Genomic DNA, 115,343 nt, shown 5'->3' with positions numbered 1-115,343 from the left:
GCAATCAACACGATGTTGAACACAGGAACTGTCATCGGTTTTTCGGCTAATGTCTTTGGAGCCGGATTTCCACCAACCTTTGTGCCTTCCTTCACGTGGGGTAACGGTGTAACTACCTATCGTTTGGATAAAGCAATGGAGACGGCCAGACGAATGATGATGCGTCGAGGGAAAGTTTTTTCCGATGATCACCGCGCACTTTTCGAGTATATATTCCAGCGTAGTCAGCCTTACCGTCGATCGGATTGAGCCGGAACGGCAAACCTGAGCTGTCTTTCATTCCTATAGCCGAGATACAGCACGATCAGCAGGCTTATGGCCCCCGCCGCAAGTAACGTACCTAACCGGGCATCCATTTCCGTATCCGGGACGAACTCACCGGCTACGTAGGTATTGATGACCTGTAACCCATTGAAGAGGAAGTGAAGTAGTAGCGGGAGCCAAAGGGATCCCGTCCACCGGTAACTATAACCGAGCAGGGCCCCGAGCAGAAGGCGGGGAAAGAAGCCCGCAAATTCGAGGTGGATCGCTGAGAAGATAGCGGCGGCAGCCCAGATAGCTGCTGTTTCGCTCATGACGCGACGCAGTAGCTGGCCCTGAAGCAAGCCGCGGAACATTAATTCCTCAGCCACTGCCGGCACTACCGCGACGGTAAGGAGAGCAACTAGCAGCTCCTTCCCGCTTTCGATCCGTAAGACATTGGCCAGCAAGGCATTTCCCTCGTCTTCCGACTGAACCATCCACTCGGGTAGGTCAAGTTGTAGATTCAGGTAGGCGGCCAAGGCGACCAGAGGGATACCGAAGAGAAAAACCAGGATGGAGTTACCGATCAGCTTCGGTCTTCGAGGGCGAACCAAACCTGCAGCCGCCGTCCACTTCGCGCGAAACGTCAACCAAAGCGCGAGGATCGCGGGAATTCCCCAGGTTCCCAGGTTATTGATCAGGAGGATCAGGCGAAGCTCCATGCGCTCGGATGCTAACTCCATCGTAGCGCCTGCGTCCCCGAGTGATAAACCAAAATAGCGGGCCAGCAGACCTAAGGCGACGCTGGTGAGCAAAACCATGCCGGCGAGGCAAAGGACGGTATGTAGCAAAAGGGGAAGGCCCTTCGATCGGGGTGGTAATTCGTTGCGATCCAACATTGGATATATAACCGGTCAAGCGGCGTAAGTTTGCGTTCTACCTTTGCAACGTGCAGCTTTCCATTGTCATCGTCAGCTATAATGTCCGTCACTTTCTCGAGCAGTGCTTGCTGAGCGTGGCGCGCGCGGTGGAGAATATGGATGCGGAGGTCTGGGTGGTTGATAACCACTCGGCCGACGGTTCCGTCGAAATGGTTCGCCGTCGATTCCCGTGGGTCCGGCTAATCGCCAACCAGAACAATCCCGGATTTTCCGTAGCGAATAATCAGGCTCTACGGCAGTGCCGCGGTAAGTACCACCTGCTGTTAAATCCCGATACGGTCGTACAGGAAGACACCTTCCAGCGCTGTTATGACTTCGCAGAAGCTCATCCTGATTTGGGAGGACTAGGTGTCAGGATGCTGGATGGCAGCGGCCGTTTCCTGCCGGAGAGTAAGCGTGGATTACCTACGCCCTGGGTAGCCTTTACGAAGGCTTTCGGTTTATCCAGACTATTTCCCACTTCCACCCGCTTTAACGAATACCATCTGGGGTACCTCGCAGAAGATGAAGTGCACCGCGTAGCCGTTCTGGCGGGGGCGTATATGTGGCTGCGCGCTTCCGCCTTAAAGAAAGTGGGATTGCTCGACGAAACGTTTTTTATGTACGGGGAAGATATCGACCTATCGTACCGGATCACGCAGGGTGGGTACCATAACTACTACTATCCGCATACCAGTATCCTACACTACAAAGGGGAAAGCACCAAGCGGGGCAGCCTGAATTACGTACGGGTGTTTTACCAGGCGATGGTGATCTTTGCCCGTAAGCATTTCGCCGGGTCACGCGCCAGTTTACTGGTGTGGATGATGCAGGCTGCCATCTACGTCCGGGCCGTGGGTACCGTGGCCGGAAACCTGTGGCGGAAGCTCTGTTTCCCGGTAATGGATGCGGTGGGCATCTATCTCGGCCTCATTACACTGAAGCGCCTGTGGGCCGCCTATCACTTCGGCGATGCGGACTATTTTTCCGACCACATCAATTGGGTTCATTTCCCGGGCTATACCTTGCTCTGGACGGGAAGCATATTTCTCGGTGGAGGATACGATCGCCCCTATGATTATGGCCGTCTGCTGCGCAGCCTGGCCCTTGGCACCTTACTTCTTCTTTCAGTCTACGGCTTGTTGCCAGAGCAACTCCGCCCGAGCCGGGCTTTACTCGTCCTGGGAGCCTCCTGGGCCGTGCTGATAACGTTATTCCTGCGCGCCGCCGCCCAAATGATGAGCCACCGACAACTCGGTGCGCGGGAAGCATCCCGGCTACTCATCGTGGGCGGGACGGCAGAAACCGAACGCACCCTGGGTCTTCTTCAGCGCGTAGGTGCCAAAGCCCAATTTATCGGGCGGGTTCGGCCGATAACCGGGGCGGATGTAGTCATCGGTGAGGAAGACATCGGAACGACCGACCGCCTCTCCACGCTGGCCCGCCTGTATCGCGCCGAGGAAATCATCTTCTGCTCGGCGGATTTGGATATTGGTGACATCCAACGGTGGATGAGCGAACTGGGTCCGGACCTGCAATACCGCATCCTGCCCGAAAAGAGCAGCAGCATCATCGGCAGCCACCGCTCGGACCAGCGAGGGACACTCTATACGATAGACGTGAATTTGCGCATCGACGACCCTACCTACCGGCGGGGTAAGTGGCTTTTCGATCGTGCATTGGCACTGGTGCTCCTGTTCAGCACGCCCCTTACAATATGGATGGTCAGCAATAAAGGCGGCTACCTCGCTAACCTCCTGAGCGTGCTTGTCGGTCGCTTGAGCTGGATCGGCTATCATCCAGGGGACCCGGACCGGCACCTATTGCCGAAAATTAAGCGAGGGGTACTTAATCCCGGATCGGGAACGATCATTGAAGACGAGTCTACGCTTCACCACCTGAACCTGCTGTACGCCCGTGACTACCGCATCGTTGATGATTGGCAGCTGGTGATCCGACATTTTCCCAGCCTGGGCCGACGTCCTGCCGAGGTAGTTTAACGCTTGCCGGATGCGTCGTTTTTGAAGCCGGCAAAGAATTCCGAGAGGGAGTCGAATTCTCGGCGCCAGCTAAGTCCGGTACCTATCTGAATTCGTCGGCGGCTCGAAATATCAGGTTGCAGGCGCTGGTACACACGTAATTTGAGCGATCGGCTGTCGTTGAGTACGTACTCGAGCACGACGTCATTGCCGATGAAGGTTCCGGTGTTGCCGCCGCCACTTACCACCTGGTCGTTTAGCACGTTCACGTCTCCACTCAGGCTAAGGCGATTATTGAAATCCCGGCGGAAAGAGAATTCAACCGTCTGGCCCCGCGTGATCGCATTATCCGTGCGAATATTATTGTTGGCGTAATTGCTGTAGGCGATGTCGAAATCGAAGCCGGAGATAAAGGCATCTTCGCCAAATGTATCCTCCAAGAGGTTGTTAAGCAACAGGCTCAGGTAGCTGGAGAGCCATTCACTGACGGTGTTAACCGCCACATCCGTTACGTTGAAACTAAGGTCAGCGGGCAGGAACTGGCCTACCGCGATCAATCCGAATACCTGCCGGTTCAGCTCGCTCTGATCGAGGAGAAGTTGGCGGCGCTTATTATTCGCGTAGGTTTCCAGGGTGCCGTCCAGGCTGGGGAAACTGATGTCAAAGTTGATGTCCGGCTGAGTGAGAATACCGTCCAGTTGCAGGGTAAGGTCAATATCCGTAGCCTGGCTGGCCGCGCGGGTAAGGTCCGACGCGCCCTGATTGGATCCGTCTAGGGGTAGGTATTCCCGGATGAAGTTGATGATGGGGGTTTTTAGGTTCTGGTAATCGGCTTCGATGTCGATGCGCGCCGCAAAGGGATCGCCGGACCAGGTCACCGTTCCCCCGGGGCGAACGGAAAATTCCTTATTTACCACCTTGTACAGGGTGAAGAGATAGTCTCCCTGGGTCAGCGTGATGGTTCCGTACATCTGTAAAGTACCGTCACGGGGTATGCGGAGACTGAGGTTCCCGTTCCCGCTTCCTTCCAGAATGTCACCGACTTCTTCATCAAAAATGATCTGACCGACGGCCTCATCCAGGACCTCAATTTCCATCTCCAGGCTTACCCCGGTCGGGTCGGCGGCCGTTACTACCTCTTCTTCTTCCTGGTAGACGGTCCGGTCGACAAAGCGCACGTTGTCGATGGGGCCTGCACCCGAGCCTTCGGAAACGGGAATGGCCAGGCGGGAGTCGCGGCCTACCGTAGCCCGAACGTAGATGTCGGTCTGTCGGAAGTTACCCGTGAAGTCGACCGTTCCACTGCCAATCGCCTGTCCGTAAAAGTTTGGATTATCCCCCGGGGCAAGATCGAGGGCAAGGAAGCGATCCGTTCGCAGGCGGGCGTTGATCCCCAAATTCTTTAGTCGGTCGTGCGTAATGCCCCCCGTGAGCCGCGCTACGTTGTTGTAGCGATCCAGCAATCGGGTGCCCGCAAGATCGAATAGGTTGTTCGTGATGCGAACGCGCGATTCATTGAAGTGGTAGCGGGTTTGCAGGTAATCGAGGGTAAAGGCTCCTGCGGATGCATCGATATACCCTTGCACATCTGCTTCCCCCGCCGGTCCGGACACGTTCAGTTGCGCGTCGATCTTGCCAACGATATCCGATACGGAACCACCCACCCAGTAGCTGGCCAGGTCCAAGGGGTATCCGGTCACGTTCACGGTGAGGTCCAAATAGTTCTTTTGCTGATCGACGCGGGGATTTTCCGTTAGGTCCCCTAGATTGAATACGGCTTCGGCGATGAGTTGGGACGTATCTCGGTTCAGGTTCAGGTAAGCATTGACCCTGCCTTTAGGATTTGGAGCGCGCATGTCAACGCGGAGGTAACCGTAATCGTCGCCGTTAATCAGCATGGTATCGCTGCGGATATCCGCGGTAATCCCCTGCAGCAGGAAGGCGTTATCGACGCCAACGTGTATGTCCACCCGACCGCCAAAGTCTAGCGGCTGGTAATTCCACACAGAATCAATGAGGCCGAGGGCCATATTTTCCAGGTTCAGATCGAGGCCCAGATCTCCCCGCTTGGATAGCCGGATGCTGCGCTCACCGCTTCGCAGGCTGAAGTTGCGTGTGTCGATATATTCCGGTCCGATGACAATGCGGTTATCGCGGCGTATGGTCCACGGCTCCTGAAAGAGTACTAAATCCGAATCGTCGAAACGCACCGCGTAGTTGGCCGTATCGGGAAGCGTGATTTGTCCGTTCAGATTGAGCTTTTCCAAAAAGACGCCGCCGGCACCACCGTAATTGATCCCGAAGTCGATGGTGTCCCGGTCGATCAGGCTGAGTAGGGTAAGTTGGTTTAGGATGGGCTTCCCATTCAGGAGGGTGGAATCAATTAGCAGGTCTAATTCTCCTTCTGATTCTTTTCCTTTAGTACGGACGATAAGGTCCACGAAGGAGATGTTATCGAAGGAAAAGCGCGGTGCAATTAATTCGGCCCGCATCTGATCATCGAATCCATCGTAGCTACCTGTAAGTTGCACGTCAATCAGGGGGCCTAGCTTCGGGTTGACAAGGCGATTCAACCCCTTGGAATCGGTGATGGTAATATCGAAACTGAAGCGATTATCCGTTGGGAAAGCCCGGGGTGCCTGGATATTCAGCCGACTGGCCCAGCCGGGGTAGTATTCGACCAGATATTTGGTTAGGCTGGAGGACACCTCATTGATATCGAAGCGACCGACTATTTCTCCCTTCGCAATGTCGCTTTCCAACTTGACAACCTTTTGTCCCTCCTCGTTGAAGTTAGAGTAGGCGAGTAGTTTGCCTACGTTGATGGTTGCGGTGTCGCGGACTACCCGGAAGCTGTCTAATTCGACACGTCCCTCCATATCGCTGAAGACCGTATTGACAATGTTCAGGTCGACATCGCCCGACAACACCACAAGCCGCTCGCTGAGATTGAGAGCTTGCAGGTCGATCCGGTTAATTTCAGCACTGAAGTCGAAGACAGGAATGCTGTCGCGGAAATTGAGTTCCCCTAAAAAATTCAGGTCGATGTTTTCATCGGCGATGGCGAAGCTACCATCGAAGAACTGTTGCTGCAGTTGCCCGTTGATGAGCGCATTTTCGTAACGGTAGCCTTTAAATTCGAGCGCCTCGATGGTAGCACGCAGGTTTGCGTAAGCGGAAGTGGCCGTCAGTCCTTGCCCGTCGTCAATGGCGGCGGTAAAATTGACGATGCCCAGGTCCTCATTATTCGTCCAGATGCCCAAATCGAATCGATCCAGCGATAAGGAACCGCTGTATTCCGCCCGTTCCGCCCCGTTTTCGATATCCATGCGCATGTCCAGGACGGCCCGTCCGATATCGGTACGCAAATCACCCTTCGCGGCAAAGTCGGTAAAGAAGCCGTCGAAGCGACCGTCGAAGTTGAGCCGCCCCAGCTTATTGAAGTTGGCCGGAAGATTCATCCGGGGAATCAAGCGGCGCAGCGTAGTCACGCTGGTACGCATGGCATCTAGCTCGAGGTTCAGGGCTTCCGATCCGGGCTGCGCCAGGTTGCGGCTGCTGAAGCTGCCTTCCAGGTAGTTGTTCTCATCGAGGGCAAGGACGACGTCCTGGGCGCGAAGGTTATTCACGCGGCCTGTAAATTGGCCGCCGAGGCGAATGTTGCGATCCCGGTTATCCCGGAAGAAGGGGTTAAACCGTAATTGCCGGGCGAAATAAAGAATGTCCCGCACGTTCACGATGCTGGGTTCCAGCCCGATACTCATCCGTACGCGATCGTTGAATTCGGACCAGGATTCCCATCCCCCCGGGAAGGTGAAACTCAGGGAATCGGATAATGAACTGTTGGGCGTTGTCAGGATGAGGTCGTTAAAAACCAGGTCCGTTGGTGTTATCCGCAGTTCATCTACGCTGAGGCGGTCAAGGATGAAGCCACTCTTTTCTTCCAGGCTGAGGTGTTGGATCCGGGCGGTTACTTCGCTGGCTTGGTAATCCACCTGGGTCAATTCCAGGTTGATGTCCCTGACCCCTAGGCGGGCGAAGTCGACGGAAGAAATGTCGGCCGTCTCGATCGGGTCCTTACGGAAGTTGTCCAGTTCGAATACACCATCGATGATCTCCAGGGCGTCAATGCTGACGTGCAGGCTAACGCGATTACTGTCAACCAGGGTGCTATCAATAGAACGGATTGCCTCATCCAGCCCCGGTACGGAACTTAGCGGGGTAGGGGGGATAGAGGTTTGGCGCACTACGGGGCGTCGCACCTCGGCGGTCTCCAGGCCGATCCGTTTGTTAACCAGATCGAGTTCATCGATGTAGACCACGGCGGATTCCAAAGCCACGTCGAAGCGCTGTCCCCGCACACTGTCATCCTGGACGAACGATATGTTTTCCAGGTCCAGGCGGTCCAACGCAAGATTGATGGGCCGTTGAGCTTTTGTCCGCGAGGGGAACAATTTCTCGAGGGCGGTTTCCAGATTCGATTCCGCATCCCCGAGATCCCTCCTGATCTTGAAGCGCGTATCGGTAATCGTTAGCTCCTCGATCTCAATCGAATTATCGAGAAGGGATAGCAGGTTGAAATCCGCGGCGATCTCCTGCCCGTAGAGGAGGGTATCTCCGTATTTATCTTCGATAAAGACCCCCTGGATGGTCAGCTCATCGAACCAGGAGAGCCGGGCGTACTCAATGTCCACCTGGGTTTCGAGAGTCTTACTCAGGCCGGCGGTGACACGATCGACAAGCCAGTTTTGAAAGTCGGGCAACTGCAGCAGGCCCAGTAGAAAGACGACCAGCAGCACCATCCAAACGAAGAGCTTACGTACCCGGTGCCACCAGCGGCGTTTCCGCTTGCGGGGCGGCGGGGTTACAGGTACGTCATTCGGTTCTTCCATTGGAGGAGTTAGCGGCTATGTAACGCATGGCCTTTACCGCTAGTTGTGGTTAGAATTAGTGGCTAGAAGGGCTTATTTGCCGCGGTCTGTACGTTAGCTCCAAGTGTGTTAAGCGTATTGACGAGTAGATGTGCCAGATAGGGCAGCATACACCCCTTGGTAGCCCACAACCACAAGTTAAAGCGCTTCGTCTACGAGCCAGCGCTTATAGCTGCTGAATAACAAAAGTTTAAAGAAGGATCCGCAACGTTCAGGCCCTGGCATCGATCCGAACTAGGCTCTCTACAAATTACTTCGATAGACGCTAAGCATACACGGCCGGTTCGTGGGGTTAGATGCGGATAAGAGGGAGATACCGCGGTGGCTTGAACAGCTGTCTACCTGCGCTCCGCCGCCCTTTCTCTACCAGCAATTCCGGCACAATGAAGGAACGAGTCTGCGGGCGGACAACCGAAAAACCAAAGCATGGCGCTGTCTGTTAGCTATCTTTGCGCCGTAACCACTGTTAATTCCTTCCCGCCTTGAAGAACATCCGCAACTTTTGCGTCATTGCCCATATCGATCACGGTAAATCCACCCTGTCCGATCGCCTGCTCGATTTCACCCAGTCGGTGAACGAGCGAGAAAAGCGGGACCAGCAGCTCGACGATATGGACCTCGAGCGGGAGCGGGGCATCACCATCAAGAGTCACGCCATCCAGATGCATTACCCGCACGACGACGGGGAGATGTACACCTTCAACATGATCGACACCCCCGGTCACGTTGACTTCAGTTACGAGGTGTCCCGGTCTATCGCGGCCTGCGAAGGTGCCTTATTGCTGGTGGATGCCACCCAGGGCATTCAGGCGCAGACGATATCCAACCTATTTCTGGCCCTGGAACATGATCTGGAGATCATTCCGGTCCTGAATAAGGTAGACATGCAAACGGCCATGATCGAGGAGATGGCCGACCAGATGATCGACCTGACGGGTTGCGAGCGGGAGGACATTATTCTTGCCTCGGGAAAGACCGGTATTGGGGTGCCGGAGATCATGAAGGCGGTGGTGGAACGTGTTCCCGCCCCCAAGGGTGACCCCAAAGCTCCCCTCCAGGCCCTCATCTTCGATTCTGTTTTTAACCCTTTTCGCGGCGTCATCGCCTACGTTCGCGTGATGAACGGCGAGCTACGCAAAAACGACGAGATCAAGTTCGTAGCCACCGAGGCGGTTTACGGTGCGGATGAGGTTGGCGCGATGGAGATTACCCCAAAACCGACGCAGAAAATCGGTTGTGGGGACGTGGGTTACATCATCACCGGCATCAAGAACAGCTCGGAGATCAAGGTGGGTGACACCGTGACCCTGAACGACAACCCCGGTGAGATGCTGGCCGGCTTCGAGGAAGTGAAGCCGATGGTGTTCGCGGGTATCTTCCCGCTCGATAACGATGATTTCGAGCCCCTCCGAGACAGTCTGGAAAAACTACAGCTGAACGATGCCAGCCTAGTCTTCGAACCGGAAACCAGTGCCGCCCTTGGCTACGGCTTCCGCTGTGGCTTCCTTGGCATGCTCCACCTGGAGATCGTCCAGGAGCGGCTGTTCCGGGAATTCAACATGGACGTGATCACCACCGTGCCGAACGTGACCTACCGGGTCACGGATACCAAAGGCGTGCTGACTGAGATCCGCAACCCGGCCGAACTGCCGGACGTGAACCATCGCGCGCGGGTAGACGAGCCGATGATCTCCGCGCAGATCATCACCACGACCGATTATATTGGAGCCATTATGACCTTGTGTATCGATAAGCGTGGAACGCTGACCAAACAGACCTACCTCAGCCCGGAGCGGGTGGAATTGCATTTCGTGCTGCCGCTGGCGGAGATCGTCTTCGACTTCTACGATCGCCTGAAGTCGATCAGCCGCGGATACGCCAGCTTCGATTACCAGCCTAAGGATTATCAAGAAACCGACCTGGTCCGGATGGACATCAAACTGAACGGCGAGAACGTGGATGCGCTTTCCGCCCTGGTACACCGCAGTAAAGCGGAACAGATCGGACGTCAGATGTGTAAGAAGCTCCGTGAATTACTTCCACGTCAGCAATTTATGATCGCTATCCAGGCGGCCATCGGCGCGAAGGTTATCGCCCGGGAAACCCTGTCGGCCATGCGTAAGGACGTCACGGCGAAATGTTACGGTGGCGATATCAGCCGGAAGCGGAAACTGCTGGAGAAGCAGAAGGCCGGTAAGCGGAAGATGCGTCAGTTTGGAAAGGTGGAGGTACCCCAGAAAGCCTTTCTTGACGTGTTGAAGCTGGACTAAGCTTAATTGGTCCGGAGAGATTGTACGGAACTCCGGTCAGGCAGCGTTTACTTCATATTTAGGGAGTGTAGTTCCAGCTCCCGGCTAACTCACCATGATGACCAGTATTAAATCGTTTCTTTTTGGGGATACCACCGGTTGGATGCGTGTCGCACTGATGGTATTCTGGGTGCTGATACTGGCCGTGCCCGTGGCCATATTCGCCCTCTTTTTCAGCCTGAGCTTCACCGACCTTCCGTCGGTTACGGAGCTGGAGAATCCTAAAAATAATGAAGCCAGTCCGGTTCTGGCTAGTGATGGGACGGTGCTTGGACGGTTCTTCGTAGAGAACCGCGTGATGGTCAATTTTGATGATCTCGGACCCCACCTCGAGGCCGCCCTGGTGAGTACGGAAGATGAACGTTACTATGATCATAGCGGGATCGACTGGCGGTCACTGCCGCGGGTAGCCATCAAAACGGCCCTGCTCGGCCAGGCAAGCGCCGGTGGTGGATCCACGATCACTCAGCAGTTGGCCAAGCTGCTATTTACCGAGCAGGTAAGTGCGAATCTGGTAGAGCGTGCCTTTCAAAAATTAAAGGAGTGGATCATCGCTGTCCGGTTGGAGCGCAAATACACCAAGGAGGAGATTATCGCGATGTACCTCAACCGGTACGACTTTATCAATGGCGCGCAGGGTATTCGGGCCGCCGCGGAGAACTACTTCGACGGAAAGCGTCCGCAGGATCTCAACGTCGAGGAAGCGGCCATGCTGGTGGGCATGCTCAAGAATGCTTCGCTGTATAACCCACTTCGTTTTCCGGACCGGACCGAATTGCGTCGGAATCAGGTACTGCAGCAGATGGTCCGTAACCACCGCATTACCCAGGTAGCATACGACTCGCTCTCCCAACTTCCCCTCGGGGTCAAATTTACCCGGCAGCGGCACGATGACGGACTGGCTCCGTATTTCCGTATGGTGCTCGCGGAAGAAGCGAAACGCATCCTGCAGCAGGACCCTTACCGGAAATCAGACGGCCAGGCCTACGACCTCTACCGGGACGGGCTAACCTTTTACACCACCATCGATCCGAGGATGCAGCAGCACGCCGAAGAGCAGGCGCGCATCCATATGAAGCAGCTCCAGGAACAGTTCTTCACGCACTGGAGCGGGATGGACCCCTGGACATACACGAACCCGAACTCCGAAACGGAGGTGCGGGTGGAACGGCGGAAAGAAAGCCTGCGGAACGCAGTCCGGCAGTCAGATCGCTACCAGGCGTACCGGCAAGGCATACTGGTACCCGTTATCCGGGAGATCCTGGCGAAGATGGATTTCCGGTTTTCGCGCAATGACCGGGAAATTCAGCGCATGATTGACGAAGCCAAACGACCCGGCGTCATCACCGATGCCGTCAGCCGTAATCTCATATCGGAAGATTTTGCCGCACAGCATCGTCAGGTGATGAAGCTCCCTGAATTTGAGAAACTGCGGGCAGCGTGGACGAAGTTGCAGGAGACGGTGGAAACGGAATTCGATAAGGAGGTGGAGATGCGCGTCTTTACCTACGATAACGAGGCCATGGAAACGGATACCACCATGACGCCGCTCGATAGTATCCGTTACCACAAGATGATCCTGCAGATCGGCAGCATGTCGGTAGAGCCCCACACCGGCTTTGTACGCACCTGGGTGGGGGGCAGCAACTTCAAGTGGTTTAAATACGACCACGTCACCTCGCGCCGTCAGGTTGGCTCGACTTTCAAGCCCTTCATATACGCGGCCAGCATCGACCTGCGGGGTATCACGCCCTGTTTGCGGGTTATCGACCAACCGGTCACCATCGGCCCGGGAGACGGTAATTTTGGATTGAACGATCCATGGACCCCACGGAACTCCAGCGGTGCGTACTCCTACCAGGACTACACCCTATATCAGGGGCTAAAGAACTCGGTCAATACCATCTCCGCCTACCTGATGAAGGAGCTGGCGAGCACTGAACCGGTCCGCAATATGGTGGCGAATATGGGTATCCCCAAGACTCAGATACCCGCCGCGCCATCCATCGCGCTCGGTTCCGTCGATTTGACCGTACAGCAGCTTACGGGAGCATATACGACCTTCGGCAATAACGGCGTCTTCATCCGCCCCGTCTATCTCACTAAGATCGAGGACCGTACCGGCCGTATCATCTACGAATACCTTCCCGAGGAAAGACCCGCCATCAGTCCCCAGGCGAACTACGTCATGGTGAATATGCTCGGACGTGCCTCCGTAGGTAACCTGCGCGGCGTAGAAGGTCCCGTGGGCGGAAAAACGGGTACGACCAACGACCAGACGGACGGATGGTATATGGGCATCACCCCCGAACTCATTGTAGGAACCTGGGTCGGCGGTGACGAGCGGTGGATCCGCTTCCGCAGCCTAGCCTTGGGGGCAGGGTCCAACATGGCCAAACCCTTCTTCCGTAGATTCGTCAGCACCTCCCAGGCGGATGAGAGCATTGGCTGGGACACCGAAGCGCAGTGGGCACGGCCCCCCGGAGAACTGGGCATCGAAATGAATTGCGATGCGTATTACGGTACGCCAAACGATACGAACTACGTCGATCAACCCTTGCTGGATGACGACCCGTTTGGTAATAGCCCGGATTTTTAGGGCGGCGGAGCGCAGGTAGAAAGCAAGTTCAGATCCACTTGATTTTGCCAGTACCGAATATTTCGGCAGTGAGCCCATACGAAGCGTAGTCGCAGGCGTCTAGGCCTTTATCAAGTTTTCCCATTTGGAGCGAAGGGCTTGCTCCGTGTTGCTGTGCCAGCAATTTTTCGGAAGTTCCCGGTTAAAGGCCAGGTTCGTGAGGACGTCTCCCAGATGGGTGCCATCTGAAAAATGTAAGACGGCCGGGTCCCGTAGTGGATGCCAAAATGGTAAAAGGATGGGCTTGCCGAAATAGATGGCATCGAAGGGCGTTCCCGAGGCTTTGGTATAGCCAATTTTTTCAATATATCGTCCAACAGTGACCTCGGGCTTAAGCGGAGCCAGTATCACATCCGCGGATGTCAGGACCGCATCGAATTGCTGTTCATCCAGGCCGTCGTTGTACCAGTGAAGTTGGATACCGTTAGTACCCGATAAACTCCGCTCGGTAACGAATTCCTGGAATTGTCTTTGAATACATTGGTCAACAACTTTTCCGGCAAAGTGGATATCTATCATGGCATCATTGCCAGCCGCACCAGCGAGGCCATCTAAGACTAGCTTGTAGTTACGAGCTCTGCTGCTCATAGAGCCCGGTACGACCACCTGCAAGGTTCTCCTGTCAGCATTCGCCGTGATTTGTACTGGCGAATTCCGCAGACACGAAAACGGTAAAACGAGGTGATTGACGTTGCCTAAAGATGTTTCCCGCATTCCTTCTTGTGCCAGGGCATCCGTAGCATAGAGTAGTGCGAGGGAGGAGGTAAGCAGAGATCGTTTGGCACGTATTTCAATGTACTGCCTTACATCCTTGGCCAAATCTTTTACCGTGCTGCGGGGCAAGCGGTACGCGGATCGGTCAAACCAGTAATTGAGATTGTGCAACACCAGGTAGAAGTTCACCCGACTAATTAAGGAGGTAAACCAGTGAGGCCGCTGTCCAACCGTTGGAATTACGGCGACACTCGTGCTGTCAAACTGAATGCGCCGGATATAAGCGGGCCACGAGATCCCTTCGGTGGGTCCGCCAATAGATACGTTGGGGACCGTGGAATATTGGGCGCGAAGAGATTCCTGGTAGCAAGGTTTGACGTGGCAAACCACTTTAACACCTGCAATGCTGGCAATCAGGCCTACCCATCTTTCAATTAACTCCGTATGGTCAAAAGCTTCCAGGTAATGTACCGTCTTGTTTTCGGCTGGCGCATTCATTTTTGCCCGTCTAATGTATTGCTGCTAGACCCGACGTGCCTATCGGGGCAGGCCATATAATTCGTTCAGTCTTGCAGCATTCGAAGCTGCATCAAATCCGGCCTTTTCCAGCACGGCAATTCTATCATCTCTTGACGGGGAAGTTGCCGATGCGAATTTGATAATCGTTTTACACCATTGATCAACTGAAACTAAAGGGAGAAATTCAATCAGGCCCAGTCCGAGATCAACCTCCTCGGATACTTGGTTGGAAACCACTGCGGGCAAGCCCGCAGCCTGGGATTCGACCAAAACTAGTGGAAAACCTTCGTAGAATGAAGGGAGCAGCATGAGATCCGATCCAGCCAGGATATCCGGTATATCGTTGCGGTTGCCGAGGAAGCTAACGTGTTTTTCCAGACCGAAGGTGACGACTGTATCCTCAAGATCACCGATCATTTGTCCATCACCCACAAATACAAGGTGGTAATGATAACCCATTTGGGTAAGCTTCCGGGCGATTGAAAGGGAGTAGCCGGGGTTTTTCTGGTAGTCGAGACGCCCGATTTGGCACAATACGCGGCAATCCGCAGGCAGGTTTAGTAGTGACCTCAGTAAGGAAGGACTTGAGGCGGCAAAACGGGTCAGGGCAATGCCATTACGCATAATGTGAAACGGTCTAGACGGTCCGAAAAGAAATTGTCCGGCGGCGTGACCACATGCCACATAGCGGTTTGCGCACCACTGCATAAGTTTTATCGATATACGCTGATAAAGAAGGCTAAAAGCAGATAATCTCAAATTAGCGCGGGTAGTATGGGAATGAGCTATTCTACTGCTAACCGACCCGAAATAGGCGGCTAGCAGATAGAGGCCCCCATCGAGCAAGGTGTGGTTGTGAACGGCCACGAATTCCGGATGCGCCCGTAAAAACTGAAAGGTGGACCAAAAGCGAGAAGCGGGATTATTCACCGGGGGCAGGCGGTAGATTATTCCTCCTAAAGCTTGAATTTCGCTGTCGTAATGGCAAACGCGGTCAGTGAAGTACAGAAAGTCGAACTGCAGTCGAGAACGATCGATCCAGCGGTACAAATTCATGATGGATGTTTCCACTCCTGCACGGTCCATACCACCCGCAATCTGCAAGACGCGTACGGGACTCAAAACCGACCCACGTAGTTCTGCGGGCTAATTTGCCGCAGTTCATTCTTCACGGATTCTGAGACCTTAAGTCCTGCAATGAACTGGGAGATGGTTTGCTGGTCCACGGCCGAATTCCCCCGCGTCAACTCCTTCAACGCCTCATACGGCTTCGGATAACCCTCCCGCCGCAATACATTTTGGATAGCCTCCGCCGTCACCATCCAGTTGGCTTCCAGATCGGCACGTAATTTTTCCTCGTTGAGGAGTAGCTTACCCAAGCCCTTCTCGATTGCCTGAATGGCGATGAGCACATGAGCCAGCGGGACGCCTATGTTACGCAGCACCGTAGAATCCGTGAGGTCGCGTTGCAGGCGGGAGATGGGGAGCTTATCGGCCAAATGACCGAAGATCGCGCGGGCCAGGCCCAGGTTACCCTCCGCATTTTCAAAGTCAATGGGGTTAACCTTGTGGGGCATGGCGGAACTGCCGATCTCGCCGGCCACGGTGCGCTGGCGGAAATACTCCATACTAATGTAGGTCCAGATGTCGCGGCACAGATCGATGAGGATAGTAGCGATACGGGATAGGGCGTGGAAGGTAGCCGCCAGGTTATCGTAGTGCTCGATTTGGGTGGTCGGGTAACTGCGCTGCAGTCCGAGATCATCTTGTACGAAACCATCGGCGAAGGCGTGCCAGTCCGTATCGGGGTAGGCGACGTAGTGGGCATTCATGTTACCGGTAGCGCCGCCGAATTTAGCCGAATAGGGGACGGCCTTCATCTGCCGGATTTGTTCGCGGAGACGAGCCGTCCAGACTGCGAATTCCTTACCCAATAGGGTAGGGGACGCAGGTTGCCCGTGGGTCTTTGCCAACATGGGCACTTCCTTCCACTCCTGAACACGTCCGTCCAGGTTCGTTAACAGACGGTCCAGTGCGGGTTGAATGACTTCCTGCAACCCGTCCTTCAGACTTAAAGGAATCGCCGTATTATTTATATCCTGGCTGGTGAGTCCAAAGTGAACGAACTCCAGAATAGCCTCCAGCCCATTCTCTTTCAATTTGTCCTTTAAAAAATATTCTACAGCCTTTACGTCGTGATTGGTGACGCGTTCGGTCGCCTTGATCTGCTGCGCGTCCGCTTCGCTGAAGTTATCCACGATGGAATCCAAGCGATCAATGCTTGTCTTGTCGGCCACTGCTACTTGGGGAAGCCCCAACCGGTGGAGCGCTTGGAGATATCTTACCTCAACCAATACCCGGTACCTGATCAATCCGTATTCGCTGAAGTAAGGGGAGAGCGATTTAACTTTGGAGGCGTAACGGCCGTCGACCGGACCGATAGCGGTGAGTGCAGACATGGTAGACTTTTGCCCGCAAAGGTAATCAAGCCGTGACGGCCAGGCGACCGGGAACTCCGCCTACACGAAAAACTCTTCGTCCAGTTCGGTGGTGTTTCCCTCCCGGCGTATGTGGTAGGGCTTAGACTCCGTGTTGGGTAAGGTCCGGGGGTCTACGCGGGTAACCGGCGTACGGTGACTGGCCAGCAGGCAGCGATCGTTTTTAAAGACATCGACGGTGATGGCTCCCCACCATGCCATACCGATCTCGACGCGAAACTTATCCACTCCCTGTCCGTCCGTAGCGTCTACCGTAAAATAGTGACTCCGACCAAACAAACTGTGACCCGAACTGGCCAAGTTCCCGTTGAAGTAGACTTTTTCCTCGCCGGTCCACATGCTGTTGTGGACTTCCAATAAGTCGTCTTGAATGGGTAGTGCTAAGATGCGCATGGCTGATTGATTAATTGGTCCTCAAATTCGGCCCGAATGGTAAGTCCGTCGTATTTGCTAGACGAACGCGCCGCATTTTCGGATGACCGACACCTCATTGCTTACCTTCGCTCTGCCTAACCAGCCGACATGATGTATCGTAACTCCCGAATTCTCGCTTTACTCGCACTGATCGTCCATTGGGGCGGACTGTTCGCGCAGTCAGGTACCGAACCTGCCCCAGATTTTTTGCGCAGCATCGGTAAAATGTACGTGGTAGTTGCGGTAATTGTCGTTGTCTTTCTCGGACTAGCCTTCTATCTCTGGAGACTGGACCGCCGCCTAACGGATATTGAAAATCAAATTGAAGATCATGCGTGACAACTCATTTTTAGAAAGTGTAGGACGGTACTTTGACGCCGCCGCCCCCCACACCGGCCTTCCGGAGGGGCTTCTTAGTCAAATTAAGATTTGCAATAGCGTATACCAGATTTACTTTCCCGTCAAGATCAACGGAGAGGTGCAGGTTATCGAGGCGTACCGCGCCCAGCACAGTCACCACCGTAGCCCGACGAAAGGGGGTATTCGCTACTCCAACCACGTCAATCAGGAAGAGGTCGTCGCGCTCGCCACCCTGATGTCTTACAAGTGTGCCATCGTAGACGTCCCCTTTGGCGGCGCGAAGGGCGGGGTTCGCATCAACCCCTGGGAGTACTCGGAAAGCGACCTGGAGAAGATCACCCGCCGGTACACCACCGAGCTCATTCGTCGTAAATTCATCGGGCCGGCTATTGACGTTCCCGCACCCGATTACGGTACCGGACCGCGCGAGATGGCCTGGATCTATGACACCTATCGCAGTTTTCACCCCGACGATATTAACGCCGCCGGCTGTGTAACCGGTAAGCCGGTTAGCCAGAATGGTGTCCGGGGCAGGACCGAGGCCACCGGTCGCGGCGTTTTCTACGGCATTCGCGAAGCCTGTAACCAGGCCGACCTGATGGACCGCCTGGGACTCAAAACCGGCATCGAGGGCAAAACGATGGTGGTACAGGGATTAGGCAATGTAGGCTCACATACCGCGACAATTAGCCAGGACGAGGGTGGTGTCACCATCATCGGCGTGTCGGAAGTCGAAGGCGCTATCTATAATCCCGAAGGCTTTGATATCCACGACGTGATTCGCCATCGCGCGGAACACGGTAGCATTCTGAGTTACCCCGGAGCGAAAGCCTTCGGAAAGGAAGAGCGCCGGGCCGTCATGGAGTTCGAATGCGATATTTTAGTTCCGGCCGCGCTGGAGAACCAGATCGACGAAGACAATGCGGCCAACGTTAAGGCTAAAATGGTCGCCGAGGCCGCTAACGGACCCGTCACCGCCAGTGGAGCGGCCATACTTGCCGAGCGGGGGGTGATCGTTCTCCCCGATATTTACCTCAATGCGGGCGGAGTTACCGTCAGTTACTTCGAATGGCTCAAGAACCTGAGTCACATGCGGTTCGGGCGGCTACAGAAGCGCTTTGACGAGCAAAACTACCGTCGCATCGTGGAGCAGATCGAATCGACCACCGGTAAGGAGATCAGCGAACGAGATCGGCAGATGATCATTCACGGGGCTGACGAGATCGACCTTGTTCGTTCCGGATTGGAGGAGACCATGATCAGTGGTTTCCAGGGTATATACGATTTGTACAAGGAGAAAGAGGGGATCAAAGACTTGCGAACCGCCGCCTTCGCGCTCGCAATTAGCAAGATATCAAACGATTACATCAGCCTGGGGATTTGGCCATAAGCCAAATTTTGGCGAATATTATACTTTTTCCCTGGAAATTGTGAAATAATAGTTGGTGCGGCTATCTTTGCCGCATCAACTTCGCTTACCCCCAACTTTATGTCCGACAAACTTGATAAGATCGATTTAAGCATTCTGAAAATACTTCAGGATAACAGCAAGATCACCAACCTCGACCTCTCCAAAAGAATCGGACTCAGTCCGGCACCCACCCTCGAGCGGGTCAAAAAACTGGAGCAAAACGAAGTTATTCAGAGCTACCATGCCAAAATCAGTCCGGAGGCTATTGGACTGATGGTAAAGACATTCGTGCTGGTATCCCTGGACTGGCGTAAGAATCAGGCCCGGGAAAACTTCCTCGAGCAGGTGCAGAACATCGAGGAGATCACCGAATGCTACATCATCACGGGTGAGGCGGATTTCCTGATCAAGATCGTTTGCCAGGATATCCCAACCTACGAGCGCCTGCTTTTCAAAACCCTCCAGCAGATCGACGAGATCGAGCGACTGAAAACGCTTATGACGCTTTCCACCGTCAAGGACGTCAAGCGCCTGCCTTACGATTACGACGGGGAATAAGGCGTTCACGGTTTTAATGTGGCTGATTATCTATAACTCCCTCCGGCTCAACCTCGGGGCGGGGAAGAGTTGTACATAGGAGAAGCTATATCCAAATGAGTAAATTGAACATCGGCCTGGTACAGCAGGCCAATACCGGCGACCGGACCGCAAACTTCGAAAAAAGTGTCGCTGGCATCCGGAAATGCAAAGAAGAGGGTGCTGATCTGGTCGTCCTCCAGGAATTGCACACCGGACTGTATTTCTGCCAGACCGAATCGGTCGACGTATTCGATCAAGCGGAACCTATCCCTGGGCCGAGCACCGAATATTTTGGCGGCGTAGCGCAGGAATTAGACCTTGTTCTGGTGCTGAGTCTTTTTGAGAGCCGAGCACCCGGGCTCTGTCACAATACCGCCGTCGTCATCGAGCGTGATGGAAGCATTGCCGGCCGCTACCGGAAGATGCACATCCCGGATGACCCCGCCTATTACGAGAAATTTTACTTCACACCTGGCGACATGGGCTTTAAACCCGTGCAAACCAGTCTAGGCAAGCTAGGTGTTTTGGTGTGCTGGGACCAGTGGTACCCCGAAGCAGCCCGGCTGATGGCCCTGGCGGGAGCCGAATTGCTCATCTACCCGACGGCCATCGGCTACGAGAGTACCGACCCCGAAGAGGAAAAGGAGCGCCAACGCGAGGCCTGGATCATCAGTCAACGGGGTCATGCCGTTTACAACGGCCTACCCGTGATTGCTGTAAATCGGACGGGTTTCGAGCCCGACCCAAGCGGCACGACCGGGGGTATCACCTTCTGGGGGAGCAGTTTCGTTGCCGGACCGCAGGGGGAATACCTGTATCGCTCACCCCGGGACGAAGAAGACGTCAAAGTCGTCACCGTAGACCGGCAGCGAACCGCTGACGTACGACGCATCTGGCCTTTCTTTCGGGATCGCCGCATTGATGCCTACGGCGATCTGCTGAAGCGTTACATCGACTAGAAGCTGTACCGCAAGCCCAGCTGCATCTGCCAGCGACTCAGCAGGCTAAAGTCGTTAGTGAAGGTCGATTGAAGCGCCGTGTCGAAGCTGTAAACCGGTTCACCGTCCGAATCAAAACCGGTAACGCCGATGGGCTGGGTAGTGGTCGGAAACTGTCGTACCCCCCAATTGCTGTTGATGAGGTTGCCGACATTTAGAATGTCAAGGGTGAATTGGACACCGTTAGTTTCGCTGAAGCGTAAATCCTGGGCAAGGCGGATGTCCCAATTACTGTACCAGGGACTCAGGATGGCATAGCGCTCAGCGTACTGACCGCGCCTGTCCCGTAAGTATTCGTCCTGCTCGATAAACGCACCATACGCCTGACGCTGTCCGTCACCGCCGGCGAAGTTCATATTCGAGAGCTCGGAAGTGGTCGGCACGTAGATTAGGTCGTTCAGGCCAGAGCCGTCGTTGTTAATGTCTCCACTGTACGTGTAGCTGAAGCGGCCGCCCTCCGCGTATTGGAAGAAGAGCGCGATGGTCGTGGCCCACTGGTCCGAATCTCCGTATTCGAATCGCTTATTGGCGCTGCCTACCACGCGGTGGCGATTTCCGTAGAGGCTGGGGCTTAGCACCGCCTGGTTGACATTGCCGTACGCCGGGTTTCGATCGTACGCATCGCCACTGATCTCGGCTTCAATGGAACTGGCTTCCCGGGCATTCAGGTAGTTGTAAGCCAGGCTCGTATAAAGACCTTTCGTAAACGTTCGCTTTACTTCGATGCTGCCGTTGAAGCTGTTGCCAATGTCCGTATTGGTAAACACGTAGGCATTCGTAGCGCCGCCGAAGGGACCCTGCGCCCGATCTTCCTCCCGGTAAATCGGACGGTCGTCCACGCCGGGGAGCGTGCCGCCCGGAGTGCGCAGTCCGTAATTTCTAACCAGCATGGCGTTCTGGTCGGCGGTATAAATGAGATCCGTGGTCAGTACCCATCCTTCACCTAGGCTAAGGTCGGCACCGAGGTTGCTCCGCCATACCTGCGGAAACTGGAAGTCAGGAGCCGTCATATTGTAAAAGAAGAAATCTGGGTTAGCCACCTGGTTACCGATCCAAACGAACGGAAAGCGACCGCTGAATAAGCCGGTACCTCCCCTTACTTGCAGGGATTGATCACGGAGTGCATCCCAGTTGAATCCCAGCCGGGGGGAAAAGAGGAAGGAATTGTCGGGCAGTTCGGTATGGTCGAACTGTACCGCCTCGTTGTTTTCATTGTAGTAGGTTACGTCCGGAGCGTAGCTGCCACCCTCGGCTACGGTGCCCCCTTTGCGGGCGATGTTCTCGCGGATCTTTTCCGCCGTGTCGAAGTACAGCGGACGGTCGAAACGAACACCGAGGGTCAGCGTAAAGGCCGCGCTCAGGTTTATTTCGTCCTGAAGGTAAAGACCCAGCTGACCTACATTCGTCTCGGCTAGAGCGAAACTCGATCCAGCGTAACCCTCACCCGGGCCGTTGCCCGCATCGAATGCCGCCTGTGCGTCTGCCACTGCCGCATCGAAAGTCCCCGCCCTTACGGCATCGATGAAAGCCTGCGGACTGGCCTGCGCGTTGCCATCCACCGGAGCGAAGGTGCCCGGGTACAATCCGAGGTTAAAGCTGTTATTGAAGTCGAAGCGTTCGAAACTGATACCAGCGGTGACCGTGTGCTGGCCGGCAAAGTACTGCAGATTATTGGTCGCTGCCATACCCGCTGGTCCAGCCGGTTGTTGATCGAGAAGGGTTCGTGCCCGAGAATGATATAGTTGGTCCCGTCCCGCTGAATGGCAAGGCTCGGAAAGGGCGTACTAAAGGGCTCCCGGAAGTCGGTATAGGCGGTATAACCCACCTGGAGTTTGTTGCTGAACTGGTCGGCAAACAGGCTACGCCACTCCACGATGCCGGATTGAATTTCGTTGTTGATCCGGTATCCGGAGTTATAGTACTGGAGGGTGGTAGCGTCGGGTCCGCGACGACCCAGCGCGCTGGGGTGGGCGTTATTGTCGCGGCTGGCATTCAGAAAATTATAGGTGGCCGTAAGGGTATTACCCGGCGCGATGTTCCAGTCCAGCTTGAGAAGTCCCTTCTCGTTGTTGGTATTGTGTTGGTAGTTCTCGTAAGGACCCGTTGCGTACCCGAATTCCTCTTGCAGTACCTGAGAGATGGCATCGAGGTCAGCGGCCTCCACCCGACTGACTTGTTCTCCCGAAACGCCCGCCCGGCTGGCCAAAAAGTTGCTGCCGAGATCTTCGCGGCGCTCCAGTTCGAAGTTGGCGAAGAAGAAGACTTTGTCTTTGATAATCGGCCCTCCGATGCTTGCCCCGGTCTGTACTTGGTGAAGATCGGGCACGAAGATATCGTCACCCGCCACGCGGCTTCCCGTCAAATGCTGGTTGCGAAAGAAACCAAAGACCGTGCCCCGAAAGTCATTGGTTCTGCTTTTGGTAACGGCGTTGATGGCCGCCCCCGTAAATCCGGCCTGCGTAACGTCGTAGGGCGCGAGATTGACCTGGATCTGTTCGATGGCATCGAGCGAGATGGGCTGGGCATTACTTTATCCGCCGGCAGTGGCCGCATCCAGACCGAAGGGATTGTTGAAGATCGAACCGTCGAGCGTAAAGTTGTTGTACTGGTCGTTGCGACCACCGAAGCTATTGCCATCGGAGCTAGGCGTAAGGCGGGTGAAATCACTTGCCGACCGGCTGATCGTGGGCAACCGCTGCAGGACTTCCGTGCTGATCTGGGTAGCGGCACCGGTACGATCACTGTTGATTACGCTGTTACGTCTCGCGCTGACCACTACCTCGTCCAGGATCTCACCCGCCGCGCCGAGCGTGAAGTCGAGCTGTCGCTTCAGGCCGAGCGCAAGTTGCAGACCCTCTTCCGTTTCCTCGCCGAATCCCACGAAAGTGACCACAACAGTATAGGGCCCGCCGACGCGCAGGTTATTCAGATTGTAGTATCCCTCGTCCTGCGCCACGGTACCGTATTGCGTGCCGATGGGTTGGTGCACGACCAGTACGGTGGCCCCGGGCAGGCCGGATCCATCGGTATCGACGATCTGGCCCGCGAGGGAGGCCGTTGTAGCCTGGGCGCTAACGAGGATACACAGTGCTCCACAGAGCGCGGTAAGTAGAAATTTCAGCATCATTTGGTGTTGACTGCCCGGGGGAAGGGCGTTGGGCAAAGGGGTGTTGCCAACAAAGTTAACCGATGCTGCTACATTATTTACCTACCGGCTGTAAGAATCACCGTGCATAGAATGCGGTAATGCCGGTCCTGCCAATAATATGCTGGGTAGCCATAAAGACGATCTTCTCCGCCGGGCTTCCCGCCGGCACCTCCAGGCTATCGGTATCCAGGGCATACAGGGTAAGGTTATAAGCGTGGGCTACGTCACCCGGGGGCGGGCAGGCACCTCCGAATTCAGCCACGCCGTAGCTGTTCATTCCCTGCAGGGTGCCCTCGGGCATGCCTTCGCTGCTGGCACCGGTGGGCAGCGACGTCACACTGGCCGGAATATTGTAGGCGCACCAGTGCGTAAAGCCGGCCGGGGTGGGCGCATCCGGATCGTGCACGAGAATCAGATAAGACTTCGTACCGGAGGGGGGATTCTTCCAGCTGAGATCCGGGCTGAGGTTTTCACCTCCCGCTCCCATGCCGTTGAAGACATTGACCTTATCGAGCTGGCCCATAAACTGATTGCTGGTAACCGTAAATCCTGGCATAATGATGGTTTTTGTTTTTTCAACTGACCGGTCTTTAGGGAAGTTCGTTCTACCTGCGCCCCGCCGCCGTATGGCTACCTTTGCGGGAAAAGAACGACGTGACGAAAGCCGAGAAGGCCCGCGATATTCACCGCATTCTGGATGACTTGTATCCGGAAGTACCCGTTCCGCTAGACCATCAGGATCCGTACACCCTGCTGGTTGCCGTACTGCTTTCCGCGCAGTGTACGGACGTGCGGGTGAACCAGGTGACACCTTCCCTTTGGGCGGTCACCGATCGCCCCGAGGTAATGAAGAGCCTACCGGTGGAGGACATCCGGGAGATTATTAAACCCTGCGGATTGTCACCATCGAAGAGTAAGGCGATCAAGGAGCTGAGCCGAATCATAGATGAAGAACACGGCGGTCGGGTGCCCAGTACGTTTGCCGAATTGGAAGCGCTGCCGGGCGTAGGACATAAGACCGCCAGCGTAGTGATGAGCCAGGCCTTCGGCGTGCCCGCCTTTCCGGTCGATACCCATATCCACCGGCTCGCCTACCGCTGGGCGTTAAGTACGGGCAAGAATGTGGTCAAGACGGAAGCGGACCTCAAACGGCTTTTTCCGCGCGAATCGTGGAACAAGCTCCATCTGCAGATCATCTTTTTCGGCCGCGAGTACTGCCCGGCGCGGGGTCACCTTATGGCGTCCTGCCCGATCTGCTCAATTCACGGTCGACGCTCGCTACTGAAGCGGGAATACCGTTAACTTGCCGGCGGAATGGAAGGACTGAGCGACAAGAGTAATTGGTCACGCCGGCTGCCACGCATCCTGCTGGGCGTGACCGCGGTGATCCTTATCAGTTTGCTGTACCCGAACAACCTGACCTTCCCGTACCAGTTTGAGCTCAACCAAACCTGGCAGTACGCCGACCTGACCGCCCCGACGGCCATTCCCATCTTCAAGCGGGAAGAACGATTTACGGCCGATCGCGAGGCGGTGGTCCGGAACTTAACGCCGGTTTACCGTCGTGACACCGAAGTCGCCCGGGAAGCCCGCGCGGAGTACATCGCAGCCTTCTCGGCGGCCCTCGATTCCGCCCGCGCCCGAAACACTTACCCCGGGCTGTTGCGGCAACCGGAAGCCCATCGGCTCTACGGACTGGAACTACTGGACCGAATCTACCAGCGCGGAATCGTTCGCCTGCGCACGGAAGACGAGGCGCGTTCCGGCATGGCCACCGTCATCCAGATCGTGGATGGCAGTCAGGTCAACACCCGCACCATCGGTCAGGTGTTTACCACCCCCGGCCGCGCTCGCCAGTGGCTGACCGATAGCATCCTCTACACCCGGCTGGCCGCGCCCGACTTTCTGGTACCCCTCCTCGAGGATAAACTCCGGTATAACGTCTTTTACAATGACAGCCTGACGAACCGCCTTCGGGAGCAGACCCTGGACGCGGTGAGCCCCTACGACGGACTGGTGGAGCAGGGCGACATCCTGGTCCGGCAGGGAGAAGTGATCTCCGATAACGTCTACCAGAAGCTGATCAGCTACCGGAGCGAGTACAACAGAAACCTGGAAGGAACAACCACCTACCTCTCCGTATTCACGGGCTACACGCTGATCGTCGGTCTGGTGATTTTGCTGTTGTTCCTGTACCTGCGGACCTTCTTTCCGCTGGTTTACGTCCGCCTTAAGAACCTGATCTTCATTTTGCTCTGGCCGCTGCTTTACGCCATCATGGTGCGTTCGATTGAACTGGCACCGGGGTGGAGCGCCTACATGGTCCCGTTCTGTATCGTGCCGATCGTGATGCGGATCTTTTTCAACGAGCGACTGGCTTTCTTCGTCCACGTGGCCGTCGTCCTTATCGCAAGCTTTCTGACCTCCCTTGGCTACCCGTATACCTTCCTGTCGATCATGGCGGGTGTGGTAGTCATCTTCATGGACATCGATACGCGGGACTGGTCGCGCTTCTTTAGTAGCCTCATCCTGCTTTTTGCCTTCTATCTCTTCGGCTACGTGGGTATCCAGTTGGTGCAGGGCGCGGGGTGGACCGGTATCAATTATGTCGATCTGCTCTGGTTAGGGCTGAATGTATTTCTCGTTCTGTTGGCCTATCCCATCATTCCTTTACTGGAGCGCTTCTTCGGGCTCATTTCTCCGATCACCCTGGTCGAACTAAACGATATGAACCGGCCGCTGCTGGAAAAGCTGGCCCGGCAGGCGGCCGGTACCTGGCAGCACAGCCTGAATGTGGCCAATCTCGCGGAACGGGTGGCAAGCGAGATCGGCGGTAATAGCCTGATGGTGCGTACCGCGGCGCTTTACCACGACATTGGTAAGCTGAAAAACCCGGAGTACTTCATCGAAAACCAGACCGGCCCGAACCCGCACGATCGGATCACGGACCTGGAGAGTGCCAAGATCATCATCGATCACGTCAACGAAGGCGTGAAACTAGCGCGCGCCGCCGGCCTGCCGGACGTGATCGTCGATTTTATTCGTACCCACCACGGGACGACGCGGACCGAATATTTCTACCGTAACCACATCAAGAACCACCCCGAGCGCGAGGTGGACGAACCGTATTTCCGTTACGACGGGCCGTTACCGGTGACAAAGGAGCAAACCATCCTTATGCTGGCCGACAGCGTGGAGGCGGCTTCAAAGTCCCTCAAGCAACCTACCGAAGCGGAGCTGTACGACCTGATCGATAACATCATTCGGGGAAAACTGACCAGTGGACAATTGGTCCAGAGCCACCTGAGCTTTCAGGAGCTGGAGGCGCTGCGCCGGATCTTCCGCTCCGTGCTAAAGAGCTCGCACCAACTGCGGATCGCTTATCCGGAGGAGGAATAGATGACGATCTAACCGGCAATCAACGAGCCCGCACCGTGGAAGTGGACGCCCGGAGCAATAGTTTGGGCCGCGTCGATCATGTGCTTGGCGAGTACGTCCGCATCCGTAGGATTGTAGTCTCCGAGCAGGGTAGGGGAGACACTTCGGATCGCACGGGTCAGACCCGCGGCCAGTTTCTCGGTGAGACGTAATTCCTCCCGTTTTCCGACCAGGACGCCCGGACGGAAGATGTGTACCGACCAGAAGTCCAGACTGGTGATGGATTCTTCCATTTCCCCCTTCGTGCGGGAGTATAGAAAGCTACTCTCCGAATTTGCCCCGGCGGAGGATACGACCAGGCATTGATTGGCCCCGGCCTTTTGCGCGAGTCCGGCGGCGTGAACCACGTATTCATAGTCCACCCGGCGGAATGCTTCCTCACTACCGGCTTTTTTGATGGTAGTTCCTAGCGCGATGAAAATATCCTGGCACCGGAAAATTTCGCGGTAGCGGTCCAAATTATCAAAGTTAATCAGCGGATTATCCAGCTTCTTATGGTCGAGGTGCAGCCGGCGGCGAGTGGGCGCGATTATCCGACGGTAGGCACCGTGTTGAAGGAGCTGTTCGAGCAATTCCCGGCCCACCATCCCGGTGGCGCCCAAAAGCAAGGCGGTTTTCCGGCTCGCTACGATTTCCATGCCCTGCTCCATGACTGACCTAAACCGGTGGGTTGAGATCAGGTTTGCATGCGGCCTGGCTTTAGCTGGAAGCGAGACAGAAACAGCATGCCGGCAATGAAGAAAACGGCCAGGATGAGCACGCTCAATCGCATGCTGCCGGTGAGCGCGTCGAGAAAGCCGAAGATGAAGGTGCCCAGGACGATCGCAACTTTCTCGAGCACGTCGTAGAAGCTGAACCAGGAGGTGGTGTCCATTCGTCGGCCACCCGCATCCACGTCGGGCGGAATGACCTTGGCGTAGGTGGACCGGCTGAGCGACTGTACCCCGCCCATAACCAGCCCGACGCCACCGGCAATAAAGTAAAATTGCAGTTTATCGGTGACGAAGTAGGCCAGCACGCAGATAGCGGTCCAGATTACGAGCTCGACGTACAGGGCAAATTTATTTCCCTTCACTTCGCTGATCTTGGCGGCGAGGTAGGCTCCCGCAATGGCCACGATCTGCAAAATCAACACGACAACGATCAATTCCGCCGTCTCAAAATTGAGCTCTTTTTTAGCAAAGATGCTGGCCAGGAAGATGATGGTTTGGACCCCTGCGGAGTAGCAGAAGAAGGCAATAAGGAACTGTTTGGCATCGGGGTAATCCGTCAGGCGGCGCCATACGTCGGTTAGCTCCTGCCATCCCCTTGCGGCCATGTCTCCCACTCCCGAATTCGCCTTGCGTACATCATCCGGAAGACGGGAAAGGGAAATGTAGGCGAAGACCAGCCACCAGATGCCCACGGTAACAAAGGCCATGCGTACGGCCAGCGTACCCTCTTCGGGCAGGCCAAACCAGCCGGGCTTTTGGACCATGGCCAAATTGAGGATCAGTAACAGGACACTTCCAATGTACCCCATGGCAAAGCCCCGGGCGCTCAAGCGATCAAAGCGATCTTCGGTGGCGATGACGGGCAGGAAGCTATTATAAAAGACCAATCCTCCGGCGAAACCAATTAAACCGATGACAAAGCCGAGGCTACCGATCCACATCGTCTCCATACCCGTGAAAAAGAACAGGCTCAGGCAGCCCAGTCCGCCCATGGTGGTAAACACTTGCAGGAAGAACTTACGCCGGCCCCCGGCATCGGCGATCCCGCTGAGGAGGGGGGATAGCAGGGCAATCACGAGGTAGCTGAAGGTGATCAGGTAGGCAAACCAGGAGCTGTTGGTGAATCCGATACCGAAGGCGGAGAATTCCGGGTCCACCACGCTTTCGAAGTAAGGTGGGAAGATGGCGGTTGTAATGACCAGGGCAAATGCGGAGTTGGCCCAGTCAAAGAGCGCCCAGCCGTTCAGTGTCCGGGGGTCGTTTACAGCTTGTGTCATGGCTTAAAGGTAGCCGGTTCACGGCCGTTATCACTACCTTGGCGCCTTCTTATCCTTACCAAAGCACGACCTAATGCCCCTGATTAAAAGTATTTCCGGATTTCGCGGTACCATCGGAGGAAAAACGGGGGCTAATCTTACCCCCGAAGACATTGTCAGCAGCGTGGCGGGTTATGCCGATTGGTTGCTTCGGAGCGGAGCCACCCCCAAGGTCGTCATCGGCCGCGACGGGCGTCCCTCCGGCGCGGTGGTGTCTGCACTCACCGCGGCGACCCTCCAGAGTATGGGCATCGATGTGATCGACTGCGGGCACGCGACGACGCCTACCGTTGAAATGGCCGTCAAGACCCGGGGAGCGGGGGGCGGTATCATTCTTTCCGCCAGCCATAACCCTAAGGAATACAATGCGCTGAAACTGCTGAACGCGGAGGGTGAATTCATCAGCCACGAGGCGGGGCAGGATCTCATTAACACGGTAGAATCCGGGAATATTACTTACGCCGAGGTCGACGACCTTGGAACGATTCAGCATGACACTACCGCCCTGGAGGATCACATCGAGGCGATACTCGATCATTCCCTGGTGCAGGTCGAAGCGATACGCAATGCGGGCTTTCGGATCGTACTGGACGCCGTGAACAGCGTGGGGGCCATATCCATCCCGCCGTTGTGCGAAGCCCTCGGGGTGGAATGCACGGTCATGAATGGAACGGTAAACGGCCAGTTTGCCCACAATCCCGAACCCCTGCCCGCCCACCTGCAGGACCTTATCGCTGAAGTGAAGACGAGCGGTGCGGACCTCGGCGTAGCCGTCGACCCCGACGTCGACCGCCTGGCGCTGGTCGGCCCCGGGGGGCAGTGGATCGGCGAGGAATACACCCTGGTAACGGTAGCCGATTACGTGCTTGGCCTGGAACCCGGGCCGGTGGTCAGTAATCTGAGCAGCAGCCGGGCGCTGGCGGATTTGGCTAAGGCACACGGTCAGCCCTACTACGCTTCCGCGGTCGGGGAGGTCAACGTGGTGGCGAAGATGAAAGAGGTCCAGGCGACCATCGGTGGTGAAGGAAATGGCGGTATCATCGATCCCCGGTTGCATTACGGCCGCGACAGCCTGATCGGACTCGCGCTGGTCCTCAGCCACCTGGCTACCAGCAAGAAGTCCATCAACGAACTGCGCGGTTTGTACGCGCACTACGAGATGGTCAAGGATAAGATCAGCCTCGAACATGAGCTGGATCTCTCCGAGGCCCTATACGCCATGGAAGCACTCTATCCTGACGTTCCAAAATCAAACATCGACGGGCTCAAACTTGACTTTCCGGACGGATGGGTCCACCTGCGCGGATCCAATACGGAACCCATCGTGCGGGTATACGCCGAGGCGGCCAGCCAGGCCCGTGCCCAGGAACTCGCCGGCGGGGTCAAAGCCCGCTTTATAGAAATGACACAGTAATTCAGCTTTCATGCAGCTCAAACACCAAGATTCCGGCAACTTCTTCTTGATCGCGGGTCCCTGCGCCATCGAAGGCGAGGACATGGCTTTCCGCATTGCCGAACGTATCCTGCAGGTAACGGAAGAACTACGGATTCCCCTCATCTTTAAGGGGAGCTACCGCAAGGCCAACCGAAGCCGCATCGATAGTTTTTCCGGTATTGGTGACGAAAAGGCGTTGGGTATCCTACGAAAAGTAGGGGAGCAGTTTGGTATACCCACCACGACCGATATCCACGCTGACGAAGAAGCAGCTATGGCGGCCGAATACGCGGACGTCTTGCAAATTCCCGCTTTCCTCTGCCGACAAACCTCCCTGCTACAGGCCGCGGCGGAAACCGGGCGTGTGGTCAACATAAAAAAGGGGCAGTTTCTCAGTCCATCCGCCATGCAGCATGCCCGGCAGAAGGTAATCGATAGCGGGAACGACCAAGTGTGGCTGACCGAAAGGGGCGTCACCTTTGGCTATACAGACTTAGTGGTGGATTACCGCGGCATACCTACCATGCAATCATTCGGTAGTCCGGTCATACTGGATTGTACCCATAGTCTGCAACAGCCCAATCAGAGTAGTGGAGTGACCGGGGGACGCCCGGCGATGATCGAGACGGTTGCGCGCGCGGCCGTCGCCGTTGGAGTTGATGGCTTGTTTCTGGAAACGCACTTCAACCCATCGGAGGCAAAGAGCGATGCAGCCAATATGCTTCCCCTGGATCAGTTGCCCGATCTACTGCGAAAACTGGTGGCGCTACGCCAGGTCGTAAAAGAATTCTAAAGCCAACTTTCGAGAACGCGTTCCATTTCCCGGGGCCGTTGGGTGCCGATAAGGATGCGGCTACCGTCCATCAGTTCCAGTTGCAGGCCCTGGTCGCCCATGGTATTGTATGCTTTACCCCGGCGGCCGACGCGGTAACCCCAGCCACCGTATTCGGCCAGGGGACTGTACTGTCGTACGTAAGCGGAGGATATTTCGCTACGCCGAATGACTTTGTTGGTGAAGGGTCGAAATCCTATTTCAATGCGATCGCTTGTAATCCGCGTCCGCAGCGTGACCAGGGTAAGTGCGACCACGACTAAAATTCCGGCGGCGGGTGCCAGGAAGTGGATCCACTCCACTTCCTGGTCCCATAGCCGATAAATGGTGAATACGGTAGCGACGATGACGACGACATTGAGGGTGGACATCCACCACGCGTTAAATCGCTGTCGCTCCTCGTATACAACCACTTTCAGTACAGTTAGTACCAACTAAATATACTGCGCAATCAGATTTTCGTAGCGCTCCTGGCGTCCGCTGGTCATGGGCGGCTCGCCGCCTGCCAGTCCGATCTTGGCCAGATCTTCCAGGCTTAGGTTGCCGGCTTCGTATTTCTGGCCGTCACCGCTGTCGAAGGAAGCGTAGCGTTCGCGACGCATGTCCTTAAATTTGGACTTGTTCAGGACGCGGTCAGCCGCGAGCAGGGCCCGGGCAAAGACGTCCATACCTCCGATGTGCGCGTGGAAGATATCTTCCAGGTCGGTCGAGTTGCGGCGGGTCTTCGCGTCGAAGTTCACACCGCCGCCCTGCAGGCCACCGGCTTCCAGGATGACAATCATGGCTTCGGTCAATTCCTGTACGCTGGTCGGGAACTGGTCGGTATCCCAGCCATTCTGATAGTCTCCACGGTTGGCGTCGATGCTGCCGAGGAGGCCCTGGCTGGCCGCTACGGCAAGCTCGTGCTCGAAAGTGTGCTGAGCAAGCGTGGCATGGTTTACCTCGATGTTCAGTTTGAAATCGTCGAGCAGGTCGTACTGACGGAGGAAGCCCGCTACGGTGGCACTGTCGAAGTCGTACTGGTGCTTGCTGGGTTCGAAGGGCTTGGGTTCAATGAAGAAGTGTCCCTTAAAGCCTTGCGCACGGGCGTAGTCGCGGGCCATGGTGAGGAAGCGACCGAGGTGGTCGACCTCCCGCTTCAGGTCGGTGTTGAGCAGGCTCATATAGCCTTCGCGACCGCCCCAGAAGACGTAGTTCTCTCCGTTCAGCTTAATGGTGGTGTCGATGGCCGATTTCAGCTGAGCTCCGGCGTAGGCGACGACTTTGAAATCGGGATTGGTTCCAGCCCCATTCATGTAGCGGGGGTTGCTGAAGAGGTTGGCGGTTCCCCACAGGACCTTCTTTCCCGTAGCCTCCATCTTCTCGGCGATGTAGTCGGAAACCTCGTCGAGGCGGTTGCGGAAGGTCTTCAGGTCGGCTCCGGCTTCGTCGAGCAGGTCGACGTCGTGGAAGCAGAAGTAGTCCAGCCCGAGCTTATCCATAATCTCGAAGCCGGCGTCGGCGGCATTTTTAGCCTCCTGGACGGGATCGGTGCCGCCGAGCCATGGGTAATCGGCCGTGCCGGGACCGAAGGGGTCTCCTCCGGTGTTGCGCAGGGTATGCCACCACGCCATCGAAAACTTAAAGTGCTCGGCCATGGTCTTGCCGGCCACCACCTGGTCCTTCTTGTAGTATTTGAAGGCCATCGGGTTGTCACTCTCCGGACCCTCATACTGGATGGTGGGTATTGAATCAAAGTACGTTGCCATGTATTGGTTTCATTTTTTGTGCCGCCGAAGGTAAGCCACATAGGACAAACCTCGGACCAAAACGCAATCGATTTCGTCCCGGCGGTTTACTCATCCTTGGGAATCGCTCCGGTGGCCTGACCGAAGTAGAAGACAAACTGCTGCATCTGGTTAGCGAGTTCCTTATTCTGAGTCGCCCGGAAGTAGGTATCGGCCAGCCCCCGCAGTGTCTGGTAGAACATACGGTCCATCTCCAGCACCTGCATCTCCTTGGTCCATAAGTCGATCTTCAGGGTTTCCTTGCTCTGCTCGTCGAAGAGGCTCAGCAGCATGGCCTTGCAGGCCTTCGGTGCCTGTCCGGCCGGGTTATCACTGGCTGACCAGGTCATCTCGACCGGCATATTGCTTTCGTCCAGTCCGACATCGACGGTGATGCGGCTCTTCTTCTTGACCTTATACTTAGTCATACGGTAAGTTTTGTCGCAAGGTAGGGCTGTAGCGGCGATACCGATTACAAGTCCGGGCCGCGGGTAGGTAAAGGACGCACGGATGATTCGAATACCGTACTTTGGCTGCAAATCACCCACATGTTTCTTCTTACCGGAGCCAACGGTTTTATTGGTAGTGCGCTCGTTCAATCGCTTAACGAGCGGGGAATCACGGACCTCATCCTGGTAGATGATTTCCAGCACTACGAGAATAAGTCGCCGAATCTCGATGGGAAGGAGTACCTGGTCAAAGTGGAACGCGACACGCTGTTTACCGTATGGGACCAGGAGCAGTGGCCCCTCACCGGCGTCTACCACCTCGGAGCCCGCACCGATACCACCGAAACCGACCGCCGCATCTTCGACCGACTGAACCGCCACTTCAGTATGGAACTGTGGAACCGTTGTGCCACCTTCCACCTACCACTGGTGTATGCCAGCAGTGCCGCTACTTACGGGGATGGTAGTCAGGGGTTTTCAGATTCGACGGATCCCGATAAACTGCAGCCGCTCAACGAGTATGGTAAAAGCAAGAACGACTTCGATGCCTGGGCACTCCAGCAGGAGGACGCGCCCCCGGCCTGGTACGGACTGAAGTTTTTCAACGTCTACGGCCCGAACGAATATCATAAAGGACGTATGGCCAGCGTAGTCTGGCATACCTACCGGCAGGTGCTGGCCACCGGCAAGATGAACCTGTTTCGCAGCCACCGGGAAGATATTGGCGACGGAGCGCAGGCAAGAGACTTTATCTATGTAAAGGATCTAAGTCAGGTCATGATTCATCTGATGACCGAGCAGCCCGATGCTACGGGATTGTTTAATCTGGGCACGGGGCAGGCCCGGACCTTTCGCGATCTGGCCGAAGCTACCTTCGAGGCCATGGACAAGCCGGTCAACATCCATTTCATCGATACCCCACAGGATCTCCGGGCCAACTACCAGTACTTCACGGAGGCCGACATGCACAAGCTGCGCGCGGCCGGCTATTCCGAAGCCTTCACCCCACTGGAAGAAGGGGTAAGCGATTACGTTCGGCACTACCTGGTGCCGCAGAAATACTATTGATTTACTATTAATCACATCAATCGAATGGAACACCATCCGCAGACACTAGGCGAATTCATCATATCCAACCAGAAAGATTTTGAGTACTCCTCCGGCGAGCTCACTCGCTTGCTGAATTGTATCCGACTGGCCGCCAAGGTCGTGAACCATGAAATCCGTCAGGCGGGATTGGTGGACATCACCGGCACCATCGGCAACGTGAACGTGCAGGGCGAAGAGCAGAAAAAACTGGACGTTTTTGCCAACAACGTCTTTATCAATGCCCTCACGAACCGCAACATTGTCTGCGGCATCGCTTCGGAGGAGAACGAAGACTTCATCACCATCAGTGGCGCTAATAATGCCCACCGCAATAAATACGTGGTCGTGATGGACCCGCTTGACGGCAGTTCCAACATCGACGTCGGCGTATCCGTTGGCACCATCTTCGGCATTTTTCGGCGCATTTCGCCCGAGGGTACGCCGGTCACGCGGGAGGACTTTCTTCAGCCGGGTAATATGCAGGTTGCCGCGGGCTACGTCATTTACGGTACCTCTACCATTCTGGTCTACACCACCGGCAATGGCGTCAATGGCTTTACCCTAAACCCCGCCATCGGCACCTACTACCTGTCGCACCCGAATATCCGGATCCCGGAGATGGGTAGAGTCTATTCCGTCAACGAAGGCAACTACGTGCACTTTCCGCAGGGGGTGAAGGACTACATAAAGTACTGCCAGAAAGAAGAAGAGGACCGTCCCTACACGAGTCGGTACATCGGCAGCATGGTAAGCGATATCCACCGCAATCTGGTGCAGGGTGGTATTTACATGTATCCCAAAAGCTCGGAGCGGGAGGATGGTAAGCTTCGACTGGTCTACGAGTGTAACCCGGTTGCCTTCCTGCTCGAACAGGCGGGCGGTCGGGCCACGGACGGTCACCGCCGCATCCTGGACCTGAAACCCACGGAGCTTCACCAGCGCGTTCCCCTGTTTGCCGGGAGCAGCAAAATGGTGGATAAAGCGATGTCCTTTCTAAAGTAGACAAATGGCACGGCAGGAGCGCGTTATATCGGTTGATTTATTGCGGGGATTGACCATCGCCGCCATGATCCTGGTCAATAATCCCGGTGATTGGGGCAACGTTTATGCGCCATTCCTGCACGCCCCGTGGCATGGGTATACCCCGACCGACCTGATCTTTCCTTTCTTCCTGTTTTTGGTGGGCTGTTCCATTGCCTTTGCTTACCGGAACCGGCAACCGGATTGGGATACCTACCGGAAGATCCTGGTTCGCAGCGCCAAGCTGATCGCGCTGGGCTTGTTTTTGGGGGCGTTTCTGATTTACCCGCCCTTTGTAAAAGCCTGGTCCGAGATCCGGTTTCCGGGTGTCTTGCAACGAATCGGACTGGTGTTTCTCATTGCCGCGCCACTGGCATTACACCTGCGCTCCGCCGCACTTATAACCCTCTCCGTGCTGCTCCTCCTGGGGTACTGGGTGCTGATGGGCTTCGTGCCGGTTGAGGGGGTGTTGCCGACCTACGAACGGGACCCGTATAACTGGGCGATGTACGTGGATAAAATGGTGCTGGGGAGCCATACCTACAAGGAAGATTACGATCCGGAGGGGCTGCTGAGCACCATTCCTTCGGTGGTCACCTGCCTGATCGGGGTGGTTACGGGCCGGTTGCTGATCGGCCCGCGGGTAGACAAAGTCAAGCGAATGCTGCTTGCCGGGACCGTACTGCTCGTGCTCGGACACGCATGGGGCTATGTATTTCCGATCAACAAAGCCTTGTGGACGAGCAGTTTCGTGCTGGTTACCGGGGGCTGGGCGTTAGTATTACTGGCGGCTATCTACTATACGACCGATGTTCGACATAAGGTATGGGGACGCGTATTCATCTACGCGGGGGCAAACGCGCTCATCCTGTATTTCTTTTCCAGCTTTTTCGCCAAGATATTTGGAAGTATAGCGGTAGGGGATACCTCCTTACATGGCTATCTCTACCAGCAAGTTTTCGTACACGATTTTCTGCCGGCCAAGCTCTCCAGTCTGCTCTACGCTAGCGTACTGGTGCTTTTCTATTTGGCGGTTGGCGTTGTGTTGTACCGCAAGAAGATCTTTTTCAGGGTGTAGGCAAAGCTAAGCGGAGGAAATTTGGAGGCCGTACGGAAAGAGCTCTTGCGCGTATGACGAAACGTTAAATACGTTGATGGTGGTAGAAGGGCCGAACACCCCGACGTTTAGCAACATATCCCTCTACTCAATTCTCCCACATGCAACGTCTTTGCTTTACGCTTATGGCAGGCCTTTACGCCGCCGTTTCCCACGCCCAGGACGATGCCCTGATCGATATCGATATCGACAAAACGGAGTGGTACGAAAATCCGCTGCTGTGGGTGGCCGTAGCCGCTTTCTTTATCATTCTTATCGTAATGACCCGCCGCAAACGCACCTAGGTAGCAAGCCGGCGGCCGAACAGCGGGGCGCGCTTGGCTATTATTAGGGTAAAAGCTCTATGCAGCGCTATCTCCCCACTCTTTTGCTTGCTTTGTTTGCCTTCGTGCTCACGGCACAGACTGGCGTCGACGTCGACCCGCCAACGGACCCGGATCCCAGCGCGGCCGAGTCACCAACGCTCTGGATCTTACTGGCCGTTGTTTTATTAGGTGGATTGCTTTACCTACGCAGCCGGAGCCGACGTGTGGGTCGTAGGTAATTAGCGTTCACCTATAGTGAGCAGGCCACGCGTCAGCTCCCGGATGACGCCCCGTTGATTGGGGTCGTAAATCCAGTTGGTATCGAAACGACCGAGCAGCTCGGCATTTGCTTCCTTAGCTAATGCCAGGCTGTGAAATTCGGTGGATTTATTATGCTGGAAATAGGCCACCTCGTCCAGGATTTCCCGGTCGATCTTATACATCACGAAGTCGCTGATCATCAATACGTCGGCATCCTCGTAATCGTGGCTCTTCAGTTGCCGCAGCGCTTCGTACAAAGCCAGGGTAGCATCCGTGCCGCCGTAGAATGACATCTGGAGAAACTTGGCCAGCTCGTCTAACGAGTTGGCCACATCATGTAAGTCCAGCGTCTTGATGCCCGTGCTGAAATTGATCAGGTAGGCGCGTCGGTTCGTATTGATGGCCATTTTCAGGATGCCGAAGGTCAGCACCTTGGCAATTTCCTCGGCCCGGCCCATCATGGACTGGCTGGTATCCACGCAAACGATGAACGGCCCCCTTTCGCGTTGTTTTACCCGGTGGTGGACTTCCATCTGCTGGGTATCGCTCCGGGTCAGCTTGCGCTCTTCGTAGCGGAGGGTTAAGAGGCTATGATCCGCGTACTTCTTGAGAAAGGCCGTTTCGGTGTCTATTCCGCTTAGCAGAGTTGCTTCGGAACTGAGCATATGGCTGAGGTCCTGGCTTTCGTGTACGCCAACGATCTCCGCCCGGCCCTGGGGATCCACCGTCCATTCCTGCCGCACGATGGTTTTCTCGAAGGATTCTTCCTCGATCTCGATCTCCGCCTCGCGCATTTTACCTAGTAGATCGGCCAGTTGCCGGAGACTGTCCTCGTCCGCCAGCAGGCTATCGTATTGCTTCAGTACGTCGAAGCTGGTGGCTTGCCACAGGTCGCGGCTCATATCCCAGCCGAGGTAATCGGTAAAGGGGTCCAGGATCGAGGTGAGCTGTCGGTATTCAGAAACCTTCTGTTCCAGGCGATCGAGGTAATCAGCCCGTGCCTCCTCCAACTTACTAAGCTGATAGGCTAGTATACGCGCCTGCAGCAGTGCATCCCACTGGGCGAGGAGGTCGGTCAGGATGCGATCGAACTGCCGGCGTTCTTCCTGCGTCCAGTTATCCGGATCGCTGCGGTAGAAGGTGTTCAATCGATCGGCGTAGAAGTGGGTATCCAGCTCCTCGCGCTCGTATTCGGTTTGTAAAAATTGAAGCAGCTGGGGATAGCGGTAGCGAAATACCTTGGGTGGCGTAACCGCCCACCCCTTGATGTAGTCCAATTCCTTGGCGTAGGGGTGTTTGGCTTCGACCTTCTGGAAGGTCTTCTTCATCCAGTAGAGGGTATCGAGGACGATCTGCCGGGTAATGCTACTATTAGCGGAGGTCACGAACAGGAGGTGGTCGATCGCGAACACATCCTCGATAGCCCGGCGGAAATAGCGGCCGTACTCATCGCTCAGGTCATCATCGGGCGGCGGTTGTTGATTGATGCGGGCACGCATATACTCCACCAGGTAGCGGCGGGTACGCCGATCGAGTAGATTCCCGAAAGCTATAAAGCGTTCGAACTCTGATTCCAGTACATCATCCTCATTACGCACACCAGCATAACCGGGCAGCGCCGGGGGAGTTTAGACCGTAAAAAAGGGCCGCCTTCCGATGCTTGGGAGGCGGCCAATAAAACCACTTAGAGAAAAATAAATCTTCGGTTAACGTAGACGGATCCTTACAGATCAGCCAAATCAAATGTCTGAATAACGGCGATTAGCTTTTGACCATAAAGGGGATCGCGGCTGTAGCCGGTCTGCCCGAGGGCCTCGATCCACTGCTGGTAGTTGACGGATTCGTGCGCGAGTTCGGGAAAACGCCGCTGTATGAGTTGGCTGTGGGCCCGCCAGCTACTCCACGCGTTGTCGTAGACGTTTGCGGCGCTGGCTGCGGGGAAGTGATTGTTGTTGTTCATCGCTTCGGTGGCTTTGCCAGCCTCACTTTCCACGATGGCCATAGCCATTTTGGCCGGCGCGGGGATGTCAAACTTTTCCTCTTCGGTCCGGGCGACGCGGGCGAACCGGTCGATGTAAGCGCGTACCGTCGTGGTATGGAGGTCGTTGACGCTCCATGCTTTCTTCCTTGCCGTTGGTGTCGAGCTGATACCAGGCATCATACTAAAGGTAGAAGGTTCGTCAGCGGACGGGGCCGGGGAGTCCTCCGTGGTTGCGGCGGCCGGGGCGCCTACCGTGACGGTAAAGTCGATTTGTTTCTGGGTGAAGACGAAAGCGACAATGGCAATCAGCCCGATACGGAACCAGGTCAGCCGCAAGCGCGTCATCCAGGTCGGGGGAATGTATTCGGTTTGGGCGGCCCGGTGGCGGGCGGAAGTAAACACTTGCCGGCTGCGTGCCCGTAACCGGGTGGCGAGCAGGGACCAGTTGATATTCAGAATCTTGCCCTGCTGGTGGCTGTGGGCGGGAGTGGTCTGATAGGACATAGCCGTGGACTTTTTTTGCAACTACCACCCGGGAAGCCGGGTGCTACCACAAATATAACACGGTATGTTTTAAAATGCAAGACTAAAACAACAAAAAGTTCTATTGCTGTTTGATCAGGATGCGGATGGGGGATGCATCGCCGCCCGAGATCTTCAGCGGCAAGCAGATCATTTCGTAGTCCCCTTCCTTTACGCGGCGCAGATCCACGCCCTCGATGATCCAAACTTTCGCGCCCAGTAGCGCGCGGTGGGTTTGGGGGTTGCCTTCGTGAAAGGGACCGACGGACAAATAATCTACTCCGATCAGACGGAGTCTTTTGTCACTGATCCAGTGGGCGGCGGCCGGCCCGATGGCGTGGTATTCCTTGTCGAAGGGTTGTTGCAGCCAGTTGGCTTTATCGCTGTTCGGGGTACGCAGAATGAGCCGTTCCCCTTTTTCCAGCGGCCGGGTGCGCTCTTCGTATGCGATCAGGTCTTCGGGCGTGACTTCCGCGCGGGGCGTGACATTCGCGATCCGCACCGGACCCATCCCCACTTCGAAGGGGGCTTGTGAAATATCCACTCCCTGCGCGAGGAAGTGGCTGGGGGCATCCATATGCGTACCACTGTGCAGACTCATATGCAGGACGGATACCATGGCCGAGTCACCGCAGTGAATACAACTTAAGGTTTCCAAATCCGTCTTGGGCTGGCCGGGCCAACCGGTCATGTTTTCAAAGATGGGGTAGGTCACATCCGTCCAACCCTCGTACCATGCTGCCATGTGGCTTAATTTTCATTCGTTCGCATGGGGTAAGGGCATATTGCCCGAATAGTTGAGGCATCGGCACACTTATTGTCAGCTTCTACCGAGAGAAAAGTTTTGAATTTCGTTGACCGGCAACTATCTTGGTCGAAAATTTGGTGGCAGCGCCCACCGACGACCTAAGTGGATCATGCACAATTTAGATCGGTCATTACGCCGCACTTCTTTATACGCTTAACACACCGTAATGACCCCACCGACTGATTACCACCGCTACTGGCGGGACAATCTCAGGTATCTAGCAATATTACTCTTGATATGGTTTGCCGTCAGCTTCGGTTGCGGCATCCTTTTTGTTGATGAACTCAATCGATTGCGTATCGGCGGAGCCAAGCTGGGTTTCTGGTTCGCGCAGCAGGGGAGCATCTATGTCTTCGTCGTTCTGATCTTCGTTTACGTCTACCTGATGAACCGCCTGGACCGCCGCTACGGCGTCAACGAATAGCCGCAATCCCCCAGCATGACCGTACAAGCCTGGACGTACCTTATCGTCGGTGCCACTTTCTTACTCTACATCGGTATCGCCATCTGGGCCCGGGCCGGCTCCACCCAGGAATTCTACGTAGCCGGCGGCGGCGTCCATCCCGTTGCCAACGGCATGGCCACGGCGGCCGACTGGATGAGTGCGGCGAGTTTTATATCCATGGCCGGCATTATCAGTTTTGCCGGCTACGACGGTGCGGTTTACCTCATGGGTTGGACGGGGGGCTACGTGCTCCTCGCGCTGCTGCTCGCCCCCTACCTGCGAAAGTTTGGGAAATTCACCGTACCGGACTTCATCGGTGATCGCTACTATTCCAATGTCGCCCGTACCGTTGCCGTCATCTGCGCCATCATCGTCAGCTTCACCTACGTGGCCGGTCAGATGCGGGGCGTCGGATTGGTATTTAGCCGCTTTCTTGAGGTAGATATCAACACCGGTGTATACATCGGTACGGTGGTCGTTTTTTTCTACGCCATCATGGGCGGTATGAAGGGCATCACCTATACGCAGGTGGCCCAGTACTGCGTACTCATCTTCGCCTACATGGTGCCGGCCATCTTCATCTCCCTGCAGATGACCGACAACGTTATTCCGCAACTGGGTTTCATTGGTGAGATGAACGATGGATCCGGAATGGCGCTGCTGGATAAACTCGACCAGCTCCACACCGAACTCGGCTTCGCGGAGTATACCAGCGGTACCAAATCCACCATCGACGTCTTTGCTATCACGCTGGCACTTATGGCCGGTACGGCCGGACTACCTCACGTCATCGTGCGCTTCTTTACCGTGCCCCGCGTGAAGGACGCCCGGATCAGCGCCGGATGGGCCCTCCTGTTCATCGCCATACTTTACACGACGGCACCGGCGATCGCCGCCTTTGCCCGCACGAATCTCATCAATACCATCGAGGACCGTCCCTATGCGGAACTGCCCCCGTGGTTCGCCAAGTGGGAGGAGACCGCTCTGGTGGCCTGGCAGGATAAAAACGGTGACGGACGCCTGCAGTATGGTCCCGGCGATCCCTTCGTGGGCGCGGTCGACCAAGTAATAGATGGCGGCGGAGCGCAGGTAGAAGGCGAATTCGGGCAGACGATGCTCAACAACGAACCGACGGCCAACCGCAACGAGGTCTACATCGATCGCGATATCATGGTGCTTGCCAACCCGGAAATAGCCCGCCTCCCCGCCTGGATCATAGCGCTGGTCGCGGCCGGTGGTCTGGCCGCCGCGCTCTCCACCGCCGCCGGTTTACTACTGGTCATCAGTACGGCGGTCAGCCGTGACCTGATGCGCAAGCAGATCAAACCAAATATGAGCGAAAAGGAGGAACTGTGGTGGGCCCGGGGTGGAGCCGCGGCCGCGGTGCTCGTTGCCGCTTACTTCGGGGTCAACCCGCCGGGCTTCGTCGCGGCCACGGTCGCCCTGGCCTTCGGCCTGGCTGCCGCCAGCTTTTTCCCGGCCATCGTCCTGGGCATTTTCGACAAACGCATGAATCGGTCGGGTGCCATCTCCGGAATGCTCGTCGGCGTCATCCTGATGTTCGGCTACATGGCCGTATACCGGCTCGGGTGGTTTGTGGACGAAGTGCCTCCGTCCTCGTCGTGGTGGTTCGGCATCAGCCCGGAAGGCTTCGGTAGCGTGGCCATGCTGGTCAATACGGTGATCGCCCTCGTGGTCAGTCGCGCCACCGCGCCGCCCCCCGCTGAGGTGCAGGAGATCGTCGAAGAGATCAGAATCCCCCGGGGTGCCGGGGCGGCGATCGACCACTAAAAATTTACGGCTTCGGTGTGTAATCTGCAGGATCGAAGCATCAATCGGTAAAGCCTGCTATGCTGATCCGATACTTAACCCTATGCTGCCTGCTCTTCTCCTTTGCGCGTTCAGTCGCCCAGGACGAACAGCCGATTTCATCCGCAATTAACGACGTAACCGTCTACCGAAAGGGAGCTCAGATCCGTCGATCCGCCCTAGTCCGGATCGATCCGGGGCGGGCCACGCTGGTCTTTACCGGACTTCCAACCCGGGTGGTCGAGCGCAGCATACAGGTAGCCGCGCCCGACAGCGAGGTTATTATCCTTGGTGTGCGCCACCGCTTACATCATAACCAGAGCAATCAAAGCGGGGTAACCGCCGATTCGTTCAAGCTCGCCCGGGAGCAACTTCTCCAGCAGGAGCGAAGACTTAAAACCCGTCTGGCCATCGGACAGGAGGAAGAAGCCGTCCTGGCGGCGAACCGCGACCTAGGCGGTAGCGACAGCGGTCTCGATGCTACGGAACTGGAGCGGGGAGTACGCTACCACCGCGAACGGATCACCGACATCCGGATGGAACGTCTGTTGCTTACGGACAGCCTGCAAATCATTGCTGACCGACAGCAAGCCCTGGCCGAACGCTTCTCCGAATCGATGCTGGATAGCCTTCCCGAAACTACGGGGGAGGTGGTCGTGGAAATTGAGAGTGCTTCGACTTCCCGGGATAGCATGCACCTTACTTATATAGTAGCGGACGCTGGCTGGGAACCCGTCTACCACCTGCGTATGACGGATACGGATAGCCCGCTCGCCCTCAGCTACGGGGCCAGAGTAAGCCAACAGAGCGGCGAAGACTGGGAGACCGTCCGGCTGAAGCTTTCCACCGGTGACCCCGGACGGTCGACGCGCTTACCCAATCTGATACCCTGGAACCTGGCCCCGTACCAGAAGCCGCCTTCCTACACCACGACCGACCCCGGCTTCGAGCTCACCGAAGTACGTGCGGTCAGCGGGCGCGTCACGGATGAAGTAGGAAATGCGCTTGTCGGCGTGACGGTCTCCGTCAACGGCACCTCCCTGGGTACGGTCACGGACTTGGACGGAAGCTACTCCATCTCGTTACCACAGGGCGGCATGAAGCTTACCTTCAGTTACATCGGCTACGAGAACCAGCATCGATCCGTTAGTGGACCTACCCTGGACGTCCAGCTGTTTCCGGATGCACAGACCTTGGACGAAGTCGTAGTGGTCGGGTACGGCGGCCCGCAAAGATTGGCGGGGGCGGCACCGGGAGTACATTCAAAAAGGCAAGCTAGCGCTTCCGTGCCGTTGCCGATGACGATCGACCGGCGACCCACCACCGTTAATTTCGCCATCGATCTGCCGTACACGATCCCATCGGGTGAATCCTCCCGCCTGGTAAAAATCCAGGACTTTAGCGTGCCAGCGGAGTATCGGCATACAGCCCTACCGAAGGTCGACGAGCGGGTATTCCTTTCTGCCATCGTCCGCGATTGGGAACGCCTAGACCTCATTGACGGGGAGATACAGCTTTTCGTAGCCGGTACTTTCTTAGGAGCTACCCAACTGGATGTGTCGCAAACCGCGGACAGCCTCGTATTCTCTCTCGGACCTGACCCGGGCGTAGTCATTCGTCGCAGCCCGTCGGAACGGTACAGCCGGGAGGCTGGACTATTCGGTGGCAAACGGACGGTGTGGCGCGGCTGGGAGTTATCCGCCCGCAATACCAAAACCGTACCGGTTCACCTGACCGTGATCGACCAGGTTCCGCTGGCGGCGCAAGGTGGCATAGACGTGGAGGTCGAGTTGCCCGACAATGTAGAGTATGACCAAGATTCCGGTGCGCTTAAGTGGGATTTCATCCTCGTTCCAAGCAGCGGTTGGGAAAGCGAATTCGGCTACCGCGTCCGGTACTCCACCAGCGGACCCCTGTATTTGGAGTAGCGGGGCCATGTCCTGATCACCAACGTACCTTCACGGCTGCCACCTAAACCATTGCCGTGAGTATCGATCGCCTCTACATAGCCGCCACTTCCCAACACGTTGGCAAGACCACCTGTACGCTCGGCCTGATGGCGGCCATCCAGCAGCGGGGGAAACGGGTTAGCTACTGCAAGCCGGTCGGACAGGAGTGGGTGGAACTGGGCGGCCTGCAAGTTGACAAGGATGCGTTGCTCTTCGCCCGCGGCATGGAATTCGACCTCAAGGCCGAATTACACAGTCCGGTCATCATCGGCAGGGGGGTGACCGCCAAATACCTCGATGACCCATCGAGGTACGATTTTCGAACCGCCATCACGAAGGCCAGCCGCAAACTCCAGGCGCGCAACGAATTCGTGATCTACGAAGGAACGGGACATCCCGGCGTAGGAAGCGTCTGCGACGTGAGCAACGCCCAGGTCGCCCAGCTGCTGAATGCCCCCGTGGTCATGATCGTGGAAGGCGGTATCGGTAGCACGATCGACCGCCTGAATATGAACCTGGCGATGTTCCGCGAACGACGGGTGCCCGTACGGGGCGTGATTGTCAACAAGACGCGTCCCGCCAAACTGGACAAGGTGCGTAAGTACGTGGGCATGTACCTGGAGAAGAAGGGCATCCCCTTACTCGGTGTGCTTCCCTTCGAGAAAGTGCTTGCCAACCCGATCATGGCATCCATCCGGCACAGCCTCAAGGGCCGGACGCTCCTGAACCGGGAAGGCCTGGATAATCAGGTAGAGAACATCGCCAGTGGCAGCCTGCTTGCGCAAGAGGAGGTAGAGAACCTGAAAAATCTGCTGGTGATTGTCAGTCACCGTCGGCTCAGCGAGGCACTGAGCGCGCTACAGGTAATCCTCCAGGATCGGTCGCTGCCGGGCAGTACGATTTCGGGTGTTGTCGTCACCGGACTGGCGGACGAAGACGCGGACTTACCCCACAGTGATTTCCTGACGGCCCACAACATACCGGTAGTCGCCTGCTCGCTGGATACTTACGGGGCGGCCGTGCGGATCAGCCAGATGGAGGTCAAGATCAATCTTAAGACGCCCTGGAAGATCCGACGTGCCGTGGAACTGATCGAAGAGAATATTAACCTGGATCTGCTACTTTGATACCGTCGCGTCGTCCTCCGAAGGCTTTTCAATCGGATCACCGACGCTGTTCAACTGGGCCAGGTAGGTGTCCCGCAGTTCGAAGAACTCGGGCAGGTACTCCTCGGGCATCGGCTCGGCGTCGGGGAAGTTGAGGCGAGTGTGGTCCACCTGACGGCCGTTTTCCCAGAAGCGGAAGCAAACGTGCGGTCCGGTAGCCAGGCCGGTGGAACCGACGTAGCCGATGACGTCTCCCTGATTGACGCGTTTGCCAACGACCATACCGGGAGCCCGCTTCTGCATGTGCAGGTACTGGGTAGAGTAGCGCTTGTCGTGGCGGATCTTGACGTAGATACCGTTACCCCGCGTGCGTCCGGATTTGCTGATCGTACCGTTAGCGACGGCTACGATCGGAGTACCGTAGGGTGCGGCGTAGTCCGTGCCGAGGTGGGGCTTGACGCGACGCTGTACCGGGTGGAAGCGGCGGAGGTTAAACCGGCTGCTAATGCGGCTATAGCGTACTGGAGCCTTCAGGAATAAAGCATCCTTGGGTTGTCCGTCCAGGCCGAAGTAGCCCTGTTGGGTGCTGTCTTTGCTGACGAAGTAGAAAGCGTAGATGTCCTTACCGCCGGTACTGTAGCGGGCGGCCTTGACGCGACCGAAACCGGCCTCGCTGTCCTCGACGTATTCCTGCTCGTAAACGAGTTGAAAGGCGTCTCCTTTTTGCACGTGGTAGAAGTCAACCGACCACTGCAGGGCATCCTCCATCTTATCGGTCAGGGCGAAGCTGTGGCCGGAGTCGACCATGGCGTTCCACAGGGAGCTTTCGATCTTTCCGGCGGCGAGACCTTCCTCGACGCGGATCGGAAGTTTGACGTACTCGTCCTGGCCGCCGTTCTGCAGGTCCAGTTTGAGGTAGCGATATACGCTGGGACTGTAGATCATGTAGTCAGGGCCCTTCGTATCGGGGTCATCCAGTACCTGATAGGTCAGGCCGGCGCGCAGGTTCCGCACGTCGAGCATATCGTTAAAGGTATTGGAAGAGCGAAGCGCATCGAGGGGCTCCATACCCATGCCAAGGAGGATGTCACTTAGCGTCTGACCGAATTGAATGGTATCGAGACTGAGCGAGAAAGTGTCCAGCGCGACACCGTAACGTACCGTCGGTTCTATGATGGGGAAAGCCTGGAGCTGGACTTGCTTACCGTCGCCAGGGGGCGGCGGTGAGGCGGCGACCAAACTACTAACGATGGTGCTACCCAACGCTATACTTACCACTAATGCAACTGCTGCCGACAAAAGCCGACGCTTACGAACCTGTAGCCCTTTCTTCACGTACTAATATGTTTCTTTCCAAGGTCGCAAATCGACCCGCGACAAATATAGAAAGAAATGATAGACCAGAATATTGTAGGGCGGCACCGTTCCCTGAACGAAATTTATCAGGGAGTCCGCACCCGCGTCGTTTCCTGGATCCAGCAGCCTACGGTATAGGTCGATCCCACTTCAATTCCCCGCTGGAATACGTCAGCCCGGGTAGGCATGTACTGCGTGTAGCGGCCGATGAGCTGGTTGGCTTTGGCGGCAACGGATGGATCGACGGATTTGGCCCGCTGCCACATGTCTATAGCCGGCCAAACTACCACCTGACTATCGAAGCCGGTGCCCGGGCCACACAAAGGACCGCTACTGGCGTAGAGCGTTCCGATCAGCATATAGGGTTCACCGTTGGTTGGGTCGGCCTGCGCGGCGCGACGGGCGTAGGCGCGTGCCTGACTGAAATTGCGTAAGTCCCGGTAATAAATTTTGGCGGCCGTCAGTAAGGTCAGACTCTTGCGTTCATTGTCTTCGGTCTCCTCGGAGGCCTGCTCGAACAGGCGTACGGCTTCGGAAGATTCGTTGTTACGGAGTGCTTCGTAGGCCTGCCGAATGGTGCTGCCCCCGGAAGTGTTAGCCGCGACAACCTGACAGTTGGCCTCGTAGGCGGCCTTCACTTTTTGATACTCGGGAAGATCCTCGGCACACTCGGCCCAACGCATCCGCCCGTAGGCTGTGGTTATGGCATCACACTCTTCCGGATTGGCCTCGAACTCCGGATAATACTCGTCGATGTAGTATTGGCAATCGTAAAACCCCTTGACGGTTTCGAAGTATTGCAGGCTACTTGGCGCGTAGGCTTCGATAGCGTTCCAGGCTTCGCAGTCGGCGCCCGAGCAGTCGGCCAGACCCTTCTCCAGGCGGGCCTTCAAGGCGGTGACGATCTCTTTGGCCTCATCGTCGTCGATGTTTCCGCTTTCGTGTTGGTCGACGACCAGGCGGGACATGGGGTTGATAACGAAATACTGCAGCTTTTCCGGGCCGTCCATTTCGATGCTTTCCTTGAAGAGCTCGTAAATATCCTCTTCGCTGGTGCTGCCGGCGTAAGTGTAGTAACTGTCAAAACCCTGAATGGCAGCCATATACCCGTCGCTGGGGTAGCACTCGCGGGCCTGCTCGTAGAGCATCAGGATGGAATCGCCGTATGCCTCCCGTTTGTCCGGGTTTTGCTCGATCAGGTAGTTATAGAATTCGACGCCGTCGGTATATACCGTAGGTCGACGACCATCGGCGGCGGGACTGGTGGCGTAGACCTCGCGCCAAACCTTGATGGCCCGGTCCATCTCTTTCGATTTCAGGGCATTGCGGTAGATAACGTAATTCGTTTCGGCATCGTCCGGATTCGGTGCGTCGCTGAACTTGGGGCAATCGCTGAGATCATCACTCTCCTCATCCGCGGGTTGCTGCGCCACGGGGGTTTGGGGAGTTGCCGGAGTGTCGGTCGTACTGGGGCCGGCTGCCTTGGGCGTGCAGGCTACCATCAGGACAGTCAGTAAGAAACCGGCAAAAAAGAGAGCGTAAAATCGATTCATGCGGTAAGTAAGATTAAGTAACTACTATAAGGATGCAAAGCCCCAGGATGTTGACGGTTTGACTGGCCCGGATTAGGGTATAAGGTTTCTACCTGCGCTCCGCCGCACAAATAATTACACGGCGAAGACAGGGCCGGCAAAACCGTAGAACCTCCGAACAATTCTAAGTAAAGCTTGCTAAAGGGACATATTTTCGCCCCCGCAAAACCGCATACATGAAAAAGATCAATTTTAGTGCCGGACCGGCCATACTCCCCGCCAGTGTTCTCGAGAAGGCGTCCGACGCCGTTCGCGAACTCGACAACAGCGGGCTGTCGATCCTGGAAATCAGCCACCGCTCCAAAGCCTTTTCTCAGGTGCTCGCCGACACCGAGAGTCTCGTCCGCGAGATCATGGGGGTAGGAGAGGAGTACGCCGTCCTTTTTCTTAGTGGCGGGGCCAGTACCCAGTTTTTCTTCACGGCCATGAACCTGCTCAATCCGGAGGAAACCGCCGGTTTTCTCGACACGGGTTCCTGGTCGGCCAAGGCCATCAAGGAAACGAAACTCTTCGGCAAGGTCGACGTGATCGCGAGCAGTAAGGAGAGTAACTACGACCACATCCCGGAGGGGTACACCATTCCGGAAGGGCTGAAGTACGTGCACGTAACCAGCAATAATACCATCTTCGGGACCCAATTTCATAAGTGGCCCGAAACCTCGGCACCGCTCGTCGCCGATATGTCGTCGGATATCTTCTCCCGCCGCATCCCCCTGGAAAAGTTCGGTATCATCTACGCCGGTGCGCAGAAGAACCTCGGGCCCGCCGGAGTGACGCTCGTCATCGTGCGTAAAGACCTGCTGGGTACCGTGGAGCGCGCCCTGCCGAGCATGCTGGATTACCGGGTGCACATCAAGGGCGGCAGCACGTACAACACGCCGCCCGTGTACCCCATCTACGTGATGATGCTCACCCTCCGCTGGATCAAGGAACAGGGCGGACTGGAGGCCATGGAAAAGCACAACGAGAAGAAGGCGAAACTGCTGTACGACGAGATCGACCGCAATCCCAAATTCCGCGGAACGGTCACGAACGATGAAAGCCGCAGCCTGATGAACGTGACCTTCGTATGTACTGACGAGGCCGATACCGAGCGCTTTCAGGCCGAGGCGGCCGCCGCCGGATGTGATGGTGTAAAAGGACACCGCAGTGTAGGCGGCTTCCGGGCCAGCATTTACAACTCCATGCCCTACGAAGGCGTCGAAACGCTGGTCAATGTGATGAAAAATTTCAAATAAACTGTTAAACTCGTCGGAATAGGCCGCTCGTTCGTCGAAAAACGGGGGTGAATCCGGGTTTAAGGTGGTATGGGTGGTCGAGGGTCCTTATCTTCGTAAGACTATGAAACGCCCGAATCTCACCCTCTATACCCTGGTTTTGCTGCTGGTTCTCGTCAGCGCGGCCTGTTCCGGCTTTTTGGCCGGGCGGACGATCAAGCTACACCAGGAAGGGAAGATGCAGGAGTTACAGCACGTCAGCGAACAGATCGTTGACGTGAGCACGGGAGTCGACCGGGCCGTCAATGCGGTCAAACGAATCATCCTGCGCTAGTAATCCGCTTCTTTCCCGTATCCGGTTGCCCTTATAGTCCGACGCCCAGGCGGGTGGTTGTACGCCTTGCCCGACGTGCCCCTTACCGATAGTGGACCGAACCGCTGTCGACCAAATAAGACCGATGTTAAAAGGACTACTCTGCGATCTGGATGGCACCCTTGCCAATTCTGAACCGCTGCACTGTACCGCCTGGCTTAGTTTGCTGGCGGAAGAATACGATCTCGATTACGACGAGCACTGGTTCGACCAATGGATCGGGACGAGCGATCGTCTGGTCGCTAATTACCTGGTCACGGAGCACGATCTGGCTACGTCAGATGAGGAATTGATCGCCCAAAAACAGACGCGCTTTCAGGACGCCGTGCGTCGCGAAGGGTCGACCTTCACCGGCGTCCCGGAACAGCTGGCGATCATCGCAAAAGAATTCCCCTTGGCCATCGCCACCAACAGCGGACGTTCGGATGCCGACCTGATGATCGCCGCGACCCGGCTGGACCAGTTTACCCAGATCAGCGTAACGGCCACCGACGTGGAACATATGAAGCCGGAGCCGGACATATATCTCCTAGCGGCTAAAAAATTAGGGTTGCCGGCCTCGGAATGCATTGCCATCGAGGATAGCGGAGCCGGCGGCGCGGCGGCAAAGGCCGCCGGCTGCTATTTAATCGGACTGACGGATAAAGTCACCCAGGCCGACGAGCACGTGGAGGACAACGCCGCGGCCCTGGAACGCGCGCTGGAGCTGCTGCGGGCGGGGTGAAATAAGTTATTGTCCCGTTTACAATAACTTAACCTAATACATATACCCAGTTCATGGTGGGAGGAGACCTTTGCAGCGTCTTAAAACGCAAGCAAAAGAAAATCAACCCGTCATTTATGAACTCAAGATTTACCTTATTTACCCTCCTGTTCTGTCTGTCGGCTTTCGCCGCGGCACAGGAAACCATCGTCATCGACGATGAATCCCTCGTCGCCAACGAGGACTACACCTGGGAAAGCGAAAATACCTACATCCTCAACGGATTAGTCTTTCTGGAGCCCGGCGCGACCCTGACCATCGAAGCCGGTACGGTCATCAAGGCGTATAGTGATAGTGATATTACTACTGGCGACAATGCTTCCGCCCTCATCGTAGCCCGTGGTGCACAAATCTTCGCCAACGGTACGGCAGATGCACCCATCATATTCACTTCTAACCTGGATGATCTCGAGGATCCAATGGATCTCACCAACCCCGACGGCAGTGTCCGCAAAGGACTCTGGGGTGGTGTCATCATTCTGGGTGCGGCCCCCATTGCCTTTTCGGCTGCAACTAACAACATTGAAGGTATTGTCGCCAGCGATACCCGCTCTAATTACGGTGGCACCGACCCTGAGGATAACAGCGGTGTGCTGACCTACGTGTCTATTCGTCACGGTGGATTTGCGCTTGACGGCGACAACGAGATCAACGGACTCACCTTGGGTGGTGTAGGTTCCGGAACTACCATCGACTACGTCGAAGTGTTTGCTAACCTGGACGACGGCATCGAATGGTTCGGGGGAACCGTACGGGTGGATCACGCAGCGGTGTCTTATTGCAGTGACGACGGTATGGACTACGACACCGGATGGCGGGGCGGCGGACAGTACTGGTTTGTACTCCAAGCTCCTAACGAAGTGCTAGGCACCGGCCGCGCCGGCGAGCACGACGGTGCTGTCCCCGACGGACAAAGCCCCTTCAGCCAGCCGACCATCTACAACGCCACCTACATTGGTATCGGTAATGGCGAGACTACGGACGCCGGAGAGAATAGTGAAGACGATCCTCCCTTTGCGATTCTGCTGCGCGACAATGCCGGCGGGTATTACTACAACTCAATCTTCACGGACTACAACGGAGCTGCCATCGCGATCGAGCAACGCTCTGATAACACTCCGGACTCCTATGATCGTCTAATTGCCGGCGATCTGGCTTTCCGCAATAACATCTTTTACAACTTCGAAGCCGGTACCGAAGCGTCGGACCTATTCGTAGCGATAGACGACGCCACGGAAATCATCGAGGGTGCTGCAACCGACACGGTGGCAGCCAGGTTCCTCGCTGCCGGTAATCAGATCATCAATCCCAACCTCAATAGTGAGGGCGAGGATCGTGATGACAACGGTGGCAATATCGATCCCCGCCCTTCTCCCTTTGGCTTCGCCGCTACCGGTGCTCCGGCCGCTATAGCAGGCTACGATACGGTAGCGTACTACGGGGCGTTCGCCCCCGGCAATGGCATGGACAGTATGTCCTGGCTGACCGGTTGGACGGCACTTGATGAAATGATGATCGTGATCAGCGACTTCACCAATGGGGTCGGTCAGGTGGTTGAGAACGGCTTCCTGCTGGACGCTCCCGTTCCGAACCCCGCCAGCCAGATGACCCGGATCGGCTTCGAATTGCCCAGCGCCGCGCGTGTCACCCTGACCGTCATGGACATCTACGGTCGTCCCGTCAGCCGCTCGGTCGCGGAGTACACCGCCGGACCCCAATCCGAAACCATCGACGTAAGCCGCCTGGCTTCCGGCACCTACTTCGTCATTCTGGACGTTCCCGGCAGCCGGTTGGTACAGCGCATGGCCGTTACTCGCTAACAAAACGAGGCCGGAGTAAAGTGGGATAGTTCACTTCCGGCCCCGCCAAGACTACATATTTCGCGGGGGCACATCGCCGCAACGTTGGTGTGCCCCCCCATTTTTCTAGTGCAAATCATAATTTCCTTATCATGCGTAAACGCATCCTTTATCTGACCGCACTGCTGTTTGCGGCGATAAACTGTTATTCTCAAACCGGAGCAATTTCCGGTACTGTCTTCGATGAAGACGGCTTCCCCATGCTGGGGGCGAACGTGGTCATCGAGGGAACCACCATCGGCGCCCAGACGGACTTCATCGAGGGTAAGTTCCAATTTCAGACCGCCCCGGGAACCTACAACCTGGTCGTCTCCTACGTTGGCTACGCGAATCAGGTCGTAGAGGACGTGCAGGTGCTGGCCAACGAAACCACCATCATCGATGTCAGCTTCGGGGAAGACACGGGGGTGGAACTGGCCCTGGACGTGACCGTAACGGCCCAGGCCATCGAGCGGGGCGAAGTAGCCGTCATGAAACTCCGCCAGAACAGTGACAAAGTTCAGGACGTCATTTCCAGTCAGGAGATTCAACGTCTCGGGGCCGGTACGGCAGCCGCCGCGTTGACAAAGGTCACCGGTACTACCGTAGTGGATGGCAAGTACGTTTACGTACGCGGATTGGGCGACCGGTATTCGGCCACCACGATCAACGGTCTGCAGCTTCCCAGCATTGACCCGTATCGCAACTCCGCGCAATTGGACCTTATCCCGACTAACATTCTGGACAACATAGTTGCTTCCAAGACCTTTACCCCTGACCTGCCAGGTGACTTCACCGGCGGTAGCGTTAATATCAAGATCAAGGCACTACCCGAGCGGTTTACCTGGGGCCTAAGCGTTTCCGGGTCTTACAACGCCCAATCCAATTTCCGAAATGACTTTCTGACCTACGACGGAGGTGACCTGACCGGACTGGGCTATAACGATGGGACGCTGGACCTCCCTTCCTTGGTAGATGATCCATTGGTCAGCTCTAACGATGCTCTCAGTCGTCAAGCGGGCTTTAATGCGCAAACCAATGACGACGTGGCCACTGCGGTTAATCGTCTTGGTGATGCCTTCGGAAACGGCTTTGATGTCTACTCGCGCAACACCGGGCCGGACTACAGCTTCAGCGGTAACATCGGCAACCAGTTCAACGTAGGTACCATGCCGGTCGGCGTCTTTGCCTCCCTGAGCGTCAGCCGTGACTTCAGCCAGTACAAGAACGGTACGAACGCTATTTACTTTAACCCCGTCAGCGGTTCCGGGGCCTTACAGGAAAACTACGACCTGACCGACGACAAAAGCGTCGAAAGCGGTAAAGTCGGCGGCATGGTAGGCGTGACTTTGCGGCCCTCCTCGGCCAACAACATATCCTTCTACACCCTCTATAGCCACCAGGGCTTTTTGGAAGGCCGCATCCTCCAGGGAAGTAACGAAAATAAATCGGCGGCCGGGACCCCGGAAAACTATTACTATTCGCAGGCTTCCACCTTCCTCGAGCGGGAACTTATCGACTACGTCCTCCAGGGTGAGCATACCCTTACCGGCTTGGGGAATACGAAAGTTGAGTGGACTGCCAACTACGTCGACAGCAAGCAAAATGAACCCGATCTGCGTTTCGCCGAATACATTCGGCGGGGGGATCAGTTCGCTATTGCCCCCTCTCGCTTCACCCAGCCCAGCCGGTACTTCCGCGAACTCGACGATAATACCTATCAGGGTAAACTTGATATCACCGTTCCCGTACTCCAGGGAAAAAGTCGGGGGAATTCCATCAAGTTCGGGGGTTCGTACCGCCTCAAGCAACGCGATTTTGGTGAGCGCACGTTTGAATTCGGTCGTGCGGGAGGTTTGACGCTTACGGATGCCGGAGGAGATTTTGGCGTCTACTTCGGTCCCGGCAACCGGGGCGTCATCGAATCCGGTAGCGGCAGCAACACCATCGGAACTTACATATACGAAAACAGCAATCTGGCAAACAGCTACATCGGTGACTACGCCGTGGCCGGTGCCTACGCCATGATGACCCTGGACGTAACGTCCCGCTTCAAGGCCATCTTCGGTTTACGGGCCGAACAGACCGACATTCTCGTTCAGAGCGACGTCGTTTTCAACGAACTAGAGCGGCCCGAGCCCAACCAGCGCCGTATTGACGACAATACCGCCGACATCGACACCATCAGCCTGATGCCGGCGCTGAACCTGGTCTACAAGGTGGGCGAAAGCAGCAATCTGCGCGCCAGCTTTACACAAACCGTTGCGCGGCCGAACATGCGCGAGGTCGCTCCCTTTGGATCCTTCAACTTTCTGGGCGAACCACCGGTGTTCGGTAACCCCGAGCTTCGGTTGACCAATATCGACAACTACGACCTGCGCTACGAGATCTTCCCCAACGCCGGAGAAGTCCTGGCGCTGAGTGCTTTCTACAAGCGGTTTCGTAACCCGATCGTGACCACCTTCCGCCTGGCCGACGATCAGCAATTTACCTGGACCAACTCCGAAAGTGCCAGTCTCTACGGCCTGGAAATCGAAGCCCGTAAAAGCCTAGGTTTCCTTACCTCTAAGCTCGAAAACTTTACGATCAGCACCAACCTCTCGCTCATCGAATCGCAGCAGCTGATCGACCAGCAGGAGTACGAAATTAACTTGCAGGAGGATCCGAACGCTAGCCAGGAGCGCCCCTTTAACGGGCAGTCTCCGGTGGTGATCAACGCTAACCTGGCCTACACCGCGCCCAACTCCGGCTGGGACGCCATCATCGCTTTCAACTACTTCGGTGACCGCCTACAGGGCATCGGGGCCGCTAATTCTCCCGATGTATACGAACGCGGCCGGGGACAACTGGATGTAAGCCTCAGCAAAAAGATCCAAAACTTCACGTTGAGCCTCCGTGCCCGCAACCTCCTGAACCCAGCCTTCGAAAGCTATTCCACCTTCGATCGCGAATACATTTTCCAGAGCTACGAGCGTGGCCGGGAAGTATCGTTCGGCATCAGCTACGGCATCTAAACCGCCCCGCCACAAGACGCACTAGATTACATTTTGTAGTCCCATTTACAACGCCCTCCGTCTCGCACGGGGGGCGTTTTTTGTTCAGTAACTTGGCGGGTATGGACCGTAGAACCTTCACCAGGGCCCTCGCCGCCGGATTGGCCCTCCCCACATTGGCGACCGCTTCACCTGCGCTCCGCCGCACGCAAAATTATCCCGCGCGCCTGCGGAAGGGAGACACCGTGGGGCTCATCACGCCCGCCAGTTACATCGACGATAAAAGCCTGGAGCGAGCCTACCGCCAGATCGAAGGCCTTGGCCTGACGGTCAAACCCGGACGCTATCTGCGCTCGGAACGCGGCTTTCTGGCGGGCGTTGACCGGGAACGACTGGACGATCTCCACGCCATGTTTGCCGACCGCGACGTCAAAGCCGTATGGTGCGCCCGCGGCGGCTACGGTAGCGCCCGCCTGTTGCCGGATCTGAACTATGAGCTCATCCGCCGCAATCCCAAGATACTTATCGGATACAGTGACATCACCGCGTTACTCAATGCGATCACGCACGAAACGGGTATGATTACTTACCACGGTCCGGTGGGCAGCTCCGACTTTACCCCCTTTACCGAACGCTACCTGCGTAACGCGGTCTGGGAGGGGGAGAAATGGCAGCGGATCGAGCCGGCCGAACGGACGAAGGAGCAGTACGTCATCCACCCGGGGACCGCTATCGGGACGATCTGGGGCGGTAATCTGAGCTTATTGGCGGCGATGGTCGGCACCGGCGTAATGCCTCACCTGACCGGTAAACTCTTATTCATCGAGGAAGTGGGGGAGAAGCCCTATCGCATCGACCGCATGCTCACTCAACTGAGACAGGCCTGGAACATCCAATCGGCGGCGGGAATCGTCCTGGGAACCTTTTCCGACTGCGAGGCGGACCCGGACGACCGATCGCTCACCCTGCGGGAAACACTTACCGACCGGCTGGGCGAATTGGGTATACCCGTAGCCTACGGAATGCCCATCGGGCACATCAAAGACATGTCCACGTTGCCGGTAGGGGGACAGATGCGCTTCAACGCACTAGATTTCTATCTGGATCCGGCCGAATAGGGCGGCGGAGCGCAGGTAAAGTGCTATTCGAAAAAGGGTGAGCCTTAGTTAGAAATCCGTTCCGTTTTAGCGACGTAGTCGTGCAAAAAGCGGTGACCCTTGCTGAATACGGCAAAGAGAATGAGTACGGGAAAGGTGAATAGCGTGAAGGCCTTCAGGAACGAGCGCAGGATACGCGTCGACAAGTCCGGTTCTTCACCACTTACGCTGGATACAATGACCGACCGGCGCAACTCCTTCAGTTCGTGGTGGTAGTCGACGATCGTCCAGTACAGGGTTCCACCTAGCAAGGTTACCAAACCGACGCTTCCACCATCCAGCAGCATGGGTAGCCAGTGGTCGGTATCGTGGTCGAATGGCAGTTCACCCCGGAAAATTAACAGTTGCATGCCGATGACGAAGAGCATGACCAGGCAATCGGCTAAGTAGATCAGGTAGCGTCCGAAGACATTCATGTCGCGTATATTTTAATTAACCGAAATGTAGGGGTCGAGCGATGGCGGGTCAAATTGGGTCGACGAAGAACGGCTAAAAAACGACGAAAAGGTTTTGGTACGTCGATCAGTTAGGTGATTGAATTACAGCAGTTTATAAATGGTTAGGTAATCCGAATGTCCCCTTTAAAGCGGAACGGGTTAGGGGGTAGCGTCCTCAGTGAAGAGGGTAAATAAGGGGACCTTGCGGTTACGAAAAACACCTAACATGAACATCCTTATTCCTACCCGCAAGCGGGATGTGCTATTTCTCTTGTCGCTGGTTTGTTTCTTTTTTTACCTGGGTCTGCTTATAGGCTACATTCCATAAAACTTCTCTGTGGTGCCGTAGCTTGGAGAGTTAGAAACGCTTCCTCCGTTAATGATCCAGTCGGTATTCAGGGTTCTTTATTGTCTGGCAATTGCCTCATCCCACGTTTCGGGTGCCCCCGGACCGGGGGATACGGTGACCCAGAGGATAACCTATAGCGGTCCCGACATCGGCGAGGTGTTCCTTGCCTGGAAGGCGATCGACCTGCATGCGGATTCCATGCTTCGGGCGCATCCGGGCACGAAGGAGGTTGGGTCACTGCTGGGTACACCCATGATTCCGTCCGATTCCGGGTTTACGGCCAAGCTGAATGTACCCGCCGGGGAGGACATTTACTATTGCTTTTGGGTGACGCGGGCCGTCGACGGCCAGTTCCGGGATTATTGGGATACTGCATCCGGGGCCACCATCACGGTGGGTGAAACGGACCATATCTACGTGGCCGCAACCCCCGAAGCGGCGAATGGAACCGACTTGGCGGAAGAATCCGCCTGGGGAGCCTGGGTGCTCGTCGGTTTGCTGATCGCTTATGCACTCGCCCGAATATTGTTACCGAGATACTCGGAGGACCGCGCCGGTCGCTCGATCGATCTTGTATTCGGGACAGCGCTCGGTGCCGTTGCGATCCATCTCCTCGCCCGGGCGGCAATCTTCGAGATGCCGGTGGCCAACCTCTTTCGCCGGGGGGCGGGTAAATTACTGGCTGCCGGTCTGGAAGATATCTGCCTCATCGCGGGAATTGTCGCCGCGGCCTATCTGCTGCTGTGGGTGACACCCCGCCGTGCCGCTTCCCGGGTCGTCGCCATCACGATCGGTGTTCTCACGCTAATCTCGGCAATCGCGCTAGTGAATGTGGATGCGGTCGAGTATCTCGGCAGTCCGTTCACCTACCAGTGGCTATACTATTCCGACTTCTTGCTTTCTTCCGATGCGTGGTCGGCGCTGGGCGAACAGGCCTCTACGGAGAGCCTGGTGAATATCGTATCGTTGACCCTCTGCGTACCGTTGCTCGGATACCTCTTTACCATCTTTGCCGGATGGCTGCCGCTGCCGGGCGCCCGCTGGTTATTACCAGCTATATGTTCGGTGGTCATCCTAGCGGCACTCGTTTCAGCTACTATAGTGGATTGGTCCATCCTTCCCGGTGAACGCCGGAATGCCATTATCGCTTTTCTACAATCTGCGGTTTCCGCCGATGCGACGCCGACACTCGGAGGACTAGCGGTGCCGGCCGGGCAACTGCCGTTCCGGGAAGGAGCCGCTGCCCGGCCTGAAAAATTTGTTTCGCTGGATTCGACACCCATTCGCAACGTGGTATTAATCGTCCTGGAGTCCGCCGGTGCGGTCTATTTAGACGGTCCGGAAGCGTTTCCCACCCTACGGCAGAGGCTACAAAAATATCATCCGAATGGACTCTACTTCGAAAATATCTACGCTCACGCGCCATCCACGAACGCAACGATGGTGTCGCTAATGACCGGGATGTATCCCAAATTGAGTTACGAGAGCGTAACGCGGGAATTCACCGATTACCCCTTCGCATCGCTGCCCGGAGAATTGAGCCGGCTGGGCTACCGGACGTCATTTTTCACGTCGGGCGATTTGAGCTGGCAGCGGGGGATGGAGTTCCTGCAACACCGGCAATTCGACGTAGTGGAAGACTACCGGCTGATTGCCTGCGATCAGACCTACACTTTACAATCGGAAGACTACCGCGAAAATGCCGCCATCGACGACTTATGCCTGGCCGATCGGTTTGCCGAATGGACGGGTACGAGCGAGGAACCCTTTGCGTCCGTCATCTGGACGGTACAATCGCATTACCCCTATTACTTTTCCGGTCCGGAGACCGAGTACGCCACCCAGGACCTTTACCAAAGTCGTTACCTCAACGCCCTGGAGCACGGCGTGGAAATGGTTGACCAGGTCATCGCCGGACTGAAAGCTACGGGGCGAGACAGCAATACCTTAGTCGTGATCGCCGGCGATCATGGGGAAGCTTTCGGACAGCACGGGCATCACGGGCACGGAAATACGCTTTATGAAGAGGATATTCGGGTCCCTCTCTACCTGATTAATCCGGTGCTGTTCAGCGGGGGGCGCAACGCGGGACTCGGGGGCGTAAAGGATATACCGGCTACTATCCTGGGCCTATTGGGTGTCGAAACCGACATCAGCGGGCAGAGTCGCAACCTCCTTGCGGATCACGGAGAGGAGGCCTTCTTCTTTTCCCCCTGGACGCAGCTGTACTTTGGCTACCGTCGTGGCCCGATGAAGTTTATCTTCAATGAGTCAAAGCAATCGGTGGAAGTCTATAACCTGGCGGATGACCCCCAGGAAAAACACGACATCGTTCACACGGTACCCGCATCCGTGATCGCCGAGGCCCGCACACGCGTCGCGGCCTGGGTACAGCACCAAAGCAATTACTACGACTCCCTGGAATGAGTAAGAAAAGTCATTTAGCGGTTCGGTGGATACTGGTCAGCCTGGTAGCCGTCGGTATTCTCATTTACCTGATCGCTCCCTATTTGGGGTGGGGCATTGCCGTGCCCTTCCTCCAGCGCGACAGTGAACTGTACCCTGACCCGGATATGGAGACCTATGCCGTATTTGATTGGAGCGATACGATAAAAGGCGAGGTATCCAGGGAATACAGTCATCTGACTTTGGACCTGAATTACCACACCGGCTGGAACCCGTCCGGTGGCGAGCAAATGCTGCTTGAATCTCAACCGCCTTTGATGATCACCCTGCGGACCTGGAGCCACGGTGCGGACACCTACCAAGACAACCCGCTTAACGACATCGTCGACGGCAAGTACGACGCTATGTTCCGCGAACTGGCCCGATCGTTGCCCCGGGGTGGGGAAGGGGTCTACCTCCGCTTTAACCCCAATGTGGAAGTACCTGTAAAACAGTACCCCTGGCAGCAATACCCCAGGATTTTTATTGAATCGTTTCGCCGCCTGGCTTCTATTTGCCGGAAGCTGGCTCCAGCCGCCAAATTGGTCTGGGCACCGGCGGGTTACCCGGGGGCGATGGAGTACTATCCGGGCGACGATGTAGTGGATGCCGCGTCCGTGACTTACCGCTACGCCGCGGAGGAAAAGTTGGACGCTTATCCCACCAATGTCTCGCCAGACGAGGATCTATACCGCAGGCTGCACCGCCTTCGGTTTTTACGGGTACCCATTTTCGTACTAACCGAAGAAGGGTACCAGGGCAACTACCCGGACATTGAAGAGGTCGTAGGCCGACTTGGTCGGGGAGCAGCCGATATCTATGGGACCCCCCCGAAGGCACCATCCCAGGCTGGCCCTCGCAGCACGGCCATTACCGTCGGCCTGTACGATCCGCAGCAGCGTTTGCTCGAAGCCCCGGAGGTGGAAGCGGAGCACATCTTTACGGACTTCGAGCACATTCGCGACGGCCGCTTTGATTCGCTCTTCCAAGCCGTCAACCGCCGCGGACACGCTACCATCGTGACATTCGAGCCTTTCACGCGGCCCATTGAAGAGAGCGATACGAACGTCTTGACTAACGTCACGGCGGGCCAGTATGACCCGGAACTGTTGCGGGTCTTCGCTACACTGGCCGCCGCCAATCAACAGGTGTATTTCCGCTATGCTCACGAAATGGAAATTCCCATTCACCGCTACCCCTGGCAGAGCAGGGATCCGCAGGATTACATCACGTCTTTCCGCTACGTAATGGCGCACGACAGTATGCCAGCCAACGTGACCCGTATCTGGGGCCCGGCCGGAGACCGTGGCTTCCTGGAATGGTACCCCGGGGACGACTACGTCGATATGGTGAGCATTGCCATCTACGGACTACCGGATAAGAATATCACGGATCCTACGAAGCAGGAGTCCTTCGAAGTGATCTTCAAGCGGAAGATGTGGCGCATGCGCTTCGTCGACAAGCCCGTGTTCATCACCGAGTTCGGGGTAAAGGGCCCCGAAGAATATCAGACGCAGTGGATGGAAGCCGCCGCCCGGGTGCTGGCGGAAGACACACGCGTGGTGGGCATCAATTATTTCAACATGAGCGATACGCCAAAAGCCTGGGGGGACATCAAGCCACCGGACTGGAGCATCACGCGCGCTACCCTCGACCGTTTCGTAGCCGTGCTGCACGGGACAAAACCTTCGAAGGAGGAGTCCCGGTAGCCCTGCGTTCCCGTATAGCCGCAATAGAGAACTCCGTCGCGCCGGCGACCTCATTTAACGAAATACTAACGGTCAGCCAGTTGACCAAACCTCGTGGGTGCGTACCTTGCTACCGTGAATTTTGCCAATCAAACTTTGGATCTGGTCATCATCGGACGCTCTATCCTCAGTAGCGTCGCCAACCCTGGTGCGGAGCTGTACCGGGGCCTTATTAACGAATTGGCACACCACGGTCACCGGACCACCTACCTGGAGCCCGTTGAGCTGCGCGGTAAAGCACCACGCGATATGCTGCGGTCACCCTACTGCGAGGTATGGACCTACGACGACGTGGATACCTTACTTAGTGAATATTTACCGGTCATCGCCTCGGCCGATTTAGTGCTGCTTGGCAGCGGACTGCGGGAATGCGACCGCATTGCCTCGTGGATTGCCGAGGAAGCACGGGGGATCAAAATTTACTACGATACTAACTTGTGTCAGACCCTGCGGCATCTGGACGCGGGTAACCACATCCGCGATACCTCCCGCCTGAGCGCCGACACGATTCGCGCGTTTAACCTTTACCTCTCCACCACTGGTGGACCGGCCCTACAGCGCCTTTCCGACGAATTCGGTGTAGCCTGCGTCCGCCCACTTTACGAGAGCATTGATCCCTTCTCCTTCTACCGGATGGATATCGAGGAGAACTATGATCTCGGATTTATCGGCAACTTCAAACCGGAACGGCAGTACCTCTTGGAATCGCTACTGCTCGAGCCGGCCCGCATCACCCCCAACCGGCAGTTTGCGCTGGCCGGGGCGGGCTATCCTTTTGCCTCGATCTGGCCGGAAAACCTGACCTATCTGGAGCACCTGCCGGAGACGAACCGCGTTGATTTTTACAATCGACAGTCGTGCACCCTAATCCTCGGCAAAAGCGACCGCCGTGAATATGGCTACACCCCGCCCCGGCAGTTGCTGGCCGCCGCGGCCTGCGGCGTCCCGGTACTGACCGAAGACTGGGACGGTGTGGATGAGTTCTTTGAAGTAGACCGGGAAGTATTCTGCGTATCCTGCGAGCAGGACGTACTCGATATTTTGTACGGCACGGATGCGGCAACCCGTCGTAAGATCGGAGCCGCGGCCCGGGAGCGGGTTTTATCGAGCCATACGACCGCTCAGCGGGCGCAGCAGTTGCTCGGTTACTGGGAAGAGATCGCCGACTAGCTATTCCTTGACGTACATCCAGTCGTCCTCCGTGCTGTGCTCGGGGGAATATGCATAGTCGTTGACGATCAGCTCTTTCAGGGGCGCTGCCTTGCTTATGCCTTCCAATGTAATTAGGCGCGCCATCATTCCCCGGGCCCGCTTGCCATTATAGGTGATGAACCGAAGCTTTCCGTTTCGCCGTTCCTTGAACTGGACGTTTAGCACTCGACCATCGACACGGTCCAACTGCAGGCTTTTGGTATATTCCTTACTGGCGAGATTGAGCACCAGTCCGGTGCCATCTTGCTTAAGGTCTTCGTTCAGCAGGTCGGTGATCTTTCCGCCCCAAAAGTCATACAGATCGCTACCCCGTTCGGTGTCCAGCTTGGTTCCCATTTCCAGTCGGTAAGCCTGCATGAGGTCGCGGGGACGCAGCAGACCATAGAGCCCGGACAGAATTCGGATCTGTTGGTCCGCGAAATCCAGTTCCCTTTCGTTGAAATCGGCCGCTTGCAAATCCTGGTAGACGTCGCCCTGGAAAGCGAGCAGTGCCGGTTTTCCAGCTACGCCATCCTCAAAAGTCTGAAACCGCTTGTGATTCAGCTCGGCTAATTTTTCACTGATCGACATCAGCTCCATCAAGTCGGCTTCGCTCTTTTTCCGGAGCCCTTGCATGAGCTGCCGGGTATCCTCCAGAAAACGGGGAGACCTGGCCGGTACGTCGACGGCAGACATATCCAGCGTCTTAGCTGGAGATAGAAGAATGAGCATTCTAAATTTTTTCGCGCAGACGCATCAGGTAGCGGCGCTTCAGGTAATAATCTTTGAGTAATTGCAGGTCCGCTTCCGTGACCTCATCCGGATTGTATGCCGCCATGAGGGGGGCTACCTCCCTATTCAGGCTGGACTCCAGTTGGTCGATGAGGCCTTCCACTTTCTGACGAACGGCGGGGTCGTCTTCGAATTCCAGCTCCATGAGGGCCTCGTTGACCTCCATGATTTCCATCAGGAATTCCTGCGGGACTTTATTCTGTCCTTCATCTTCCAGAATACCCTTGATCTCCAGCAAATGACGTAGGCGCTGATCATCATCAGACAGGACCTTGTAGGCCTCGTTATTCAGCGTGCTTTTTTCCAGAATATCCTGTTGGGTAGCCTCATCCTCCAGGGTGTGAAAGTCCGGGTGGAATTGCTTGCTATTCGCGTAGAAGGCCTTCTTCAGCGCGGCCAGGTCTATGCGCGGGGAGGGGTGTAAACCAAAGAACTCGAAGTAATCAGGCATGAATAAAGCTTAGCGGAGATGATTCCATGGGAATATTCCGCAGAGATGAAGGAAGATTAACTATTGATCCAGCGCCAGATATCCAGGCCATTGGCCAGTACGACGAGACCAAGTACAATGACAAAACCGACCATTGTAGCGCGCTCCATAAACTTATCGCTCGGCTTGCGGCCGGTGACGACCTCGTAGAGCAGGAACATCACGTGGCCACCATCCAGCGCCGGAATGGGCAGGAGGTTCATGAAGGCCAGAATGAGCGAAAGCGAGGCGGTCATGTACCAGAACCGTTCCCACACCCACACCTTGCCGAACATGCCACCGATGCTGGCGAATCCACCGAGGCTTTCCGTCACCTTAATGTTGCCGGCAAACATCTGCCCGAATGCCTTGAACTGGTCACCCAGGAAGCTGACGCCCTGATCGATGCCGGCGGGTATGGACTCTAAAAAGCCATACTCCTGGCGCTCGGTGTCGTAAAAGTATTCCGGGGGGGCAACACCGATGCCGATCCGTCCGTCTTCGGTCAGGGTGAGCGGGATCTCACGAATCCGATCGCTGTCTTTGCCTTGAACGCCGAGGGTGACCGTCTGTCCCTTATTCTCCATGAGTACGTCGGTCACCTCATCGAAATAGGGTGTCGGGGTACCATTCACGCTGACGATACGATCTTCTTTCTCCAGGCCGGCGCCGTCAGCCGGACCTCCAGCCACCACTTCGCCCACGACCAGTGGTATACGCATGGTAAACAGGCGGCTGTTCTTGTTTTCGTAGCGGGTCAGAACATCCGTCCACTTCGGGTCGACGTCGACCGTGTAAGGTGCATCGTTGCGGAGCACTTCGATGTCACGGGCGTTATTGATGGCGATTTCACGCAGGACGATCCGGTCGTTGAACCGCTCGAAGGGCACGTTCCCAACGGCCACGATGCGGTCGCCGGATTGAAGGCCGATCTCCTGTCCCAGGCTATCTACCGCAATACCCGCCGTTACGTTTTCCGCGGGGAAGTATTCCTCACCGTAGGCAAACAGCACCATGGCGTAGATGAAGAAGCCCAGGATGAAGTTGACCGTGACGCCGCCGAGCATAATGATCAGGCGCTGCCAGGCCGGTTTGGACCGAAACTCCCAGGGCTGGGGCTCCTGTTCCATCTGATCGGTATCGAAACTCTCGTCGATCATTCCGCTGATCTTGACGTAACCGCCAAGGGGAAGCCAGCCGACACCGTACTCGGTTTCGCCGATCTGTTTTTTGAACAGGCTGAAGCCGGGATCGAAAAACAGATAGAATTTCTCGACGCGGGTGCCGAATAGCCGGGCGGGCAGAAAGTGGCCGAATTCGTGGAGCACGATCAATATGGAAAGGCTCAGGACCAACTGCCCTACGGTAATCAAAGTATCCATGCGGTAAAATTAGCCAACGGGGGGCTAACGCCGTCCCGGAAATAAAGTAACGAGTGGTTTGCCCGATGGTTGAAGGATGAATTAATCGAGGACGTTGCCACAACAACATTTTGTGTTACGAAAACAAGGCCGTAGGTTTGCCGCATAATGACGAATACGACCTTCTATTTCTGGTTTAGCTTTTACCGCCTACCGCAGTAGGGGACGCTGAACGTTTGAATCGAAAGTCACAGCAAAAGCGGTCCCCCCCATCCGGGAGCCGCTTTTTTTATTGCTAACGACCTATGCCACCAACCACCGCCATCGGCCAGCTTCGGGTAAGTATCCAGGGATACGCCGGTGCCTTTCACGAAGCCGCCGCCCGGATGCACTTTCACGACCGCGAAGTCGTGACCGTTCCGGGGCACACCTTCGCCGAGGTGATCACACAGGTGGAGGAAGGGGAAAGCGATGTCGCTTTGATGGCCATCGAAAATACCCTGGCCGGCAGCCTGATGGCCAATTACGACCTGCTCCAGCGGTCCTCGCTCCGCATAACGGGGGAAGTATACCTGCGCATCCGGCAAAATCTCATGGCCCTCCCCGGGGTCAAGATCGAAGAACTGCGGGAAGTGTATTCCCACCCCATCGCCCTGATGCAGGTGCGGGAGTTCTTCCAGGCCTGGCCCAAGATCCGGCTGGTCGAGTCCGCCGATACGGCCCTCAGCGCCCTCCACGTCAAGGAAAAGGGCGATCGTACCCGTGGCGCCGTGGCCGCCATTATTGCCGCCAGTCTCTACGACCTGGAAATCCTGGCGCACGGCATCGAAACCAATAAGCTCAACCATACCCGCTTTCTCGTGCTGGAACGCGGACGGAATACCGATGGTGATTCCGGTGACAAGGTCAGCATGAGCTTCAGTACCAGCCACGAGGCCGGTAGCCTGTCGCGGGTCCTGATGGTCCTGGATGCGTACAAGATCAACCTGACCAAAATTCAGAGTACCCCGATCGTCGGCCGGCCCTGGCAGTATCGCTTTTACGTCGATTTTCTGCTCAACGGCAACATCACCCTGGCCCAGGCCCTGGCCGGTATCCAACCCATTACCAAGGAACTGCGCATTCTGGGCGTGTACCCCGCCGGTGAAAAACCTTAGACCCATGACTTCCGTGCAAACCATCGATCCCATCATACCGGTCAGTGACCGCCTCGGCGATACCCAGGAGTACTACTTCAGCACCAAACTGCGGGAAATCGCCCAACTCCGCGAGCAGGGAAAGGACATTCTCAACCTGGGCATCGGCAGCCCGGATCTGCCCCCCGCGCCCGCCGTCCTGAAAGCCCTGGCCGAATCCGCCGCCCGCCCCGATAGTCACGGCTATCAGCCCTACACCGGTCGCCCGGAGTTACGCCGGGCCTTCGCGGACTGGTACGACCGCTACTTCAGCGTATCCCTCGATCCTGCCAGCGAGTTGCTTCCCCTGATGGGCAGTAAGGAGGGCATCATGCACATCAGCATGGCCTTCCTTAATCCGGGCGATGAGGTGCTCGTTCCCGATCCCGGTTACCCAACCTACCGGTCCGCTACGGAACTGGCCGGCGGTACGGTGCGTAGCTATCATTTAGATGCCGCAAGCAACTGGATGCCAGACCTTAAGGGGCTCGAATCGCAAGGATTAGATAAGGTCAAGATCATGTGGGTAAATTACCCGCACATGCCCACCGGGGCTACCGGTTCCCCTGACTTCTTCGTTCGCTTGGTCGACTTCGCCCGGCGAAACCAAATCCTACTCGTCAATGATAACCCCTACGCCTTCATTCTGACGGATTCCGTACAGAGTCTACTGGCGGTTCCGGGCGCCCGCGAAGTCGCGCTGGAGTTGTCGAGCCTCAGCAAAGCACAGAACATGGCCGGCTGGCGGGTAGGGGTGCTGGCGGGTGCTTCCGTCTATCTGAATACGGTCCTCCGCTTCAAGTCTAACATGGATAGCGGCATGTTTCTGCCCGTGCAGCAGGCCGCGGTCGTCGCCCTCGGGCTGGGTAACGACTGGTACGAACAACTTAACGCGGTGTATCGCCGTCGCCGGGAGATCGCCTTCCGGATCATGGATGCCCTTGGCTGTGCCTATTCCCGCGAGCAGGTCGGTCTGTTCGTCTGGGCGAAGTGTCCTGACGGAACCGATGGCTACGCCGTCTGCGACGCCGCCCTATACGGCAAAGATGTTTTCCTTACCCCCGGCGGGATCTTCGGACCGGCGGGACAATCCTACGTCCGCATCAGTCTCTGTAGCACCGAGAACCAGCTGACTGAAGCGCTGAACCGTTTGGGCGGCGGAGCGCAGGTAGAAACAAACTCGTCGCCGGCATGATCATCGGAATAATCGGCATCGGACTTATCGGCGGATCGCTAGCCATCAGCCTGAAGGAGAGCGGACTGGCGGAACAGGTGATCGGAATGGACGCCAGCCAGGCAAACCTCGACAAGGCGATCCGTCGACGGTTGATCGACGAGGACCTCCCCCTGGAGGCCGGCATTCGCGCCTCCGACGTGATCGTCCTGGCCACGCCCATGGATGCCATGGTCACTTTGCTGCCGCAGTTACTGAGCGTGCTTCGCTCCGATCAGGTTATCGTTGATGTCGGCTCGACGAAGCAAGCCTTGTTGGATACCGTACTGCAGCATCCTAACCGTGGCCGGTTCGTGGCCTGCCACCCCATGGCCGGTACGGAGTTCAGCGGACCCGAGGCAGCCGTTCCCCATCTGTTTGACGGCAAGACTTGCGTCATCGTGGATGCGGAGGACAGCGACGACGACGCCGTGGATACGGCCAAGCGGGTATTCGGCAGCGCCGGTATGCGGTTCACCCATCTGGAGCGCAGTGCGCACGATCTTCACTGTGCCTATGTCAGCCACATCTCGCATATCGCCTCCTTCGCCCTGGCCCTTACGGTGCTGGAAAAAGAAAAAGACGAACAGCGCATTTTCGAACTCGCCAGTTCGGGATTCAGTTCCACGGTGCGCCTGGCAAAGAGTTCCCCCGATATGTGGGTACCCATCTTCCGCCAGAACCGGGATCATGTCCTGGACGTGCTGGACGAACACATCGAGCAGCTATCGCGCTTTCGTACCCAACTCATCAAACGCGACTTCGACGGCTTTTACGACCGCATCCGTCGCGCCAATCAAATTGAAAAAATCTTAAAATAGAAGACCATGGAAATGAAAATAGGAAAGGTAGTCGAGCCTACGCCCGGACGCGGCATCGTCGTCGCCGGACCCTGCAGCGCCGAGACCGAAGGACAGGTTATGCAGTGCGCCCAGGAGTTGGCCAAGCTCAACCAGGTTGACTTATTCCGTTCCGGCATCTGGAAGCCCCGGACACGCCCCGGTAGTTTCGAAGGGGTAGGGAAGGAAGGTCTTTCGTGGCTCAAGCGGGTCAAGGAAGAGACCGGGATGAAAACGACCACTGAGGTTGCAAAAGCCAGCCACGTATACGACTGCCTGAAGGCCGGCATCGACGTCCTCTGGCTCGGTGCCCGCACCACCGTCAACCCCTTCAGCGTACAGGAAGTAGCCGATGCCCTCAACGGCGCCGACGTACCCGTGCTCATCAAGAACCCCATCAACCCCGACCTGGGATTGTGGATCGGTGCCGTGGAGCGTATTTACAAGGCCGGCATCACCCGCATCGGTCTGATCCACCGCGGCTTCAGCTACCACGGGGAAACCATCTACCGCAACGTACCGCGCTGGCAGATGGCCATCGAGATGAAGCGCCGCTTCCCCGACCTTCAGATGATCGTCGATAACAGCCACATCTGCGGCCGCCGCGACCTGCTCGCCGAAGTCGCACAGGAGGCCCTCAATCTCAACTACGACGGTCTCATGACCGAAGTGCATCCCCGCCCCGATGAGGCCTGGTCCGATGCCGCCCAGCAGATCACCCCTGCCGTCTTCGGCGAACTCCTGCAGAATCTCCGCCTTCGCAAGCCCACCGCCGACGAAATGGAAATGGAGCGCCTCACCGAACTACGCCGCCAGATCGACGAAATCGACAACGACCTAATCGGAATGATCGGTCGCCGCATGAAACTAGCCGACTCCATAGGTGAATTCAAAGCCGAACGCAACATCGCCGTCCTCCAGGAAAGTCGCTGGGAAGAAGTCCTCAAAGAAACCAGCAAGCAAGGCAAAGACCATGGCCTGAGCGAAGAGTTCATGCACAGCTACCTGCGGGCTATCCACCAGGAGAGCATCGACCACCAGGACGCTATTGTTAATAAAGTACGGTAAGGGGGGGAGTAGCTCCCTGCGGTCGCTGTTAGTAGGGTAGTCGCTCCCTCAGTGGCGGTGTCACTAACAGCCCTCAGGGCTACTAACCTACTAACCGACGGCGAAGCCGGCGACTCACTAGCGTACTACCCCGACGGCGAAGCCGACGACTACCGTACTACCGTACTACTTCTACTCCATCCCCATAACCAAATCCGCCTCCATAACCTGCGGATCGCCCTTCAGGTGAGGTTTTAGCTTGGACTGAAACGCGGTATGCTCGTCGTCGGCGACGTGTTGCTCGAAGTGGTCGTAGGTGTCCCAGCACTCCATGGTGGCGAAGTGGGCGGGCTTGTCGCGGTCGCGGATGAGGTAGAAGAACAGACAGCCTTCTTTGGCGCGGCTGGCCTTGGCGTGCTCGCGGAAGATGGACTCAAATTCGTCCGGCTTATCCAGTTGAAAGTGGGCCGTAAGATACAGTTGCTTAGACATACGTTCGGTTTTGCTCACCTAACTCCGGACAGGGTAGGGGGTTCATGAAGTGTCATCGCTGATTCCGGATTCTTACAGTCCTTAAGACCTCGGAGTGTCCGCAGGACCTGCGAGTGTCTGGGTCGAAATGTTTTAACCACTGCCATTCCGGACACTCTCGGGACGGCTATCACCGATACCCCGAAGTCCTCCCCCCTGCCATGGTCCTTAAGACCTCGGAGTGTCCGCAGGACCTGCGAGTGTCTGGGTCGTCCTAATCAGACATTAAACCGGAAGTGCATAACATCGCCGTCCTGCACGACATATTCCTTCCCTTCTACGTTGAGCTTGCCATTGTCGCGGGCGCCGGATTCGCTGCCGTAGGTGACGAAATCCTCGTAGTGGATGACCTCGGCGCGGATGAATCCTTTTTCGAAGTCGGTGTGAATGACTCCGGCAGCGCCGGGTGCCTTCGTGCCGCGGGTGATGGTCCAGGCGCGGACTTCCTTTTCACCGGCGGTGAAGTAGGTCACTAAGTCCAGGAGCTCGTAGCTGGCCCGGATGACTTTGTTTACGCCGGGCTCGGTCAGCCCCATCTCTTCGATGAATTCGGCGCGTTCCTCCTTCGTTTCCAGTTCGGCGATGTCAGCCTCGATACTGGCGGAAATCAAAATGACTTCGGCGTTTTCGTCGGCTACGGCGGCCCGGAAGGCTTTGGTGTGCTCGTTACCCTCCTCGATGCTGTCGATGTCGACGTTGCAAACGTAGAGAATGGGCTTGCTGGTCAGCAACATCAGTTCCTGAACTACCTCTTCCCCCTCTTCGGAGGTGTCGAAGCTACGGGCCGGGTTTTCGCTTTCCAGGTGCGCGAGCAGGGCCTCGCCTACCTCTACGATGCGCTTGGCTTCCTTATCGCCACTCTTGGCGGTGCGACGGAACTTCTCTACCCGTTTTTCGACGGTTTCGATGTCCTTCAGGATGAGCTCCGTATCGATGATCATCTTGTCGCGGACGGGATCGACGTCGCCGTCTACGTGCACGACGTTATCGTCTTCGAAGCAGCGCACGACGTGCAGGATGGCGTCGGTTTCTCGGATGTTACCGAGGAACTGGTTACCAAGTCCTTCACCCTTACTGGCACCTTTGATTAGTCCGGCGATATCGACGATGTCGACCGTGGTGGGGATCACCTTTTGGGGATTGACCAGCTCCTCCAACTTATCCAGCCGGGTGTCCGGCACGGTGATGACACCGAGGTTGGGGTCCTTCGTAGCAAAGGGATAGTTGGCGGCTAATGCCTTCGCGGAGGTGAGGGCGTTGAAGAGGGTTGATTTCCCTACGTTCGGTAGTCCGACGATGCCGCATTTGAGTCCCATAGTACGTTCCTTTTGCTAAAGGGCGGCGAAGGTACGACGCAGCGTGCTCCTAAACTAGAAGTTAGGTCCTTTCGGCTGCATCAGTTCTTCCAGGAAATACTGCATCAGGGCCGGCTCGAAGGTGAGGACCAACCCGGAATAGGCCACCAGGCCGAATACGGCCCCCCAAAGGTGCGCATTGTGGCCAATGTTGCCCTGCCCCTGTTTGTCGGCGTAGTGGGAATACAGGATGTATCCAATGCCGAGAAGAATAGCCGGCAGTGGCGGAAAGATGAACCAGTTCCAGGGCCCGAGCATAATGTAAGGCCACAGCATGGCGGCGACACCGCCGGAAGCGCCCAGGCTGGCGTACATGCGATTGTCCTGGTGGCGCAGGTAATCCGGAATACTGGCGGCTACGATCGATACGCAGTAGAAGATCAGAAATGCCAGCTTACCGAAGGTGGGGCCAAAGAGGTAGTTGGAAAAAACCATCTCGGCCGTCTGCCCGAAAATGTACAGGGCATACATGTTGAAAAGCAGGTGCTGAAAGTCACCGTGGACAAATCCGTGGGTGAGAAAACGGTAATATTCCCCCCGGTCTTTGATGGCCGCCGGTAGAAACATCAGCTTGCTCTTCAGCTCCGGATTATTGAAAGCCTGCCAGGAGATCAGGACGGTAATAATGATGATAATGATCGTCATGGGATGTATTTCGGTCGATCGGGCTATCTTTCCCGCATAACCATCATCAATGATCTACCGCACGCTATTGTTGCCCTCCGTACTAATTATAAGCCTCGCCTTCGCGAGCTGCGCAGAGCAGGAAGGCCCGGTCGAGACTCCCCAAACTATGAGCGCATCCGCCGATCCGGGCCTGGCCCACACCGTTTACTTCTGGCTGCAGGATACCCTTTCACAAGCTGACCGCGAAAGCTTCGAGGAGGGTGTTCGCAGCCTCGAACAAGCCCCGACCGTACGCCGCCTTTTCCTCGGCACGCCGGCCGCCACCCCCTCGCGTGGCGTAGTCGATAACAGCTTCGACTATACGTTGATCCTGTGGTTCGACGACGTCGACGGGCATGATGCCTACCAGGTATCGCCTACCCACCTTAAATTCGTTGAGGACCACGAAGCCAAGTTCAAGGAAGTCCGCGTTTACGACCACAACAGCCTATAGGGCCGCTTCCCGCATTTGCCGCAGTACGTCTCGTTGCTCGGGACTAACTTTCTCCAGCCGCCGTTTTCGGTACCAGCTAACCAGGGTGTCCACCTGGTGCAGGGACCACTTTGCCGTCATCAGCGCAACGACCAGGTATATCTTCCAGGGCCACGATACGACAAACAGGAGCGGCACGTACAGCAGGGTGCCCACCGCGACGGCGGCGAACCGGACCGGGCTGTAAAATTCAATCGTCTTGGGTCCTCGCAGCGCGATGGCTTCGCCCAGTAACCACAGCGGTAGTAGGGGTGCGAGCAGCACCAGGGCGACCAGCGTGCGATAAGGAAAGCGATCCGGTGCTTCAACGGTGAGGTCCTCGTCCCGCAGTCCCAGGCGTTGGAGTTGGGCGGCGTAGCGCAGGATTAAAGCAGGATCAGCGGGCGGAGTATTGGCTACTCGTTCTTCCACTTCCAATTGCTTGCCGGAGTGTGTTACACCGACCGGAATGGGCTTCAGGTTATTACGGGCAATCGTCAATCGCAGCTCACCCGTCGGATCCACGATTTCCTCCGGCAGTTGCACGACGTGCTGGGAAAGGGCCGCTCGTAGGGCTTCGGTCAGATTCCGTATGCCCTCGGCTTCGTTGCGGCGGTATTCACTCAAGTAATCACTCGTGCGTAGGGGTTCTCCGCAGCGGATCATGACCGTCGACCGGCAGCGTTCCGCGGCGGTAAAATTGACCCCCACCGGGACGATGTAGACATCTCCGAGCGTGGTGTGGCGGTCCAGGGCACCGAGCGCAATCCGGGCGGTACCCTTCCGGAGGGGGCGCAGCCGCTTTTCGTGAATGCACCGGCCTTCCGCCAGAATCATGATGGCCTGGCATTTGCTCAGGGCGCGGTAGCACTGATCGAAGGTGTCGTAGTTCCGCGTCAGTTTACCGTAGCCACCATCCTGGATCCGGTAAACCGGTAGAATATTCAGGGCCCGCAGCGTTAGCGTAGCCAAGCGGGATTTGTAGAGATCGCCCCGGGCCAGAAAGTGGAGGGTCCTGCGCTGAAAACACGCCAGGAGGCAGGGCTCGATGAAGGCCGTCGGATGGTTGGCCGCTAAGATGACAGCGGCATTGGGCGGAATATTGGCCAGCCCGGTAATGTCGATGTTACGGTAGTAGTAGCTCAGGACGTAACGAGCCACGGGTCGCACCAGATGGTAGAGCATCTACAGGTCATTGCGGCGGGCTGCCAGTAGGTAAAGGACCGACATCCGTACGGCCACCCCGTTTTCAACCTGCTGGAGGATGATGCTGTGCTCCGAATCGGCCACTTCCGTATCAATCTCGACCCCCCGGTTGATCGGTCCGGGGTGCATGATGACGATGGGCTTATCGAGCCGGTCGATCCGTTCCTTGGTGATCCCGAAGTAGCGATTGTATTCGCGTAGGCTGGGGATGAACTTCGTGTCCTGGCGTTCCAGCTGGATACGCAATACGTTGGCCACGTCGCACCAAGCGAGGCTGTCCTGCACGTCGTGGCTGACCTCCACGCCGAGGCTGCCAATGTGCTTTGGGATGAGGGTAGGGGGGCCGCAGACGCGAACGTGGGCACCCAATCGCTGCAGGCAGAAGATGTTGGACAGGGCTACACGGGAGTGGGTGATGTCACCGAAGATGCAGACCCGCTTGCCGCGTAATTCGCCCCCCAGCGCGTCGCGCATGGAATAGGCGTCCAGCAGCGCCTGAGTAGGGTGCTCATGGGTACCATCACCGGCGTTCACGATACTGGCATCGATCTTATTCGATAGGAAGTGATGGGCACCGGGAGCCGGATGGCGCATGACCACCATGTCGACCTTCATGGCCAGGATGTTATTGACCGTATCCAGCAGACTTTCTCCTTTCTTGACCGAGGAACTGGATGCACTGAAGTTGACGGTATCCGCGCTCAGGCGCTTCTCGGCCAGTTCGAAGCTGATGCGCGTGCGGGTGGAATTCTCGAAGAAGAGATTGGCGATGGTGATGTCGCGCAGACTGGGCACCTTCTTAATGGGGCGGTTGATGACCTCCTTGAACTCCCGGGCGGTATCCAGAATAAGCTCAACATCGGCCGGGGTCAAATACTTGATGCCGAGAACGTGCTTTGTCGAGAGTTGCTGAACGGAGGCCATGTAGGGAATTAGGATCCGAGAAGTAATATTTGGTCGGTGCCGTGGGTTTCCTGCCACTGTACGTCGACGTATTCGTCCGTCAGCGTGTCCACCAGTAGGCCACGGTAGTTCGCCTGGATGGGCAAGGTGCGACGGAAACGGCGGTCTACCATGACCAACAATTCTACCGCGGAGGGCCGGCCGTAATGATTAAGGGCCGTCATGGCACTCAGTACGGTACGGCCGCTGAAGAGCACGTCGTCAACCAGAATGACCCGACGATCCTCTACCAGGAACTCGATTTCCGTCGGATATGCTTTGAGGGGACCCTGTTTGGTCCGGAAATCGTCGCGGTAGAAGGTGATGTCCAGCTTTCCGAAGGGTAGGTCGGTGACACCCAGTTCGCGCAGCCGCCGGTGCAGGCGTTCGGCCAACTGTACACCGCCAAGCTGTATGCCGATGAGGCAACTATTGGCAAAGTCCCCGTGCTCCTCGATGAGGTGGCGGCACAGTCGTTCGATCGTCAGGGCGAATCGGTGGCTGTCGTGTATGGTCCGGGCATCGGTCACGGCGCGAAGGTAGGAAATAAGGCATTACAGCATATACACTGGCGGCAACCGGCTGTCCGAACTACCCATTCTTCCAACCGTTAATACAGTCCTGTATCCACCGACTAACAAACTATGCAGTACCGCCCCGGCCGGGAAAGCGATTTCGAGCACGTAGAGACCTTTGTCTGGCAAGCCATCTTTCCCGCATTCGACGTGCCCGGTCTGACCGACGCCGAACGGGCGGAGAACGACCGGGTGGTGGAATCGGCCAAGGACCGACTGACGGCCGCCCTGGGGAGTCGACAGCATACCGTCATTGTAGCCTGGGATGAGCGGAAGCGGAGTTTAGCCGGCTACCTCGTCTATCGGCGTTCCGCTCGCCGGGCTATTCTCGTAGAATCGGTGCTGATCAAGAAGAGTGAGTGGGGGACCGGCGTTGCCCAAGAATTGTGGGACCGGTCCATGGAGGGCTTATCCCCGGCCTTTTACGTGTACGCCTCCGTTCGCCACTACAACGAGCGTACGCTCGCCTTTCTCCGTAAGCAAGGACTGGAAGATACCGGTGAAACTGGTGGAGAATCCGCTATCTCGCACCTACTGCTGCATCGGGAGGGTACCGGCGAAGCGGAGTCCGCAGAAGAATCGCAGTACGATGACTTTCCTACCGAGGACGACGAACCGGTTTTCGCCCCGGTGTACGCCGCCCTACCGGATTACCAATTAGCGGCGGAGGAGTTGTCCACGGAATTTGCTTTCAACCGGGAGAGCACCACCCTCAATACCGAACAAATCGATGAGGTGGAAGGCTTTATCGCCCGCGCCAAACGGCTAAAGACGGAACAGGCTGAAAAGCGGGGTAAGGTACTGACGGGAGGGCGGCACCCGGAAGTACCCCTTGAAGTGGATTACGGTACCGATGCGGAGTCCGGTAAGGTGGAAAAGGCCGCGGACAGGTCACCTAACCAAAGATCCTCGTTGGGATTTGAGTTTGCCTTTTCGGAGGAAGCATCTAATCCTGCGCCCGCCGCCCAAATAAATTCGGAAAGCACGGGGCCGGAGGAGGCAGAACCGGAGGAAGAAGAGGATGCCGAGTTTCTCGAGTTAGAGGACATTCCGGATCCGGAGGTAACGCCGGCGGAACTGCGGGAGGAATTTGAAGACCGACTGGGTGAAAGACTGACTGCCTATTTCGGGCCCGATGAGCTGCCCCGTTACCTGACCGTGTACCGAAACGCGGATAACTTCCACCGCATTCGCGACGTGAACCTGCACAGCCTCAGCCAGTGGATCAACGGACGCCCGCCGGGTGGGGAAGCGGCGAAACGGAAAAGCCGCGCTATTGGAGAATTAATCGAGTATTTCGTGGTGGAAACGGCGGCCCAGCTGCACGAAGGCCTAATCTCGCAAGAGGTACTGCGGTTTCAGGGGGCCGAATGGGAGCGTATCGACCTCTACAAGTTGGTCATGACGTACCTGGATTTCGGCGCGGTATCCGAGAAAGTATATACCGATTTCGTGACGATCCCTCCGAAGGTGCTGAAACGCGCGACCGAAAATTACCTGCGGACCAGTCGCGATGAGCGCCTGTTCTTTATTTGCGATCAAACGTTGTTCGGATCTGGTAAACAGGGTTTTGCGATGACCGATGCGGGTATCTACTGGAAGAACGTGCTGCAGCCGGCGGGAGCAGCTACGTATACGACGATCCGGCAAGTGGCGGTAGAAGACGATCACCTGATGATTGACGGACAATACTTCGACGCGGGCGAACGCTTGAACCTTCAGGTGGCGTTGTTGCTGGACAAGCTACGCCGACTGGACCCGCCAAAATAATTACCTTTGCGCCCCCAAACGGAGCCCTATGCACTACGTCACCCGCCGCGAAACATTCAACGCCGCCCATAAGCTGGCCCTGCCCGACTGGTCGGATGAGCGCAACCGCGACGTCTTCGGCAAGTGTGCGAACGAGAATTGGCACGGGCACAACTACGACCTCCGCATCACGGTGGCCGGCACGCCGGATCCCGTCACCGGGTTCGTGATGGATGCCAAGGTGCTTTCGCAAATCATCAAGCGCGAAGTGGTCGACATCCTCGATCACTCCAATTTGAATCTGGACGTCGATTGGTTCCGCGACCGACTGCCCACCACCGAGAACCTGACGACCGCGATCTGGGAAAGACTGGAGGGCGCCGTCAACGAAAGCAACGCCAAACTGTACCGGGTAAGACTCTACGAAACCGAAAATATCTACGCCGACTACTACGGGCCGGCCGGAAGACCATAAGCTATGCCTTACGATAAAACGCTGACCCACGATAAGTCAGTGACGAACCAACTCAGCGAACACTACACCAGCATCATTACCGAGCTGGGTGAGGACGTATCCCGCGACGGTCTGCTTAAGACGCCGGTACGCGCGGCCAAAGCCATGCAATTCCTCACGCAAGGTTACGAGATGGACGCGGAAAATATCCTGCGCTCCGCCATGTTTGCCGAGGACTACTCGGAAATGGTCATCGTAAAGGACATCGAATTCTATTCCCTCTGTGAGCACCACGTCCTGCCGTTCTTCGGTCGTGCCCACGTGGCCTATATCCCGGACGGGTACATCGTCGGGTTGAGTAAGATTCCGCGGGTCATCGAAGTCTTTGCCCGCCGGCTGCAGGTACAGGAACGGCTGACCGACCAGATCCTGCAGGCTATCCATACCACGCTTAATCCCCTAGGTGTAGCGGTCGTCATCGAGGCGCGGCACATGTGTATGATGATGCGCGGGATCCAAAAGCAGAGCAGCGTGACCACTACTTCCGCCTTCACCGGTGCTTTCAAATCGGAGCGGACGCGGAACGAGTTTTTGAAGCTGATTACGAGTAACCTGCACTGAGGCAGGCAGGGTAGAGAGCTAGGTGGCAAGCGGTCGGACGGCTGGCCGTTCGACCGGTTGGCTTACCAGCGACCATCAATTTGGTAACCTACAGTTAACATTGGCTGCTGCCTGCCGGTGTTGATTTGCACGGTGCCAGCATAGACTGCCGCCAAAGACTGAGGCCAAAAACGTGGGAGTTTGAAGTACGATTAGTAGTCCTGCGGCACAGGAAGTAATCCAATCAGCCTAGCAACCTACTCTTTACGCCGCATGACAGGCACGTCCTTCACCACCATCTGTAAAGTCAGGGGGAGACGACCTTCCAGCATGTTCACCTTACCCCGGCGCATGCTCTCGACCACCTCGGTGGTGTAGTGGCGGACGGTAATGAGCTCGAGGTCGCGGTCTACGGAGGTTTTGAAGTGTTCGTTAACCAGGGTACAGAAACGCTCTACCCGGTCGTCGATGTCGTTGACGACGACGTTGAAGCTGATGGCGGTATTCTGCATCATGTTGACCTGCAGGCGGGTGGTGGTGATGTGCTCGAACAGTTCCTTGATGTGGTGCTCGGCCACGAAACTGAAGTCGCGGGTACTGATGTTGATCAGGGCCTGTTCCTTCTCCACGGCCACCATGGGCGGGTAGGCATCGCCGGCGTCGTCGGTGACCAGGGTCCCGGGGGCATCCGGGTCGATGAAGGAGCGGACGTGCAGCGGAATGCTCTTATTCTGGAGCGGCTTGATGGTCTTCGGGTGGATAACCTTCGCACCGTAGTAGGTCATCTCGATCGCTTCCTTATAGCTCAGTCGATCGATCTTACTAACATTCTCGAATAAGCGGGGGTCAGCGGTGAGGACGCCCGGTACATCTTTCCAGATGCTCATGGACTCGGCGTCGAGGCAATAGCTAAAAATCGCGGCGGAGTAATCGGAACCCTCCCGACCGAGGGTGGTGGTGTAATTCTCGCTGGTATTACCGATGAAGCCCTGGGTCAGAATAAAATCCTTTTCGTCGAGCAGGCCGGGAAGCTGTTGCTGTGCGCGGGCGAGGGTTTCGGGCCATTTTACCCAACCTTCGCGGTAGGTGTTGTCAGTCTGGATGATGTCGCGGGCGTCGACCCAGTTGGTAGCCAACCCAATCCGATTCAGGTAGGCAGCCACGATATGACTACTCACCAGTTCACCGAGGCTGACAATTTGGTCGTAGTCGAAATCGTACTCTTCGTTGGGGGCCTCGTCGAGCGCCCACTCCACGGAGACGAAAAGGTCATTCAGCGATGCGGTGAGCGACTCCGGTACCTGCGCGAAAAGCTCATTGATGATCACCGTAGCCGATTCATGAATCTCCGCGAGTTTCTTCTTCGCGGTGTCCGGGTCGCCCTGCCAGTAGCTGTTGGCTACTTCTTCGAGCGCATTGGTCGTCTTCCCCATGGCGGAGACGACGATGACTATTTTCTGGCCGGCAAATTTCTGTAGAATCGTTCCGACGTTACGGATCGCGTCCGCGTCACGCAGGGAAGCCCCGCCAAACTTAAAAACCTTGGTCTGTTGCAGCATAATGCCGCAAAGGTAAAAAGGCCGCGGAATGCGGGGCGTTGTTTGGGCTTTGGAATTGCAATCGGTAACCATTACCTCCATCCCTTGGAGGTCGTAGGAAGGTATGGGAGAGGCGGAGCATGCTGGTTGACTGCTAATATCTTGGTTGAAAAATGGGATTGGGCTTTGAGGGTGGGAGTCCCACCCAAGCCGCCGCCGCTCGTCCCTCCACTCGATACGCACCACCGCCCACGCCGGTGGCCGTCCACCATCGTCATCGGGGAACGATCGGTAGAGGTAAGGATCGACCGGCACCCCCGCCCGGATCCAGACGGTGAGAACGACAATCGACTATGTTGGGCAACACTTGGAAGAAGGCAGCAGGCCGACACTAAGATAGCCACCCTGATTAAATTAAACAACAATTTGTTTGGTGAAATGCTTTCCAGTTTAATTCCGCTAATATTTGGCCATCTTTGGCGGGGAGAGCGAATATTCGCCGCATCCCTTGGGGCAGCCGCCACCGCAGTATACCTTTACCCGTATGGTACAGTCGATCGTTTTTGCACTGGTAGCCGTCCTGGCACTCGGCTTCGCATACTTCCAGTTTCGGAAAGTCTATGCGCACATTCGCATTGGGAAAGACGAGGATGTGAGCGGACCGGCCGGCGAGCGGTGGAAAAATATGCTGCTGGTGGCCTTCGGACAGAAGAAGATGTTCAAACGTCCCATCCCGGCCATCCTGCACTTCATGCTGTACGTCGCTTTCGTGTTGACCCAGATCGAACTGATCGAAATCTTCATTGATGGCATCTTCGGGGTTCACCGCTGGTTCCTGGGGCCGCTGGGGGGGATGTACAACTTCATCATCAGCACCATCGAGCTGCTGAGCATTCTGGCCTTCGTGGCGACCGTGATCTTTCTGGTGCGGCGCAATGCCTTGTTCATCCCCCGCTTTCACAAGCCGGAGATGCAGGGCTGGCCGAAGCTGGATGCCAATCTGATCCTGATCTTCGAGCTGATCCTGCTGGCCTGCATCTTCACCATGAACGGGACCGATGTCGTCCTGCAAGACATGGACCCGGATCATTACCGGGCTACCAACTTCGCGGTGAGTGGCTTCCTGGGGCCGGTCGTCTTCGGCGGAATGGATGCTTCGACCCTCCACGTGCTCGAGCGCGTAGGCTGGTGGGGACACATCATTATGGTCTTCGTTTTTCTGAACTACCTGCCGAAGTCCAAGCACCTCCATATTCTACTCGCCTTCCCGAATACCTACTTTGCCCGGCTGAAGCCCCGTGGCGAGATGATCAATATGCCGGAGGTGATGAACGAAGTGAAATCCATGATGGGGTTGGGCGATCCGAATGCTCCCGAGCCCGACATGAACGCCGCGCTGCCGGAATTCGGGGCCGACGACGTCAATGAGATGAGCTGGATCGACGTGTTGGGTGCCTACAGCTGCACCGAATGCGGTCGCTGTACTTCCGTCTGCCCGGCCAACATCACCGGAAAGAAACTTAGTCCCCGGAAAATCGTGATGAACGTCCGGGACCGCGCCGAAGAGATGGGCGACAAGATCCGCAGCGGAAATATGGAGTTCGCGGCGGATAAAGAAGCGCCCCTCAGCCGGACCAACTTCGATGACGGCCGCACCCTTTGGGACTACATCACCCGCGAAGAGATCCACGCCTGCACCACCTGCAACGCCTGCGTAGAAGCCTGTCCGATCCTGATTAACCCGCTGGAAATGATCAACAAGATGCGCCGGCATGAAATCCTGACCGAAGCCTCCGGACCCGGTGACTGGATGCCGCTATTCAACAGCATCGAAAATCAGCAGCGGGCGTGGAGCGTGGGATCGTCGCGGACCGCCTGGACGCAGGACGCTTAGAAAATGCATTTACCTGCGCCCCGTCGCCCAAAATAAGAGCTATGCAAGTAAAGACCATGGCGGAGTTCGCCGCCGAAGACAAGCAACCCGAGATCCTGTTCTGGGTAGGCTGCGCCGGCTCGTTCGACGACCGGGCACAAAAGATCACGCGGGCCTTCGCGGAAATTCTGACGGCCGCCGGGATCGAGTTCGCCATCCTCGGAGATGAGGAAGCCTGCACCGGCGACCCCGCCCGTCGGGCCGGAAACGAGTTCCTCTTCCAGATGGTGGCCCTGCAGAATATCGAGACGCTGAATATGTACGGGGTGAAGAAGATGGTGACGGCTTGTCCGCACTGCTTCAACACCATCAAGAACGAATATCCCGCACTCGGCGGCCACTACGATATCGTACACCACACCCAGTTGCTGCAGGAATTGATCGACGACGGCCGGATTAAAATGACGGAAGGCGGTGATTTTAAGGGCAAGCGGATCACCTACCACGACAGCTGCTACCTCGGCCGGGCAAACGGTATCTACGAAGCGCCGCGCGACGTACTGCAGTCGCTGGACGGCCAGTTGGTGGAGATGAAGCGGAGCAAGCAAAACGGACTCTGCTGCGGCGCGGGCGGCGCCCAGATGTGGAAGGAGGACGAGCCCGGCGACAAGCGCATCAACATGGAGCGCACCGACGAAGCGCTATCCCTTAACCCCGACATTATCGCCGTCAATTGCCCGTTCTGCATGACCATGATGAACGATGGCGTGACCGGACGGGAGAAGCAGGATAAGGTGATGGTCTACGATCTGAGCGAACTCGTGGTCCGTTCCATGCAGCGGAGTTAATAATGCTGCCTACTTTGCGGCCCCAAACAAAGTAGACCCCCCATGTACGCAATCGGTTTCGATATCGGCTCCTCATCCGTTAAAGCCGCCCTGGTAGAGGCCGCCACCGGAAAAGTACTCGCCCGCGTCCAGGCGCCGGCCGAAGAGATGGGCATGGATGCCCCCAAGCCCGGTTGGGCCGAGCAGGATCCCGAACTCTGGTACCAGTACGTGGTGGAAACCACCCAGAAGTTACTGTCGGAGACGGGTACGGACAGCGCGGACGTCAAAGCTGTCGGCATCGGCTATCAAATGCACGGATTGGTGCTTGTCGACGAAAACCACGACGTCGTCCGGCCTTCCATCATCTGGTGCGATGGCCGTGCGGTCGATACCGGCGATCGGGCCTTTAAGGGCATCGGTGCGGACGAGTGCCTCAGTCACTGCCTGAACAGCCCGGGCAACTTCACCGCCGCCAAGCTCAAGTGGGTAGCCGATAATGAACCCGAAAACTACGCCCGCACCGCCCACGCGATGCTGCCCGGCGACTACATCGCCCTGCGACTGGGTGGAGAGGCGACGACCACCATCACCGGACTCAGCGAAGGCGTGCTCTGGGACTTCAAGGAAAAGCATCAGGCTAATCTGGTCATTGATCAGATGGACCTGGACCCGGCCAAAATCTGCCGCACCGTTCCGGCGGTCGGTATGCAGGGCAAAGTGACCGAAAAGGCGGCGGCGGAGACCGGACTCACCGCCGGTACCATCATCGGCTACCGGGCCGGCGACCAGCCGAACAACGCGATGAGTCTGAACGTCATTCGTCCGGGTGAGGTAGCCGCTACGGCCGGCACCAGCGGCGTCGTGTACGGCGTGACCGACCGCATGGCCTTCGACCCCGGGCAGCGGGTGAACAGCTTCGCCCACGTCAACTACACCGACGATGAAAACCGCATCGGCATCCTGCTTTGTATCAACGGCACCGGCATCGCCCACCGCTGGATCCGCCAGCAGGTTTGCTCGCCGGGCACGACCTACGAGAACATGGAAACGCAGGCCGCCACGGTACCGATCGGCAGCGACGGGCTGCACTTTTTGCCCTTCGGCAACGGACCGGAGCGCATGTTGCAGAACCGCGAGATCGGCGCCCAGCTACTGGGGATGGATTTCAACCGCCACACCCGCGCCCACCTGGTACGCGCGGGAATCGAAGGCGTGGCCTTCTCGTTCGTGTACGGCATGAAGATCATGAAGGAACTCGGTGTCAAGTTGAGCACCATTCGCGTCGGCAACGACAATATGTTCCAGAGCGATGTCTTCGCCTTCACCATTTCTACCCTGACGGGTGCTACCATCGAGATTCACAACACCAACGGTGCGGTGGGCGCCGCGCTGGCCGCCGGGGTAGCCGCTGGTATGAGTCCCGACCTGAACGCCGCCGTCGGGCAGCAGGAAGTGCTGGGGCGGGTAGAACCGAAAGAGTCGGATAAGGCAGCACTCGAGAAAGCCTACGCGCGCTGGGAATCGGCCCTGGAAAAAGCACTGGCCGGAAACCGGTGAACCGGAAGTTACGTAGCTCGTTTGGCCTCTATCTGATTGTCCTCCTGATTTGCCCAATACCGTGAGCTCAACTACCGCCATTCTTTTCTTTAGCCGTTCCGCCCAGGCGGAAGCGTCGGAGAAGTTTGCCGGACATGGTGGAGTGGGGGATAGGATAGCGACGGCGTTGATCGGTCGAACCCTCCGGGTGCTGTCCGGCGTGAGGCTGCCGGTCTACCACTTTGACGAAAGTCGACAAGAAGGTAGTACGTTCGGTGAACGGCTTGGTGGCTGCCTGCGGGAAGTATTTGACTTTGGATACGAGTCGGTGATCGTGGTGGGGAACGATGCTCCCCGCCTGACGGCAAGGCATTTACACGCCGCGGCCGATCGCTTGTTAGCGGGGGACGTTATCGGGCCAAACGGTCGCGGAGGTATTTATATACTAGGCCTGCACCGCACCACTTTCGAGAGCACGTCAATCCGGGAAGCTTGCTGGCAGACGGAAAGCCTGTACGATGAGCTCGCGGGTCTGCTTGAGGGCGTTCAGATTCTCCCCGGTTTAAATGACTGCAACACCGTAGCGGACATCCGGCAAAACTGGTCGCGGTGGAAACACCTCCTACCTACGCTGGCTGGTGTCCTGACGGACGAAGTCGCCGCAGTTGATCGAGGGTTTCGTTGCGCGGGGTGCCGTTTCCGGCGCTTCACGATCGGTCGAGCGCCGCCGGTAGCGGCCTGATACCGCCACCAGACTCTTCTATCCCTTAACTACCATTTATGTACCGCTTCCGCATGTGGACCACCCTCGGTGGGCTGCTGCTTCCTTTCCTCCTGACGGCTCAGGTTACGGTCTCCGGTGTCGTCGTTGCTGACGCGCAGCCGCTTACCGGCGCAACCGTACAACAAGACGGGCAATCCGCTAACGGAACCGTAACGGATGTCGACGGAAGCTTTGAGCTGGTCGTATCGGATTTACCCGTCACGCTGACGGTCCGCTATCTCGGGTATGAAACACAGCAGGTCTCGGTCGAATCGTCAACGACCTTACCGCTGCTAGTGGAGATGGTAGAGGGGGTACTGTTAGATGACGTCGAAGTAGTCGTAACGGCGCTCGGTGTACGCCGCAATAACAGCTCCTTAGGTTACTCCGTGCAGGAGATAGCGTCCGAGGAGCTGACCGACGTTCAGGCCGTCAATTTCGTGGATAACCTGAGCGGACAGGTAGCGGGGCTGCGGATCACCGCGGGCGCCACGGGCGTCGGTTCGTCCAGCCAGGTGGTCATCCGCGGCGAAACCAGCTTCACCAACAACAATCCGCTCTTCGTAGTAGACGGCGTTCCCATCAACAACAACACCATCATCAACCTCACCAACGAGGAGGCCGCGGGCTTCCAGGAGGTCGATTTCGGTAACGGCGCGATGGACGTCAACCCCGCCGACGTGGAATCGGTCAGCGTACTCAAAGGGGCCTCCGCCGCCGCCCTTTACGGCACCCGGGCCGCTAACGGCGTCATTGTCATTACTACCAAGCGGGGAGGAAAGCGGCCCGGACTGGGCATCAGCTTCAACAGCAGCCTCACGCTCGACCGGCCTTTCCAATTGCCTCAGTACCAGAACGAATATGGCCAGGGGCAGGGCGGTGAGTTTGCCTTCGTCGACGGACTGGGAGGCGGTATATCCGACAACATCACCTACAGCTACGGACCGCGATTGGACGTAGGAAATGAGGTGCCGCAGTTCGATAGTCCGGTGACCCTGGCCGACGGAACCGTCGTACGCGGCGGCGACGTGGCCGTCCACGGTGGCTTGCCCATCCCGGCTACGCCCTTTGTCAGCCGGCCGGATAACGTCAAAGACTTTTACGAGACCGGAACGACGGCCATCAACAACCTGGCCGTCAGCGGGGGCGGCGAGTCCGGAGATTTCCGGCTTTCGGCAACGGACCTGCGGAGCGAGAGTTACATACCGGGCGTCAACCTGAAGCGCAAGACCCTGGCCGGCCGCTTCGGATTCCGACCCGCGGAGCGCCTGCACCTGGATGCCAGCCTGAATTACATCAACAGTACCTCCGACAACCGGCCGGCCGGCGGCTACGGATCGGAGAACATCAACTATGACCTGACGGCGTGGCTGGGCCGGCAGACCGACCTGGACATCCTGCGAGACTACTGGCAGCCCGGACTGGAAGGCACGCAGCAGTACAGCTACAACTATACCTTCTTCGATAATCCGTACTTCACGCTGTTGGAGAACCGGAACGGATTCGAGCGCGATCGGATGTTCGGATTTCTGTCCGCCCGCTACGATATCCTGGACAATCTTAGTCTGACCGTTCGCTCCGGCATGGACTACAGCAACGAGCGTCGCCGTTTCCTGCGCAACTTCAGTTCCAACCGCTTCCCGCAGGGCGGCTACGCGGAAAACGACGTGCTCTTCCGGGAGATCAACACCGATTTCCTGCTGGATTACACCCACAACTTCGGAGATATCTCCCTCAACCTACTGGCTGGCGGCAATCGCCTGAATCAAATTGCGGAAAACACCCAAAACAATGCGTTGACCCTGGCTCAGCCGGGAATTTTTAGACTCAGTAATGCCGCCAGCCCCGTGGTGGTCAGCGATCAACAAGCCGAAAAGCGTATTAACAGCCTGTACGGACTGGCGCGCTTCGGCTTCCGTGACTACCTCTTTATCGATCTCACCGGACGTAACGATTGGTCGAGCGCCCTGGCTACTCCCACCAGCGCCGAGAACACCAGTTTCTTTTACCCTTCCCTCAGTCTGAGCTTCGTAGCCAGCCGGGTCTTCAAGCTGCCGGAGGCGATCAGCTACCTGCAACTGCGGGGGAACGTGGCGCAGGTCGGCAACGACACGGACCCCTTCCGAACCAGTTCCACCTTCGTGGCCCGCACCCCCTTTAACGGACAGCCCACCTTTACCGAGCAGTCGGTGCTGGCCCAGCCGAACCTGAAACCGGAGCAGACGACTACCTCCGAACTGGGGGCCGACATCCGCTTGCTCGATTACCGCCTGGGACTGGACTTCACCTACTTCCGGCAGCGAACGGAAAACCAGATCCTCAGTCTGCCGATCGCGCAGTCCTCGGGCTACAATCAGCAGATTGTGAACGGGGGTACCGTCAGTTCAAGCGGCGTCGAAGCTATTCTGACCCTGGTGCCGGTCACCACGGAAGACTTCCGCTGGACCACCCGCTTCAACTTCAGCAGCAGCCGCGCCACCGTCGACGAGCTCCCCGCCGGTACCGAACGATTTACCCTGGCCTACAGCCGCGTGTACAACTCCGTCAACCAAACCGTTTACTTCATTGTGGAACCGGGCGGGGAGATCGGCGACATATGGGGAACGGGCTACCGCAAAACGCCGGACGGCCGCTTCATCCTTACCGAGCAAGGGCAGCTGATCGCGGATAACACCCTGCAAAAGATCGGCAATGCCAACCCCGATTTCATCCTCGGCGCGACCAACACCTTCCGCTACCGCGACTTCGAACTCAACCTGCTGCTGGACTGGCGGCAGGGCGGCCAGATCGTCAGCCGTACGCTCAGCCTGGCCGGGGTAGGGGGGCAGCTGGAGGAAACCGCCTACCGGCCGGAGGAGGGGATCGTCATCCCCGGTGTCGTCAACACCGGTACCGACCAGGAACCGGTGTACGTCGATAACGACACGCCCGTTTCCGCCGAAACCTATTACCGCAGCTACTACGACCGCAACCACGAGGAGAACAACCTGTACGACGCCAGCTACCTGAAGCTGCGCGAACTGCGCTTTACCTACCATCTGGATCGGGCCCAGCTCGGCAGCACTTTTCTGCGCAATTTACAGGGACTATCCGTGAGCCTCATCGGCCGAAATCTGTACGCCTGGTCCGAGATCCCGCATTTCGACCCGGAGCAGTTCGCCATCCAGGGGCAGGGAATCGTCTTCGGCGTGGAGGACATGACCTACCCCAGCGCCCGGAGTTTCGGACTGAGCCTGGGACTCGACTTTTAACCACTACCGCCATGACCAACATGAAATACCTATTTCTGCTTCCCCTGCTCTGGCTGTCGTGTACAAAGGACTTCGAGGAAATCAACACCAATGGCAACGCCCCCTCGGGCGTCCAGAACGAACTGCTGCTGCGGCAGGTGCTGTACGGCTACGGCGATGCCATGAGCTACGAGGGATTCGTAGCGGGCAATCTGCTAAGCCAGCACTTTGCCATGATCGACTTCAATCTGCTGGACCGGCACGCCCTGAGCAGTCCGCAGGAGGGGGGCAACCCCTGGGATATCCTCTACGTGGCCTTGCGGGACAATCAGACCATGCTCGAGCAGAGCCGAGCGAACCCGGCGGCGGCGGTTTACGAAGGGCCGGCGCTCGTCCTGCGCGCTTATTTGGCCATGCGCCTCACGGATATCTTCGGCGACGTGCCCTTTTTCGAGGCCGTCAGCGGACGGACTACGGGCATCGTCACCCCCGCCTACGACCGGCAGGAAGATATCTACCTCGGTGAGGGGGGTATACTGGATAACCTGCGCACCGCTGTTAGCGTCATGAACGATTACAGCGGGGCGATCCCCCTGGCCGGCGACATCGTCTACGACGGCGACCTGACACGCTGGACGCGCTTCGCCAACAGCCTGCGCATCAAGGCGCTGGTGCGCATCTCGGGAAGGGTAGACGTCAGCGAGGAACTATCGACACTTTACGCCGCGGATAACTTCATCTCGGAGAGTGAGCAAGACGCCACCTTCGACTTTGCCTCCGGACCACCGAACAGCTTTGCCTTCGCTACGGCACGGGTGGGCATCTTCAACGTGTTCTTGATGTCCCTTACCGCCGAAGGTATCTTCGACCGGCTGGCGGACCCACGGGTGGCGACCCTGTACCGGCCCGCCGCTAACACCGGTGCCTTTACCGGCATCATCAACGGCATCGACGCGGCCACCGCGATCGTACCCGATAACTACGCCCGCCCCGGTACGATCTGGCGCGAACGGACCGGGGACCTGGACTTCAACTACATGACCGCCTGGGAAACCCACCTCCTACTAGCCGAGGCGGCGGAGAAAGGGTTCATCGAGACCGATGCCCGCCCGCTTTACGAGCGTGGCGTGCAACTGGCTTTCGCCTACTGGCAAACGGAACTCCCCGCCGATTACCTGACGACCGGCCCCGCCGCTTACGACAGTGATCGCGCCCTGGAGCAGATCATCACCCAGAAATGGATCGCCGGCATCGGTGACGCCTACGAGGGATGGATCGAGTGGCGGCGCACCGGGTTTCCGGAATTGATGCCGGTAGAGGCTAGTTTGAATAACAACCTTTATCCGGTTCGCTTTCCCTATCCGGCTGACGAGCAGGCCCTCAATTTCGATAATTACCGGGCCGCCGCCGAGGCAACCGATGGAAATTCCGTGAACGTCCCGGTCTGGTGGGACGTGGAGGGATGATATTCGGTTTATCCTATACCACCTTCCAGTGGATACTGGTGATCGGCTCCAGCGTGATCCTATTCCTACTCTCCCCGCTGGCGCGTACGCCGAATGCATTTTACCGGGGGGCACGCCGCGAACGGAGTCCGGGCATGCTGGCCCTGACGAGCAGCCTGGTGATCTCCTGGCTCTTCGCCAAGTCCATCACCAACGCGGCCAACCTCGGCCAATCCTACGGGCTGATCGGTGGGGTAGCCTACGCCGCTTACTACGTGAGTTTCGCGGTGGCCGGCGTGGTCATTTACTACTTACGTACCCGGGGTGGGTTTCAAAGCATTCACCACTTTCTGAGCACCCGATTCGGCCGTTCCGCCGTGCTGCTGTTTTCGATGCTGATCGCCCTTCGATTATTTAACGAGGTCTGGTCGAATACCATGGTGATTGGCAGCTACTTCGGAGATGTGGGCTCTACACCGTACTACGCGGCCATCCTGGTGTTTACCGCCCTGACGCTTGCCTATAGTCTGGAGGGGGGGATGTCCTCCTCCATCCTGACGGACGTAATCCAGATGGCGCTTTTCGCCGTGCTTTTGGGGGTGGTGCTCGGTGCCATCTTTCCCCGGCTGGACTACCAGGTCGCTCCGCTCCTGCAAGCTGATTTGGGCGGCGGGGCGCAGGTAGAAGGCCTTTCCGGTGGCTTCAATCTTTTGTTGGTTGCCCTCCTTCAAAGTCTCAGCTATCCCTTCCACGACCCGGTACTGACGGACCGGGGATTTTTGTCGTCCCCCGGTACCACCCTGCGCGCCTATTTGTGGGCCGTACCCGTCGGGATGGTCTGCATCGTACTCTTCAGCCTGGTGGGGGTGTACGGCGGGCTGCTCGGATTGGAGGGCCAGGCGCCGGTGGAGGTTGCCCGCACGCTGGGTGGTGCCATCCTGTTGGTTATGAACTTCATCATGATCACCTCCGCGGCCAGTACGCTCGACAGCACCTTTTCCAGTTTCGCTAAGCTGAGTGTGGTGGACCTGGGCGGTACGCAGGTGGAGCAGGCAAGCCTCGGTCGCGGCAGGGCGGCGATGGTCGCCATTACCCTGCTGGGAACGGTGCCGGTATTTCTGGACCCGGCCATACTGTCGGCCACCACGGTATCCGGGGCGATGGTGGTAGGCTTGGCACCGGTGTTCTGTCTATGGTGGCTGCGTGTACCATCGACCGGATACTATTTGTCGGTCGTTACCGGACTCGTCTTCGGCCTGGTCTACGCACTTGGACTTTGGCCGGAAGCCTGGCAATTCAGTTCCGCGGCTTACGGGGACCTGCTGGCCGTAACCGTAGTCAGTTTGCCCGCGTGCTTTCTCCTTTATCTGCTACCTTACTGGTTCACGCAAACGTATAGTGGTGGAAGAGAATGACCTGAGTTGGGCCGAATTCGAACGGGTAGAAATGCGCGTCGGTACCGTGCTGGCGGCGGAAGTATTTGCCGAAGCGCGCCGTCCGGCCTATAAGCTCCGTATCGATTTCGGTGCGTTTGGGATCCGTAAAAGTTCCGCTCAAATAACGGATCGCTACCAGGCCGAGGAACTGGTGGGGCGCCAGGTCGTGGCGGTGGTCAATTTCCCCCCGAAGCAGATCGCCACCATGATGAGCGAATGCCTGGTATTGGGGGCCGTAGGATCGGATAAGGTCGTCACTCTGCTAGCTCCGGATCAGTCGGTAGTCAACGGCACCCGCATCGGCTAGAAATCCCAAGGTGACGAACCGATATCCAAAGTGACGGGTGTCGCGCAGTCACCCATCCATATAAGCGGTAGGCTTACCGGTTGCTCGCCTTGAATCAGAAACAACCTATGCTATTCAATGCAGCAAATCAGGAACCATTATCGGTCCAATTACGTATTGGTAAATCATGTCGAACGACTCCATCCGCCCGCTCGGAAACCGCACCGGACCGCTGCTTCTCTTCGGGGGCGTGTACTCCAATCTGGAGGCACTACAAGCTCTGCGGCAGCGCGCCGATGAGCTGGGCATCCCGTCAGAGAATGTAATCTGCACGGGCGATACCCCAGGCTACTGCGCCGATCCGGAAGCCTCCCTGAACTTGCTGGAAGACTGGGGCTGCCACGCCATCGCCGGCAACGTGGAAATCAACCTGCGGGAGGGGATCGACGACTGCGGCTGCAACTTCAGCGACGGCAGCCGCTGCGATATGTTTGCCCGACTGTGGTACGCCTACGCCCGCGAAGAAGTTGGGGAGCGCGGCATGGCTTTCATGCATACGCTGCCCCCCATGCTCGACCTGGAATACGCCGGCAAGCGGATCCGGGTGCTGCACGGCTCGGTGGATCACGAATCCGAGTTCGTCTGGAAATCCACCCCCTGGGAAACTAAGCAACGGAATTTCGACGAAGCGGACTGCGACATCATCGTAGCCGGACACAGCGGGCTTCCCTTCGCCGACGGCCAGGACGGTAAACTTTGGATCAACACCGGTGCCCTGGGCATGCCGGCTAACGATGGCACGCCGCGTACCTGGTACGCCATGCTGCATGAAGGCGAGGACGGTCCGGAAGTCAGCTTCCACGCCCTCAGTTACGACGTGGCCCGGGCCAAGGAAAAGATGCTGCGTCACCGGACCCGTCTCCCCCTCAGCTACGCGGCTACCCTGACCACGGGCATATGGGACAACACCGAAATCATGCCCGCTACGGAGGCGGGTCGGGAAGGGATTCCCTACGAAGCCTCCCAATTAGCCAACGACATTCTACCTGCGCTCCGCCGCAAAAATTCCGCTACCCATTCCGGGGCCAATCCCGGGCAAAACGTAAAAGCCATGAGCACCTACAGCGATCCCAAAGACCTGCGCACCTTCGGCAAGATCACCGAATGGCAGGAAGACATGGGTGAAAAATTCTTCAACTGGTACAGTGGCGTCACCGAGGGAGACAGTGCCCTAACCGAGCGGGAAAAGGCACTGATCGCGCTGGCCGTCAGTCATGCCATTCAGTGTTCTTACTGCATCGATGCCTACACGACTAACAGCCTGCAGGCCGGTGCCGACGAGGAGCAAATGATGGAGGCCGTGCACGTCGCCGCCGCCGTGAAAGCCGGTACCACGCTGATTTATGCGCGGCAGATGCAGCGGCAGGTGGAGAAGGTTACTATGTGATTTACGATTTAGGATTTACGAATTACGATTTACGATTGGGCTGCCGCACGGGGCTGCTCGCTGCCGCTCGTGGGCGGCAATCGTAAGTTAACGGACACTAGTCGTCCTTTAACTTCGTTGTGTCCGGTTTGTAGGCTTGCCGCCCGCGCTGCAGTTGTTGGGTTTGGCTTTTCAGCGTAGCGCTTGTCTGGCTTAGGCTATCTTCTGGACTTCACCCGCTTTATTCACCACGACGAACCAGCCTGGGGGTAAGTCACTACTTCGTCTTGGGCTCCTAACCCATGGGCAGATATCGACCCCCCAGGACTGTTCGCTGCCCCAACCCGTATAGCAATCCCGGGAGTAAAACCCGCTAAAGGACAGGGGTAGGCAGCGTACACGGTTCGCCGTAGCTTCAAACGCCACTAAGTTATGGCTAATTATCGATTCTTCGTCGGCTGGGATGTATCCCAGGACACCCTCAACTACTGTATTCATACCCAGCAGGCCGAACTAATCCACGAGGGCCTTATCCCCAATGAGCCCGAGGCCATCAAGCAGTGGTGTGGACAGCTCCCCACGCTGCTGAGCTGTGCCCCAAAGGAGGTGTTCTGTCTGGTCGAGCACACCGGCCTATACTCTCACCTACTGGTTAAACTGGCCCACCGGGCGGGACTGAGCGTGTGCCTGGAAGATGCCCTGCGCATCAACAAGTCGGCCAGCCGGCAGTTGGACAAAACGGACGCCGGGGACGCCCGTAGCATCAGTATTTACGGGCTGGAGCGCGCCTATCGCCTGCAGCTGTGGGTGCCCGACCGCAAGGTGCTGGCGCAGATCGAGGGACTACAGCGGCGGCGGCGCAACCTCATCAAAAACCGGCAAAGCATGGCCACTTCGCTGAAAAACAGCCTTGCCCTGGACAAGGAGCCGCTGGATAAAGCAGTCAGCCGAGCCATCCAGCAGGCGATCGCCAAACTCGATAAGGTGATCGCCTTGGTAGAAGCTAAAGTCCAGGAACTCATCGAAACGGATGGGGAGCTTCAACCCATTTACCGACGCGTGCGCTCCTGCTTCGGCTTCGGGCCGAAAAACACCGTGGTGGTGCTGTTGGAAACCGGTTTTCTGCAGAAGATATCAACGGCCAAGGCGTGTGCCAACTACGCCGGACTACGCCCGAACGAGCACCGCTCGGGAACATCCATTCATCGCAAGGCCCGTACCTCGAAGAAAGTCAACCTAAGCCTGAAAACCGCCTTCCACCAGGCAGCCTTCAGCGCCATGACAAACTCTCCCATTCACCGCGCATACTATCAACGTAAACGGCAAGAAGGCAAGACCCACCTACAGGTGCTCAATGCGCTGAGAAACAAACTTTGCCGTACGATCTACGCTTGCGTAAAGAATGAAGAAGATTATCAAATAAACTATACTTCCGCCTTGCATAAGTCATAGCAATCTGCCCAGCGCTAGCTGGTCCGCCGACGGGTCGGTCGTCTGCCCGGGGCTAGCTGGTCCGCCGACGGGTCGGACTGCCTTCCAAGTAGTTAGCGGAAACCAGCCAAATAGCGAGATTACCCCGGCCAACAATCCAGGCGCCAATGTCTTTACGTAGTAGGAAGGGAAGGGACAAGCGGCAAGAACCCCACGTGCGTAGCGAGCATCCCCGCCAATCGTAAATCGTAAATCGAAATTCGTATATCTCATGGGCGTAAAGCAAAAAACCACCAGCCTGAAGCGCAAAGGCTCCGACCTGAGCCAGGGCTACGTGCAGCTCAACGTCCTGAACGGGAAGGACGTAGCGGATGCGCAACTGCCCCGCTTCACCGATCGCGTGGCGGAGCAGGGCCATCGCCCGTTCAAGCCGACGGCAATCGAGATCTTTCAGCTCAACATCGGTAAGCTTTGTAACCAGACCTGCGCCCACTGTCACGTGGATGCCGGACCGGACCGTAAGGAGGAGAATATGAAGCGCGAGGATCTGGAATTGTGCCTGAAGGTAATTGCGGCGACGCCGTCCATCAAGACCGTAGACATCACCGGTGGGGCACCCGAGATGAATCCGCACTTTCGGTGGTTCGTAGAGGAATGCACGAAGCTGGGTAAGCAGGTCATCGACCGCTGTAACCTGACCATCATCATGGCTAATCCGAAGTACCGCGACCTGCCGGAGTTCCTGGCGAAACACCGGGTGCAGGTGGTGTCCAGTCTGCCGTACTTCAGCAAGGGCCGCACCGACGGACAGCGCGGTGACGGTGTCTTCGAAGATTCCATCAAAGCGCTGCAACTGCTGAACGCGGTCGGCTACGGCAATCCGGAAACCGGCCTGAAGTTGGACCTGGTCTTCAACCCGTCCGGCGCGTACCTGTCCGGAAAGCAGGAGACGCTGCAGGCCGAATTCAAGCGACAGCTGAAGCGGAAGTACAATATCGTCTTTAATGAGTTATACGCCATTACCAATCTACCGGTAAGCCGCTTCCTGGATTACCTCCTCGAGAGCGGGAACTACAGCGAGTACATGCAAAAGCTGGTGGATGCCTACAACCCGGCCACCGTGGAAGGCTTGATGTGCCGCAACACCATCAGCGTCAGCTGGGACGGCTACCTCTACGACTGCGATTTCAACCAAATGCTCGACCTGAAGGTATCGGCCCGCGGGAAGCACCTGCGCGATTTCAACGCCGCGGAGCTGCGGGATCGTAATATTGTGCTCAATCAACATTGCTATGGCTGCACCGCCGGAGCGGGTAGTAGCTGTGGCGGCACCGTCGCTTAAGAGAATTTATGTCTTCCATTGCTGTTTTCTGTGGTTCGTCCACCGGTTTTAACGAAGCCTACGCTACCGCCGCACGTGGGCTGGCTGCCGAGCTGGTCCACCGGGATATTCGCCTCGTGTACGGAGCAGGCTCTATCGGATTAATGGGCGTATTGGCCGATGAGGTCCTCCGCCTGGGTGGCAAAGTATTGGGTGTAATCCCGCAGTTTCTCGTGGACCGCGAGGTCAGTCACCGCGGCCTCACCGAACTGGTCGTCACGGAAAGCATGCACGAGCGCAAACTTACCATGGCCGAAAACAGCGATGCCTTCATCGCCATGCCCGGCGGCATCGGCACCCTGGAAGAGATCATCGAAGTCTTCACCTGGACGCAGATCGGTATCCACGACAAACCCTGCGGCCTACTCAATACCCGCAACTACTACGGTAACCTGACCCGCATGCTGGAGCATATGTCCAACGAAGGTTTTCTCAAGCCCACCAACGTCCGCCAGCTGGTCATCGAGGACGACGCGGGGGCGTTATTGGATCGGCTGTTGGGGTAGGTAGGGGGTATCGGTGTACGGGGTGCGGGGTACGGCGTGCGGGGCGTGAAAATTCCCAGGGTCGAGGCTTTCTGAGCCGAGGGGGTACGCGTAGTGTCTCGGGCCGGAGGCCGCTCGACCTTGGTTCGTGGTGGGGGTGTAGGAAGATTCCGGGGTATCCGGCAAGGCCAGCGACGACCCGACCTATCCCTTAATCTGATAAGATACCGGCGTATCCGTATTGTAAAAGAAGAAGCTCCACATATCCGCCTGCTCCTCGATCGTTTTGGAGATGGGTTTGCCGGCACCGTGCCCCGCATCGGTGGCGATGCGGATCAGGACGGGTTTATCGCCCCCCTGGCTCGCCTGCAGCTTGGCGGCGTACTTGAAGCTGTGGGCGGGAACGACGCGGTCGTCGTGATCGGCGGTGGTGACCATGGTAGCCGGGTATGCCGTGCCTTCCTTGAGGTTGTGGAGGGGGCTGTAGGCGTGCAGGATGGGGAACATGGAAGAATCCTCACTGCTACCGTATTCGGGGATCCAGCCCTTGCCGACGGTGAAGCGGTGGTAGCGGAGCATATCCATGACGCCGACGGCCGGGAAAGCCACGGCGAAGAGATCGGGGCGCTGGGTCATGGCCGCACCGACGAGCAGTCCGCCGTTGGAGCCGCCGGCGATGGCGAGCTTGTCTTTGTTGGTGTAGCCTTCCTCAATGAGGAACTCGCCGGCGGCAATGAAGTCGTCAAAGACGTTTTGCTTGTTTTTGAGCATGCCGCCCTGGTGCCACTCCTCGCCGTATTCGCCGCCACCGCGGAGGTTGGCTACCGCATAGACGCCACCGTTCTCCAGCAGGGGCAGGCGCATGACGCTGAAGCTGGGGGACAGGCTGATGTTGAAGCCACCGTAGCCGTATAAGTAGGCCGGATTGCTGCCGTCCAGTTTTAGGCCCTTCTTATGCACGAGGAACATGGTCACCTCGGTACCGTCCTTACTGATGTAGCTCACCTGCTTTTCCTCGTAATCGGAGGGATTGAATTTCAGGTTCGGCTCGAAGAAGGGCGTGCTCTCATTGGCGTCGACGTCGTATTCGAAGATGGTGGGCGGGTAAATGAAGCTGGTGTAGACGTAGAAAAGTTTTTTCTCGTCTTCGCGGCCGCCGAAGCCACCGGCGGAACCGACACCGGGCAACTGCACCGGAGTTTTGTTTTCGCCCTCGTAGCTGAGGCGGTAGAAGCGGTCCGTGGCCTTCTCCAGGTAGTTCGCGAAAAGATAGCCGCCGCCGGTGTTAACGCCCTGCAGCAGGTTTTCGGCCTCGGGAATGATCTCCGTCCAGCTGCTCTTTTTCGGATTGTCGAGGTCGATCTTGACCAACCGGTAGTTCGGGGCGCCGATATCCGTGTGGACCCAGAAGTCGCGGCCCGCGGTGTGGATAACCTGGTTTTTGTTCTTGGTGTCGGGGAACAGGGCAGTCAGCTCGATTTCGGGGGGCAGCTCGCCGTCGCCTTCCAGGGGGAGGTAGTAGGTCGCGAAGCCATCGGTGCCCGGGGCCGCGTACATGATGAAGTAATCCTCGTTCTCCGTGGTACCCCCGTAATGGTAGTAGGTCGGGTGTTCGGTGTCTTCGTAGATGATCCGGTCCTTCGACTGGGGCTGACCGATCTTGTGGTAATAGACCGAGTGGTTCATATTGTTGCCCTTCAGCACGTCGCCTTCGGAGGGGGCGGGGTAGCGGCTATAGAAGAAGCCGTCGCCGTACCAGCCCGCGCCGCTGAACTTGATCCATTCGAGCTCGTCGTCGAGGTCCTCGTTGGTGGCGATGTCGCGGATGTAGATCTTGTTCCAGTCGCTGCCGGCCTCGCTGCGGCTGTAGGCCATGTAGCGGTTATCGAGATCGGCGCCCAGCAGGTTGATGCTGGTGGTACCCTGCTCGTTGAGTTTATTGGGGTCGATGAAGACGCGCTCCTCGCCATCCATGCCTTCCTTATAGTAGATGACCGCCTGGTTCTGCAGTCCATCGTTGCGGCTGTAGAAGTAGTAATCGCCCACCTTGGAGGGAGAGGATAACCGCGGGTAATTCACGAGCTCGGTGAGTCGATTTTCGATATCGCCACGGAAGGGGATCTGCTCCAGGTAGCCGAAGGTGGCCTGGTTCTCTTCCTTGACCCAGTCCTTGGTCTCGATGCTGTTGTCGTCTTCCAGCCAGCGGTATTCATCGGCTACCGTGGTGCCGAAGTAATCGTCTTCGGTGCTGTCGGTACGGGTGTTCGGATAGGTAACGGGAATAGCGGGGTAGTTGGCTTCAGACATACTTTCGTTTTCTTCCCCGCAGCTAGCGAAGACGAGACATAGTAGCAACGGGAATAGGATATTGTTCATGGTGGGTTGGTTGGGCTGGCTAAAGATACTGGGCGGGGCGATATGGTGGCGGGGATTGATACAGGGGGCCGGACACTCGCGGGTCGCTATCGCCACACCCCGAGGTCCTATGTACCCCGCACCCCGGAGTGTCCGGAGGACCTGCGAGTGTGCCCGCAATAAGCCCGGACACTCGCGGGTCGCTACGCCACACCCCGAGGTCCTATGTTACCCGTACCTCGGAGTGTCGGGAGGACCTGCGAGTGTGCTCGCAATAAGCCCGGACACTCGCGGGTCGCTACGCCACACCCCGACGTCCTATGCTTCCCGCACCTCGGAGTGTCCGGAGGACCTGCGAGTGTGCTCGCAATAAGCCCGGACACTCGCGGGTCGCTACGCCACACCCCGAGGTCCTATGTTACCCGTACCTCGGAGCGTCCGGAGGACCTGCGAGTGTGCCCGCAATAAGCCCGGACACTCGCGGGTCGCTACGCCACACCCCGAGGTCCTATGCTTCCCGTACCTCGGAGTGTCCGGAGGACTTGCGAGTGTGCTGCTAAAACTGATACCGCAGCCCGTTCACCCAGTCGTAGGTGGTGTTCGGTACGTCGGGTAGGCCCTGGTTAAGGAGGGGGTCGTGGGTGAGGCTGAAGCGCGTCTGCACGGAGAGGCGGTTCGTCAGCTGCAGGGAGAGGGAGGTAACCGTAGAGAGCCGGGGCAGCCGGAAGTCGGGGAGGATGGGCTGGTAGTACGTCGTATTCGAAATGGACAGCTGCTCCCAGGGGTAAACGTTGAAGCTGAGGTAGGAGCTCAGGCGGTGGCTGCGGTAGATGATGTCGCCTTCGGCTACCTCGTCGTACTCGTACATGTAGAGGGTCCCGATGTAGATGCGGTTGTCGTCGATGGACAGCAGTTTGAGCCGTGGACCGGTACCGAGGAGGCCGCGCAGCTGGAGCCGGATCTGTTCGTTGTACTGGAGCTGCCCGAAGGTCTCCCACCGCCACTTGTCGCCCAGGTAGTAGGCGTGGCGCAGGTGTCCGAAACCGGCGTTGACGGCGTTGTCGCCGCTCACCTGGACCAGCTTGTAGTCGGCGATTCCCAGCAGGGAATTGGTGTTCCCCTTGCGGTCGATGCGGATGGCGCCGTTGCCGGTAACGACTTGGTTGACGTTGCGGGTCAAAGAGCCACCGAGGTCAATCTGTCCGTACCAGCCGATGGAGTCGAAGCCCTTGCGTTGGTCCTCGATGTTGACGATCTGCGCGGAGGCGTGCGTGCCTGCAAGCACCAAGCCCAGGAATACCAGTCGGAAAAACCAATTCATCAACCCCGAAGATTATACCCGTTCCCGAACGCCGGCGATGGTCGGCCGGGAAGCCAGGTAGCGGGCGCCGCCGAAGAGCAGGCCAGCGAAGAAGATATTACCCGCCGCACTGTTGAGCAGGAAGGGGAGTCCGGCGGTATAGGCCGCGATAAGCCCGGCCCCGGTCTGGGGATACATGGCCGAACCCAACCAGACGCCGAAATTGGTGAGAAGGAAGAATACCAGCGTTCCCGCTACCGTAGCCCCGCCGATGCGCAGCCAGCTGAATGCTTTATTGCGCAGCAGGCCGAAACCAAGCAGGATGGTTACGAGAAAGCCGACGTACACCCAGCTGCTGAAGCCCCAGTAGAAGCCTTCGTAGTACTGACTGTAAAAGATATTGTTGAGCGCCAGGTCGCTGAGATACAGGGCCGCGAAGGGTACCAGAAACGCCATCCACTTCCGGTCGAAGGTAGCCGCCCCGAACAGCGCCATCGCACCCACGGGCCCGAAGTTGGGCCAGTGCGGCAGCAACCGGCTGGCGGCGGCCATAAGGATAAGCGCCAGAAGAATGGGGAGGTGCTGCTTGGAGTTACGGGGCATAATGGTCTGATTCAGGTGCAAAGATATAACAGGCGCTCCTTCCGGGGCAATGCTACTACCTGCGCTCCGTCGCCCCGATAAAGCAACTACGCCACGGCGACGTTGTACCGCAGTATAGAAAAAAGCTGGTTTTCGCTTACATCGTGATCTTCTCCCCGCGCTTCCGCTCGGCTTCGCGCAGCAGCGTCTTGCGCAGGCGCAGGCTCTCCGGGGTGACTTCGACGTACTCGTCGGCCTGGATGTACTCGAGCGCTTCCTCCAGCGAGAACTTGCGCGGGGGGACGAGGCGGGCCTTATCGTCGTTACCGGACGACCGCATGTTGGTCAGCTTCTTGGTCTTGGTGACGTTGACCACGAGGTCGACGGCGCGGCTGTTCTCGCCGATCACCTGGCCTTCGTAGATCTCTTCGTTGGCGTCGATGAAGAAGCGGCCACGGTCCTGCAGGTTGTTGATCGAGTAGGGGATGGCCTTACCGTTCTCCATGGAGATCAGCGATCCGTTCAGGCGACCGGGAATTTCGCCCCGGTGCGGCTGGAACTCCTTAAAGCGGTGCGTCATGATGGCCTCGCCCTGGGTAGCGGTAAGCATATTGCTCCGTAGGCCGATGATGCCGCGCGAGGGGATCTCGAACTCGAGAACGACGCGCTCGCCCTTCGGGGTCATGCTGAGCATCTGCCCCTTGCGCTGGGTGATCATGTTGATGGCGGTGCCGGACATCTCGTCGGGCAGGTCGACCGTCAGTTCCTCCACCGGCTCCTGCTTGACGCCGTCGATCTCTTTGACGATAACCTGCGGCTGGCCGATTTGGAGTTCGTAACCCTCGCGGCGCATGGTCTCGATGAGTACGGAAAGGTGCATAACGCCCCGGCCGAAGACCTTAAATTTATCGGCGCTTTCGCCATCCTCCACGCGCAGGGCGAGGTTCCGCTCGAGCTCGGCGGTGAGGCGATCCTTGATGTGGCGGCTGGTGACGTACTTACCTTCCTTACCGAAGAAGGGGCTGTCGTTGATGGTAAAGACCATGCTCAGCGTCGGCTCGTCGATGGCGATGGTGGGCAGTGCCTCAGGGTTTTCGCCGTCGGCAATGGTATCGCCGATTTCAAAACCTTCTACCCCGAAGATGGCGCAGATGTCGCCGGTCTGTACTTCCTCGACTTCCGTACGACCGAAGCCTTCGTAAACGTAGAGGTTGCGCACCCGCTGCTTGGTTTCTTCGCCCTCGCGGTTGATCAGGGTGACCGACTGGTTGCGCTTCAGCGTGCCGCGGCTCAGCTTGCCGATGGCCATGCGGCCGATGTACTTGCTGAATTCGATGCTGGTGACGAGCAGCTGGGTATTTCCTTCCTTTACTTCCGCTTCCGGCACGTTCTCCAGGATGGCGTCGAGCAGGGGCAGGATATTCTCGGTGGGCTTCTTCCAGTCCTCGCTCATCCAGCCGTTCTTGGCGGAGCCGTAGATGGTGGGGAAGTCGAGTTGCTCCTCCGTGGCGTCCAGGCTGAACATCAGGTCGAAGACCATCTCGTGCACTTCCTCGGGCGTACAGTTGGGCTTGTCGACCTTATTGATAACTACCAGCGGGTTGAGGCCCAGCTTGAGGGCCTTGTCCATTACGAAGCGGGTCTGCGGCATGGGACCTTCGAAGGCATCCACGAGCAGCAGTACGCCGTCGGCCATATTGAGTACGCGTTCCACTTCCCCACCGAAATCGGCGTGACCGGGGGTGTCGATGATGTTGATCTTCGTGCCCTTGTACTGGATGGAAACGTTCTTGGCCAGAATGGTGATGCCGCGCTCGCGTTCCTGGTCGTTGCTGTCCATGATCAGCTCACCGGGGTTTTCGTGGTCGCCGAAGAGTTGCCCGGCGAGGAGCATTTTATCCACCAGGGTGGTCTTGCCGTGGTCGACGTGGGCGATGATGGCGATGTTGCGAATGGACTGCATAAGACGGTTGGCTTTTGGGGGTGCCGGTTTAAGCGCGCAAAGGTACGGGTTTTTTAGTTGGCAAATGGTGAATGTCTGAAGGACTGAATTTGTGAATGGGTGGGGTAGGGGGTGCTGGGTGCTGGTTGCGGGATTCGAGGTTGCTGGGTGCTGGGTGCTGGGTTGGAGGTGCTGGTTGCGAGGTAATTGTTGCTGGTTGCTGGGTGCTGGGTACTAGTTGCTGGGTGCTGGTTGCTGGATGCTGGATGCTGGGTGCTGGTTGCTGAAAACCTATACCCGTTGGTCAGGCCATTTCTAGCGGCGTGGCGGTCTGCCTGCGGGCCTATTAACCAATTCACTAATCCAGTAATTCACAAATTAAAAAGGGCGTCGGAGCGCAGGATAAAAACCCCCTCCCGAACCGGCCGCCCTTCCCGTTCGGACGATCATTTCCCGGAAGCGGGGTAAATTGGTGATCGTGCAACCATACCTCCCAGTCATCCTGGCGGAGCCGTGTGGCGAGATATCGCGACACAGGGGCGGCGAAGCCGTGGTGGTAGGAAATAGGTAAAGACCAATGGTTTTCTCAGCCAATCAATTGCGGGATATGTCGTCCAGTTCGCTCACACCCGTCAATTACCGCACACCCGTCAATTGGGTAATACGCGAATCGCTTAGTTTCGTGATACGTACGGATTGTGGTGTACACCCGTCAATAATTGCGGCGCTATTGGGTGCGTATGCGCAATGCGGGTACGATATTGTTAGCGGCAATCATACAACGGTGCTAGCTCTTTAATATAGCCAGAGTCTGATTATAAACGGTCGTGAGATCCGAATTAGAACATTTAGTAAATTTCAGATACTTCTTAGTAATATGTCGTGCTACATTGGTTATTCGCGCTTGGAGATAGCAATAAGATATCGCATTGATAGCCAATCGATTGAGCGCAGTTGGTGGATAGATATTAACAAACACAATCTGATCTTGTTCTTTTCAAAATCATTCGCTGATGGATCACATTACAAAATCTTACGAGCTCAAGTCCTACATCGACAAGCATAGACCACTTGATGCTGACGTACAAAAGCGTCTATTTCAGAAGTACCGGTTGGACTGGAATTACAATTCTAACCGTATAGAGGGTAATAGCCTTACTTATGGTGAAACCAAAGCCTTAATATTATTTGGTATTACTGCTCAGGGAAAGCCTTTAAAAGATCATTTCGAGGTAACCGGTCATGACCAAGCAGTTAAGTGGGTATTTGATATCATCCAAGATCGGCGAAATATTACGGAGACGTTCATTCGTGAATTGCATCAATTAATTTTAAAAGAACCGTATTATGTCAATGCAGTAACACCTGAAGGGGAACCTACAAGAAAACGAATCGAGGTAGGTAAATACAAATCATCCCAAAACCATGTGATTACAAGGACTGGTGAAACATTTTATTTTGCAGAGCCTGGAGAGACACCTGCTAAAATGGGAGATTTAATAGAATGGTATAACAGTTCTGATCTCGACACAATCAGAAAGGCAGCTGAATTCCATCATAAGTTCGTCTTGATTCATCCTTTTGACGATGGTAACGGTAGAACGGCTAGAATATTAATGAACTTCATTTTAATGAAAGGCGGGTTTCCTCCGTCCATAATACCAGTAGAAAGTAAAGAAGAATACTTTCGAGTTTTAAGACTGGCCGATACTGATCAAATGGAGCCATTTATTCAATTTATTGCTGAATCCGTGAATAACTCTATGGAATTAATGGTAAAAGCTATAAATGGAGAAAGTATATCAAGTATTACTGATATTGATAAAGAAGTTGTGCTGTTAAAAGAAAAGATTCTTTCTTCAAAAGATTCTGTTCGTGAATTTAGAAACAATAATAGTATAAAAAATATAGTCAATAAAGTTATAGATCAAATAACAAATAGGTACTTTGAGAGAGTCTCAAATTTTGATGCCTTATACCAGATGAATATTAAATCAGTAGTAATAAACGGTGATAGACAAATCTACAATGCAAGTTTTGACTATAAAGCGCTATTAGAAAACAAAGAATTAAAACTTGAGACTATTGACCTAGTTGCTTCCTACTACAACATAAGAAAGCTCGATGACCATGATGTAACATTTGAATCAAAGATGATTTTCCGGTTTAAAGAAACCTTTGTTGAGATAGTTGGATATTCCGTTGGGGTTACAGAGCAGTTAAAGTATGATAGTGTGATGAACGCTGATGAAATAGACAGTATTATTAATCCATTAATTGAAAAACACAAATCTTTTTTAGAAAACAAGTTTTTAGAAGGTGAATAAATGGTATTGATAATCGAGCATCATATTAATGTATTCATCAATTAAAATTAAATATATAAAACTGCCGCTAACATTGCGCCATCGTCAAGCCGGCGGTGAGGCTTTTGGGCGTCGAGAAAGCCTTTAAAAGCTAGCCTAAAGTTGGTCGGAATTCGCATGCTTACTGGTGGTAGCCGGCCTGCGGTGGCGCACCCGTTGGGCGACAGCCTGGCATTTAAGCCAGGCCGTAAGACCACACTGTCAACCTTTAGGTGCCAGACTTTTTAACTCCCTAAATTACTTCTAGGAACAAACTTTGGATTATGGCTTACTCCGTATTTTATGAAGACGAAAAGGGGAATCCTATCGCAGCTTTTAAGGGAGAGATTAAAATTGACTACTTCGCTTCGATTCACGAGAAGCAATTTAAAGTAATTCATTATTTGGACCCATATGGCGATACCACATTCAATCAGCTGATGTTAAAAGATCTGCTGTCCGACTTACATCGCATTTGGAGACAGGACCATAGATTAGAGTCATTAATTGAGTTTATAGAAAAGAACAGAGGTGAGACCCATACATATCTTAAATTTTACGGCGATTAAGCAATCTATTGTTGAATAAAAAAATAAATATTATATGTTGGACAAGCTTATTATTAGCAGGTAGTAATAATAATATATGAATCATCACTATCGATTAGAAAAGTTTACGTGGAATCAAGATGATTTTGATCAAATGGGGTGGCATGATGTACCTATTTATGCTATGTCATTTGAAGATGATGTAAAGTTTGATCTTGACTATATATTCGAGTGGGTCGAGCCAAAGAAGCCTGAAACAAGCTTTAAGTTTTGGATAAGCCCAGCTACATTAATATTTAAAAACCCTACCGATTTAAAGATAAATCTATCAATAGACTTTGTAAATGGTCTTGAAATAGCTGACATTGTCAAACAAAGGTTTGATGGAAAAACTACGTATTTAATCGAAACGCAACAGGGAGATATTCAAATCGAAACGGAATCGTTCTTGCAGATCATTCGTCATAGTCCGTCATTACAAAAAAGCCAATCCATAGATGGAACTGCGCGTGGAGGCATCAGTTTTGCGGCTGTGCCAGGAACTCCTGAGTGAAATAGGAGTAAGAAAACGTCATCATGTAGCATAGTAAAAAGAATCGCCCAACATTGCGCCATCGTCAAGCCGGCGGTGGAGTTTGCGGGTGTCGAGGATGCTTTATCGGCTAGGAAAGCATTCTCTTGATCCGTTAGTTGGTCGGTGTAGCCGGCCTGCGGTGGCGCATCCGTTGGTGGCAATCCCAAAAGCCAAGAACAAACTTCTATAATGATTATCTTTGAAAGATGGAAAACGGACCAGAGATTACCCTTCTAGCAGCTAAATTAGTTGGAGACAAAATAGCTCCTATGTTAGATACAGCTATAAGCGAGTTGTATAAGAGTGCTAAGCACGAAATCAAGATAGCAAAGCATGATTGGATTAAGAGTGCTTTTGAAAAATACTTGGAAAGGCGTTACACTAAGTTTTTGACTATTGATACATTAGTATTTCCAAATAGGCAAACACTATTTGACATCCTCTATCTACCTTTAAAGCTGTCTGAAAATGAATTTAAAGAAGATGCCGAAATTACAGTAGTTGATCAGTACCCTAGTTCAATTTTATCAGCTCACTACAGAATAGTAGTTAGGGATAATGCAGGTATGGGAAAATCTACTATAGCTAAGAAGGTGTTTTTGTCGTCTATACGAGAACGCTGTGCTATACCTATACTTATTGAGGTCAGAAACCTGTCAGAAAAAAACATGATTTTGGACGAAATAATATCTCAATTTGAAGAGATTGACTCACAACCTGACAAAGAAATCTTATTTTCTCTTATTAGGCGAGGAGACTTTACTATAATCTTTGATGGCCTCGATGAAATAGTGGATGAAAATAGAGAAACTGTGATTAGCGATATTCACAGATTTTGCGAGAAAGCTCAAGATTGTAAATTTATCATCACTTCACGTCCGGAGCGCGTACTGAGTTCTTTTGGGGATTTTAAATCCTACACAATAGTACCGTTGTCAATAGATGAATCATTTGAGTTATTAAATAAATACGACTTTTACTCTTATCGAAAAATTGCAGGCGATTTAGTCAAAGCCTTGTCTTCCGAACAACTTGCTGCTGTAAAGCCGTTTTTGACCAATCCCTTTTTGACGTCGTTGATATACAAAACGTATGATCATAAAAAGGATATCCCTTTGAAGAAGGAACAATTCTATAGGCAAGTATATGAGGCACTATACGAAAATCATGACTTAGCTAAGGAAGGATATTATAAGCGACCAAAGCATTCAAATTTACATATCGACGATTTTGCCAAAGTTTTACGTTACGTAGGCTATAAGTCGCTGACGTTGTCAAAAGTGCAATTCGATAAGGAGGAACTGCTTGAGATTATCGATAAAGCGTCTCGGTTTTATGTTGAATTGGACTTTAAGCCAAGTGACTTCTTAGAAGACTTGCTAACAACCGTTCCTCTTCTAAGAGAAGAAGGACTTAGCTATCGCTGGGCGCATAAATCAATACAAGATTATTTTTGTGCTCGCTTTTTGATCAGGGATGCCCTTGAACACAGAAACAAGATCCTCAGGGGGTTCTTAAATAAAGGAAACAACGACAATGTTGTCGATCTGTATTTCTCTATGGAGCCAACAAAATTCAGGCACCAAGTCTTGTATCCCTTTTTAACAGATTATATAAAACACTACAACCAGATTCACAAAAAGCTAGGCGACTACTTGGATCATGAGGTCATAATTGAATTTGCGCAACTCACTTATAATGACTCAACCCGTCTTCTCATAGAAGAGGATCAAGACTTTCCTTTAGAGGACAGTAAAGATTTTGAAAGAGCTATAGAAAATGAAGACCACCTCGCAGGGCATAATTTTAACAAATATATGTCAGAGGTCCACTCTACTATGATGAAGCGAATGTTGGATGAAAAGGGGGCAATGGATAAAATGTTTGGTGGCTCAACTGGTTGGTGTGATGAAGGACTATTGATACATGTAAAAACAAAAAATAGAGGCGGAAGCGTTCCGGCTATCATAAGAGAAAAGTTTGAGTTTCTTACTGTTAAATATGAAATTGAGAGTAACAAAGCTCTTTCTAAGTTATATGAGGCAAGAGATTTAAAGGAAAACTTAATATTACGTGGGCCTTTTCAATTGGAGGAATTGGAAACTGATTTGCTAACCGCTAATCAAGAATACATATACATACTTTTAGATCTTGCACGGCGTAAAAGTGACTTCTACAATTTGACTTTGAACCATACAGAAGTTTCAAAATACATAAAGAAGATAGAGGGGGAAATGGCTATGTTATCCTCGGAAAATTTTTATTGACCAAGTATAGACTGCCACCAACATTGCGCCATCGTCAAGCCGGCGGTGAGGCTTTTAGGTGTCAATGAAGGCTTAAAAAGCTAACTTGAAGCTAGTAGAGATCCGAATGTTGGTTGGTGGTAGCCGGCCTGCGGTGGCGCCCCCGTTGGGCGAAAGCCGCATAAGGTAGCCTAAGAAACACAAAATACTTATATGGAATGGAAGATTTCGAGTACTACCAACTTGATGGTACAACTATCTTAAAATTTAATGGATTAGATCGAAAAATCTTGCCACCTGAAGTAGAAGTAGATTTTTTAATTTACACACTTACTGAAGAATGGTTACTATATGTAGAGTGCCATCAATGCGGAAGAGGAGACTACTGCAAATTCGCTGAAGACAGGCCTGGGCATCCTTATAAAAAGAAAGAAATAAAGTGCGGCGTCATTAGTAAGGTCATCCATCAATTTATTACAAAGTCCATCGATCTATTCAATAGCTACGAGTTATCCAGGAAGCAGTAGTTTATGGATGGCCTTTATTATCTAGCTAAGTACCTTTTAGCTTATGAAATGAACGTGGGAACAATTATTAATGACGATTTTGCAGATTATTATGGGGAGTTATTTCCTGTATTGTTGGGGCCATTCATTAAACATCGAGGTAATATTAATATGGTAGCCTATAATTTTAGAGATTTACCAGAATTCAAAATACAGAAAAAGCTCATTTTGGTAGAAGGTGAGAGCGAGAGAATATTTGTAAACCGAATGATGGATAGTGGTATAATGCCCGTTTATGGAATCGAGGTTTTGAATTATCAAGGGAAGACGAATGGAAAGTTTTCAAAAATTCATCAATTGGTCGAGCAATACCGTAAGATTGGATACGAAGTGAAGATCCAGGGTGATCAGGACGGTAAGGGGAATGATATTTTTTCACTGCACAAAGGAAGAGGGCTATTTAATGAAGTGGACACATTTGCTTTTAAGTATGATTTTGAATCATCACTCCCAATAATCTTATTGTTAGAAGCTATGGAGAAGATAAATATAGAACTCGTGGATAACCCATTAGAAGTGGTGTCATTGTATAAAAAATCAGAAATGTCAATCAACCGCTTTCTGAAGGAAGAGTATAATTTGGATTTGAAAGGCTTCAAAGTTTTGTTATCAGACACGATAGGAAAAGAAATAGCCAGGGATCTTTCATATACTTACTTTATAACCGACAGGAAAGAAGAAATATTTAGATTCATTGAGTTCTTGAGAGAATGATTGAACTCTTAGCATGATGAATATTTATATGTCACCTTAACGCACGACTGAAAGTTTGTTGGAAATCTAAATTGCATACACGAGCAAGTCCTGAATTATCGACTTTCCGGGGCGACAAAAAAATCATAAATAAGATTGAAGCGCATGCAGAGTGAAGCATCTAGAACGATTGGCACAGCGGACACCATAATATTAACAACGTTGTTTGTAAGCTTTTTATTTATGTACAACATTCATGGTGATGCAGTGAAGTACTGGGATGATTATCGCAATGGTGCTGATTTCAAAATTATTGCAAAAGCATTGAAGATATTTATACCTCTAGCTTGCTTCTCATTCTATACTTGGATACAAATCGTAAGAGGTCATATAAAAGAATTCACGGCTTTTATTCTTGGCATGACATCGGTGTCATTGCTACTTTTAGCTCACGAATTAACAAAAAATGTGATGCGAGAAATTTACTTATATCATTTGATAGAAAATTTTCTGCTATATGCCTTTGGTTTGGGAATTGTCGGCGGATTTTTGTATTTGTTACTAGTGAAGCCGATACTCGACAAGAGATAGAACATTGGCGCGATTTGAATAAAGTAAATTTGAATGAGAAAATATCGCGCAGGGTACTAGGGAACTAACTAGATTGATCAATATATATTTACATTAAAATTCGCCCAACACCGCCTACCACGTACAGCCGCCAGCTGAGCTTTTGGCTTCTATAATTTTTTTAGGAGCGGCGTTAGTGAACTTCAGCTTCCTATGTACTGGCTGGTTCAGGCGGCCGTCGGGTAGGCAAACGTTAGCGGCAATCGAGTACAAACACCACGGAATCACGTCGACAAATCCTTAATATGATCTATATTGAGGCAAATTAAAATTGTGAAATTTAAATGCAACGACTAGAATACTTTGAGGATGTTGATATAGCTGTTGAGCAGTTGCGATCAAAAGATATTGTAAAGCAATTTGAACAAAGATTTTCAAGTTCTAACACAGCAAATTTTGTAACTATCCTTCCGCTACTTCTTGAATCTAAAAGTAATTTTGATAGACTAGTAGAAAGTGATAGATTCAAAAAGATCTTTACAGTTCAAGGCTTTTTAGAGTTATATCAATCTAAAAATTTATCTGAAATAACAAACCTACTAATCACAAATAGCCAAATCCACCAGCTAATAAAATACCCAATAGTTCTAGATTTATATTTTCTTCACAAAAATTTGCTCAATGCTCAAAGAACTAAGAGTATTTTACTACCTACAGAGGTGGAAAGTGAACCCGGAGAAAACATTAATGATGGAATCATAATATTTACTGTCGTCAATGAGGATAACATTACATTAGAGGAACTATTTAAAATCGTAAAAAACTTAAATGAGCTGTTTATTAAGCTATCTAATTTGGTAGGGGGTGAAATATCAGAACCAGAAATTGTTTTATTAGATTCTGGCAGCGATATTAACTTAGGAATTCAAGATAAAGCCGAAACAGCAAAGTCATTATTTCATATATTCAAGGAGATATGGGAGTTCTTCCGAGATAGAAAGGCCTACAATGAAAACAAAGACTTTGACAGGTTAATGAAATCATTGTCCTATAGAGAATTAATAAAAGAGAAACTTGATAACGGTGTAATCACTTCAGATGAAGCAAAGGAATACGATCACTACCTGAAAACACGTACTGAAAAATTGATTGGACTAAATGTTCTACCTAGAGAAATAGTATCCGAAGAAAAGCTTCAATCTAATAGGTCAATATTAATTGAACAGAATCCTGTAAAAATGATAGAAAATACTGGTAATAACAATCAAGAAGAAGAATGAAATGAATGCCGCTAACATTGCGCCATCGTCAAGCCGGCGGTAAAAGCTTTTAGGAGGCGAGAATGCTTTTAAAAGCTGACTTAAAGATTGTCGAGGTCCAGATGCTGGTTGGTGAAGCCGGCCTGCGGTGGCGCAACCGTTCTGCGCAACGATAGAAGCGTTCATTACAAACAATTTGTTCTTCAATGAACTTTTTCATATCCAACGATTTAAAACCGTAGACTTTTAGGGCTTTGTAGATAAAACAAATGTTTGTAGTAATAAAAATAATTTTAACAAACTAAATTGCTACTTTGGCTGTACTAACTTCCCTATGGCTATGACTTGCAACCTGATTCAATATGAAATTAGGTATCGACCTATTCTTGACTTTAAAGATTCTTTAAAGAAGGTACTAAGTAAATACGTCAAATTTTTTGATAAAATAAATATTAAAGATGAAGGAGTAACTAAAGAACAAATTGAGCTGAGGTCAACTGAAGAGAGTTATGCTGTCTTCGCCTCTTGGCAATCTTTAGTTTTACGTGTTGATGGTGAACCACAACTTTTACAGAACAGGCAGTCAACGCCAGTAGACACTTTTTTTAAAATATTTAAAGATATTACCTCATTAGAGTCTTTCGGTGGAGTGATAAACCATCTCTGCTTTCAATTGCAGGTAGAATTAAATGAAGGCGACTCCAGAGCTAATTCAAAAACTTTTATGGATCGGTTTTTTAGCCAAAATCTTCGCAATGAAAGTGAGGATGCAACTAAACTCCTTTTTTCTATAGAGCAGATAAAGTCTGAAGAAGGAACCTATAAGTTTATAGAATCTTCAGTCTATGATAATGTCGAATATATTTCGGAAAAAGGATTACAAATAATGGATGCAGAATATTTGCAAGCATTAAATAGCAAAACTGGAATTGCTACAGAAGTTAGACTATTTGAACGGCAGCATGATATTAAGTTTGAAACTTTCAAAAATTTACTAACAAATTCTTCACGAACTATAAACGCAGTAGCAAAATGAAAGACAGTATTATTGTTAAAGATTCAGGGAAGCGTATGGTTGCGGAAGACCATTTGTATACCTACGACCTTACCAGCATATCATTTAGCGAGCAACTACGGTCTGCTGATTTTGTAACAAAGGGCTTTAACTCTAAAAATTTACCTGAGTCAGTAAATCAATTGATTGATCATAATGAAATATTCACCAGTGACGTAAAAAGAGGTCTATTGCCTCTTAATCAACATGGCTATCAGGTTTTTGAGAAATGGACTGTCAAACTGAACTTTGATGCCATTGTAAAAGATATTACAAGAAGTACTGTAACTTGCAGATTATTAATCAACGCCGAAGATCATGCGTATGAAGATCGCGTGTTTCCTTCCGAATTATTTTCAGCTGTTAATAACCTAGATATAGATTCTCCAATAGTAATTAAGATAAAGAGTAGACCAGGATCAACCCGAATAGATGTCTTTGATGGTTCTGGGATAGTGTCACTTGAGCAGTTTGCTGTTGTTGATAATTTAGAAGACTTAAAAGGATCAAATATTGATCAGCCGTTAAATCATGAAATTAGTCTTTAAAAATGTCGGACAGGGTGATTCAATTATCATTCATTGGATTGAGGAAGAGGTCAATAAGTTTATACTTATTGATTGTAATGAATTTCAAGGTAGAGTACCTTCCTGGGAATATATATCAAGCTTTGATAACCCTGAAGTTGAAATAATACTTTTATCTCATCCGCACACGGATCATTTCAGCGGGATGAGTCAACTTCTTGATCAAATAAAAGAAAAAGACGTACCCCTAAAATACATTCTTCATACGTGCTCAAATGTGCCCGATTATCTAAGAGGATCTGTAAAAGGCCACGTCGCAATCAACGACTTGTCTATACTCTTCAAAAAGTTCCGAGACTTTCGTGATAAGATGAACTGTAATTTAGCTAGTATCGATGGTGATTCACCTTTTTCAACTATGCGATTCAATCGAGAATCCTATCGTTTGACCATTTTGTCACCAACCTCGATTGAATATGATAGATTTGCGAAACAAGCTTTTAGAGGTGAATCATTCGAATCAAAATCAAATAATGCTAACGCCAACTATCTTTCTTCTACAATAATTATCGAATCTGAACACGAATATTGCCTATTAACTAGTGATACCATGAAATATTCTCTTGTACGGTTGGATAGAAAGCAGAAGTTAGAATTAGAAAAGATCTTAACAGTTGGACAGGCACCACATCACGGCTCAAAAGGAAACCATAACAATACGTTTTGGCGAAAGCGGAAATTATCTAATAAATCACACATTGCAGTTTCAACCGGGCCAAATACCTACGGCCATCCTCATCCTGAGGTTGTACGATTTTTTGCGCATCAGCCATCTCAACTTCATATAACTGGCAACCTGGCAACCGAACAGCATAGTAGTTATCTAAACATTTTTAGCACTAGTCGCTATAGTGTTCCAGTAGATAAAACTGATCTAGTCTTCAATTTAAAATAAAGCGCAGAACACCGCGCCATCGTCAAGCCGGCGGGTGAGCTTTTGGGTATTTATGAAGCCTTTAAACGCTCTCTTGAAGCTGTTTGAGATTCGTTATTGCTGACTGGTGGAGCCGGCCTGCGGTGGCGCCCCCGTTGGCGGAAATGCTCACACAAAGAACTCGCGATGGACTCTATTAATAGACTCTTAGATACGTATAGCTTTCGGCAAAGAGAACTCCGAGTACCTTTAATTGTAAGTGGAATTGAAAGCAAATTTGGGTGCGAACTCCCCTCAGACTATAAGCTTTTTTTAGAAAATTACGAGGCATTTGAAGATTTCATTGGCAATGAATATGTGCGATTATGGGGCGCAGAGGACATTATTGAGGCCAATACGGACTACCAGATTCCACTCCAATTTTTTAATGTACTGGGCATTGGAGGCAACGGCGCTGGTGAATTTATAGGCTTGGAATACCGACAATATGCAGTAGATCGAGTAATTATATCTCCATTGATCTTTACAGATTCAAATGATCACATTAAAATTGGAGATTCCTTTTTTGATTTTTTATTGAGACTGCACAAGGGCAAGGACTGGTTTGAATAATTGCTGGAGGCTAATCATAATAAGTATTTTACAGCAGACCGATTAGCCAATTATTAAAGAACTTTATTAAGTTGAAACAACCAATAGAAGTAATACAATTACCGCGCAGAAACAGCGCGCAAGACTTTTAAGCTACCGCGCAGAAACAGCCCGTACAGCTCCGAAAAGCTACTGCATAGAAACAGCCCGCACTACTCCGAAAAGCTACCGCGCAGAAAAAGCTCGCAAGACTCCGAAAAAGCTACCGCGTATAACAGCTTGTACGACTACGGACAGCTACCGCGTAGAAACAACCCGCACGACTTTGAAAAAGCTGCAGCGTAGAAACAGCTCGTACAACTCTGATAAGCTACCGCGTAGAAACAGCCCGCATCACTCCGAATAAAAAAAGCACTTCCGCCAACATCGCGCCATCGTCAAGCCGGCGGTGGTGCTTTTTGGTATCGAGGAGGTTTTATCGGCTAGGAAAGAAAACTACTGATCCGTAAGTTGGTCGGTTTAGCCGGCCTGCGGTGGCGCACCCGTTCTGCGCAACTAACCATATATTACAGCGAAAACAAACTAAATAGTTACGAACTGCAATGAAATTTAAAAGAATAAAGGTGGAAGGTCTGTTCGGCACTTTCAATCACGATATAAAGTTTGGAAA

At 55.1% G+C, this 115,343-nt stretch carries 96 protein-coding genes and 1 pseudogene (1 of these 97 running past the window's edge); 62 read left to right on the top strand and 35 right to left on the bottom strand.

Going from position 1 to position 115,343, the window contains the following annotated elements:
- Nucleotides 1-249, top strand: partial view of a putative sugar nucleotidyl transferase gene (locus DRW39_RS16845; RefSeq protein WP_116108235.1) — the 3' portion only. The gene continues 945 nt to the left of window position 1, outside the view; only the last 249 of its 1,194 coding nucleotides appear in the window; its start codon lies off the left edge, out of view; it ends in the stop codon at nucleotides 247-249.
- On the opposite strand, the gene DRW39_RS16840 is transcribed toward DRW39_RS16845, so the two are convergent.
- A complete protein-coding gene (locus DRW39_RS16840; RefSeq protein WP_157976181.1) occupies nucleotides 231-1,064 on the bottom strand; it encodes a CPBP family intramembrane glutamic endopeptidase in 834 nt (277 codons plus the stop codon). The genes DRW39_RS16845 and DRW39_RS16840 overlap by 19 nt on opposite strands.
- A 128-nt stretch (nucleotides 1,065-1,192) precedes the next feature.
- On the opposite strand from DRW39_RS16840, the gene DRW39_RS16835 reads away from it, so the two are divergent.
- Nucleotides 1,193-3,163: a glycosyltransferase family 2 protein gene (locus DRW39_RS16835; protein ID WP_116108233.1), complete on the top strand. Its 1,971-nt coding sequence runs from the start codon at nucleotides 1,193-1,195 to the stop codon at nucleotides 3,161-3,163.
- Here the strand turns inward: DRW39_RS16835 and DRW39_RS16830 are convergent.
- Entirely contained in the window at nucleotides 3,160-8,034 is a 4,875-nt protein-coding gene (locus DRW39_RS16830; protein WP_116108232.1) for a translocation/assembly module TamB domain-containing protein, read from the bottom strand. The genes DRW39_RS16835 and DRW39_RS16830 overlap by 4 nt on opposite strands.
- 521 nt (nucleotides 8,035-8,555) lie before the next feature.
- Between DRW39_RS16830 and lepA the strand changes: the two genes are divergently transcribed.
- On the top strand, nucleotides 8,556-10,343 hold the full coding sequence (lepA, locus tag DRW39_RS16825; protein ID WP_116108231.1) for a translation elongation factor 4: 1,788 nt from the start codon (nucleotides 8,556-8,558) through the stop codon (nucleotides 10,341-10,343).
- Nucleotides 10,344-10,440: 97 nt separating this feature from the next.
- Complete coding sequence (locus DRW39_RS16820) at nucleotides 10,441-12,981, top strand: transglycosylase domain-containing protein (RefSeq protein ID WP_116108370.1); 2,541 nt, start codon at nucleotides 10,441-10,443, stop codon at nucleotides 12,979-12,981.
- Nucleotides 12,982-13,080: 99 nt separating this feature from the next.
- Here DRW39_RS16820 and DRW39_RS16815 read toward each other — a convergent pair whose 3' ends face one another.
- Genes DRW39_RS16815 through DRW39_RS16800 form a run of 4 tightly spaced genes read right to left on the bottom strand, consistent with a single transcriptional unit; the run spans nucleotide 13,081 to nucleotide 17,144 of the window.
- The gene (locus DRW39_RS16815) at nucleotides 13,081-14,232 is read right to left on the bottom strand and encodes a hypothetical protein (protein WP_116108230.1); all 1,152 of its coding nucleotides are present in this window, start codon (nucleotides 14,230-14,232) and stop codon (nucleotides 13,081-13,083) included.
- Between the two features lie 39 nt (nucleotides 14,233-14,271).
- Nucleotides 14,272-15,324 carry a glycosyltransferase gene (locus DRW39_RS16810; protein ID WP_157976180.1) on the bottom strand — a complete coding sequence of 351 codons (1,053 nt, stop codon included), beginning with the start codon at nucleotides 15,322-15,324 and terminating at the stop codon, nucleotides 14,272-14,274.
- A gap of 47 nt (nucleotides 15,325-15,371) precedes the next feature.
- Complete coding sequence (gene purB, locus DRW39_RS16805; RefSeq protein WP_116108228.1) at nucleotides 15,372-16,712, bottom strand: adenylosuccinate lyase; 1,341 nt, start codon at nucleotides 16,710-16,712, stop codon at nucleotides 15,372-15,374.
- A gap of 60 nt (nucleotides 16,713-16,772) precedes the next feature.
- On the bottom strand, nucleotides 16,773-17,144 hold the full coding sequence (locus tag DRW39_RS16800) for a hypothetical protein (RefSeq protein ID WP_116108227.1): 372 nt from the start codon (nucleotides 17,142-17,144) through the stop codon (nucleotides 16,773-16,775).
- Nucleotides 17,145-17,273: 129 nt separating this feature from the next.
- On the opposite strand from DRW39_RS16800, the gene DRW39_RS16795 reads away from it, so the two are divergent.
- The 4 genes from DRW39_RS16795 to DRW39_RS16780 all read left to right on the top strand — a co-directional run bounded on the left by DRW39_RS16795 (nucleotide 17,274) and on the right by DRW39_RS16780 (nucleotide 20,474).
- Nucleotides 17,274-17,504 (top strand): CcmD family protein, encoded by a 231-nt coding sequence (locus DRW39_RS16795; protein WP_232830177.1) that lies wholly within the window; start codon nucleotides 17,274-17,276, stop codon nucleotides 17,502-17,504.
- Nucleotides 17,497-18,915 (top strand): Glu/Leu/Phe/Val family dehydrogenase, encoded by a 1,419-nt coding sequence (locus DRW39_RS16790; protein WP_116108226.1) that lies wholly within the window; start codon nucleotides 17,497-17,499, stop codon nucleotides 18,913-18,915. The genes DRW39_RS16795 and DRW39_RS16790 overlap by 8 nt, the downstream gene beginning before the upstream one ends.
- Before the next feature lie 99 nt (nucleotides 18,916-19,014).
- Entirely contained in the window at nucleotides 19,015-19,494 is a 480-nt protein-coding gene (locus tag DRW39_RS16785) for an Lrp/AsnC family transcriptional regulator (RefSeq protein WP_116108225.1), read from the top strand.
- Between the two features lie 104 nt (nucleotides 19,495-19,598).
- Entirely contained in the window at nucleotides 19,599-20,474 is an 876-nt protein-coding gene (locus tag DRW39_RS16780; RefSeq protein WP_410503601.1) for a carbon-nitrogen hydrolase, read from the top strand.
- Here DRW39_RS16780 and DRW39_RS22550 read toward each other — a convergent pair.
- The 4 genes from DRW39_RS22550 to DRW39_RS16770 all read right to left on the bottom strand — a co-directional run bounded on the left by DRW39_RS22550 (nucleotide 20,471) and on the right by DRW39_RS16770 (nucleotide 24,217).
- On the bottom strand, nucleotides 20,471-22,141 hold the full coding sequence (locus DRW39_RS22550) for a TonB-dependent receptor domain-containing protein (RefSeq protein ID WP_232830182.1): 1,671 nt from the start codon (nucleotides 22,139-22,141) through the stop codon (nucleotides 20,471-20,473). The genes DRW39_RS16780 and DRW39_RS22550 overlap by 4 nt on opposite strands.
- Nucleotides 22,024-22,875 (bottom strand): hypothetical protein, encoded by an 852-nt coding sequence (locus DRW39_RS22665; protein WP_232830176.1) that lies wholly within the window; start codon nucleotides 22,873-22,875, stop codon nucleotides 22,024-22,026. Before DRW39_RS22665 ends, DRW39_RS22550 begins: the two co-directional genes overlap by 118 nt.
- A gap of 168 nt (nucleotides 22,876-23,043) precedes the next feature.
- Nucleotides 23,044-23,637, bottom strand: coding sequence for a carboxypeptidase-like regulatory domain-containing protein (locus tag DRW39_RS22545; RefSeq protein ID WP_198664922.1), 594 nt, complete (start codon nucleotides 23,635-23,637; stop codon nucleotides 23,044-23,046).
- Between the two features lie 100 nt (nucleotides 23,638-23,737).
- On the bottom strand, nucleotides 23,738-24,217 hold the full coding sequence (locus DRW39_RS16770) for a YbhB/YbcL family Raf kinase inhibitor-like protein (protein WP_116108223.1): 480 nt from the start codon (nucleotides 24,215-24,217) through the stop codon (nucleotides 23,738-23,740).
- A 98-nt stretch (nucleotides 24,218-24,315) separates the two neighbouring features.
- Here DRW39_RS16770 and nth point away from each other — a divergent pair, with 98 nt between their 5' ends.
- Nucleotides 24,316-24,963: an endonuclease III gene (gene nth / locus DRW39_RS16765; protein ID WP_116108368.1), complete on the top strand. Its 648-nt coding sequence runs from the start codon at nucleotides 24,316-24,318 to the stop codon at nucleotides 24,961-24,963.
- Nucleotides 24,964-24,975: 12 nt separating this feature from the next.
- Nucleotides 24,976-27,060: an HD family phosphohydrolase gene (locus DRW39_RS16760; protein WP_116108222.1), complete on the top strand. Its 2,085-nt coding sequence runs from the start codon at nucleotides 24,976-24,978 to the stop codon at nucleotides 27,058-27,060.
- 8 nt (nucleotides 27,061-27,068) lie between these two features.
- Here the strand turns inward: DRW39_RS16760 and DRW39_RS16755 are convergent, their stop codons facing one another.
- Nucleotides 27,069-27,737, bottom strand: a complete 669-nt coding sequence (locus DRW39_RS16755) for an NAD-dependent epimerase/dehydratase family protein (RefSeq protein WP_157976179.1) — start codon at nucleotides 27,735-27,737, stop codon at nucleotides 27,069-27,071.
- Between the two features lie 38 nt (nucleotides 27,738-27,775).
- Nucleotides 27,776-29,089 carry an MFS transporter gene (locus tag DRW39_RS16750; protein WP_116108220.1) on the bottom strand — a complete coding sequence of 438 codons (1,314 nt, stop codon included), beginning with the start codon at nucleotides 29,087-29,089 and terminating at the stop codon, nucleotides 27,776-27,778.
- A gap of 73 nt (nucleotides 29,090-29,162) precedes the next feature.
- Between DRW39_RS16750 and glmM the strand changes: the two genes are divergently transcribed.
- Both glmM and kdsA read left to right on the top strand, forming a co-directional pair.
- A complete protein-coding gene (glmM, locus tag DRW39_RS16745) occupies nucleotides 29,163-30,542 on the top strand; it encodes a phosphoglucosamine mutase (protein ID WP_116108219.1) in 1,380 nt (459 codons plus the stop codon).
- Nucleotides 30,543-30,552: 10 nt separating this feature from the next.
- Nucleotides 30,553-31,356: a 3-deoxy-8-phosphooctulonate synthase gene (gene kdsA, locus DRW39_RS16740; protein WP_116108218.1), complete on the top strand. Its 804-nt coding sequence runs from the start codon at nucleotides 30,553-30,555 to the stop codon at nucleotides 31,354-31,356.
- Here the strand turns inward: kdsA and DRW39_RS16735 are convergent.
- The 3 genes from DRW39_RS16735 to gldC all read right to left on the bottom strand — a co-directional run bounded on the left by DRW39_RS16735 (nucleotide 31,353) and on the right by gldC (nucleotide 33,589).
- Nucleotides 31,353-31,766 carry a hypothetical protein gene (locus DRW39_RS16735; RefSeq protein ID WP_157976178.1) on the bottom strand — a complete coding sequence of 138 codons (414 nt, stop codon included), beginning with the start codon at nucleotides 31,764-31,766 and terminating at the stop codon, nucleotides 31,353-31,355. The two genes, kdsA and DRW39_RS16735, sit on opposite strands and share 4 nt — an antisense overlap.
- 63 nt (nucleotides 31,767-31,829) lie before the next feature.
- On the bottom strand, nucleotides 31,830-33,143 hold the full coding sequence (gene xylA, locus DRW39_RS16730; protein ID WP_116108216.1) for a xylose isomerase: 1,314 nt from the start codon (nucleotides 33,141-33,143) through the stop codon (nucleotides 31,830-31,832).
- Between the two features lie 86 nt (nucleotides 33,144-33,229).
- Nucleotides 33,230-33,589: a gliding motility protein GldC gene (gene gldC, locus DRW39_RS16725; protein ID WP_116108215.1), complete on the bottom strand. Its 360-nt coding sequence runs from the start codon at nucleotides 33,587-33,589 to the stop codon at nucleotides 33,230-33,232.
- Between the two features lie 120 nt (nucleotides 33,590-33,709).
- On the opposite strand from gldC, the gene rfaD reads away from it, so the two are divergent.
- The 4 genes from rfaD (at nucleotide 33,710) to DRW39_RS22325 (ending at nucleotide 37,120) form a co-directional block, all read left to right on the top strand.
- The gene (gene rfaD / locus DRW39_RS16720) at nucleotides 33,710-34,678 is read left to right on the top strand and encodes an ADP-glyceromanno-heptose 6-epimerase (protein ID WP_116108214.1); all 969 of its coding nucleotides are present in this window, start codon (nucleotides 33,710-33,712) and stop codon (nucleotides 34,676-34,678) included.
- A gap of 24 nt (nucleotides 34,679-34,702) precedes the next feature.
- Nucleotides 34,703-35,701 (top strand): class 1 fructose-bisphosphatase, encoded by a 999-nt coding sequence (gene fbp, locus DRW39_RS16715; protein WP_116108213.1) that lies wholly within the window; start codon nucleotides 34,703-34,705, stop codon nucleotides 35,699-35,701.
- Between the two features lie 4 nt (nucleotides 35,702-35,705).
- On the top strand, nucleotides 35,706-36,797 hold the full coding sequence (locus DRW39_RS16710; protein WP_116108212.1) for an acyltransferase family protein: 1,092 nt from the start codon (nucleotides 35,706-35,708) through the stop codon (nucleotides 36,795-36,797).
- A 140-nt stretch (nucleotides 36,798-36,937) separates the two neighbouring features.
- Nucleotides 36,938-37,120 carry a hypothetical protein gene (locus DRW39_RS22325; RefSeq protein WP_157976177.1) on the top strand — a complete coding sequence of 61 codons (183 nt, stop codon included), beginning with the start codon at nucleotides 36,938-36,940 and terminating at the stop codon, nucleotides 37,118-37,120.
- Nucleotides 37,121-37,380: 260 nt separating this feature from the next.
- On the opposite strand, the gene DRW39_RS16700 is transcribed toward DRW39_RS22325, so the two are convergent.
- From DRW39_RS16700 to DRW39_RS16690, 3 genes are all read right to left on the bottom strand, one after another.
- Nucleotides 37,381-39,000, bottom strand: coding sequence for a VWA domain-containing protein (locus tag DRW39_RS16700; protein WP_116108210.1), 1,620 nt, complete (start codon nucleotides 38,998-39,000; stop codon nucleotides 37,381-37,383).
- Nucleotides 39,001-39,125: 125 nt separating this feature from the next.
- The gene (locus DRW39_RS16695) at nucleotides 39,126-39,887 is read right to left on the bottom strand and encodes a glucosaminidase domain-containing protein (RefSeq protein ID WP_157976176.1); all 762 of its coding nucleotides are present in this window, start codon (nucleotides 39,885-39,887) and stop codon (nucleotides 39,126-39,128) included.
- Nucleotides 39,888-39,987: 100 nt separating this feature from the next.
- Nucleotides 39,988-40,650, bottom strand: a complete 663-nt coding sequence (locus DRW39_RS16690; RefSeq protein WP_116108208.1) for a cyclase family protein — start codon at nucleotides 40,648-40,650, stop codon at nucleotides 39,988-39,990.
- A 229-nt stretch (nucleotides 40,651-40,879) separates the two neighbouring features.
- On the opposite strand from DRW39_RS16690, the gene DRW39_RS16685 reads away from it, so the two are divergent.
- Genes DRW39_RS16685 through DRW39_RS16670 form a run of 4 tightly spaced genes read left to right on the top strand, consistent with a single transcriptional unit; the run spans nucleotide 40,880 to nucleotide 46,043 of the window.
- Nucleotides 40,880-41,137, top strand: a complete 258-nt coding sequence (locus DRW39_RS16685; protein ID WP_116108207.1) for a DUF4212 domain-containing protein — start codon at nucleotides 40,880-40,882, stop codon at nucleotides 41,135-41,137.
- A 15-nt stretch (nucleotides 41,138-41,152) separates the two neighbouring features.
- Nucleotides 41,153-42,949, top strand: a complete 1,797-nt coding sequence (locus DRW39_RS16680; protein ID WP_116108206.1) for a sodium:solute symporter family protein — start codon at nucleotides 41,153-41,155, stop codon at nucleotides 42,947-42,949.
- A gap of 59 nt (nucleotides 42,950-43,008) precedes the next feature.
- Nucleotides 43,009-44,895 carry a DUF4139 domain-containing protein gene (locus DRW39_RS16675; protein ID WP_116108205.1) on the top strand — a complete coding sequence of 629 codons (1,887 nt, stop codon included), beginning with the start codon at nucleotides 43,009-43,011 and terminating at the stop codon, nucleotides 44,893-44,895.
- Between the two features lie 56 nt (nucleotides 44,896-44,951).
- Complete coding sequence (locus tag DRW39_RS16670; protein WP_232830175.1) at nucleotides 44,952-46,043, top strand: AAA family ATPase; 1,092 nt, start codon at nucleotides 44,952-44,954, stop codon at nucleotides 46,041-46,043.
- On the opposite strand, the gene DRW39_RS16665 is transcribed toward DRW39_RS16670, so the two are convergent.
- Nucleotides 46,035-47,261, bottom strand: coding sequence for a M23 family metallopeptidase (locus DRW39_RS16665; RefSeq protein ID WP_116108204.1), 1,227 nt, complete (start codon nucleotides 47,259-47,261; stop codon nucleotides 46,035-46,037). The genes DRW39_RS16670 and DRW39_RS16665 overlap by 9 nt on opposite strands.
- 203 nt (nucleotides 47,262-47,464) lie before the next feature.
- Nucleotides 47,465-48,931: a hypothetical protein gene (locus DRW39_RS16660; protein ID WP_116108203.1), complete on the bottom strand. Its 1,467-nt coding sequence runs from the start codon at nucleotides 48,929-48,931 to the stop codon at nucleotides 47,465-47,467.
- Nucleotides 48,932-49,146: 215 nt separating this feature from the next.
- Here DRW39_RS16660 and serC point away from each other — a divergent pair, with 215 nt between their 5' ends.
- The 6 genes from serC (at nucleotide 49,147) to DRW39_RS16630 (ending at nucleotide 57,272) form a co-directional block, all read left to right on the top strand.
- Nucleotides 49,147-50,208, top strand: coding sequence for a 3-phosphoserine/phosphohydroxythreonine transaminase (serC, locus tag DRW39_RS16655; RefSeq protein ID WP_116108202.1), 1,062 nt, complete (start codon nucleotides 49,147-49,149; stop codon nucleotides 50,206-50,208).
- Nucleotides 50,209-50,311: 103 nt separating this feature from the next.
- Entirely contained in the window at nucleotides 50,312-50,521 is a 210-nt protein-coding gene (locus DRW39_RS16650; RefSeq protein WP_116108201.1) for a hypothetical protein, read from the top strand.
- A 124-nt stretch (nucleotides 50,522-50,645) separates the two neighbouring features.
- Nucleotides 50,646-51,284 (top strand): HAD family hydrolase, encoded by a 639-nt coding sequence (locus DRW39_RS16645; RefSeq protein WP_116108200.1) that lies wholly within the window; start codon nucleotides 50,646-50,648, stop codon nucleotides 51,282-51,284.
- 116 nt (nucleotides 51,285-51,400) lie between these two features.
- The gene (locus tag DRW39_RS16640; RefSeq protein ID WP_232830174.1) at nucleotides 51,401-53,143 is read left to right on the top strand and encodes a T9SS type A sorting domain-containing protein; all 1,743 of its coding nucleotides are present in this window, start codon (nucleotides 51,401-51,403) and stop codon (nucleotides 53,141-53,143) included.
- Nucleotides 53,144-53,274: 131 nt separating this feature from the next.
- Nucleotides 53,275-56,175, top strand: coding sequence for a TonB-dependent receptor (locus DRW39_RS16635; protein WP_116108198.1), 2,901 nt, complete (start codon nucleotides 53,275-53,277; stop codon nucleotides 56,173-56,175).
- A 101-nt stretch (nucleotides 56,176-56,276) separates the two neighbouring features.
- A complete protein-coding gene (locus DRW39_RS16630; RefSeq protein ID WP_116108197.1) occupies nucleotides 56,277-57,272 on the top strand; it encodes an LD-carboxypeptidase in 996 nt (331 codons plus the stop codon).
- Nucleotides 57,273-57,316: 44 nt separating this feature from the next.
- Here the strand turns inward: DRW39_RS16630 and DRW39_RS16625 are convergent, their stop codons facing one another.
- Complete coding sequence (locus DRW39_RS16625; protein ID WP_116108196.1) at nucleotides 57,317-57,727, bottom strand: RDD family protein; 411 nt, start codon at nucleotides 57,725-57,727, stop codon at nucleotides 57,317-57,319.
- A gap of 484 nt (nucleotides 57,728-58,211) precedes the next feature.
- On the opposite strand from DRW39_RS16625, the gene DRW39_RS16620 reads away from it, so the two are divergent.
- The 3 genes from DRW39_RS16620 (at nucleotide 58,212) to DRW39_RS16610 (ending at nucleotide 63,460) form a co-directional block, all read left to right on the top strand.
- Entirely contained in the window at nucleotides 58,212-60,524 is a 2,313-nt protein-coding gene (locus DRW39_RS16620) for an LTA synthase family protein (protein WP_157976175.1), read from the top strand.
- A complete protein-coding gene (locus DRW39_RS16615; protein WP_116108194.1) occupies nucleotides 60,521-62,251 on the top strand; it encodes a hypothetical protein in 1,731 nt (576 codons plus the stop codon). The genes DRW39_RS16620 and DRW39_RS16615 overlap by 4 nt, the downstream gene beginning before the upstream one ends.
- Nucleotides 62,252-62,365: 114 nt before the next feature.
- Nucleotides 62,366-63,460 carry a glycosyltransferase gene (locus DRW39_RS16610; RefSeq protein WP_116108193.1) on the top strand — a complete coding sequence of 365 codons (1,095 nt, stop codon included), beginning with the start codon at nucleotides 62,366-62,368 and terminating at the stop codon, nucleotides 63,458-63,460.
- Here DRW39_RS16610 and yaaA read toward each other — a convergent pair whose 3' ends face one another.
- From yaaA to rseP, 3 genes are read right to left on the bottom strand one after another with little or no spacing between them, the layout of a single operon-like run.
- On the bottom strand, nucleotides 63,461-64,213 hold the full coding sequence (yaaA, locus tag DRW39_RS16605; RefSeq protein WP_116108192.1) for a peroxide stress protein YaaA: 753 nt from the start codon (nucleotides 64,211-64,213) through the stop codon (nucleotides 63,461-63,463).
- 1 nt (nucleotide 64,214) lies between these two features.
- Entirely contained in the window at nucleotides 64,215-64,724 is a 510-nt protein-coding gene (locus DRW39_RS16600; protein WP_116108191.1) for an iron-sulfur cluster co-chaperone HscB C-terminal domain-containing protein, read from the bottom strand.
- Between the two features lie 56 nt (nucleotides 64,725-64,780).
- Nucleotides 64,781-66,124, bottom strand: a complete 1,344-nt coding sequence (gene rseP, locus DRW39_RS16595) for an RIP metalloprotease RseP (protein WP_116108190.1) — start codon at nucleotides 66,122-66,124, stop codon at nucleotides 64,781-64,783.
- 284 nt (nucleotides 66,125-66,408) lie between these two features.
- On the opposite strand from rseP, the gene DRW39_RS16590 reads away from it, so the two are divergent.
- The 4 genes from DRW39_RS16590 to DRW39_RS22535 are packed head-to-tail and all read left to right on the top strand — an operon-like array spanning nucleotide 66,409 to nucleotide 70,398.
- Entirely contained in the window at nucleotides 66,409-67,260 is an 852-nt protein-coding gene (locus DRW39_RS16590) for a prephenate dehydratase (protein WP_116108189.1), read from the top strand.
- Between the two features lie 4 nt (nucleotides 67,261-67,264).
- Nucleotides 67,265-68,473, top strand: coding sequence for a pyridoxal phosphate-dependent aminotransferase (locus tag DRW39_RS16585; protein WP_116108188.1), 1,209 nt, complete (start codon nucleotides 67,265-67,267; stop codon nucleotides 68,471-68,473).
- Nucleotides 68,470-69,312: a prephenate dehydrogenase gene (locus DRW39_RS22540; RefSeq protein WP_198664921.1), complete on the top strand. Its 843-nt coding sequence runs from the start codon at nucleotides 68,470-68,472 to the stop codon at nucleotides 69,310-69,312. The genes DRW39_RS16585 and DRW39_RS22540 overlap by 4 nt, the downstream gene beginning before the upstream one ends.
- Before the next feature lie 6 nt (nucleotides 69,313-69,318).
- Entirely contained in the window at nucleotides 69,319-70,398 is a 1,080-nt protein-coding gene (locus DRW39_RS22535; protein WP_232830173.1) for a chorismate mutase, read from the top strand.
- A gap of 171 nt (nucleotides 70,399-70,569) precedes the next feature.
- Here the strand turns inward: DRW39_RS22535 and DRW39_RS16575 are convergent, their stop codons facing one another.
- From DRW39_RS16575 to DRW39_RS16565, 3 genes are all read right to left on the bottom strand, one after another.
- Nucleotides 70,570-70,869: a putative quinol monooxygenase gene (locus DRW39_RS16575; protein ID WP_116108187.1), complete on the bottom strand. Its 300-nt coding sequence runs from the start codon at nucleotides 70,867-70,869 to the stop codon at nucleotides 70,570-70,572.
- A 257-nt stretch (nucleotides 70,870-71,126) separates the two neighbouring features.
- The gene (gene ychF, locus DRW39_RS16570; protein ID WP_116108186.1) at nucleotides 71,127-72,224 is read right to left on the bottom strand and encodes a redox-regulated ATPase YchF; all 1,098 of its coding nucleotides are present in this window, start codon (nucleotides 72,222-72,224) and stop codon (nucleotides 71,127-71,129) included.
- Between the two features lie 54 nt (nucleotides 72,225-72,278).
- Entirely contained in the window at nucleotides 72,279-72,908 is a 630-nt protein-coding gene (locus DRW39_RS16565; RefSeq protein WP_116108185.1) for a rhomboid family intramembrane serine protease, read from the bottom strand.
- Between the two features lie 49 nt (nucleotides 72,909-72,957).
- On the opposite strand from DRW39_RS16565, the gene DRW39_RS16560 reads away from it, so the two are divergent.
- On the top strand, nucleotides 72,958-73,383 hold the full coding sequence (locus DRW39_RS16560; protein WP_116108184.1) for a Dabb family protein: 426 nt from the start codon (nucleotides 72,958-72,960) through the stop codon (nucleotides 73,381-73,383).
- Here DRW39_RS16560 and DRW39_RS16555 read toward each other — a convergent pair.
- Genes DRW39_RS16555 through pyrR form a run of 3 tightly spaced genes read right to left on the bottom strand, consistent with a single transcriptional unit; the run spans nucleotide 73,378 to nucleotide 76,079 of the window.
- A complete protein-coding gene (locus DRW39_RS16555) occupies nucleotides 73,378-74,586 on the bottom strand; it encodes a 1-acyl-sn-glycerol-3-phosphate acyltransferase (protein ID WP_116108183.1) in 1,209 nt (402 codons plus the stop codon). The two genes, DRW39_RS16560 and DRW39_RS16555, sit on opposite strands and share 6 nt — an antisense overlap.
- Entirely contained in the window at nucleotides 74,587-75,531 is a 945-nt protein-coding gene (locus tag DRW39_RS16550) for an aspartate carbamoyltransferase catalytic subunit (protein WP_116108182.1), read from the bottom strand.
- An 8-nt stretch (nucleotides 75,532-75,539) separates the two neighbouring features.
- On the bottom strand, nucleotides 75,540-76,079 hold the full coding sequence (pyrR, locus tag DRW39_RS16545) for a bifunctional pyr operon transcriptional regulator/uracil phosphoribosyltransferase PyrR (protein ID WP_198664920.1): 540 nt from the start codon (nucleotides 76,077-76,079) through the stop codon (nucleotides 75,540-75,542).
- A gap of 114 nt (nucleotides 76,080-76,193) precedes the next feature.
- Here pyrR and DRW39_RS16540 point away from each other — a divergent pair, with 114 nt between their 5' ends.
- Genes DRW39_RS16540 through folE form a run of 3 tightly spaced genes read left to right on the top strand, consistent with a single transcriptional unit; the run spans nucleotide 76,194 to nucleotide 78,948 of the window.
- Nucleotides 76,194-77,894: a GNAT family N-acetyltransferase gene (locus tag DRW39_RS16540; RefSeq protein ID WP_116108181.1), complete on the top strand. Its 1,701-nt coding sequence runs from the start codon at nucleotides 76,194-76,196 to the stop codon at nucleotides 77,892-77,894.
- A gap of 28 nt (nucleotides 77,895-77,922) precedes the next feature.
- On the top strand, nucleotides 77,923-78,348 hold the full coding sequence (locus DRW39_RS16535) for a 6-pyruvoyl trahydropterin synthase family protein (protein ID WP_116108180.1): 426 nt from the start codon (nucleotides 77,923-77,925) through the stop codon (nucleotides 78,346-78,348).
- 3 nt (nucleotides 78,349-78,351) lie between these two features.
- The gene (gene folE / locus DRW39_RS16530) at nucleotides 78,352-78,948 is read left to right on the top strand and encodes a GTP cyclohydrolase I FolE (protein WP_116108179.1); all 597 of its coding nucleotides are present in this window, start codon (nucleotides 78,352-78,354) and stop codon (nucleotides 78,946-78,948) included.
- Nucleotides 78,949-79,184: 236 nt separating this feature from the next.
- On the opposite strand, the gene DRW39_RS16525 is transcribed toward folE, so the two are convergent.
- Nucleotides 79,185-80,486: an aspartate kinase gene (locus DRW39_RS16525; RefSeq protein WP_116108365.1), complete on the bottom strand. Its 1,302-nt coding sequence runs from the start codon at nucleotides 80,484-80,486 to the stop codon at nucleotides 79,185-79,187.
- 523 nt (nucleotides 80,487-81,009) lie between these two features.
- Here DRW39_RS16525 and DRW39_RS16520 point away from each other — a divergent pair.
- The 13 genes and pseudogenes from DRW39_RS16520 to DRW39_RS16460 all read left to right on the top strand — a co-directional run bounded on the left by DRW39_RS16520 (nucleotide 81,010) and on the right by DRW39_RS16460 (nucleotide 96,608).
- Entirely contained in the window at nucleotides 81,010-82,359 is a 1,350-nt protein-coding gene (locus DRW39_RS16520) for a (Fe-S)-binding protein (RefSeq protein ID WP_116108178.1), read from the top strand.
- Nucleotides 82,360-82,400: 41 nt separating this feature from the next.
- On the top strand, nucleotides 82,401-83,186 hold the full coding sequence (locus tag DRW39_RS16515; RefSeq protein ID WP_116108177.1) for a (Fe-S)-binding protein: 786 nt from the start codon (nucleotides 82,401-82,403) through the stop codon (nucleotides 83,184-83,186).
- A 42-nt stretch (nucleotides 83,187-83,228) separates the two neighbouring features.
- The gene (locus DRW39_RS16510) at nucleotides 83,229-84,725 is read left to right on the top strand and encodes a xylulokinase (RefSeq protein ID WP_116108176.1); all 1,497 of its coding nucleotides are present in this window, start codon (nucleotides 83,229-83,231) and stop codon (nucleotides 84,723-84,725) included.
- A gap of 61 nt (nucleotides 84,726-84,786) precedes the next feature.
- Nucleotides 84,787-85,446, top strand: coding sequence for a DUF2064 domain-containing protein (locus tag DRW39_RS16505; RefSeq protein ID WP_157976174.1), 660 nt, complete (start codon nucleotides 84,787-84,789; stop codon nucleotides 85,444-85,446).
- A gap of 38 nt (nucleotides 85,447-85,484) precedes the next feature.
- The gene (locus DRW39_RS16500) at nucleotides 85,485-88,718 is read left to right on the top strand and encodes a SusC/RagA family TonB-linked outer membrane protein (RefSeq protein WP_116108174.1); all 3,234 of its coding nucleotides are present in this window, start codon (nucleotides 85,485-85,487) and stop codon (nucleotides 88,716-88,718) included.
- 11 nt (nucleotides 88,719-88,729) lie between these two features.
- The gene (locus DRW39_RS16495) at nucleotides 88,730-90,163 is read left to right on the top strand and encodes a SusD/RagB family nutrient-binding outer membrane lipoprotein (RefSeq protein WP_116108173.1); all 1,434 of its coding nucleotides are present in this window, start codon (nucleotides 88,730-88,732) and stop codon (nucleotides 90,161-90,163) included.
- On the top strand, nucleotides 90,160-91,557 hold the full coding sequence (locus DRW39_RS16490; RefSeq protein WP_116108172.1) for a sodium:solute symporter: 1,398 nt from the start codon (nucleotides 90,160-90,162) through the stop codon (nucleotides 91,555-91,557). The genes DRW39_RS16495 and DRW39_RS16490 overlap by 4 nt, the downstream gene beginning before the upstream one ends.
- Nucleotides 91,544-91,885, top strand: a complete 342-nt coding sequence (locus tag DRW39_RS16485; RefSeq protein ID WP_232830172.1) for a tRNA-binding protein — start codon at nucleotides 91,544-91,546, stop codon at nucleotides 91,883-91,885. The genes DRW39_RS16490 and DRW39_RS16485 overlap by 14 nt, the downstream gene beginning before the upstream one ends.
- 166 nt (nucleotides 91,886-92,051) lie before the next feature.
- Nucleotides 92,052-92,678, top strand: a pseudogene (locus DRW39_RS22915) (metallophosphoesterase family protein); the annotation flags it as partial.
- A 297-nt stretch (nucleotides 92,679-92,975) separates the two neighbouring features.
- Complete coding sequence (locus DRW39_RS22910) at nucleotides 92,976-93,311, top strand: arsenosugar biosynthesis-associated peroxidase-like protein (RefSeq protein WP_116108364.1); 336 nt, start codon at nucleotides 92,976-92,978, stop codon at nucleotides 93,309-93,311.
- 411 nt (nucleotides 93,312-93,722) lie between these two features.
- Nucleotides 93,723-94,742 (top strand): IS110 family transposase, encoded by a 1,020-nt coding sequence (locus tag DRW39_RS16470; protein WP_116108170.1) that lies wholly within the window; start codon nucleotides 93,723-93,725, stop codon nucleotides 94,740-94,742.
- Nucleotides 94,743-94,992: 250 nt separating this feature from the next.
- Nucleotides 94,993-96,063 (top strand): arsenosugar biosynthesis radical SAM (seleno)protein ArsS, encoded by a 1,071-nt coding sequence (gene arsS, locus DRW39_RS16465; RefSeq protein ID WP_116108169.1) that lies wholly within the window; start codon nucleotides 94,993-94,995, stop codon nucleotides 96,061-96,063.
- Between the two features lie 8 nt (nucleotides 96,064-96,071).
- Nucleotides 96,072-96,608 (top strand): TIGR00730 family Rossman fold protein, encoded by a 537-nt coding sequence (locus DRW39_RS16460; protein ID WP_116108168.1) that lies wholly within the window; start codon nucleotides 96,072-96,074, stop codon nucleotides 96,606-96,608.
- 183 nt (nucleotides 96,609-96,791) lie between these two features.
- Here DRW39_RS16460 and DRW39_RS16455 read toward each other — a convergent pair whose 3' ends face one another.
- From DRW39_RS16455 to typA, 4 genes are all read right to left on the bottom strand, one after another.
- On the bottom strand, nucleotides 96,792-98,963 hold the full coding sequence (locus DRW39_RS16455) for a prolyl oligopeptidase family serine peptidase (RefSeq protein WP_232830171.1): 2,172 nt from the start codon (nucleotides 98,961-98,963) through the stop codon (nucleotides 96,792-96,794).
- Between the two features lie 535 nt (nucleotides 98,964-99,498).
- Nucleotides 99,499-100,263, bottom strand: coding sequence for a DUF481 domain-containing protein (locus tag DRW39_RS16450; RefSeq protein ID WP_116108167.1), 765 nt, complete (start codon nucleotides 100,261-100,263; stop codon nucleotides 99,499-99,501).
- 12 nt (nucleotides 100,264-100,275) lie between these two features.
- Nucleotides 100,276-100,845: a DUF6580 family putative transport protein gene (locus DRW39_RS16445; RefSeq protein WP_116108166.1), complete on the bottom strand. Its 570-nt coding sequence runs from the start codon at nucleotides 100,843-100,845 to the stop codon at nucleotides 100,276-100,278.
- 136 nt (nucleotides 100,846-100,981) lie between these two features.
- A complete protein-coding gene (typA, locus tag DRW39_RS16440) occupies nucleotides 100,982-102,787 on the bottom strand; it encodes a translational GTPase TypA (RefSeq protein ID WP_116108165.1) in 1,806 nt (601 codons plus the stop codon).
- A 992-nt stretch (nucleotides 102,788-103,779) separates the two neighbouring features.
- On the opposite strand from typA, the gene DRW39_RS16430 reads away from it, so the two are divergent.
- The 12 genes from DRW39_RS16430 to DRW39_RS16380 all read left to right on the top strand — a co-directional run bounded on the left by DRW39_RS16430 (nucleotide 103,780) and on the right by DRW39_RS16380 (nucleotide 114,694).
- A complete protein-coding gene (locus tag DRW39_RS16430; RefSeq protein ID WP_116108163.1) occupies nucleotides 103,780-105,093 on the top strand; it encodes a Fic family protein in 1,314 nt (437 codons plus the stop codon).
- 302 nt (nucleotides 105,094-105,395) lie between these two features.
- On the top strand, nucleotides 105,396-105,680 hold the full coding sequence (locus DRW39_RS16425; protein WP_116108162.1) for a hypothetical protein: 285 nt from the start codon (nucleotides 105,396-105,398) through the stop codon (nucleotides 105,678-105,680).
- 76 nt (nucleotides 105,681-105,756) lie between these two features.
- Complete coding sequence (locus tag DRW39_RS16420; RefSeq protein WP_116108161.1) at nucleotides 105,757-106,212, top strand: hypothetical protein; 456 nt, start codon at nucleotides 105,757-105,759, stop codon at nucleotides 106,210-106,212.
- A gap of 227 nt (nucleotides 106,213-106,439) precedes the next feature.
- Nucleotides 106,440-108,500 carry an NACHT domain-containing protein gene (locus DRW39_RS16415; protein ID WP_116108160.1) on the top strand — a complete coding sequence of 687 codons (2,061 nt, stop codon included), beginning with the start codon at nucleotides 106,440-106,442 and terminating at the stop codon, nucleotides 108,498-108,500.
- Between the two features lie 197 nt (nucleotides 108,501-108,697).
- Nucleotides 108,698-109,006 (top strand): hypothetical protein, encoded by a 309-nt coding sequence (locus DRW39_RS16410; RefSeq protein WP_116108159.1) that lies wholly within the window; start codon nucleotides 108,698-108,700, stop codon nucleotides 109,004-109,006.
- Nucleotides 109,007-109,009: 3 nt separating this feature from the next.
- Nucleotides 109,010-109,759, top strand: a complete 750-nt coding sequence (locus DRW39_RS16405; protein ID WP_116108158.1) for a TOPRIM nucleotidyl transferase/hydrolase domain-containing protein — start codon at nucleotides 109,010-109,012, stop codon at nucleotides 109,757-109,759.
- A gap of 144 nt (nucleotides 109,760-109,903) precedes the next feature.
- Nucleotides 109,904-110,329: a hypothetical protein gene (locus DRW39_RS16400; protein WP_116108157.1), complete on the top strand. Its 426-nt coding sequence runs from the start codon at nucleotides 109,904-109,906 to the stop codon at nucleotides 110,327-110,329.
- Nucleotides 110,330-110,652: 323 nt separating this feature from the next.
- Nucleotides 110,653-111,588 (top strand): hypothetical protein, encoded by a 936-nt coding sequence (locus DRW39_RS16395; protein WP_116108156.1) that lies wholly within the window; start codon nucleotides 110,653-110,655, stop codon nucleotides 111,586-111,588.
- Between the two features lie 319 nt (nucleotides 111,589-111,907).
- A complete protein-coding gene (locus tag DRW39_RS16390) occupies nucleotides 111,908-112,603 on the top strand; it encodes a hypothetical protein (protein WP_157976173.1) in 696 nt (231 codons plus the stop codon).
- On the top strand, nucleotides 112,600-113,169 hold the full coding sequence (locus DRW39_RS22320; RefSeq protein WP_157976172.1) for a hypothetical protein: 570 nt from the start codon (nucleotides 112,600-112,602) through the stop codon (nucleotides 113,167-113,169). The genes DRW39_RS16390 and DRW39_RS22320 overlap by 4 nt, the downstream gene beginning before the upstream one ends.
- Nucleotides 113,153-114,103: an MBL fold metallo-hydrolase gene (locus DRW39_RS16385; protein WP_116108154.1), complete on the top strand. Its 951-nt coding sequence runs from the start codon at nucleotides 113,153-113,155 to the stop codon at nucleotides 114,101-114,103. Before DRW39_RS22320 ends, DRW39_RS16385 begins: the two co-directional genes overlap by 17 nt.
- Before the next feature lie 165 nt (nucleotides 114,104-114,268).
- Complete coding sequence (locus tag DRW39_RS16380; protein ID WP_116108153.1) at nucleotides 114,269-114,694, top strand: SMI1/KNR4 family protein; 426 nt, start codon at nucleotides 114,269-114,271, stop codon at nucleotides 114,692-114,694.
- Nucleotides 114,695-115,343: the final 649 nt, after the last annotated feature.

The organism is Lewinella sp. IMCC34191 (assembly GCF_003390935.1).
Taxonomy (GTDB): Bacteria; Bacteroidota; Bacteroidia; order Chitinophagales; family Saprospiraceae; genus Neolewinella.
Note: the sequence above shows the minus strand (reverse complement) of the source record. Positions and strands in the feature narration are given on the sequence as shown.

Coding starts and splice junctions, on each gene's coding strand:
- DRW39_RS16840 (WP_157976181.1), bottom strand. CDS start 1,064: ATGGTTTTGCTCACCAGCGTCGCCTTAGGTCTGCTGGCCCGCTATTTT.
- DRW39_RS16830 (WP_116108232.1), bottom strand. CDS start 8,034: ATGGAAGAACCGAATGACGTACCTGTAACCCCGCCGCCCCGCAAGCGG.
- DRW39_RS16820 (WP_116108370.1), top strand. CDS start 10,441: ATGACCAGTATTAAATCGTTTCTTTTTGGGGATACCACCGGTTGGATG.
- DRW39_RS16815 (WP_116108230.1), bottom strand. CDS start 14,232: ATGAATGCGCCAGCCGAAAACAAGACGGTACATTACCTGGAAGCTTTT.
- purB (WP_116108228.1), bottom strand. CDS start 16,712: ATGTCTGCACTCACCGCTATCGGTCCGGTCGACGGCCGTTACGCCTCC.
- DRW39_RS16800 (WP_116108227.1), bottom strand. CDS start 17,144: ATGCGCATCTTAGCACTACCCATTCAAGACGACTTATTGGAAGTCCAC.
- DRW39_RS16795 (WP_232830177.1), top strand. CDS start 17,274: ATGATGTATCGTAACTCCCGAATTCTCGCTTTACTCGCACTGATCGTC.
- DRW39_RS16790 (WP_116108226.1), top strand. CDS start 17,497: ATGCGTGACAACTCATTTTTAGAAAGTGTAGGACGGTACTTTGACGCC.
- DRW39_RS16785 (WP_116108225.1), top strand. CDS start 19,015: ATGTCCGACAAACTTGATAAGATCGATTTAAGCATTCTGAAAATACTT.
- DRW39_RS22545 (WP_198664922.1), bottom strand. CDS start 23,637: ATGCTGAAATTTCTACTTACCGCGCTCTGTGGAGCACTGTGTATCCTC.
- DRW39_RS16770 (WP_116108223.1), bottom strand. CDS start 24,217: ATGCCAGGATTTACGGTTACCAGCAATCAGTTTATGGGCCAGCTCGAT.
- DRW39_RS16760 (WP_116108222.1), top strand. CDS start 24,976: ATGGAAGGACTGAGCGACAAGAGTAATTGGTCACGCCGGCTGCCACGC.
- DRW39_RS16755 (WP_157976179.1), bottom strand. CDS start 27,737: ATGGAAATCGTAGCGAGCCGGAAAACCGCCTTGCTTTTGGGCGCCACC.
- DRW39_RS16750 (WP_116108220.1), bottom strand. CDS start 29,089: ATGACACAAGCTGTAAACGACCCCCGGACACTGAACGGCTGGGCGCTC.
- glmM (WP_116108219.1), top strand. CDS start 29,163: ATGCCCCTGATTAAAAGTATTTCCGGATTTCGCGGTACCATCGGAGGA.
- kdsA (WP_116108218.1), top strand. CDS start 30,553: ATGCAGCTCAAACACCAAGATTCCGGCAACTTCTTCTTGATCGCGGGT.
- DRW39_RS16735 (WP_157976178.1), bottom strand. CDS start 31,766: ATGTCCACCCTCAATGTCGTCGTCATCGTCGCTACCGTATTCACCATT.
- xylA (WP_116108216.1), bottom strand. CDS start 33,143: ATGGCAACGTACTTTGATTCAATACCCACCATCCAGTATGAGGGTCCG.
- gldC (WP_116108215.1), bottom strand. CDS start 33,589: ATGACTAAGTATAAGGTCAAGAAGAAGAGCCGCATCACCGTCGATGTC.
- rfaD (WP_116108214.1), top strand. CDS start 33,710: ATGTTTCTTCTTACCGGAGCCAACGGTTTTATTGGTAGTGCGCTCGTT.
- fbp (WP_116108213.1), top strand. CDS start 34,703: ATGGAACACCATCCGCAGACACTAGGCGAATTCATCATATCCAACCAG.
- DRW39_RS16710 (WP_116108212.1), top strand. CDS start 35,706: ATGGCACGGCAGGAGCGCGTTATATCGGTTGATTTATTGCGGGGATTG.
- DRW39_RS22325 (WP_157976177.1), top strand. CDS start 36,938: ATGCAACGTCTTTGCTTTACGCTTATGGCAGGCCTTTACGCCGCCGTT.
- DRW39_RS16695 (WP_157976176.1), bottom strand. CDS start 39,887: ATGTCCTATCAGACCACTCCCGCCCACAGCCACCAGCAGGGCAAGATT.
- DRW39_RS16690 (WP_116108208.1), bottom strand. CDS start 40,650: ATGGCAGCATGGTACGAGGGTTGGACGGATGTGACCTACCCCATCTTT.
- DRW39_RS16685 (WP_116108207.1), top strand. CDS start 40,880: ATGACCCCACCGACTGATTACCACCGCTACTGGCGGGACAATCTCAGG.
- DRW39_RS16680 (WP_116108206.1), top strand. CDS start 41,153: ATGACCGTACAAGCCTGGACGTACCTTATCGTCGGTGCCACTTTCTTA.
- DRW39_RS16675 (WP_116108205.1), top strand. CDS start 43,009: ATGCTGATCCGATACTTAACCCTATGCTGCCTGCTCTTCTCCTTTGCG.
- DRW39_RS16660 (WP_116108203.1), bottom strand. CDS start 48,931: ATGAATCGATTTTACGCTCTCTTTTTTGCCGGTTTCTTACTGACTGTC.
- serC (WP_116108202.1), top strand. CDS start 49,147: ATGAAAAAGATCAATTTTAGTGCCGGACCGGCCATACTCCCCGCCAGT.
- DRW39_RS16650 (WP_116108201.1), top strand. CDS start 50,312: ATGAAACGCCCGAATCTCACCCTCTATACCCTGGTTTTGCTGCTGGTT.
- DRW39_RS16645 (WP_116108200.1), top strand. CDS start 50,646: ATGTTAAAAGGACTACTCTGCGATCTGGATGGCACCCTTGCCAATTCT.
- DRW39_RS16640 (WP_232830174.1), top strand. CDS start 51,401: ATGAACTCAAGATTTACCTTATTTACCCTCCTGTTCTGTCTGTCGGCT.
- DRW39_RS16635 (WP_116108198.1), top strand. CDS start 53,275: ATGCGTAAACGCATCCTTTATCTGACCGCACTGCTGTTTGCGGCGATA.
- DRW39_RS16630 (WP_116108197.1), top strand. CDS start 56,277: ATGGACCGTAGAACCTTCACCAGGGCCCTCGCCGCCGGATTGGCCCTC.
- DRW39_RS16625 (WP_116108196.1), bottom strand. CDS start 57,727: ATGAATGTCTTCGGACGCTACCTGATCTACTTAGCCGATTGCCTGGTC.
- DRW39_RS16615 (WP_116108194.1), top strand. CDS start 60,521: ATGAGTAAGAAAAGTCATTTAGCGGTTCGGTGGATACTGGTCAGCCTG.
- yaaA (WP_116108192.1), bottom strand. CDS start 64,213: ATGCTCATTCTTCTATCTCCAGCTAAGACGCTGGATATGTCTGCCGTC.
- DRW39_RS16600 (WP_116108191.1), bottom strand. CDS start 64,724: ATGCCTGATTACTTCGAGTTCTTTGGTTTACACCCCTCCCCGCGCATA.
- rseP (WP_116108190.1), bottom strand. CDS start 66,124: ATGGATACTTTGATTACCGTAGGGCAGTTGGTCCTGAGCCTTTCCATA.
- DRW39_RS16590 (WP_116108189.1), top strand. CDS start 66,409: ATGCCACCAACCACCGCCATCGGCCAGCTTCGGGTAAGTATCCAGGGA.
- DRW39_RS16585 (WP_116108188.1), top strand. CDS start 67,265: ATGACTTCCGTGCAAACCATCGATCCCATCATACCGGTCAGTGACCGC.
- DRW39_RS22540 (WP_198664921.1), top strand. CDS start 68,470: ATGATCATCGGAATAATCGGCATCGGACTTATCGGCGGATCGCTAGCC.
- DRW39_RS22535 (WP_232830173.1), top strand. CDS start 69,319: ATGGAAATGAAAATAGGAAAGGTAGTCGAGCCTACGCCCGGACGCGGC.
- DRW39_RS16575 (WP_116108187.1), bottom strand. CDS start 70,869: ATGTCTAAGCAACTGTATCTTACGGCCCACTTTCAACTGGATAAGCCG.
- ychF (WP_116108186.1), bottom strand. CDS start 72,224: ATGGGACTCAAATGCGGCATCGTCGGACTACCGAACGTAGGGAAATCA.
- DRW39_RS16565 (WP_116108185.1), bottom strand. CDS start 72,908: ATGACGATCATTATCATCATTATTACCGTCCTGATCTCCTGGCAGGCT.
- DRW39_RS16560 (WP_116108184.1), top strand. CDS start 72,958: ATGATCTACCGCACGCTATTGTTGCCCTCCGTACTAATTATAAGCCTC.
- DRW39_RS16555 (WP_116108183.1), bottom strand. CDS start 74,586: ATGCTCTACCATCTGGTGCGACCCGTGGCTCGTTACGTCCTGAGCTAC.
- DRW39_RS16550 (WP_116108182.1), bottom strand. CDS start 75,531: ATGGCCTCCGTTCAGCAACTCTCGACAAAGCACGTTCTCGGCATCAAG.
- DRW39_RS16540 (WP_116108181.1), top strand. CDS start 76,194: ATGCAGTACCGCCCCGGCCGGGAAAGCGATTTCGAGCACGTAGAGACC.
- DRW39_RS16535 (WP_116108180.1), top strand. CDS start 77,923: ATGCACTACGTCACCCGCCGCGAAACATTCAACGCCGCCCATAAGCTG.
- folE (WP_116108179.1), top strand. CDS start 78,352: ATGCCTTACGATAAAACGCTGACCCACGATAAGTCAGTGACGAACCAA.
- DRW39_RS16525 (WP_116108365.1), bottom strand. CDS start 80,486: ATGCTGCAACAGACCAAGGTTTTTAAGTTTGGCGGGGCTTCCCTGCGT.
- DRW39_RS16520 (WP_116108178.1), top strand. CDS start 81,010: ATGGTACAGTCGATCGTTTTTGCACTGGTAGCCGTCCTGGCACTCGGC.
- DRW39_RS16515 (WP_116108177.1), top strand. CDS start 82,401: ATGCAAGTAAAGACCATGGCGGAGTTCGCCGCCGAAGACAAGCAACCC.
- DRW39_RS16510 (WP_116108176.1), top strand. CDS start 83,229: ATGTACGCAATCGGTTTCGATATCGGCTCCTCATCCGTTAAAGCCGCC.
- DRW39_RS16500 (WP_116108174.1), top strand. CDS start 85,485: ATGTACCGCTTCCGCATGTGGACCACCCTCGGTGGGCTGCTGCTTCCT.
- DRW39_RS16495 (WP_116108173.1), top strand. CDS start 88,730: ATGACCAACATGAAATACCTATTTCTGCTTCCCCTGCTCTGGCTGTCG.
- DRW39_RS16490 (WP_116108172.1), top strand. CDS start 90,160: ATGATATTCGGTTTATCCTATACCACCTTCCAGTGGATACTGGTGATC.
- DRW39_RS22910 (WP_116108364.1), top strand. CDS start 92,976: ATGAGCACCTACAGCGATCCCAAAGACCTGCGCACCTTCGGCAAGATC.
- DRW39_RS16470 (WP_116108170.1), top strand. CDS start 93,723: ATGGCTAATTATCGATTCTTCGTCGGCTGGGATGTATCCCAGGACACC.
- arsS (WP_116108169.1), top strand. CDS start 94,993: ATGGGCGTAAAGCAAAAAACCACCAGCCTGAAGCGCAAAGGCTCCGAC.
- DRW39_RS16460 (WP_116108168.1), top strand. CDS start 96,072: ATGTCTTCCATTGCTGTTTTCTGTGGTTCGTCCACCGGTTTTAACGAA.
- DRW39_RS16455 (WP_232830171.1), bottom strand. CDS start 98,963: ATGAACAATATCCTATTCCCGTTGCTACTATGTCTCGTCTTCGCTAGC.
- DRW39_RS16450 (WP_116108167.1), bottom strand. CDS start 100,263: ATGAATTGGTTTTTCCGACTGGTATTCCTGGGCTTGGTGCTTGCAGGC.
- DRW39_RS16445 (WP_116108166.1), bottom strand. CDS start 100,845: ATGCCCCGTAACTCCAAGCAGCACCTCCCCATTCTTCTGGCGCTTATC.
- typA (WP_116108165.1), bottom strand. CDS start 102,787: ATGCAGTCCATTCGCAACATCGCCATCATCGCCCACGTCGACCACGGC.
- DRW39_RS16430 (WP_116108163.1), top strand. CDS start 103,780: ATGGATCACATTACAAAATCTTACGAGCTCAAGTCCTACATCGACAAG.
- DRW39_RS16425 (WP_116108162.1), top strand. CDS start 105,396: ATGGCTTACTCCGTATTTTATGAAGACGAAAAGGGGAATCCTATCGCA.
- DRW39_RS16420 (WP_116108161.1), top strand. CDS start 105,757: ATGAATCATCACTATCGATTAGAAAAGTTTACGTGGAATCAAGATGAT.
- DRW39_RS16415 (WP_116108160.1), top strand. CDS start 106,440: ATGGAAAACGGACCAGAGATTACCCTTCTAGCAGCTAAATTAGTTGGA.
- DRW39_RS16410 (WP_116108159.1), top strand. CDS start 108,698: ATGGAAGATTTCGAGTACTACCAACTTGATGGTACAACTATCTTAAAA.
- DRW39_RS16405 (WP_116108158.1), top strand. CDS start 109,010: ATGGATGGCCTTTATTATCTAGCTAAGTACCTTTTAGCTTATGAAATG.
- DRW39_RS16400 (WP_116108157.1), top strand. CDS start 109,904: ATGCAGAGTGAAGCATCTAGAACGATTGGCACAGCGGACACCATAATA.
- DRW39_RS16395 (WP_116108156.1), top strand. CDS start 110,653: ATGCAACGACTAGAATACTTTGAGGATGTTGATATAGCTGTTGAGCAG.
- DRW39_RS16390 (WP_157976173.1), top strand. CDS start 111,908: ATGACTTGCAACCTGATTCAATATGAAATTAGGTATCGACCTATTCTT.
- DRW39_RS22320 (WP_157976172.1), top strand. CDS start 112,600: ATGAAAGACAGTATTATTGTTAAAGATTCAGGGAAGCGTATGGTTGCG.
- DRW39_RS16385 (WP_116108154.1), top strand. CDS start 113,153: ATGAAATTAGTCTTTAAAAATGTCGGACAGGGTGATTCAATTATCATT.
- DRW39_RS16380 (WP_116108153.1), top strand. CDS start 114,269: ATGGACTCTATTAATAGACTCTTAGATACGTATAGCTTTCGGCAAAGA.